General features: G+C 62.3%; 95 protein-coding genes, 5 tRNA genes, 2 pseudogenes and 1 riboswitch (1 of these 103 cut by a window edge). Of the genes and pseudogenes, 58 read left to right on the forward strand and 44 right to left on the reverse strand.

The genetic code is table 11. The annotated features are described in order from the left end of the window. Together ACJ8HB_RS06705 and ACJ8HB_RS06710 are read left to right on the forward strand one after the other, a co-directional pair. Nucleotides 1–1,707, forward strand: the 3' portion of a protein-coding gene (locus tag ACJ8HB_RS06705) for an ABC transporter ATP-binding protein (RefSeq protein WP_072265211.1). 27 nt of this gene lie to the left of the window's left edge; 1,707 of the gene's 1,734 nt are visible here — the last part of the coding sequence; its start codon lies off the left edge, out of view; it ends in the stop codon at nucleotides 1,705–1,707. Between the two features lie 155 nt (nucleotides 1,708–1,862). After that, nucleotides 1,863–4,019 carry a TonB-dependent siderophore receptor gene (locus ACJ8HB_RS06710; protein ID WP_052133508.1) on the forward strand — a complete coding sequence of 719 codons (2,157 nt, stop codon included), beginning with the start codon at nucleotides 1,863–1,865 and terminating at the stop codon, nucleotides 4,017–4,019. A 71-nt stretch (nucleotides 4,020–4,090) separates the two neighbouring features. Here ACJ8HB_RS06710 and ACJ8HB_RS06715 read toward each other — a convergent pair whose 3' ends face one another. From ACJ8HB_RS06715 to ACJ8HB_RS06725, 3 genes are all read right to left on the reverse strand, one after another. Then, the gene (locus ACJ8HB_RS06715) at nucleotides 4,091–4,429 is read right to left on the reverse strand and encodes a hypothetical protein (protein ID WP_176454064.1); all 339 of its coding nucleotides are present in this window, start codon (nucleotides 4,427–4,429) and stop codon (nucleotides 4,091–4,093) included. A 7-nt stretch (nucleotides 4,430–4,436) separates the two neighbouring features. Continuing rightward, entirely contained in the window at nucleotides 4,437–5,510 is a 1,074-nt protein-coding gene (locus ACJ8HB_RS06720; RefSeq protein ID WP_047571356.1) for a tyrosine-type recombinase/integrase, read from the reverse strand. 161 nt (nucleotides 5,511–5,671) lie between these two features. Beyond that, nucleotides 5,672–5,747 (reverse strand) — tRNA-Asn (locus ACJ8HB_RS06725). A gap of 454 nt (nucleotides 5,748–6,201) precedes the next feature. Between ACJ8HB_RS06725 and ACJ8HB_RS06730 the strand changes: the two genes are divergently transcribed. The 5 genes from ACJ8HB_RS06730 to ACJ8HB_RS06750 all read left to right on the forward strand — a co-directional run bounded on the left by ACJ8HB_RS06730 (nucleotide 6,202) and on the right by ACJ8HB_RS06750 (nucleotide 11,242). After that, on the forward strand, nucleotides 6,202–7,320 hold the full coding sequence (locus tag ACJ8HB_RS06730; protein ID WP_033647954.1) for a branched-chain amino acid ABC transporter substrate-binding protein: 1,119 nt from the start codon (nucleotides 6,202–6,204) through the stop codon (nucleotides 7,318–7,320). 125 nt (nucleotides 7,321–7,445) lie between these two features. Next, on the forward strand, nucleotides 7,446–8,360 hold the full coding sequence (locus tag ACJ8HB_RS06735; protein WP_004928592.1) for an ABC transporter permease subunit: 915 nt from the start codon (nucleotides 7,446–7,448) through the stop codon (nucleotides 8,358–8,360). A gap of 10 nt (nucleotides 8,361–8,370) precedes the next feature. Continuing rightward, nucleotides 8,371–9,657, forward strand: a complete 1,287-nt coding sequence (livM, locus tag ACJ8HB_RS06740; protein ID WP_094859974.1) for a high-affinity branched-chain amino acid ABC transporter permease LivM — start codon at nucleotides 8,371–8,373, stop codon at nucleotides 9,655–9,657. After that, nucleotides 9,654–10,529 carry an ABC transporter ATP-binding protein gene (locus ACJ8HB_RS06745; protein ID WP_033635209.1) on the forward strand — a complete coding sequence of 292 codons (876 nt, stop codon included), beginning with the start codon at nucleotides 9,654–9,656 and terminating at the stop codon, nucleotides 10,527–10,529. The genes livM and ACJ8HB_RS06745 overlap by 4 nt, the downstream gene beginning before the upstream one ends. Further along, entirely contained in the window at nucleotides 10,526–11,242 is a 717-nt protein-coding gene (locus ACJ8HB_RS06750; protein ID WP_047571359.1) for an ABC transporter ATP-binding protein, read from the forward strand. The genes ACJ8HB_RS06745 and ACJ8HB_RS06750 overlap by 4 nt, the downstream gene beginning before the upstream one ends. Before the next feature lie 29 nt (nucleotides 11,243–11,271). Here ACJ8HB_RS06750 and ACJ8HB_RS06755 read toward each other — a convergent pair whose 3' ends face one another. After that, complete coding sequence (locus tag ACJ8HB_RS06755) at nucleotides 11,272–11,958, reverse strand: aspartyl/asparaginyl beta-hydroxylase domain-containing protein (protein WP_033654946.1); 687 nt, start codon at nucleotides 11,956–11,958, stop codon at nucleotides 11,272–11,274. A gap of 268 nt (nucleotides 11,959–12,226) precedes the next feature. Between ACJ8HB_RS06755 and ACJ8HB_RS06760 the strand changes: the two genes are divergently transcribed. From ACJ8HB_RS06760 to ACJ8HB_RS06785, 6 genes are all read left to right on the forward strand, one after another. Next, nucleotides 12,227–13,417 (forward strand): sugar transporter, encoded by a 1,191-nt coding sequence (locus ACJ8HB_RS06760; protein ID WP_047571361.1) that lies wholly within the window; start codon nucleotides 12,227–12,229, stop codon nucleotides 13,415–13,417. 174 nt (nucleotides 13,418–13,591) lie between these two features. Beyond that, nucleotides 13,592–14,986 (forward strand): MFS transporter, encoded by a 1,395-nt coding sequence (locus ACJ8HB_RS06765; RefSeq protein ID WP_170943483.1) that lies wholly within the window; start codon nucleotides 13,592–13,594, stop codon nucleotides 14,984–14,986. Between the two features lie 142 nt (nucleotides 14,987–15,128). Next, nucleotides 15,129–15,959, forward strand: a complete 831-nt coding sequence (locus ACJ8HB_RS06770) for an alpha/beta fold hydrolase (protein WP_047571365.1) — start codon at nucleotides 15,129–15,131, stop codon at nucleotides 15,957–15,959. Between the two features lie 9 nt (nucleotides 15,960–15,968). Further along, complete coding sequence (locus tag ACJ8HB_RS06775; protein ID WP_047571367.1) at nucleotides 15,969–16,394, forward strand: DoxX family protein; 426 nt, start codon at nucleotides 15,969–15,971, stop codon at nucleotides 16,392–16,394. Beyond that, the gene (locus ACJ8HB_RS06780; protein WP_047571369.1) at nucleotides 16,387–17,997 is read left to right on the forward strand and encodes an MFS transporter; all 1,611 of its coding nucleotides are present in this window, start codon (nucleotides 16,387–16,389) and stop codon (nucleotides 17,995–17,997) included. Before ACJ8HB_RS06775 ends, ACJ8HB_RS06780 begins: the two co-directional genes overlap by 8 nt. A 96-nt stretch (nucleotides 17,998–18,093) precedes the next feature. After that, entirely contained in the window at nucleotides 18,094–19,146 is a 1,053-nt protein-coding gene (locus tag ACJ8HB_RS06785) for an NAD(P)H-dependent flavin oxidoreductase (RefSeq protein WP_047571370.1), read from the forward strand. A 116-nt stretch (nucleotides 19,147–19,262) separates the two neighbouring features. On the opposite strand, the gene ACJ8HB_RS06790 is transcribed toward ACJ8HB_RS06785, so the two are convergent. The 8 genes from ACJ8HB_RS06790 to ACJ8HB_RS06825 all read right to left on the reverse strand — a co-directional run bounded on the left by ACJ8HB_RS06790 (nucleotide 19,263) and on the right by ACJ8HB_RS06825 (nucleotide 29,781). Next, on the reverse strand, nucleotides 19,263–20,645 hold the full coding sequence (locus tag ACJ8HB_RS06790; protein WP_094859972.1) for a serralysin family metalloprotease: 1,383 nt from the start codon (nucleotides 20,643–20,645) through the stop codon (nucleotides 19,263–19,265). Between the two features lie 500 nt (nucleotides 20,646–21,145). After that, on the reverse strand, nucleotides 21,146–22,432 hold the full coding sequence (locus tag ACJ8HB_RS06795) for an alginate export family protein (protein ID WP_236658250.1): 1,287 nt from the start codon (nucleotides 22,430–22,432) through the stop codon (nucleotides 21,146–21,148). Between the two features lie 44 nt (nucleotides 22,433–22,476). After that, a complete protein-coding gene (locus ACJ8HB_RS06800; RefSeq protein ID WP_160866754.1) occupies nucleotides 22,477–23,376 on the reverse strand; it encodes a glyoxalase in 900 nt (299 codons plus the stop codon). A gap of 484 nt (nucleotides 23,377–23,860) precedes the next feature. After that, the gene (locus ACJ8HB_RS06805; RefSeq protein WP_047571379.1) at nucleotides 23,861–24,220 is read right to left on the reverse strand and encodes a DUF805 domain-containing protein; all 360 of its coding nucleotides are present in this window, start codon (nucleotides 24,218–24,220) and stop codon (nucleotides 23,861–23,863) included. Nucleotides 24,221–24,334: 114 nt separating this feature from the next. Beyond that, nucleotides 24,335–26,530 carry a catalase/peroxidase HPI gene (gene katG, locus ACJ8HB_RS06810; protein WP_039565197.1) on the reverse strand — a complete coding sequence of 732 codons (2,196 nt, stop codon included), beginning with the start codon at nucleotides 26,528–26,530 and terminating at the stop codon, nucleotides 24,335–24,337. Nucleotides 26,531–26,789: 259 nt separating this feature from the next. Then, nucleotides 26,790–28,244, reverse strand: coding sequence for a coniferyl aldehyde dehydrogenase (locus ACJ8HB_RS06815; protein WP_080298862.1), 1,455 nt, complete (start codon nucleotides 28,242–28,244; stop codon nucleotides 26,790–26,792). 2 nt (nucleotides 28,245–28,246) lie between these two features. Further along, entirely contained in the window at nucleotides 28,247–29,155 is a 909-nt protein-coding gene (locus ACJ8HB_RS06820; protein ID WP_047571772.1) for a hypothetical protein, read from the reverse strand. Nucleotides 29,156–29,337: 182 nt separating this feature from the next. After that, a complete protein-coding gene (locus ACJ8HB_RS06825; protein ID WP_047571381.1) occupies nucleotides 29,338–29,781 on the reverse strand; it encodes a MerR family transcriptional regulator in 444 nt (147 codons plus the stop codon). A 164-nt stretch (nucleotides 29,782–29,945) separates the two neighbouring features. On the opposite strand from ACJ8HB_RS06825, the gene ACJ8HB_RS06830 reads away from it, so the two are divergent. The 5 genes from ACJ8HB_RS06830 to ACJ8HB_RS06850 all read left to right on the forward strand — a co-directional run bounded on the left by ACJ8HB_RS06830 (nucleotide 29,946) and on the right by ACJ8HB_RS06850 (nucleotide 34,213). Then, nucleotides 29,946–30,776 carry an alpha/beta fold hydrolase gene (locus ACJ8HB_RS06830; RefSeq protein WP_047571383.1) on the forward strand — a complete coding sequence of 277 codons (831 nt, stop codon included), beginning with the start codon at nucleotides 29,946–29,948 and terminating at the stop codon, nucleotides 30,774–30,776. 67 nt (nucleotides 30,777–30,843) lie between these two features. Further along, nucleotides 30,844–31,788: an NAD-dependent epimerase/dehydratase family protein gene (locus tag ACJ8HB_RS06835; protein WP_047571386.1), complete on the forward strand. Its 945-nt coding sequence runs from the start codon at nucleotides 30,844–30,846 to the stop codon at nucleotides 31,786–31,788. Nucleotides 31,789–31,838: 50 nt separating this feature from the next. Then, a complete protein-coding gene (locus ACJ8HB_RS06840) occupies nucleotides 31,839–32,522 on the forward strand; it encodes a type 1 glutamine amidotransferase domain-containing protein (RefSeq protein ID WP_047571387.1) in 684 nt (227 codons plus the stop codon). A gap of 90 nt (nucleotides 32,523–32,612) precedes the next feature. Beyond that, nucleotides 32,613–33,488 carry a glyoxalase III HchA gene (gene hchA, locus ACJ8HB_RS06845; protein WP_039565217.1) on the forward strand — a complete coding sequence of 292 codons (876 nt, stop codon included), beginning with the start codon at nucleotides 32,613–32,615 and terminating at the stop codon, nucleotides 33,486–33,488. Then, nucleotides 33,485–34,213, forward strand: coding sequence for a PA1136 family autoinducer-binding transcriptional regulator (locus ACJ8HB_RS06850; RefSeq protein ID WP_047571389.1), 729 nt, complete (start codon nucleotides 33,485–33,487; stop codon nucleotides 34,211–34,213). The genes hchA and ACJ8HB_RS06850 overlap by 4 nt, the downstream gene beginning before the upstream one ends. Here the strand turns inward: ACJ8HB_RS06850 and ACJ8HB_RS06855 are convergent. After that, nucleotides 34,210–35,100 (reverse strand): LysR substrate-binding domain-containing protein, encoded by an 891-nt coding sequence (locus tag ACJ8HB_RS06855; protein WP_047571391.1) that lies wholly within the window; start codon nucleotides 35,098–35,100, stop codon nucleotides 34,210–34,212. The genes ACJ8HB_RS06850 and ACJ8HB_RS06855 overlap by 4 nt on opposite strands. Nucleotides 35,101–35,229: 129 nt before the next feature. On the opposite strand from ACJ8HB_RS06855, the gene ACJ8HB_RS06860 reads away from it, so the two are divergent. Then, entirely contained in the window at nucleotides 35,230–35,802 is a 573-nt protein-coding gene (locus ACJ8HB_RS06860) for a hypothetical protein (protein ID WP_047571393.1), read from the forward strand. 234 nt (nucleotides 35,803–36,036) lie between these two features. Here ACJ8HB_RS06860 and ACJ8HB_RS06865 read toward each other — a convergent pair whose 3' ends face one another. Together ACJ8HB_RS06865 and ACJ8HB_RS06870 are read right to left on the reverse strand one after the other, a co-directional pair. Beyond that, complete coding sequence (locus tag ACJ8HB_RS06865; RefSeq protein ID WP_047571395.1) at nucleotides 36,037–36,837, reverse strand: trypsin-like peptidase domain-containing protein; 801 nt, start codon at nucleotides 36,835–36,837, stop codon at nucleotides 36,037–36,039. Nucleotides 36,838–37,050: 213 nt separating this feature from the next. Then, the gene (locus tag ACJ8HB_RS06870; protein ID WP_047571397.1) at nucleotides 37,051–37,971 is read right to left on the reverse strand and encodes an AraC family transcriptional regulator; all 921 of its coding nucleotides are present in this window, start codon (nucleotides 37,969–37,971) and stop codon (nucleotides 37,051–37,053) included. Between the two features lie 105 nt (nucleotides 37,972–38,076). Between ACJ8HB_RS06870 and ACJ8HB_RS06875 the strand changes: the two are divergent. Further along, nucleotides 38,077–38,909, forward strand: a pseudogene (locus ACJ8HB_RS06875) (oxidoreductase). 96 nt (nucleotides 38,910–39,005) lie between these two features. Here the strand turns inward: ACJ8HB_RS06875 and ACJ8HB_RS06880 are convergent. From ACJ8HB_RS06880 to dpiA, 3 genes are all read right to left on the reverse strand, one after another. Continuing rightward, nucleotides 39,006–39,081 (reverse strand) — tRNA-Asn (locus tag ACJ8HB_RS06880). Between the two features lie 114 nt (nucleotides 39,082–39,195). Next, complete coding sequence (locus tag ACJ8HB_RS06885; protein WP_047571398.1) at nucleotides 39,196–42,291, reverse strand: beta-galactosidase; 3,096 nt, start codon at nucleotides 42,289–42,291, stop codon at nucleotides 39,196–39,198. A gap of 102 nt (nucleotides 42,292–42,393) precedes the next feature. After that, a complete protein-coding gene (gene dpiA, locus ACJ8HB_RS06890) occupies nucleotides 42,394–43,080 on the reverse strand; it encodes a two-component response regulator DpiA (protein ID WP_021505854.1) in 687 nt (228 codons plus the stop codon). Between the two features lie 313 nt (nucleotides 43,081–43,393). Between dpiA and citC the strand changes: the two genes are divergently transcribed. The 11 genes from citC to dhbA all read left to right on the forward strand — a co-directional run bounded on the left by citC (nucleotide 43,394) and on the right by dhbA (nucleotide 54,556). Beyond that, nucleotides 43,394–44,464: a [citrate (pro-3S)-lyase] ligase gene (gene citC / locus ACJ8HB_RS06895; RefSeq protein WP_004940809.1), complete on the forward strand. Its 1,071-nt coding sequence runs from the start codon at nucleotides 43,394–43,396 to the stop codon at nucleotides 44,462–44,464. Then, nucleotides 44,464–44,772, forward strand: a complete 309-nt coding sequence (gene citD / locus ACJ8HB_RS06900; protein ID WP_019452464.1) for a citrate lyase acyl carrier protein — start codon at nucleotides 44,464–44,466, stop codon at nucleotides 44,770–44,772. The genes citC and citD overlap by 1 nt, the downstream gene beginning before the upstream one ends. Continuing rightward, complete coding sequence (gene citE, locus ACJ8HB_RS06905; RefSeq protein WP_047571400.1) at nucleotides 44,756–45,676, forward strand: citrate (pro-3S)-lyase subunit beta; 921 nt, start codon at nucleotides 44,756–44,758, stop codon at nucleotides 45,674–45,676. Before citD ends, citE begins: the two co-directional genes overlap by 17 nt. Beyond that, nucleotides 45,676–47,181, forward strand: a complete 1,506-nt coding sequence (citF, locus tag ACJ8HB_RS06910; protein WP_047571402.1) for a citrate lyase subunit alpha — start codon at nucleotides 45,676–45,678, stop codon at nucleotides 47,179–47,181. The genes citE and citF overlap by 1 nt, the downstream gene beginning before the upstream one ends. A gap of 3 nt (nucleotides 47,182–47,184) precedes the next feature. Continuing rightward, entirely contained in the window at nucleotides 47,185–47,733 is a 549-nt protein-coding gene (citX, locus tag ACJ8HB_RS06915) for a citrate lyase holo-[acyl-carrier protein] synthase (protein WP_047571404.1), read from the forward strand. Continuing rightward, on the forward strand, nucleotides 47,714–48,598 hold the full coding sequence (gene citG, locus ACJ8HB_RS06920; RefSeq protein ID WP_047571406.1) for a triphosphoribosyl-dephospho-CoA synthase CitG: 885 nt from the start codon (nucleotides 47,714–47,716) through the stop codon (nucleotides 48,596–48,598). Before citX ends, citG begins: the two co-directional genes overlap by 20 nt. A gap of 25 nt (nucleotides 48,599–48,623) precedes the next feature. Continuing rightward, nucleotides 48,624–50,087, forward strand: a complete 1,464-nt coding sequence (locus ACJ8HB_RS06925; RefSeq protein ID WP_015378437.1) for an anion permease — start codon at nucleotides 48,624–48,626, stop codon at nucleotides 50,085–50,087. A gap of 146 nt (nucleotides 50,088–50,233) precedes the next feature. Next, nucleotides 50,234–51,463, forward strand: a complete 1,230-nt coding sequence (gene agp, locus ACJ8HB_RS06930) for a bifunctional glucose-1-phosphatase/inositol phosphatase (protein WP_047571408.1) — start codon at nucleotides 50,234–50,236, stop codon at nucleotides 51,461–51,463. A 161-nt stretch (nucleotides 51,464–51,624) separates the two neighbouring features. Beyond that, nucleotides 51,625–52,317, forward strand: a complete 693-nt coding sequence (locus tag ACJ8HB_RS06935; protein ID WP_047571410.1) for a 4'-phosphopantetheinyl transferase family protein — start codon at nucleotides 51,625–51,627, stop codon at nucleotides 52,315–52,317. A gap of 189 nt (nucleotides 52,318–52,506) precedes the next feature. Then, nucleotides 52,507–53,697 (forward strand): isochorismate synthase, encoded by a 1,191-nt coding sequence (locus ACJ8HB_RS06940; protein ID WP_033635179.1) that lies wholly within the window; start codon nucleotides 52,507–52,509, stop codon nucleotides 53,695–53,697. Between the two features lie 100 nt (nucleotides 53,698–53,797). Further along, nucleotides 53,798–54,556, forward strand: coding sequence for a 2,3-dihydro-2,3-dihydroxybenzoate dehydrogenase (dhbA, locus tag ACJ8HB_RS06945; RefSeq protein ID WP_094859962.1), 759 nt, complete (start codon nucleotides 53,798–53,800; stop codon nucleotides 54,554–54,556). 1 nt (nucleotide 54,557) lies between these two features. Here the strand turns inward: dhbA and rarD are convergent, their stop codons facing one another. After that, nucleotides 54,558–55,436, reverse strand: a complete 879-nt coding sequence (gene rarD, locus ACJ8HB_RS06950) for an EamA family transporter RarD (protein WP_047571412.1) — start codon at nucleotides 55,434–55,436, stop codon at nucleotides 54,558–54,560. A 139-nt stretch (nucleotides 55,437–55,575) separates the two neighbouring features. Between rarD and alkB the strand changes: the two genes are divergently transcribed. After that, a complete protein-coding gene (gene alkB, locus ACJ8HB_RS06955) occupies nucleotides 55,576–56,223 on the forward strand; it encodes a DNA oxidative demethylase AlkB (RefSeq protein ID WP_047571414.1) in 648 nt (215 codons plus the stop codon). Here alkB and ACJ8HB_RS06960 read toward each other — a convergent pair. Further along, nucleotides 56,206–57,141 carry a LysR family transcriptional regulator gene (locus tag ACJ8HB_RS06960; protein WP_033647920.1) on the reverse strand — a complete coding sequence of 312 codons (936 nt, stop codon included), beginning with the start codon at nucleotides 57,139–57,141 and terminating at the stop codon, nucleotides 56,206–56,208. The genes alkB and ACJ8HB_RS06960 overlap by 18 nt on opposite strands. An 85-nt stretch (nucleotides 57,142–57,226) precedes the next feature. On the opposite strand from ACJ8HB_RS06960, the gene ACJ8HB_RS06965 reads away from it, so the two are divergent. Next, the gene (locus tag ACJ8HB_RS06965) at nucleotides 57,227–57,856 is read left to right on the forward strand and encodes a serine-tRNA(Ala) deacylase AlaX (RefSeq protein WP_047571416.1); all 630 of its coding nucleotides are present in this window, start codon (nucleotides 57,227–57,229) and stop codon (nucleotides 57,854–57,856) included. 10 nt (nucleotides 57,857–57,866) lie between these two features. Here the strand turns inward: ACJ8HB_RS06965 and ACJ8HB_RS06970 are convergent, their stop codons facing one another. Then, nucleotides 57,867–58,109, reverse strand: a complete 243-nt coding sequence (locus ACJ8HB_RS06970; RefSeq protein WP_025303447.1) for a hypothetical protein — start codon at nucleotides 58,107–58,109, stop codon at nucleotides 57,867–57,869. A gap of 304 nt (nucleotides 58,110–58,413) precedes the next feature. Here ACJ8HB_RS06970 and ACJ8HB_RS06975 point away from each other — a divergent pair, with 304 nt between their 5' ends. Together ACJ8HB_RS06975 and ACJ8HB_RS06980 are read left to right on the forward strand one after the other, a co-directional pair. Then, the gene (locus ACJ8HB_RS06975) at nucleotides 58,414–59,322 is read left to right on the forward strand and encodes a sugar glycosyltransferase (protein WP_047571419.1); all 909 of its coding nucleotides are present in this window, start codon (nucleotides 58,414–58,416) and stop codon (nucleotides 59,320–59,322) included. Then, nucleotides 59,300–60,517 carry an O-antigen ligase family protein gene (locus tag ACJ8HB_RS06980; protein WP_047571421.1) on the forward strand — a complete coding sequence of 406 codons (1,218 nt, stop codon included), beginning with the start codon at nucleotides 59,300–59,302 and terminating at the stop codon, nucleotides 60,515–60,517. The genes ACJ8HB_RS06975 and ACJ8HB_RS06980 overlap by 23 nt, the downstream gene beginning before the upstream one ends. On the opposite strand, the gene ACJ8HB_RS06985 is transcribed toward ACJ8HB_RS06980, so the two are convergent. Both ACJ8HB_RS06985 and ACJ8HB_RS06990 read right to left on the reverse strand, forming a co-directional pair. Continuing rightward, nucleotides 60,447–61,556: a glycosyltransferase family 9 protein gene (locus tag ACJ8HB_RS06985; protein ID WP_047571423.1), complete on the reverse strand. Its 1,110-nt coding sequence runs from the start codon at nucleotides 61,554–61,556 to the stop codon at nucleotides 60,447–60,449. The two genes, ACJ8HB_RS06980 and ACJ8HB_RS06985, sit on opposite strands and share 71 nt — an antisense overlap. 143 nt (nucleotides 61,557–61,699) lie before the next feature. Next, complete coding sequence (locus ACJ8HB_RS06990) at nucleotides 61,700–62,335, reverse strand: flavodoxin family protein (protein ID WP_047571425.1); 636 nt, start codon at nucleotides 62,333–62,335, stop codon at nucleotides 61,700–61,702. 115 nt (nucleotides 62,336–62,450) lie between these two features. Here ACJ8HB_RS06990 and ACJ8HB_RS06995 point away from each other — a divergent pair, with 115 nt between their 5' ends. The 3 genes from ACJ8HB_RS06995 to ACJ8HB_RS07005 all read left to right on the forward strand — a co-directional run bounded on the left by ACJ8HB_RS06995 (nucleotide 62,451) and on the right by ACJ8HB_RS07005 (nucleotide 64,428). Beyond that, entirely contained in the window at nucleotides 62,451–63,347 is an 897-nt protein-coding gene (locus ACJ8HB_RS06995) for a LysR substrate-binding domain-containing protein (RefSeq protein ID WP_047571427.1), read from the forward strand. Between the two features lie 69 nt (nucleotides 63,348–63,416). Further along, nucleotides 63,417–64,004, forward strand: coding sequence for a nitroreductase family protein (locus ACJ8HB_RS07000; RefSeq protein ID WP_033635168.1), 588 nt, complete (start codon nucleotides 63,417–63,419; stop codon nucleotides 64,002–64,004). Between the two features lie 130 nt (nucleotides 64,005–64,134). Beyond that, complete coding sequence (locus tag ACJ8HB_RS07005) at nucleotides 64,135–64,428, forward strand: DUF2623 family protein (RefSeq protein WP_033654910.1); 294 nt, start codon at nucleotides 64,135–64,137, stop codon at nucleotides 64,426–64,428. A gap of 13 nt (nucleotides 64,429–64,441) precedes the next feature. Here the strand turns inward: ACJ8HB_RS07005 and ACJ8HB_RS07010 are convergent, their stop codons facing one another. Then, complete coding sequence (locus ACJ8HB_RS07010) at nucleotides 64,442–65,011, reverse strand: helix-turn-helix domain-containing protein (protein WP_041035812.1); 570 nt, start codon at nucleotides 65,009–65,011, stop codon at nucleotides 64,442–64,444. Between the two features lie 38 nt (nucleotides 65,012–65,049). On the opposite strand from ACJ8HB_RS07010, the gene ACJ8HB_RS07015 reads away from it, so the two are divergent. Together ACJ8HB_RS07015 and ACJ8HB_RS07020 are read left to right on the forward strand one after the other, a co-directional pair. Continuing rightward, a complete protein-coding gene (locus ACJ8HB_RS07015; RefSeq protein ID WP_033654908.1) occupies nucleotides 65,050–65,568 on the forward strand; it encodes a GNAT family N-acetyltransferase in 519 nt (172 codons plus the stop codon). A gap of 16 nt (nucleotides 65,569–65,584) precedes the next feature. After that, nucleotides 65,585–66,025: a DMT family transporter gene (locus ACJ8HB_RS07020; RefSeq protein ID WP_047571430.1), complete on the forward strand. Its 441-nt coding sequence runs from the start codon at nucleotides 65,585–65,587 to the stop codon at nucleotides 66,023–66,025. Nucleotides 66,026–66,081: 56 nt separating this feature from the next. Here ACJ8HB_RS07020 and ACJ8HB_RS07025 read toward each other — a convergent pair. Beyond that, nucleotides 66,082–66,157 (reverse strand) — tRNA-Asn (locus tag ACJ8HB_RS07025). Nucleotides 66,158–66,495: 338 nt separating this feature from the next. Between ACJ8HB_RS07025 and nac the strand changes: the two genes are divergently transcribed. Then, entirely contained in the window at nucleotides 66,496–67,419 is a 924-nt protein-coding gene (gene nac, locus ACJ8HB_RS07030) for a nitrogen assimilation transcriptional regulator NAC (protein WP_041035809.1), read from the forward strand. Between the two features lie 36 nt (nucleotides 67,420–67,455). On the opposite strand, the gene ACJ8HB_RS07035 is transcribed toward nac, so the two are convergent. Further along, entirely contained in the window at nucleotides 67,456–68,919 is a 1,464-nt protein-coding gene (locus ACJ8HB_RS07035; protein ID WP_047571431.1) for an AMP nucleosidase, read from the reverse strand. 138 nt (nucleotides 68,920–69,057) lie between these two features. After that, nucleotides 69,058–71,361: a phosphatidylglycerol--membrane-oligosaccharide glycerophosphotransferase gene (gene opgB, locus ACJ8HB_RS07040; RefSeq protein ID WP_047571433.1), complete on the reverse strand. Its 2,304-nt coding sequence runs from the start codon at nucleotides 71,359–71,361 to the stop codon at nucleotides 69,058–69,060. A 286-nt stretch (nucleotides 71,362–71,647) separates the two neighbouring features. On the opposite strand from opgB, the gene ACJ8HB_RS07045 reads away from it, so the two are divergent. Further along, nucleotides 71,648–72,388, forward strand: a complete 741-nt coding sequence (locus tag ACJ8HB_RS07045; protein WP_047571435.1) for a transporter substrate-binding domain-containing protein — start codon at nucleotides 71,648–71,650, stop codon at nucleotides 72,386–72,388. Here ACJ8HB_RS07045 and ACJ8HB_RS07050 read toward each other — a convergent pair whose 3' ends face one another. From ACJ8HB_RS07050 to ACJ8HB_RS07065, 4 genes are read right to left on the reverse strand one after another with little or no spacing between them, the layout of a single operon-like run. After that, on the reverse strand, nucleotides 72,389–73,324 hold the full coding sequence (locus ACJ8HB_RS07050) for an ABC transporter substrate-binding protein (protein ID WP_047571437.1): 936 nt from the start codon (nucleotides 73,322–73,324) through the stop codon (nucleotides 72,389–72,391). Nucleotides 73,325–73,359: 35 nt separating this feature from the next. Beyond that, nucleotides 73,360–74,127 carry an ABC transporter permease gene (locus tag ACJ8HB_RS07055; RefSeq protein ID WP_047571438.1) on the reverse strand — a complete coding sequence of 256 codons (768 nt, stop codon included), beginning with the start codon at nucleotides 74,125–74,127 and terminating at the stop codon, nucleotides 73,360–73,362. After that, nucleotides 74,124–74,864: an ABC transporter ATP-binding protein gene (locus ACJ8HB_RS07060; RefSeq protein ID WP_047571441.1), complete on the reverse strand. Its 741-nt coding sequence runs from the start codon at nucleotides 74,862–74,864 to the stop codon at nucleotides 74,124–74,126. The genes ACJ8HB_RS07055 and ACJ8HB_RS07060 overlap by 4 nt, the downstream gene beginning before the upstream one ends. Then, the gene (locus ACJ8HB_RS07065; RefSeq protein WP_047571442.1) at nucleotides 74,861–75,544 is read right to left on the reverse strand and encodes a TenA family protein; all 684 of its coding nucleotides are present in this window, start codon (nucleotides 75,542–75,544) and stop codon (nucleotides 74,861–74,863) included. The genes ACJ8HB_RS07060 and ACJ8HB_RS07065 overlap by 4 nt, the downstream gene beginning before the upstream one ends. Before the next feature lie 62 nt (nucleotides 75,545–75,606). After that, nucleotides 75,607–75,709: riboswitch (TPP riboswitch) on the reverse strand. A 149-nt stretch (nucleotides 75,710–75,858) separates the two neighbouring features. Between ACJ8HB_RS07065 and ACJ8HB_RS07070 the strand changes: the two genes are divergently transcribed. The 4 genes from ACJ8HB_RS07070 to gap all read left to right on the forward strand — a co-directional run bounded on the left by ACJ8HB_RS07070 (nucleotide 75,859) and on the right by gap (nucleotide 79,817). Next, the gene (locus tag ACJ8HB_RS07070; protein ID WP_033635151.1) at nucleotides 75,859–76,881 is read left to right on the forward strand and encodes an LLM class flavin-dependent oxidoreductase; all 1,023 of its coding nucleotides are present in this window, start codon (nucleotides 75,859–75,861) and stop codon (nucleotides 76,879–76,881) included. A 13-nt stretch (nucleotides 76,882–76,894) separates the two neighbouring features. After that, the gene (locus tag ACJ8HB_RS07075; RefSeq protein ID WP_033647899.1) at nucleotides 76,895–77,629 is read left to right on the forward strand and encodes an SDR family NAD(P)-dependent oxidoreductase; all 735 of its coding nucleotides are present in this window, start codon (nucleotides 76,895–76,897) and stop codon (nucleotides 77,627–77,629) included. A 126-nt stretch (nucleotides 77,630–77,755) separates the two neighbouring features. Then, nucleotides 77,756–78,730, forward strand: coding sequence for a GlxA family transcriptional regulator (locus tag ACJ8HB_RS07080; protein ID WP_047571444.1), 975 nt, complete (start codon nucleotides 77,756–77,758; stop codon nucleotides 78,728–78,730). Nucleotides 78,731–78,806: 76 nt separating this feature from the next. Beyond that, a complete protein-coding gene (gene gap / locus ACJ8HB_RS07085; protein WP_047571446.1) occupies nucleotides 78,807–79,817 on the forward strand; it encodes a type I glyceraldehyde-3-phosphate dehydrogenase in 1,011 nt (336 codons plus the stop codon). Between the two features lie 54 nt (nucleotides 79,818–79,871). On the opposite strand, the gene ACJ8HB_RS07090 is transcribed toward gap, so the two are convergent. After that, nucleotides 79,872–79,947 (reverse strand) — tRNA-Asn (locus tag ACJ8HB_RS07090). A 99-nt stretch (nucleotides 79,948–80,046) separates the two neighbouring features. Next, on the reverse strand, nucleotides 80,047–80,847 hold the full coding sequence (gene mtfA, locus ACJ8HB_RS07095) for a DgsA anti-repressor MtfA (protein WP_033635147.1): 801 nt from the start codon (nucleotides 80,845–80,847) through the stop codon (nucleotides 80,047–80,049). A gap of 92 nt (nucleotides 80,848–80,939) precedes the next feature. Here mtfA and ACJ8HB_RS07100 point away from each other — a divergent pair. Then, nucleotides 80,940–81,029, forward strand: a tRNA-Ser gene (locus ACJ8HB_RS07100). A gap of 135 nt (nucleotides 81,030–81,164) precedes the next feature. Here ACJ8HB_RS07100 and ACJ8HB_RS07105 read toward each other — a convergent pair. Next, a pseudogene (locus tag ACJ8HB_RS07105) lies at nucleotides 81,165–81,664 on the reverse strand (sugar phosphate isomerase/epimerase family protein); the annotation flags it as partial. A 228-nt stretch (nucleotides 81,665–81,892) separates the two neighbouring features. Between ACJ8HB_RS07105 and pcaH the strand changes: the two are divergent. The 3 genes from pcaH to ACJ8HB_RS07120 are packed head-to-tail and all read left to right on the forward strand — an operon-like array spanning nucleotide 81,893 to nucleotide 84,241. Continuing rightward, nucleotides 81,893–82,630: a protocatechuate 3,4-dioxygenase subunit beta gene (gene pcaH, locus ACJ8HB_RS07110; RefSeq protein WP_033647894.1), complete on the forward strand. Its 738-nt coding sequence runs from the start codon at nucleotides 81,893–81,895 to the stop codon at nucleotides 82,628–82,630. Then, nucleotides 82,630–83,250 carry a protocatechuate 3,4-dioxygenase subunit alpha gene (gene pcaG / locus ACJ8HB_RS07115; protein WP_047571450.1) on the forward strand — a complete coding sequence of 207 codons (621 nt, stop codon included), beginning with the start codon at nucleotides 82,630–82,632 and terminating at the stop codon, nucleotides 83,248–83,250. The genes pcaH and pcaG overlap by 1 nt, the downstream gene beginning before the upstream one ends. Before the next feature lie 58 nt (nucleotides 83,251–83,308). Continuing rightward, nucleotides 83,309–84,241, forward strand: coding sequence for a LysR substrate-binding domain-containing protein (locus ACJ8HB_RS07120; protein ID WP_033635142.1), 933 nt, complete (start codon nucleotides 83,309–83,311; stop codon nucleotides 84,239–84,241). A 9-nt stretch (nucleotides 84,242–84,250) separates the two neighbouring features. Here ACJ8HB_RS07120 and pcaDC read toward each other — a convergent pair whose 3' ends face one another. Genes pcaDC through ACJ8HB_RS07145 form a run of 5 tightly spaced genes read right to left on the reverse strand, consistent with a single transcriptional unit; the run spans nucleotide 84,251 to nucleotide 89,315 of the window. Next, nucleotides 84,251–85,405 (reverse strand): bifunctional 3-oxoadipate enol-lactonase/4-carboxymuconolactone decarboxylase PcaDC, encoded by a 1,155-nt coding sequence (gene pcaDC / locus ACJ8HB_RS07125; protein WP_047571452.1) that lies wholly within the window; start codon nucleotides 85,403–85,405, stop codon nucleotides 84,251–84,253. Further along, nucleotides 85,402–86,745 (reverse strand): 3-carboxy-cis,cis-muconate cycloisomerase, encoded by a 1,344-nt coding sequence (locus tag ACJ8HB_RS07130; protein WP_047571453.1) that lies wholly within the window; start codon nucleotides 86,743–86,745, stop codon nucleotides 85,402–85,404. Before ACJ8HB_RS07130 ends, pcaDC begins: the two co-directional genes overlap by 4 nt. Before the next feature lie 3 nt (nucleotides 86,746–86,748). Beyond that, nucleotides 86,749–87,951, reverse strand: coding sequence for a 3-oxoadipyl-CoA thiolase (pcaF, locus tag ACJ8HB_RS07135; RefSeq protein WP_047571455.1), 1,203 nt, complete (start codon nucleotides 87,949–87,951; stop codon nucleotides 86,749–86,751). 10 nt (nucleotides 87,952–87,961) lie between these two features. Then, the gene (locus ACJ8HB_RS07140) at nucleotides 87,962–88,615 is read right to left on the reverse strand and encodes a 3-oxoacid CoA-transferase subunit B (protein ID WP_047571456.1); all 654 of its coding nucleotides are present in this window, start codon (nucleotides 88,613–88,615) and stop codon (nucleotides 87,962–87,964) included. Between the two features lie 10 nt (nucleotides 88,616–88,625). After that, a complete protein-coding gene (locus ACJ8HB_RS07145; protein WP_033647888.1) occupies nucleotides 88,626–89,315 on the reverse strand; it encodes a 3-oxoacid CoA-transferase subunit A in 690 nt (229 codons plus the stop codon). Nucleotides 89,316–89,504: 189 nt separating this feature from the next. Between ACJ8HB_RS07145 and ACJ8HB_RS07150 the strand changes: the two genes are divergently transcribed. The 3 genes from ACJ8HB_RS07150 to ACJ8HB_RS07160 all read left to right on the forward strand — a co-directional run bounded on the left by ACJ8HB_RS07150 (nucleotide 89,505) and on the right by ACJ8HB_RS07160 (nucleotide 92,317). Continuing rightward, nucleotides 89,505–90,311 (forward strand): IclR family transcriptional regulator domain-containing protein, encoded by an 807-nt coding sequence (locus ACJ8HB_RS07150; protein ID WP_047571458.1) that lies wholly within the window; start codon nucleotides 89,505–89,507, stop codon nucleotides 90,309–90,311. Nucleotides 90,312–90,446: 135 nt separating this feature from the next. After that, nucleotides 90,447–91,079, forward strand: a complete 633-nt coding sequence (locus ACJ8HB_RS07155; RefSeq protein ID WP_047571460.1) for a helix-turn-helix domain-containing protein — start codon at nucleotides 90,447–90,449, stop codon at nucleotides 91,077–91,079. A gap of 275 nt (nucleotides 91,080–91,354) precedes the next feature. Beyond that, nucleotides 91,355–92,317 (forward strand): hypothetical protein, encoded by a 963-nt coding sequence (locus ACJ8HB_RS07160; RefSeq protein WP_094859961.1) that lies wholly within the window; start codon nucleotides 91,355–91,357, stop codon nucleotides 92,315–92,317. 49 nt (nucleotides 92,318–92,366) lie between these two features. Here the strand turns inward: ACJ8HB_RS07160 and ACJ8HB_RS07165 are convergent, their stop codons facing one another. Continuing rightward, on the reverse strand, nucleotides 92,367–92,801 hold the full coding sequence (locus ACJ8HB_RS07165; RefSeq protein ID WP_033635133.1) for a DoxX family protein: 435 nt from the start codon (nucleotides 92,799–92,801) through the stop codon (nucleotides 92,367–92,369). A 217-nt stretch (nucleotides 92,802–93,018) separates the two neighbouring features. Here ACJ8HB_RS07165 and ACJ8HB_RS07170 point away from each other — a divergent pair, with 217 nt between their 5' ends. The 3 genes from ACJ8HB_RS07170 to ACJ8HB_RS07180 all read left to right on the forward strand — a co-directional run bounded on the left by ACJ8HB_RS07170 (nucleotide 93,019) and on the right by ACJ8HB_RS07180 (nucleotide 95,242). After that, nucleotides 93,019–93,219 carry a hypothetical protein gene (locus ACJ8HB_RS07170; RefSeq protein ID WP_047571463.1) on the forward strand — a complete coding sequence of 67 codons (201 nt, stop codon included), beginning with the start codon at nucleotides 93,019–93,021 and terminating at the stop codon, nucleotides 93,217–93,219. Nucleotides 93,220–93,295: 76 nt separating this feature from the next. After that, complete coding sequence (gene gspS, locus ACJ8HB_RS07175; RefSeq protein ID WP_047571465.1) at nucleotides 93,296–93,694, forward strand: type II secretion system pilot lipoprotein GspS; 399 nt, start codon at nucleotides 93,296–93,298, stop codon at nucleotides 93,692–93,694. A gap of 114 nt (nucleotides 93,695–93,808) precedes the next feature. Further along, on the forward strand, nucleotides 93,809–95,242 hold the full coding sequence (locus ACJ8HB_RS07180) for an EmmdR/YeeO family multidrug/toxin efflux MATE transporter (RefSeq protein WP_060422425.1): 1,434 nt from the start codon (nucleotides 93,809–93,811) through the stop codon (nucleotides 95,240–95,242). 28 nt (nucleotides 95,243–95,270) lie between these two features. On the opposite strand, the gene ACJ8HB_RS07185 is transcribed toward ACJ8HB_RS07180, so the two are convergent. From ACJ8HB_RS07185 to pqqU, 4 genes are all read right to left on the reverse strand, one after another. Next, nucleotides 95,271–95,450 (reverse strand): hypothetical protein, encoded by a 180-nt coding sequence (locus ACJ8HB_RS07185; protein WP_033635123.1) that lies wholly within the window; start codon nucleotides 95,448–95,450, stop codon nucleotides 95,271–95,273. Beyond that, complete coding sequence (locus ACJ8HB_RS07190) at nucleotides 95,447–95,632, reverse strand: hypothetical protein (protein WP_033638531.1); 186 nt, start codon at nucleotides 95,630–95,632, stop codon at nucleotides 95,447–95,449. Before ACJ8HB_RS07190 ends, ACJ8HB_RS07185 begins: the two co-directional genes overlap by 4 nt. Before the next feature lie 227 nt (nucleotides 95,633–95,859). After that, nucleotides 95,860–98,232: a glucose/quinate/shikimate family membrane-bound PQQ-dependent dehydrogenase gene (locus ACJ8HB_RS07195; RefSeq protein ID WP_094859960.1), complete on the reverse strand. Its 2,373-nt coding sequence runs from the start codon at nucleotides 98,230–98,232 to the stop codon at nucleotides 95,860–95,862. A gap of 147 nt (nucleotides 98,233–98,379) precedes the next feature. Beyond that, nucleotides 98,380–100,512, reverse strand: a complete 2,133-nt coding sequence (gene pqqU, locus ACJ8HB_RS07200) for a TonB-dependent receptor PqqU (RefSeq protein ID WP_170943481.1) — start codon at nucleotides 100,510–100,512, stop codon at nucleotides 98,380–98,382. 525 nt (nucleotides 100,513–101,037) lie between these two features. Between pqqU and ACJ8HB_RS07205 the strand changes: the two genes are divergently transcribed. After that, nucleotides 101,038–111,054 (forward strand): non-ribosomal peptide synthetase, encoded by a 10,017-nt coding sequence (locus ACJ8HB_RS07205; protein WP_047571471.1) that lies wholly within the window; start codon nucleotides 101,038–101,040, stop codon nucleotides 111,052–111,054. 130 nt (nucleotides 111,055–111,184) lie between these two features. After that, the gene (locus ACJ8HB_RS07210; protein ID WP_047571473.1) at nucleotides 111,185–112,174 is read left to right on the forward strand and encodes an aldo/keto reductase; all 990 of its coding nucleotides are present in this window, start codon (nucleotides 111,185–111,187) and stop codon (nucleotides 112,172–112,174) included. The last annotated feature ends 3 nt before the right edge of the window (nucleotides 112,175–112,177 follow it).

Consider the following 112,177-nt stretch of genomic DNA (forward strand, 5'->3'; position numbering starts at 1 on the left):
GCGGTGGCAGGGGAGTTCGCTGCGCCATTTCGCCGAACGTTAGCGTGCGCGGTGGTGGCGGCGATGTTGCAAGCCGCGGGCTGGATTATCACACTGCCGCTGTTTTCGCTCGTATTAACACCGGGCGCACTGCCCGTGCGTGACATCCTGAGCTGGCTAGTGGTGCTCATTGTTTTGCTGCTGCTTGAAGGCATGGTGCGCTGGCGTGAAATGGCTTTTGTCTATGACTACTGGCATCGCGTGACGGAGGCCATGCGTCAGCGGCTGGCACATCGCTTGCGTGCCATGCCGCTGGAGCAGTTGGCACGGCGAAAAAGCGGCGATCTGGCAACGATTCTTGGCAATAACGTCACCTTTGCGGCAACGGCGCTCTCTTCACTGGCTACGCTGGCGATTCAACTGGTGGTGGTACCTGCGGTGGTGCTGGTGTTGATCTTCACGCTGGACTGGCGTCTGGGGGCGCTGCTGCTGGCGGGAACAGGGCTCATCGTGCCGCTGATACGGCGGGCACAACGTGATGCCAATCAGGATTTTCTGCGCATTGATGAAGTGGATGCGGCAGCCAGCGCAGCCATTGTTGAGTATGTGCAGGCTCAGGCGATGTTACGTGCCAGCGGCCGATCTGGCTTGAACGCGCCTTGTTTACGCGGGGTTTTTGCTCACCAGCATCAGGTGCAGCATCAAAGCGGCAATACTGCACGGCTGATTGCCAAAGCACAACTGATCATACAGCTCACTCTGGTGGCTACCGTCGCGTTGGGGATGGGGTTATGCGCAACGCAACAGTTGCCGCTGGCATCACTGCTCTGCCTGACGGTGCTGGTAGCGCAAATGGTAGAGCCTCTGACATTGGGACTTTCCATGGTGCGCCTGTTTGAACTAGCGGACGCGGCGTTGCAGCGGGTGAATGCGGTGCTCAATGAAGCGGATCTGGTCACTGAACTGCCACTCCATCAACCACAGCACTTTGCGATTACGCTCAACAATGTCAGTTTTCACTATCAGCAGCAGGAAAAACCTGCACTCCAGGATGTGACGCTACACATTGCAGAAAAATCCCTGACGGCGTTGGTCGGTCCTTCGGGCGGGGGGAAAACCACGCTAACCCGATTGATGAGTCGCTTTGCCGATCCACAGCAGGGCACTATCACGTTGGGAGGCGCGGAATTAAAGCATATCCCCCCCGATCAGCTTTTAGCACAGGTTTCGGTGGTGTTTCAGGATGTGTGGCTGATGGACGATACGCTGGCGAATAACATCGCGTTAGGTAAACCGCACGCCACGCAGGAGGAGATCATCAACGCTGCACGTAAAGCGCATATTCACCACGTCATTGAAAGTCTGCCGCAGGGTTATGAGACACGGGCGGGTGAAGCGGGGGGGGCGTTGTCGGGTGGAGAACGCCAGAGGGTGGCGATTGCGCGCGCTATTCTTAAAGATGCTCCGGTCGTGTTACTGGACGAGCCTACGTCATCGCTGGACAGCGAATCGGAATATCATGTGCAGCAAGCGATAGACGCACTGGTGGCGGATAAAACGGTGGTGATTGTGGCGCATCGTTTATCCACCATTCGCGCAGCTGACCAAATTGCCTTTATTGAGCAAGGCCGTTGCGTTGAGTGTGGCGACCACGCCAGCTTAATGGCCATAAAGGAGGGACGTTATCGGGCATTAATTGAGGCTCAGCATCACGCCCTCGACAGGTAATCCTTTCTCTTCAGGCACTCACAGCAAAATCGAGTGCCATTCATTCTTCCCCCGGTACTGACAACAAAAAAAGCAGAATAGATGATTGTGCTTTTATTGATATGTTATAACATTGCAAATAATTATCATTTCACCTTTTAGGGAGTTTGGGCCTTATGCAAAACAGGGCACAGAAATGGCCATCGCTGAAACCACTCAGCTTGGCCTTGATGGCAATCATGGTGGCATCGCAGGCCAGTGCAGAAGAGACGATAAATGTCGTCGCCGAATCTGCCGACAGCAGTGGATTGGTCGCAACACACAGTCAGAGCGCAACCAAAAGTGATACGCCATTACTGGAAACGCCGCAGTCGATCTCAGTGATTACTCGTCAACAGATGGATATGCAGAACGTTCGCTCTTTAAATGAAGCGCTGCGTTACACACCAGGCGTGGCGGCGGAGCAATGGGGTGGGGTGAGTGCGTTTGACCAGTTCTCAATTCGCGGATTCAATTACGGCTCCACCGGATTTAACGATCAGTTTCTCGACGGATTGCGCATGAACAACGGGATAGTTTATGGCTATCAACAGGTTGATCCCTTCCTGCTGGAGGATATTACCGTGGTGCGTGGCCCGGCTTCTGTGCTGTATGGCCTGGCCAGTCCGGGTGGAATTATCGCGATGCAGAGTAAACTGCCCACTGCGAAGACCATTCGCCATGTTGAGCTGGAAGGAGGAAATCATCAGTATCAGCGCGGCTCTTTCGATTTTGGCGGAAAAGTCAATGATGACGGCACGATACTTTACCGCGTGGTCGGGACGGCAACTACCAAAGAAGGTCAGGAGCGGGGCACCGAAATGCGGCGCTGGGCGTTAGCGCCTTCCATTACTTTTCAGCCTGACTACTATAACAAGCTCACGATTTATGCGCGTGCGCAAAATGATCCTAAAATGGCAGCCCAGACTTCCCTGCCTGTTGCCGGTACGGCCAAATACAATCCTAACGGTAAATTACCGACAGACGCTTATCCAGGCGAGCCGGATCACAATACCTTTTCGCGTAAGCAGGCCGCTGTTGGCTATAGCGCAGAACACTACTTTAATGATGACTGGGATGTCACCCTGAATGGTCGCTACAGTCAGATGACATCAAAATATAACGCGGTGATTTTTGCCGGATTGCAGGACGATATGCGTACCATCAACCGATCAATCGCCGCATCTGACGAGCATTTCAATACCATCAATCTCGACAATCAGCTGCACGGACATTTCACTACGGCGGATATTGATCATCAACTTCTGGTTGGCATGAGCTGGGATCGCTTTACCGGGCACGGCAATTACGCCGCTTCTTATGATGTCCCCACGCTGGATATCTACAACCCGGTTTATGGCCAGGCCACCTACGGCACGCCTGAGAACTATCAGGATACGCGGCTGATGAATACACAGACCGGTTTGTATGCTCAGGATCAACTGAGCTATGAAAAATGGCGCGCCACGGTGGGGGTGCGTCATGACTGGTCAAGCGTGCGTACCACTGACTTAATGGGTTACAGCGCGGATACCAAACAGCGTGATGAAGCCACAACCTGGCGTGCCGGCGTCAATTATCTGTTTGATAGCGGTATTGCTCCGTATTTCACATACGCTCAATCATTCCAGCCGATCAACTCTGTGGACAGCAGCGGGAACGCGTTTGATCCCTCGCACGGCGAGTTGTATGAGGCAGGTATTAAGTATCAGCCCAAATCTTTGCCAGCGTTATTCTCTATTGCCGCCTTTAATCTTACCCAGGACAAAGTCCTGACCACTGATCCCAACAACATCAACTACTCGGTACAGGGCGGGAAGATTCGTTCCCGCGGCATTGAGTTAGAAGCGCGTGGCCAACTGACTGACCAGTTCAGCATCATCGGATCCATGACCTGGCAGAATGTGGAATATACCCAGGACAGCAATCGCGATGTCGTTGGGCGCACCCCACTGCGTATACCTACCCGTTTCGGTTCGTTGTGGGTCAACTGGGAAGCGCCGGAGTCCAGCTTTGCTTCCGGGTTTGGTGCAGGTGTGGGGGGGCGTTTCAGCAATGGTACCAAAGGCGGCACCATGGAGAACCAGTTCAGCACCGCTGGCTATGGCGTGATGGATGCCGAAGTGCATTTCGATCTGGGACATCTGACTTCCAACCTAAAAGGTGGAAAGGTGCAGGTCACCGCGCAAAACCTTACCGATCGTAAGTACATCACCAGCTGCTTTACCGAATCTCAGGGCTGTTTCTATGGGGCTGAGCGTGCCGTGATAGCGAAGCTGAGTTGGGATTTTTAATCATAACTTCACCAGACACCTGGCCATTCAGCACCAGGTGTCTGACGCTTACTCATGAGTTTCCGTCGAGATCAACGAGCGAACTGCAACCCGCTGGCAATAGCGTGCTGAACCTGTTCCACTCGCCGGTTCTTAAAGGGACGGAGTTTGCGAATTAAGGCATCAAGTTTTTCAGGTTCCATCCCGTACTTACTGGGGTCGCGCGATGTATTGACCTGAACAAATACATTAAGTGAATGGTCTTCCGCCGTCAGGTGGCGATCTAGAACTTCAGCGGTATGAAAACTGTCGGACGCCTGAAATTCATCCGCAAAGCGGGCAACAAACTTCGCTTTGTTGGACTGCAGGTGTGCAGGTGGCCGATAAATGAATAATGCCGTGCCAGCACAGGCTGATACGGCTTTTCTCATGATCTTATTATGCCCGATGCATTACGCCACTTTGACCCTGGATATACGGCGGCACATATGCTTCCCGGCAGGTATCCAGATAATCCGACCACCACTGCATCATTGCCTTACGGGCTTCCAGATGCTCAGCCTTATGAATGTAAGCCAGGCGTACGGTGTTGCGCTCCTGATGGCTCATCTGACGCTCCACCGCATCCTGCGACCATAAACCGGATTCCTGTAGTGGCACAATATGTGGGGTGCGCATTTTGGCACCGCGCCCGGAATAACACACACCAGCAATGGTCTCGCGAGTGGCAGGAATTGTCCAGACCCGGTTTCTGAAATCAATCTCCGACCAGCGGGTGAAACGTAATTCACTGGAGCGAATGAACAGATGCAGCGTCAGCAGGACGGCAAGCCGGGTAAGTTCGCGGCCCCGATGATAACCTTCAACCCGTTCGAGCAACTCAGGAAGCCGTTCCAGCGGCAGGGCGGGATAGTGGCGTCTGACGGGAGGTGTCGTCACGCCGTCAAGGTTTGCCGCCGGGTTGCTGTCGATTAACCCCTGATGTATAGCATGACGCATGATGTTACTGAGGTGCTGCCGCGTGCGGGACGCGACTTCCAGCAGGCCCTTTCCCGCAACCCCTTTCAGCAGCTCAATGAAATGTCGGGGTTTAAGCTCTAAGACTGACAGATACCCGATGACTGGAAAGATATGCCTGTTCATGCTGGCGAGCAAACGGTCGGCGGTGTTCTGCGACCATTTCTTATTGCTTTTATGCCATGCCAGCGCCACGGTTTTAAACACTTTATCCGGTGTGGAGGCTCCGCGTTCAGCAGCGCGTTGCTGTGTCGGGTTGATGTTCAGCGCCAGCATTTTACGGATACCTTCGCGCTGATGGCGGGCATCAGAGAGGGAGACGGCAGGATAGGCACCCAGTGCAATGCGGGATTCTTTACCGTTTATGCGATATTTGAGATACCAGTGACGTGAACCTCCGGGTTTGACCAGAAGATACAGACCGTGGGAATCGGAGACTTTAAAGGGTTTATCAGAAGGTTTGAGAGTGCGAATTTTCGCATCGGTAAGGGACATATGGGGGGCACTTCATTATCGAACTAACCTGACCCCAGATTTGACCACCAATTTTTCCCGATGCGGAGGGTAAAATCAAAATGCACCAGGAAGACTTTTCACGCTAACCTCTTGAATCAACATCAGATAAGGATTCGTAAGGATGCATGAAAACAGGAAAATGGCTCCTCTGACTGGACTCGAACCAGTGACATACGGATTAACAGTCCGCCGTTCTACCGACTGAACTACAGAGGAATCGTTGGAACGGGGCGAATAATAGCGGGGCGCCTGGGGTTTGTCAAAGCGCTAAACTGCAAAAAAAGCGCGTTTGCTGAGGGAATGAGCACCTTGCGCTGTTTTTCGGCATTTTCCATCGCTATGCGCTGATTTTTGCATCCCAAATCGTTTTGACGTCGTTTGCACAAGCCGTTGCACGGCGATGGTGCAGGGTCACTCTCGCTATCCTGCACCTTCCCTCTTAGCCGTACGGCTTATCCCCCGTTAACCCCGTCAAACGCCGCGCCGCAACTGATATGTAGGATGAATAAGCAAATAATATGTATTCGTCGTCACAATGGCTGGATTTTTGCTTACCCATTTTTGGGGAATGCGACTGCGCTCTCAAGAAAATTATTTTCCCCGTCTACACATAAAGTGAAAGTTCCGCGCCCCAGGGCGTTCCGCTACACCAGTGCTGAGGAAGATAACAATGTCATCGAAATTGATAAAAAGTCCGCTCGCTGCTTTGCTCATCGGTTGTTTAGGTACGGCGTTTTCCGCGCAGGCCGATATCGTCATCGGCGTCGCCGGGCCGTTCTCCGGGCCTAACGCCACCTACGGCGATCAGTATTGGCGCGGCGCTTCTCAGGCGGCGGCGGACATCAACGCCGCCGGCGGCATCAAAGGGGAAAAAATCAAGCTGGTGCAGGGGGATGACGCCTGCGAACCGAAACAGGCGGTCGCGGTCGCCAACCGGCTGGTGGATCAGGAAAAGGTCTCGGCGGTGGTCGGCCACTTCTGCTCCTCTTCCACCATGCCCGCCTCCGAGGTGTATGACGAGGCCGGCATCATTGCCATCACCCCCGGCTCCACCAACCCGCAGATCACCGAGCGCGGCATGAAGACCATGTTCCGTATGTGCGGGCGCGACGATCAGCAGGGCGTGATCGCCACCAACTACATGCTGGACACCCTGAAGGCTAAGCGCATCGCGGTGATCCACGATAAAGACACCTATGGCCAGGGGCTGGCGGACGCGGCGAAGGCGGCGATGAACAAGCGCGGGGTCAAGGAAGTGCTGTATGAGGGGCTGTCGCGCGGCGAGAAAGACTTCAACGCGCTGGTGACCAAGATCGCCTCGGTCAAGCCGGACGTGGTCTACTTCGGCGGCTGCCATCCGGAAGCCGGGCCGCTGGTGCGCCAGATGCGCGAGCAGGGCGTGACCGCCAAGTTCTTCTCCGGCGACTGCGTGGTGACCGAAGAACTGGTGACCGCTGCCGGCGGGCCGCAGTACACCAACGGCGTGCTGATGACCTTCGGCAACGATCCGCGTCAGATCCCGGAAGGCAAGGCGGTGATCGCCAAGTTCCGCGCCAGCGGCTTTGAGCCGGAAGGGTACACCCTCTACTCCTACGCCTCGATCCAGGCGATCGCCGCCGCCTTTAACGCCACCGGCGGCAAAGACAGCGCCAAGGCCGCCGAGTGGCTGAAGTCGCACGACGTTGACACTGTGATGGGCAAAAAAGCCTGGGACCAGAAGGGCGACCTGAAGGTCTCGGACTACGTGGTCTACCAATGGGATGACAAGGGCAAATATCACCAGCTGTAAACGGCCGAACCTTGAAGTTGTAACCCTATGACCGACGGGCTCGCCGCTCTGGCGAGCCCGTTCCGCGATGACCTTTGGGCCGCGTCGGACTGCGTTGGCGGCCTTACCAGGCGAGACTGCTCATTATGGATGTATTCTTTCTGCAACAGCTGATCAACGGCCTGACCCTCGGTGCGGTGTATGGCCTGATCGCCATCGGCTACACCATGGTTTACGGCATCATCGGCATGATCAACTTCGCCCACGGCGAGGTGTACATGATCTCCGCCTACCTGTGCGCCATCGGTTTGGCGCTGCTGTCGTTCTTCGGGCTGCACTCGTTCCCGCTGCTGATCCTCGGCACGCTGGTGTTCACCATCGTCATCACCGGGGTGTACGGCTGGGTGATCGAGCGTATCGCCTACAAGCCGCTGCGCAACTCCACCCGCCTGGCGCCGCTGATCTCCGCCATAGGCATGTCGTTAATCCTGCAAAACTACGCGCAGATAAGCCAAGGGCCGCGCCAGCAGGGCATCCCAACGCTGCTGAGCGGCGTGTTCCGCCTGGAGTTCGACGGCGGCGTGGTGCAAATCACCTACACCAAAGTGTTTATTCTGGTAGCGTCGCTGCTCGGCATGGCGATCCTCACCTACATCATTCAGCGCACCCGGCTGGGGCGCATCTGCCGCGCCACCCAGCAGGATCGCAAAATGGCTTCGATTCTCGGCATCAATACCGATCGGGTGATCTCGCTGGTGTTCGTGATCGGCGCCGCCATGGCCGGGCTGGCCGGGGTGCTGATCACCATGAACTACGGCACCTTCGATTTTTACGTCGGCTTTATCATCGGCATCAAGGCCTTCACCGCCGCGGTGCTGGGCGGCATCGGCTCGCTGCCGGGCGCCATGCTGGGCGGGCTGCTGCTCGGGGTGGCGGAGGCGCAGTTCGCCGGCATGGTGAACTCGGATTACAAGGACGTGTTCTCCTTCGGGTTGCTGGTGGCGATCCTGATCTTCCGTCCGCAGGGCCTGCTCGGCCGGCCGCTGATCGCCAAGGTTTAAGGAGAACGCCATGTCGCAATCCGTGATCCACGGCGGGCTGGACGTTAAACGCAGCCTGCTGGACGCCGTCTTGGCCGGGCTGATCGCCCTGATCGTGTTCGGGCCGATCGTCGGCATCGTGCTGAACGGCTACAGCTTTAACTTCGAACCGCACCGGCTGGTGTGGATTATCGTCGCGGTGATGGCCGGGCGGCTGCTGCTGAGCCTGTTCCTGCAAACCGCGCCGGGGCGCAGGGTGCTGGCGCGCTTCGACGGCGGCAACGACGGCGTTTACGTGCGGCCGCTGGGCTATAAATCCAACCTGCGCTGGCTCCTGCCGCTGATGGCGGCGATCGCGCTGCTGTTCCCGTTCGTCGCCACCAAATACCTGCTGACGGTGGCGATCCTCGGCCTGATCTATGTGCTGCTCGGCCTGGGGCTGAATATCGTGGTCGGGCTGGCGGGGCTGCTCGATCTGGGGTACGTGGCGTTTTACGCCATCGGCGCCTACGGGCTGGCGCTGGGCTATCAGTACCTCGGGCTGGGGTTTTGGGCGATGCTGCCGCTGGGGGCGCTGATGGCGGCGCTGGCCGGCGCGCTGCTGGGCTTTCCGGTGCTGCGCATGCACGGCGACTACCTGGCGATCGTCACGCTGGGGTTCGGCGAGATCATCCGGCTGGTGTTGAACAACTGGATGTCGCTCACCGGCGGGCCGAACGGCGTCTCAGTGCCGGCGCCGACGGTGTTCGGCCTGGAGTTCGGCCGGCGCGCCAAAGACGGCGGGGTGCCGATCCACGAGTTTCTCGGCATCGATTACAACCCCAACCTCAAGTTCATTTTCATCTACGCGGTGCTGTTTTTGGTGGTGCTGCTGGTGCTGTACATCAAGCACCGGCTGACGCGCATGCCGATCGGCCGCGCCTGGGAGGCGCTGCGCGAGGATGAGATCGCCTGCCGCTCTCTCGGGCTGAACCACGTGCTGGTGAAGCTGTCGGCCTTTATGCTGGGCGCCTCCACCGCCGGGCTGGCGGGGGTGTTTTTCGCCACCTATCAGGGCTTCGTCAACCCGACCTCGTTCACCTTCTTCGAGTCGGCGCTGATCCTGGCGATCGTGGTGCTGGGCGGCATGGGCTCCACCCTCGGCGTGGTGCTGGCGGCCTTCGTGCTGACGGTGGCGCCGGAGCTGCTGCGCAGCTTCGCCGAATACCGGGTGCTGCTGTTCGGCATGCTGATGGTGGCGATGATGGTCTGGCGGCCGCGCGGGCTGGTGCGCATCAGCCGCGCCAGCTTCGCCGAGCGCAAGGGGGTGGCGCCATGAGCGACGCCATTTTACGGGTGGAGCACCTGATGATGCGCTTTGGCGGCATCAAGGCGCTGAACGACGTCAATCTGGAGGTAGAGCGCGGCTCCATCACCGCTCTGATCGGCCCCAACGGCGCCGGCAAGACCACGGTGTTCAACTGCCTGACCGGCTTTTACCGCGCCAGCGGCGGCGCGATCCTGCTCAATACCCATAAGCGGCCGACCGACGTGATCCAGGTGCTGGGGCAGAAGTTTCGCGCCGGCGACTGGATACGCCCGAAGCGGCTCGGCTCGCGCCTCTATTACAAGATGTTCGGCGGCACTCATTTGGTCAACCGCGCCGGGCTGGCGCGCACCTTCCAGAATATCCGCCTGTTCCGCGAAATGTCGGTAGTCGAGAACCTGCTGGTGGCGCAGCACATGCAGAGCAACCGCAACTTGATCGCCGGGGTGCTGAACACGCCGGGCTACCGCCGGGCGGAGAGCGCCGCGCTGGATCACGCCTTCTACTGGCTGGAGGTGGTGGATCTGGTGGACTGTGCCAACCGGCTGGCGGGGGAGATGTCCTACGGCCAGCAGCGGCGGCTGGAGATCGCGCGCGCCATGTGCACCGCGCCGGAGATGATCTGTCTCGACGAGCCGGCCGCCGGGCTGAACCCGGTGGAAACGGCCACGCTGAGCCGCATCATCCGTTTCCTGCGCCAGCATCACGGCATCACGGTGCTGCTGATCGAGCATGACATGGGCATGGTGATGGAGATCTCCGATCGGGTGATCGTGCTCGATCACGGCGACGTGATCGCCCGCGGCACGCCGCAGGAGATCCAGCACAACGAGGCGGTGATCGCCGCCTACCTGGGCGCGGACGAAGAGGAGCTGGCGGGATGAGCGAAGCGATGCTGGAATTTCGCGAAGTGGACGTGTTTTATGGGCCGATCCAGGCGCTGCACAAGGTGTCGCTGCAGGTCAACGCCGGGGAGACGGTGGCGCTGATCGGCGCCAACGGCGCGGGCAAATCCACGCTGTTGATGTCGATCTTCGGCCAGCCGCGTATCGCCGGCGGGCAGATCCTGTTTGGCGGCGAGGACATCAGCCGCCGCTCCACGCACTACGTGGCGGCCGGCGGCATCGCGCAAGCGCCGGAAGGGCGGCGCATCTTTCCGGACATGAGCGTGGAGGAGAACCTGCTGATGGGCACCATCACCGTCGGCAACCGCTATCTGGCGGAGGATCTGCAGCGCATGTTCGAGCTGTTTCCGCGCCTCAAGGAACGGCGCAACCAGCGAGCGATGACCCTGTCCGGCGGCGAGCAGCAGATGCTGGCGATTGCCCGCGCGCTGATGAGCCGGCCGAAGCTGCTGCTGTTGGACGAGCCGAGTCTGGGGCTGGCGCCGATCGTGGTGCGGCAGATCTTCGGCGTGCTGCGCGAGCTGACCCGCAGCGGCATGACGCTGTTTCTGGTGGAGCAGAACGCCAACCACGCGCTGAAGCTGTCCGATCGCGGTTATGTGATGGTCAACGGCCAGATCCGCCTCACCGGCAGCGGCCAGGAGCTGTTGAACGATCCGGAGGTGAGGAAGGCCTATCTGGGCGGCGGCTGAACGCCGCCCTTTGGGCAGGGAGGCACGCTTCAGAACTGTTTCTGCATCCAGCGCACGTTCAGCCGCACCAGGGCGATGATGGCGCTGGAGAGCAGCCGCAGCCCGCCGGGCATGTCGCGGCGGCGGATGTCCAGCAGCAGCACGGTGCGCACCTGCGGGCTGTCGTTCCACACTTCGTGTTCGAAGGTGTCGTCCCACAGCATGAACTCCCCCTCGTGCAGCCGGTATTCGCGGCCGTCCACTTTCAGCACCGCCGCCGGCGCGCCGTCGGCGCGTTTGGGCATGTCCAGCACCAGATAGCCGCGCAGAATGCCGCGAAACGGTCCGCGGTGGGGCGGCACCTGCTTGCCGGGCGCCAGGAAAGAGAGCGAGGCGGACAGCACGTCCGGCGACGAGGCGATCAGCGCCGCCAGCGTCGGGCAGCGCGCCAGGTTGCGGGCGATCGGCTGGCCATAGGCCTTCATGATGAACATGCGCCAGTCGCGCGCGTCGTTGGCGGAGATCGACGCCTGCTGGATCATGATCTCGTGAAAGCGGGGAATATTGTGCAGATCGTGGGCTACGGTCAGCGCCTCTTCGCGGATCTGCCGCCATTGGGCGGTGAAACGTTCGGCGTCGGGGAACAGCGCGGCGCTGTCGAGCACCGGCTTGCCCTGAATGCGGCGATCGTAAACATTGCGCAATGCGAGCACGGACCAATCATAAATCGCGGACATAATGACCTCGCCTCAGAAAACGCCAAATGGACACTGCGCGCGGTTCTTCGGCGCGGCGCGTCGTCTGCGGCGGCCGGAGGGGAAGAGCGGCAGGAAAAATTGGTACGCTTCAATAGATTAGCACAGCATTTGTGCAACCGTGTGTCTGCGAATGTGTCGAAATGCGGCGAAAAAAACCACACAATTAAAGTGTGACGCGTATCGCATTTAGCGGGCCGGTTGGTTAAAATATCGCTACTTGCCCGCACCTGTCCGGATTTTGTTTACCATGGAACACGCTGCCGTTTCGCGCTCAACCGCCTGGTTGCGCGTGGTTATCCTCGCCGTCTCGGCCTTTATCTTCAACACCACCGAATTTATTCCGGTCGGTCTGCTGAGCGACATCGCCGCCAGCTTCTCGATGCAAACCGAACAGGTCGGCCTGATCATCACCATCTACGCCTGGATCGTCGCCGCCGCCTCATTGGCGTGCATGCTGCTGACCAGCAAAATCGAGCGCCGCAAGCTGCTGATCGGCGTGTTCATGCTGTTTATCGCCAGCCACGTGCTGACCGCCGTGGCCTGGAACTTCACCACGCTGGTCATTTCGCGCGCCGGCGTGGCGCTGGCGCACTCGGTGTTCTGGTCGATCACCGCCTCGCTGGCGATCCGCGTGGCGCCGCCGGGCAAGAAAGCCCAGGCGCTGAGCCTGCTGGCGGGCGGCACCGCGCTGGCGATGGTACTCGGGCTGCCGCTCGGGCGGGTGGTGGGGCAGCTGCTCGGCTGGCGCATGACCTTTATCGGCATCGCGGTGTGCGCCACCCTGGCGCTGGTGCTGCTGTGGCGCCTGCTGCCGGTGCTGAAAAGCGAGCACTCCGGTTCGCTGGCCAGCGTGCCGCTGCTGTTCAAACGCCCGGCGCTGCTGGCGCTGTACATGTTGACCGTCATCGTGGTGACGGCGCACTTCACCGCCTACAGCTACATCGAGCCGTTTATCCAGACCGTGGCCGGGCTGTCGGAGAACTTCACCACGCTGATGCTGCTGCTGTTCGGCGCCGCCGGCATCGTCGGCAGCCTGCTGTTCAGCCGCTACAGCGAGCGTTTTCCTTCCGGCTTCTTTATCGGCGCCATCGCGCTGCTGGCCTTGAGCCTGCTGCTGTTGTTGCCGGCCGCCGGCAGCGAAAGCCACCTGACGGTGCTGTGCATCTTCTGGGGCATGGCGATCATGGCCATCGGTCTGTCTATGCAGGCCAAAGTGTTGAGCCTGGCGCCGGACGCCACCGACGTGGCGATGGCGATCTTCTCCGGCCTGTACAACTTCGGCATCGGCAGCGGCGCGCTGCTGGGCAACCAGGTGAGCCTGCATCTTGGCATGGGCAACATCGGCTTCGTCGCCGCGCCGCTGGCGCTGATCGCCCTCGGCTGGTGCCTGCTGAGCTTCTACCGCAACGAACGGTTGCAGCAGCACCCCAGCCGTTAAGCCACCGATTCGGGATGCCGCTGCGGCATCCCGCGTTGCATTTTCCTGCTATAAAACAGGCTGCTGCAGCGTTTTATGCTTAACTTTTTTTCATAGTCTGCTAATTAAAAATTTAACTCCGACGCCGCTTCGCTAGCATAGAAAGTCATCAAAAATGTTAATGCGAGGTTAACGGTGAGTGACTCTGTAGCGGCGTCGCCGATCCATGCGCGGGATTTGGCGGCCAGAATCGACGCCTTGCCCGCGTCGGCCGGCCTGTGGCGCTTTATCATTCTGCTGTCGCTGGGCGGCTTTTTCGAACTCTACGATCTGTTCCAGACCGGCTATATCAGCACCGGCCTTATCGCCGACGGCATTTTCCACACCGGCGCGCAGGGCGTCTTCGGCGTGTCGGACCAGGCGGCCTTCGCCTCCGCCACCTTTCTTGGCCTGTTCGTCGGCGCCAGCCTGCTGAGCCCGTACGCCGATCGCTTCGGCCGCCGCGCCACCTTCATGTTCGCCCTGATCTGGTATGGCGCCTTCTCGCTGCTGCTGGCGTTTCAACAGCAGGCGGAGTGGGTGATCTTTCTGCGCTTTCTGGTGGGCGTCGGGCTTGGCATTGAGCTGGTGACCATCGATACCTACCTGACGGAGTGGGTGCCCGCGCATCTGCGCACCCGGGCTTTCGCCTTCGCGTTCTTCGTGCAGTTCCTGTCGGTGCCGGCGGTGGCGCTGATGTCCTGGTGGCTGGTGCCGCAGACGATTTGGGGCCTGAGCGGCTGGCGCTATGTAGTGATCGCCGGCGCGCTGGCCTCGCTGGTGATCTGGCTGGTGCGCAAGGGGCTGCCGGAGTCGCCGCGCTGGCTGGTGCAGCAGCGGCGCTATGTGCAGGCCCGGCAGGTGATGCGGGATATGGAACGGCGCTGCGGCGTGGCGGCTACGGACTTCCCGTCGCGCCCGGTGGACGATGCCGAGGGGGCACCGCTGCGCGGCCGCTTTCGCGACATCTGGGCGCCGCAGTATCGCGATCGCACGCTGATGCTGGTGGTGATGAATTTCTTTCAGGCCATCGGCTTCTTCGGCTTCGGCAACTGGCTGCCGGCGCTGCTGTCGGGCAAGGGCGCATCGGTCACCCACAGCCTGCTGTACGCTTTCTTCATTACGCTGGCCTACCCGCTGGGCTCGCTGCTGTGCAGCTTCTACGCCGACAAGATGGAGAATAAGTGGCAGATCGTGTTGTCTTGCCTGGTGACGGTGGTCTTCGGCTCGCTGTTCGCGCTGCAGAACAACCCGCTGTGGCTGATCCTGTGCGGTTTCTTCATCACCTGGTCCAACGCCTGGCTGACCTACAGCTACCACTCGTATCAATCCGAGATCTTCCCGACCCACATCCGCGCCCGCGCCGTCGGTTTCTGCTACTCCTTCAGCCGGCTGTCGACGGTGTTCAGCAGCATCATCATCGGCATTATCCTGCAGTACGGCGGCTCGCTGGGGGTGATCGCGTTTATCGTCGCCAGCATGCTGATCGTGATGCTGGTGATCGGGCTGTTCGGCCCGAAAACGCGCGGTATCGATCTGGAAAACATCTGACGTTTTGCGCCGGCGGCGACGCCGGCCTCTTCAGCAAAAAAACTCGCGATCATGCGAAAATTATTCCGTTATCACTGCCTTTGCGCCTGCCGTACTGTTACCCGGTACAAAATCCAATTCAATACCGAGCGGGGAACACGTCATGAGCATCCTCACCGCGCCCGATGGCGCGCGCATTTTCTATAAGGATTGGAGCCGCGGCCAGCCGATCCTGTTCTCCCACGGTTGGCCGCTGTCCGCCGATGCCTGGGACAACCAACTGCTGTTTTTCGGCCAGAGCGGATTCCGCGTGATCGCCCACGATCGCCGCGGCCACGGCCGTTCGGATCAGACCTGGCACGGCAACGACATCAACCAATACGCCGACGATCTGGCTCTGCTGATCGAAACGCTGGATCTGCGCGATCTGATCCTGGTCGGCCACGCCATCGGCGGCGGCGAAGTGGCGCGCTACATCGGCCGCCACGGCAGCGATCGGGTGGCGAAGGTGGTGCTGGTGGGCGCCGTGCCGCCGCTGATGCTGCAAACGCCGGTCAACCCGGAAGGCACACCGATGGCGGCCTTCGACGGCATTCGCAGCGGCGTGGCGGGCAACCGCTCGCAGTTCTTCAAAGATCTGGCGGTGCCGTTCTACGGTCTCCACTGCGACGAGGTGGAGAGCAATGCGGGGCTGATCGACCACTTCTGGCTGATGGGCATGCAGGGCGGCATGAAAGGGCAGTACGACGGCGTGAGCGCATTCTCCGAAGTGGACTTCACCGCCGATCTGCTGGCGATCGACAGGCCGACGCTGCTGGTGCATGGCGACGCCGATCAGATCGTGCCGATCGGCGCCTCGGCGCTGAAAGCCGCTAAGCTTATGCAACAGGCGGAGCTGAACGTATACGCCGACGGCGCTCACGGCTTGGCGCAGGTCGATCCCGATCGCTTCAACGCCGATCTGCTGGCCTTTATCCAGAATTCGCCGTTTTAAGGGGGCACGATGAACCTGACTGCTATCGCCGCCCGCTGCGCGCAGCGGCTGTATGCGCCCGCGGTGCGCTGGCTGCTGCTGCTCGCCATTTGCGCCGCCTACATTCAGGGCGGATTGGTCAAGGCGCTGAACGTCGAAGGCGCCATCGCCGAGATGACCCATTTCGGCCTGCAGCCGGCGGCGCTGTTCGCCGTGCTGGTGACGCTGCTGGAACTGGCGGCGTCGGCGCTGATCCTGAGCGGCTTTTACCGCTGGCTCGGCGCGTTGGCGCTGGCCGGTTTCACCCTGATGGCGACGCTGATGGCCAATCCGTTCTGGCAGTTCGACGGGGCGGAACGCGGCCAGATGATGAACGGATTTTTTGAACACCTTGGGCTGGCCGGCGCGCTGTTGCTGGTGGCATTTAACGATTTGAAGGAGCGAACGGATGGCTGAACAGGCGGACAACAAGGCGGCGGCGGGCGGCTTCGCGCCGCTGAAAATCCCCTTATTTGCGGTGCTGTGGGGCGCCACGGTGCTCGGCAACGTCGGTAGCTTTATGCGCGACGTCGCCAGCTCGTGGCTGATCACCGATCTGTCGAGCAACCCTTCGGCGGTGGCGCTGATGCAGACCGCCGCCACGCTGCCGGTGTTCCTGCTGGCGATCCCGGCCGGGGTGCTGTCGGACATCCTCGATCGGCGGCGCTTTCTGATCTTCGTGCAAATTCTGCTGGCCTGCGTCAGCGGCAGCCTGCTGGTGCTGTCGCAGACCGGTGCGCTGACGGTGGAATACCTGCTGGCGCTGACCTTCGTCGGCGGCATCGGCGCGGCGCTGATGGGGCCGACCTGGCAGGCGATCGTGCCGGAGCTGGTGCCGCGCGCCGAGCTGAAAAACGCCGTGGCGCTGAACTCGCTGGGCATCAACATCGCCCGCTCCATCGGCCCGGCGGCCGGCGGCCTGCTGCTGGCCAGCTTCGGCGCCGGCGCGGCCTACGGCGCGGACGTGATGAGCTATGTGCTGGTGATCGCGGCGCTGCTGTGGTGGAAGCGGCCGAAGGCCGAGGACAGCGGCCTGTCGGAACACTTCTTCGGCGCCTTCCGCGCCGGCCTGCGCTATGCCCGTTCCAGCCGCGAGCTGCACGTGGTGCTGCTGCGGGCGGCGGTGTTCTTCGCCTTCTCCAGCTCGGTCTGGGCGCTGCTGCCGCTGGTGGCGCGCCGCATGCTGGGCGGCAGCGCCGGCTTTTACGGCGTTCTGCTGGGGGCGGTAGGCGCCGGGGCGATCCTCGGCGCGATCGCGCTGCCGCGCCTGCGCCAGCGGCTGAATGCCGACGGGCTGGTGTTGCTGGCAGCGGTGCTGACCGCCGTGGTGATGGCGGCCCTGTCGCTGGCGCCGCCGCAGTGGCTGGCGGTGGTGCTGCTGTTGGTGCTGGGCGCCGGCTGGATTATTGCGCTGACCACGCTCAACGGCGCGGCGCAGGGCGTGCTGCCCAACTGGGTGCGCGGCCGCGGCCTGGCCATCTACCTGATGGTGTTCAACGGCGCGATGGCGGCAGGCAGCCTGCTGTGGGGGCTGGTGGCGCAGGAGCTGGGCGTGGCCGCCACGCTGCTGGTCGGCGGCGTCGGCCTGTTGGCGGCGGGGCTGCTGTTCCACCGCCTGCGGCTGCCGACCGGCGAAGCCGATCTGCAGCCGTCGAACCATTGGCCGGAGCCGTTGGTCAACACGCCGGTTGAGAACGATCGCGGCCCGGTGATGATTCAGGTGGAGTACCGCATCCGCGAACAGGATCGGCCGCAGTTCTTGCGCACGCTGCTGATGCTGGAGCGGGCACGCCGCCGCGACGGCGCTTACGCCTGGGGCATTACTGAGCACACCGGCGATCCGGAATGCATCATGGAGTGGTTCCTGGTGGAGTCCTGGGCAGAGCACCTGCGCCAGCACCAGCGGGTGTCGCACGCCGACGCCGATCTGCAGCAGGAGGCGCTGCGCTTCCACATCGGGCCGGAGAAACCGGTGGTGCATCACTTCCTGTCGCTCGACCGGCATCAGGTGAAGCATTAACTGCACGGCCAGGCGGTGAGAAGGTGCTATGCTTTTGGTCGGTTCGGCGGCGCGGTCGCCGTAAGACGAATGTAGTCAGCACAGGGAGACACATTGATGACGGCACCTTCTGCTTTTGCCCGCGAGCTTGGGCTGCGCTATCCGATCGTTCAGGGGCCGATGAACGGCGCGTCGCCGCCGGCATTGGCGGTGGCGGTGAGCAACGCCGGGGCGCTGGGCTCGTGCGCGGCGGCGCTGTTTTCACCGGCGGTGATCCTCGAACGCGTGCAGCAGATCCGCGCGCAGACCGCCGCGCCGTTCAACATCAATCTGTTTCTGCTCGATGAGCAGCACCCGGATCTCGCCGAGCTCAAGCGCGCCCAGCACCTGCTGCGGCCGTTCCGCGAAGCGCTGGGGCTGAGCGAGCCGCCGATCCCTACCCAATTCGCCGAAAACAACCGTGACCAGATCGCGGCCTTGCTGGAGGCGGCGCCGCCGGTGGCCAGCTTCACCTTCGGCGTGCTGCCGCGCGCCACGGTCACGCAGTTCAAGAAGGCCGGCTCGCGGGTGATCGGCACCGCCACCACGGTGGCGGAAGCCCGCGCCTGGGAAGCGGCGGGCGCCGACTTCGTTTGCGTCTCGGGCGCGGAAGCGGGCGGCCACCGCCCGACCTTCCTCGGCGACATCGAGCAATCCTGCGTCGGCCTGATGGCCCTGCTGCCGCAGGTGGCGGCGGCGGTGAAGATTCCGGTGATCGCCGCGGGCGGTATCATGAACGGGCGTGGCATCGCGGCGGCGCGCTTGCTGGGCGCGCAGGCGGCGCAGCTGGGCACCGCGTTCCTGTGCAGCCCGGAGTCGGGCATCGCCGAAGCCTGGCGGGCGGCGCTGAGCAACGCCGGTGATGACAGCACGCGCCTGACGCGCGCCTTCAGCGGCCGCCCGGCGCGCGGCATCGTCAATGATTTCATGCGCCAGATGCGCGCGGAAGAGGCGCAGATCCTGCCTTATCCGGTGCAGAACGCGCTCACCGGCGATATCCGCCAGGCGGCGGCCAAGGCCGGTCGTGGAGATTTTATGTCGCTGTGGGCTGGGCAGGGCGTGGGCCTGGCGCGGCCGATGCCGGCGGCGGAGCTGGTCGCCACCCTGGCGGCGGAACTGGAGGCGGTGTGAGCTCGTCTGCGCGATTTATTGCTCTGACAGTGTGGGAACCGCGCAAAAAATCGCCAGGGTGATGCCTGAGAAGAGATAAACAGTCCGGCGTTCGCGCCGGACTGCGGGTTTCTTGGCTAGACGAGAATATCGGCGGAAGCGTCGACATGCCCAACGATTTTAACCAGGAAATCAGGCTGGTTATGGCCGGAGAGATTGATCGCCAGATCGGTCACATTCTGCTGCGAGTCATAATTCAGCGCCGCTTCATATAGCGAGCCGCTTAAATTATCGACGAAGTGCAACTCGCCCCCCTCGGCCTTAACCGTCTGGTTGAGCCACGACAGATCGATTTTATCCACCGCCGTTTGGAAATCACGGATCCAGTCCGGCGCGGCGGCCTGGCTGTCGTCGGCTGCGCTGAAGACGAAGGTGTCGGCGCCTGCATTGCCCCAGAGCTGATCGGCGCCGTCGGCACCGTAAATGATATCGTTGCCTGCGCCGCCTTTGAGCGTATTGTTCAGTGCGTTGCCCACTAAGATATCGGCGCCGCTGCCGCCGATGATATTTTCAATCTGCGCGCCATAGGCGATGGCGATATTCGCCTTCAATCCGCCCACATCTGAGAATGAGCCTTCGTTAATGTTGATGCGCTGATCTTGGCTGTAGCCTGAAAAATCCAGCGTGTCGTTGCCGCCGGCATCCCAGATAGCCGCCACGATTTTGTCCGTGGACGCCTTAACGCTCAAAAAGTCTCGATCCGTATTCGAGTTGAAACCATAGGTGGTATCACCGGTGCGCGTGGTGGTATTCGCGCCGTACAGCTTCTGAATGGCGGTAATATCATCCAGCTGCGGCCCCGAGGGCCATACGCCTTTATAGTCGGCGCCGGTGTTTTGTTCACTAAAATAGCTCATCAAAGAATATTGATGGTCGTCCTCATAATATTTCGCCGAGTTGGTGTAGGTGGGGTAGGTCGCGTTGGAGGCATCATAGTTTCCGGGGTGGGAGAGCCCGAGCGCATGCCCTATTTCGTGGGTCAGCGTATCCCTGGCATAGTTATTGGTCTGCGGATTCGAAGCGTCGTAGCCTTTGTTGCCGCTGATCCAGATGGTGCTTTTCAGGTCGTTTTGCGTACTTTCATAGGAGGTGTAATTGCCTCCGCTGGCCGCCTTATAAAAACCAAACTTTATATCAGCGCTTTTGGCATCGGTGCCTTTGACCTCGGTGAAGGTGATATTGGCCACGTCTGACCAGGACTGCAATGAAAGCTTGGTTTGGGCCTGTTGGGCGGCGGTAAGCTGTGCGGATCCTGGCTTATCGCTGTCGGTATACACGGGGAAAGAGTAGGTTATTGTTGCCGCATGGTCAGTCACGCCTTTGCCATTGGCGGAATAATGGCTCCTCAGCAACAGATCTGAAACGTCTTCCGTGGCGTATGAAGGCTTGCTGCTTCCCTCGCGATCGCCTCTTTCATAATCGGTTAAATAATCTGAGATTTTATCGGTAGCTAATGACATATCAAACTCCTTTGGACGTTGACAATATTGCACTTAACGCTCTATATGCTCGTACACAGGTTTGAAAATAGGGGGGGTTATTGGGTTATCATTGGCTTGCCTCCTTGTCTGGCTTGAATATCGCACTCAAGCGGGATATGTCCATATCATTAATCACGGTGAGGAATTAATGGCGCGCAATGGTTGGCTGAAAGCAGTATAGGCATAATTATTTTATTAATGAGTTATTCTTATATGAATCTTTTACATAAGATATGTGTAAAAGGCGTACTTCAATAACCAGGTGGAATTAAATCTTTATTTAATATTACTCTGTAATTGGCTCGTGGAGTTTACCTAACTGATTTATCTTTTTGCTTTTCATTAATTTTCATCTGTAAATGGCGGCGAGTAGCCACCATTGCCGCAATGCATATAGGCGGCTACACGCCGGCGAACGTCATTAATTGAGTAAGGGATTATTAAGGGCGCTCGCGTACACCGATTAACTTGCCTGATAATTAAAAACTGTAGGTGCCCTGTGCCAGGACGAAGTTCATGTTTTTCACCCCGGCATGCTGCTGCAGGCTGTGGCCGACGTCGAAGTAGACATAGGCCACCTTGAACTGGAGATCGCTGCGCGGCGTCCAGATGGTTTCGACCTGATACTGGTTGCCGATAAAGCGCGAGCCTTGCGCGCTGCCCTTCACCGGGCGCATCGGCCCGAGGTAGAAGGCATCCTCGCGGCGTTGCCGCCACAACGCGTCCCAGCTGAAATCGATGGACAGGGTTTGCCACGGCGTAATCGTGACCGAAGGATGAATGGCGATCAGGTTAGCCGGCGCCACCAGCCCATTTTCGGTCAGGTAGGGCAGCTTGGGGTACATGGCGTTAAAGGTATTGAGCTGCCCATCGTGACCGTTTTTATCGCCGCTGGCGATGCCAATCTTGCCGCCAAAGCGCGGCTGCCAGCGCCAGTCGTTCACCTTATACCCGGCGTGCGCCGACGCCGACCAGGCGCGGATGTCGCGCTGTTCCGCGCTGCCGAACTGCCAGGCGGCTTCATTATCCCAGTCGAACCCCTGCGCCGCGCCGAAAATGCGCGCGCCGACGGTATAGCGCCGTTCTTGCCCGCTGAGCTGCGCGTAGTGGGCGTCGTTATCCTCAAAGCCAAAGGTGTAGAGATCGAGCGAGGACGCCAGCGCTGCCAGCGGCGTGGTGCCGTACAGTCCCCACACCTTTTGGCTGTTGTCGGTATCGTCGTCGAAACTGCCGGTTTTGAGGGTGACGGGGTGGCCGATAAATGCGTCGAGGCGGTTTTTATCCTTGGCCCAGCTGGCGCGGATGGCGTCGAAAGAGCGGCGCACGTTGGGGCCGTCGCGGGTGCCCATCAGGTGCAGCGAACCCAGCGCAATCTCCTGGCGGCCGACCCGCAGGGTGCCGAGGCCGTAGGCGGTGGGCAGTTTCAAGTCCACATAGCCCTGGCCGAGATAGGCATGATCTTCGTCGGTCGGCTTGCGCCCGCGATCGCGCGCCGTGGCCAGTGACGATCCCAACTGGACATAGGCGCCAAAGTAGTCGCCATAGTCGAGGCGCGCGCCAATCAGCAGGCGCTGCATGAAGGTGTCGTCGCGTCCGCCGCTCAGATCGCGTTGATCCGTCCATTCATAGCGCTCGCGCAGTGAGCCGTCGAAAGACAGGGTGGCCGCATCGCCCAACGGGATGTTTTTCCAGGGGGAAGCGGCGGGTTCCGCCGCCAGGGCGGGGAGTGAGGAGAACAGCAACAGTGCGGGAAGCGTGCGTTTCATCATGGGTATCCGAAGAAAAAAGCGCGCCGCAGCGCGCCTTGGGTTTATTTAGCCGTCTGGTGGATTTCGGCGATGTAGCCGCCGGGGAAACGCACCAGCGCCGAGGCGCGGCGCTCCGCCGCCGTCGAACGCCACAGCACCTGCGCGCCGCTGGCCGTCGCTTTGGCCAGCGTGGCCGGCAGATCGTCGACGCCATAGCCGGTGCGCTCATGGCCGAACGGATAAGGCAGATGCCCGTCGGTGACGAAAATGCGCGTTTTGCCGAAGCGCGAGTCCAGTTCGATCTCGCGGATCTTGCCGCTGTCGCTGCGGCCGATCGCCGTATCGCTGACCTGTTCGTCGCTCACCACCGTGGCGTGCGAGAACGCCTGGTAGCTTTTCAGGAAATCGTCGACGCGGTAGGCGGAGAGATACAGGCGGTTTTCCGGCACGCTCAGCAGCGGCTTGTAGTTGGGCGCCTTGGTGTGCCAATAGAGCTGCATGTTGACGCCGCCGGGCCACTGGATCACCGCGTCGCGGCCAATCGGATCGTCGAAAGGCGCAACCTGCACATCGGCGCCGGCGGCTCTGGCCTGGCGGATGGCGGCGTCCATATCCCTGACCAGAAACCCGTTGCGCTCGGTGCCGAACGGGTGTGGGATCGGCGTTTTGAAATCGAACACCGAGAAGCTGCCGGCCGGCGTCAGTATCAGCTGGGAGTAGGTTTCGCTCGGCGTGGGCGTGACGTTGACCAGCACGCGTTCGGTGCTGGTACCGCCGAAGGTTTTCAGGATGCTGTCGACAAAGGCATCCATTTTGCCGCGTTCGACATAGACATGGGTGGTGTCATATTGCGGCCCCACGGCGAGAGACGCCGTATCGGCCGCCCATGATACGGCAGGGAGCAGCAGCGCAAGGGCTGATATCCTCAGCCGACGAGAAGAAATACCGATAATATGTTGCATGATGACCTCCAGGTAGCGGTTATTTTCCTGAGTGAAGCGTGATTTCCTATGAGCTTTCCCGTCGGCTGAAAAATAAAAACTAAAAACGCAATGCGCGTCGTGAAACATTAAATAAGGGCGAAATTCTGGCGCCTAAGCGAATATCGCGCAGGTACAGAACCTCTCTTTTTATTGGCATAAAAACGGTGGGGTGCCTTTGCCGGCTAAGCCCGCTGTCGCTAAGGAACGGCGAGGGTCATAAGGCCCGCCTCGCCGCGCGCTGAGGCGAATCGAGGATAATCCATAACGGTGTTCTCCTGGATGGGATATATCGCATTAGCCAGCTGAGTTTACGGTCTTCATTGCCGTCTAAATATAAATACAGCATTAAAAGAATTGCCGCCCATCAAATTTTTATATGACTTGTTGAGTAAATACGAATAAGCGGGTAAAGAGAATATCGCGGCGCCAGCCATGGCTCGCCGAAGCAGGCCGTTGAGGGGGCTTACGCTAGGTTTGGGCGATCCTCGTAAGGGTTATTGATGTTCTTAGCGGGAAGGAACAGCGCGAAGAACAGCATTACATAGGGTGTGAAGCAGAACCATGTCAGGCACCAACCACCGGAGTAACCCGCATCATGCAAACGGCGCACATTGGCTGCTAGCATGGGGAGTAAAAACGCCGCAAGCGCGAAAATGGAAATTTCATTCACCTTGCTGGCGATAACGGCGAGATAAAACAGAAACCAAACGTGCTGGCACAAAAGCAGCATTGAGTAAGGCCCACGGCTTTCGCGGCCTGAGTAGGTGAAGGTCTTTTTGTAACAGTTGAAGAGCGGGTGAGCGCTATCCGATGTCTGTATCATGCCATCTTCTTGGCTGTGGTTAACCCACGTTAGCACGAGATTGCGATAAAGATATGCATCAATGATTAAAAAGCCCGCCAGGTTTACCGTGGCGGGCTTTGTGCTGTCGCTTAGTTACGCCAGATCGAAACGATCGAGGTTCATCACTTTGTTCCAGGCGGCGACGAAGTCGTGGGCGAACTTCTCCTGCGCGTCGGCGCTGCCGTAAACTTCGGCCAGCGCGCGCAGCTGCGCGTGTGAACCGAACACCAGATCGACGCGGGTGCCGGTCCATTTGACCGCGCCGCTGCGGCGATCGCGCCCTTCGAACAGGCCGTCTTCACCGACCGGGTGCCAGGTGGTGCCCATGTCGAGCAGGTTGACGAAGAAGTCGTTGGTCAGCGCCTGCGGCCGCTGGGTGAATACGCCGTGCGGCGTGCCGCCGACGTTGGCACCGAGCACCCGCAGCCCGCCGACCAGCACCGTCATTTCCGGCGCGGTCAGGGTCAGCAGCTGCGCCTTGTCGACCAGCAGCGTTTCGGCCGGCACGCGGTATTTGCCCTTCAGGAAGTTGCGGAATCCGTCGGCGAGCGGCTCCATCGCTTCGAAAGAGTCCACGTCGGTCTGCTCCTGCGAAGCGTCCATGCGGCCCGGCGCGAACGGCACCGTCAGGGCCAAACCGGCGTTCTTCGCCGCCTGTTCCACGCCCGCCGCGCCGGCCAGCACGATCAGATCCGCCAGCGAGACGCGCTTGCCGCCGGCCTGCGCATCATTGAAGGCGCGTTGGATGCTCTCCAGCTTGGCCAGCGTTGCGGCGAGCTGCGCAGGTTGGTTGACCGCCCAGTCTTTTTGCGGCGCCAGGCGAATGCGCGCACCGTTGGCGCCGCCGCGTTTGTCGGAACCGCGGAAGCTCGAAGCGGAAGCCCAGGCGGTGGAGACCAGTGCCGATACCGGCAGGCCGGAAGCCAGCACGGCGTTTTTCAGCGCGGCGATGTCCTGCTCGTCGATCAGCGGATGATCGACCGCCGGGATCGGATCCTGCCAAATCAGCTCTTCCTGCGGCACTTCCGGGCCGAGGTAGCGAGGGCGCGGCCCCATATCGCGGTGGGTCAGCTTGAACCAGGCGCGGGCGAAGGCGTCGGCCAACTCTTCCGGATGCTCATAGAAGCGGCGCGAAATCTTCTCGTAGGCCGGATCGAAGCGCAGCGAAAGGTCGGTGGTCAGCATGGTCGGGCGGCGTTTCTTGTTCGGATCGAAGGCGTCGGGAATGGTTTCACCGATGTCTTTCGCCACCCACTGGTGCGCGCCGGCCGGGCTTTGGCTTAGCTCCCATTCGTATTCGAACAGGTGGCGGAAGAAATCGTGGTTCCACTGGGTTGGGGTGGTGGTCCAGGTGACTTCCAGGCCGCTGGTGATGGCGTCTTTGCCGACGCCGGTGCCGAAGGTGCTGTGCCAGCCGAGGCCCTGCGACTCCAGCCCGGCCGCTTCCGGATCGGCGCCGACGTTAGACGCCGGACCGGCGCCGTGGGTCTTGCCGAAGGTGTGGCCGCCGGCGATCAGCGCCACGGTTTCTTCGTCGTTCATCGCCATGCGGGCGAAGGTTTCACGGATGTCGCGCGCGGCGGCCACCGGATCGGGGTTGCCGTCCGGGCCTTCCGGGTTGACGTAGATCAGGCCCATCTGCACCGCCGCCAGCGGGTTCTCCAGGTCGCGGTCGCCCGAGTAGCGGCTGTTTGGCCCGCCGCTCAGCTCCAGCCAGATCTTCTCCGAGCCCCAGTAGACGTCGTCCGGCTCCCAGGTGTCGGCACGGCCGCCGGCGTAGCCGAAGGTTTTGAAGCCCATCGATTCCAGCGCCACGTTGCCGGTCAGGATAATCAGGTCGGCCCAGGAGATGTTGCGGCCGTATTTCTGTTTGATCGGCCACAGCAGGCGGCGCGCCTTGTCGAGGCTGACGTTGTCCGGCCAGCTGTTGAGCGGGGCGAAGCGCTGCTGGCCTTCGCCCGCGCCGCCGCGGCCGTCGCCGATGCGGTAGGTGCCGGCGCTGTGCCAGGCCATGCGGATGAACAGGCCGCCGTAGTGGCCGAAGTCCGCCGGCCACCATTCCTGCGAGTCGGTCATCAGGGCGTGCAGATCCTGTTTGACCGCCGCCAGATCGAGACTGTTGAAGGCGTCGGCGTAGTTGAAGTCTTTATCCATCGGATCGGACAGGGGGGAGTGCTGATGCAGCGGTTTCAGGCTGAGCTGATTGGGCCACCAATCCTGATTGGTGGGGCCGTTCTGCGGTGCGGGCTGTTTGCCGCCCGAAAACGGGCATTTGCTTTCAGTTGTCATAATGCGCTCTCTGCTTCCGTAAGGGTGCTCCAGCCGCCGGGCGTGGAGCGGTTAACAAGGCATGCGGGTAAGGCCTGCGTCGGGTGTTGCGCTAAATAACTGAACTCAATGGAATCACATCGCCCCGGCCGCTAACGGGCAAAGGGCGACTCATGGCTAAGCTTAGTCAGCGGCGGCGGAGAGATAAAATAGGAATGATTGAATACTGTGATAGCTTGCGGCGATTCATGGCTGTGTTATTGATAGTCAGCGCGGCGCTCTATCGGCGCCGCAGCATCACCTTGAGTACCGCGTCCGCCAGCCTGCCGAACGGCGCGCGCAGCAGATCGGTGAAGCGCCAGCGGCTTTGGATAAAGACGCCCTTGGCATGGCTCAGCGCCCGGAATCCTTCGATGCCGTGACAGGCCCCCATGCCGCTGGGGCCGATGCCGCCGAACGGCAGATCGTCCTGGGCAAAGTGCAGCAGGGTGGCGTTGCCGCTGACGTTGCCGGAGGTGGTGCCCGCCAGCAGCCTGTCCTGCAGCGTGCCGCCTGGGCCAAAGTAGTACAGCGCCAGCGGGCGCGGCCCGGCGTTGATAACGTCGATCGTTTCATCAAAGGCGGCGTAGGTGCGCACCGGCAGCAGCGGCCCGAAGATCTCCTCTTGCATGATCCGGCTGTCGTCGGGGGCGCCGACGATCAGCGTGGGGGCGAGGGTTTTCGGCCGTTCCACCGCCGAGTCCGGGCGGTGGCCCACCGGAACGATCCGCGCGCCCCGCGCCTGGGCGTCGGTGAGCAGATCCTGCAAACGGTGGTAGTGCCTGTCGTTGATGATGGCGCCGTAGTCATGGCTCGTCGGCCCGTCGGGGTAAAACGCTTTGACCGCCGCGTCGTAGAGCGCAATGAAGTTTTCCACATCGTCCTGATGGATCAGCAGGAAATCGGGCGCGATGCAGGTTTGGCCCGCGTTCGACAGCTTGCCGAACGCCAGGCTGTTAACGGTTCTGGCGGTGAGCGCGCCGGGCGCCACGACGGCGGGGCTTTTGCCGCCCAGCTCGAGCGTCAAGGGCACCAGATTTTTACCGGCCGCCTGCATGACCTGACGGCCGATCGCCGTGCTGCCGGTGAACACCAGGTGATCGAACGCCAGCTCGCTGAACCCGGCCCCGACGTCCGGCCCGCCGGTCACCACGGCGACCTCATCGGCGGGAAACAGCGCCGCCAGCATCGTTTCGATAAGCTGGCTGGTGTGCGGCGTGAGCTCCGAAGGTTTCAGCATCACGCGGTTGCCGGCGGCCAGGGCGGTGGCCAGCGGGATGAAGGTCAACGAAAACGGGTAGTTCCACGGCGCCATGACGCCAATCACGCCCTTGGGTTGATACTGCACGTAGGCGCGCCCGGCCTGATACGGCAGGGCGACATGGCGGCGTTCCGGCTGCATGAAGCGCTTCAGATTGCGCAGCAGATAATCGATCGCCTGCACGGTGACCAGGATCTCCAGGATGTCGGTTTCGTATGGCGAGCGGTGGCCGAAGTCTGCGCTGACGGCCGCCGTCAGTGCGCCGCGCTGAGCCAAAATGGCGCTCCGCAGGTGGCGCAGGGCGGCCTTGCGCTGAGCGATCGTCGGTGCGCCGTCGCGCAGGAAGGCATGGCGCTGGGCGGTGAGCATTTGTTCCATCTTTATCATCATCGCGGCGGCGTTTTCCTGCATGCTATCGCTATTGACCCTATTCACCCTCAACGCTCCGGCATATCGAAAGGAACCGGCATGTTGAGCACCATCTGCGCATCCCGCACGGCGTCGAGCTGCAACACGCGGGATACGCCCAGCCCGTTGAGCAACGCGCTCATTGGGCCGCCGTGCTGCGTCAGAACCAGATCATGCGGCCATCGGCGCTGCGCGAATGTCAGCGTATTGGATTGTACGACAGTGCGATGCCATCGCCCATCGATCTGATGCAGCATCGTATTGCACCCTATCCGCGATTGAGAAGGCACGTTGCGAAACGGCGGCGATGGGGCCTGAAAACTCAAGTCCGGAGCGCCGTTGGCGCTGTTGACGCAGGCGCGCAGGTCGCTGCTATTGATGTCCATCGAAATCTCGGTGACCCACTTGGGCAACTGGTAACCGAATACACCCCGCACCCGTGCGATTTCCGTCGTCACCGGCAGCGCGAGCACATGCGCATAGAAACTGCGTCGGCGCACCTGCCGCAGCAGTTCGGCAATGCCGGCTCGCCGGCTGCCGGGTTGCGGAACGACGATGGCGATGGAGGCCTCGGCATAGGGATCGTTGTCACAGACCCGATACGAGAAGAGGCTTAGCGCCACCAGCCCGTGCCGCGGGCCGGCGTGCAGCGGCTCAAGCGGCGCCGGCAACAGGGGGCGCAGGCGGCTGAGCGGCGCGGCCATCAGCAGCTGTATGCTGCTGCTGCGGTAGTAAAAATTAGGCGCCCAGACCTGGCCGACGCGTGAAGGAACCTGCTGTTTGGGAATGCGGCGGAACCAATCGATGTCGCCCGCTTCGGGATCGCGCGCCACCTCATCCAGATCCGGATTGGCTCTGAAGCGGTCATAGTAGCCACCGCGCGGCACTTTGACTTTCTGGTCCGCGAATTCAACCTCTGTATAGGACTCGTCTCTCATTATGGCAACCTTGTTGGGGGAACCGTTAACGCGCTGGCCGCGTGCGTAAGGCGCGTTTCCCGGGCCGGAAAGCATGGAGCCATTACGGATGCCTTCCGGGTAGAGGGCGCGGCAGAAAGACTATATTCTTAAAGCGGACTTGAAGGTCAAGCCCGCAGATGAACGCAGATGAACGCAGGCGATCAGGCGCCGGAGGCGCTCTTCTTGGTGGATGAGGCGGGAACGGGATCCGGCAGCAGGCCGACCAGACGCTGCAGGTTGGCTTCGCAGGAAATCCCGTCGGGGCGATTTTCAATGTTGGCGATCAGCATCAGCAGATCTGCTTTATTTTGCGCCAGCTGTTGTTGTAAACGCTCGATTTCCGCGACGCGGGCAGTCAGGATATGCCTGAGCTCTTCGTGATCCCAGGATCCCTGGCCATGCGGCAGGAACTGGCGGATCTGTTCCAAAGAAAATCCGGCGCGCTGGGCGCTGTCGATAATTTTCAGCATGCCGGGCATCTCGGGCGAGTAGTTCCGATAGCCATTGCTCTGGCGCGGCGGTGGCGTGATCAGACCCTCCGCCTCGTAGAAACGAATGCGCGAAGGAGTGAGCCCCGTCGCTTTCGCCAAATCCCCAATCTTCATTCTGTCTGCTGCCCTCGCTTGACCTTAAAGTGAACTTTAAACCTATACTCGTTAAACGATCAACACAAGATCGTCGGCCAACCGGGATGAGGGAGCCAGAAATCCCGGCGCCGCGCGCAGTATAAACCTTCTTTTTTAACCAAAGTGTAAATGGGAGAAACGACATGGGTTACGTAACGACCAGCGATGGCGTCGAGATTTTCTACAAGGATTGGGGCCCCAAAAACGGCAAGGTTATCTATTTTCACCACGGCTGGCCGCTGTCCAGCGATGACTGGGATGCCCAGATGCTGTTCTTCGTGAACAAAGGGTTCCGCGTGGTTGCGCACGATCGCCGCGGCCACGGCCGCTCCAGCCAGGTGTCGGAAGGGCACGACATGGACCACTACGCCGATGACGTCGCCGCGGTGGTAAAACACCTGGGCGTGCAGGGCGCGATGCACGTGGGCCACTCGACGGGCGGCGGCGAGGTGGTGCGCTATATCGTGCGCCACGGCGAGGACAAGGTGTCCAAAGCGGTGCTGATCAGCGCGGTGCCGCCGCTGATGGTAAAAACCGACGCCAATCCGCAGGGCACCCCCAAAGCGGTGTTCGATGATTTCCAGGCGCAGTTGGCCGCCAACCGGGCGCAGTTCTATTACGACGTGCCCGCCGGCCCGTTCTACGGCTATAACCGCCCGGGCGCCAAACCGTCGGAGCCGATTATCTGGAACTGGTGGCGCCAGGGCATGATGGGTGGCGCCAAGGCGCACTACGACGGCATCGTCGCCTTCTCGCAGACCGATTTCACCGAAGATCTCAAGAAGATTGCCATTCCGGTGCTGGTGATCCACGGCGACGACGATCAGGTGGTGCCTTATCAGGACTCCGGCGTGCTGTCGGCCAAGCTGGTGCAGAACGGCACGCTCAATACCTATAAGGGCGCGCCGCACGGCATCCCGACCACCCATGCCGATCAGGTCAACGCCGATCTGCTGGCGTTCGTGAACAGCTAAGCGCGAAAAAGGCCTTTTGCCCCGCCCGAGTGGGCGGGGCTTTTTTTCATTACGATGAGGAACGGAAATGCAAACGATTCTGGGCGCCAGTGGCCAGATCGCCCAAGAGCTGGCGCGCGAGCTGAAGCGAGCGTACACCGACGATTTAAGATTGGTCAGCCGCCATCCGCAGAATGTCAACGACAGCGATACGCTGGTTGCGGCCGACCTGCTCGATGCACAGCAGACCCTGGCGGCGGTGCAGGGCAGCGACGTGGTGTATTTCGCCGCCGGCTTGCCGCCGGATTCGGCGCTGTGGGAGGCGCAGTTCCCGACCATGCTGCAGAATGCGCTCGACGCCAGCCGTGCGGTGGGCGCGCCTTTCGTCTACTTCGACAATACCTATATGTATCCGCAGAACGGCGATCTGCAGACGGAGTCGACGCCGTTCGCGCCGCGCGGGCGCAAGGGAAGAGTGCGCGCCCTGATGGCCGAGAAGGTGCTCGACGAGATGAAACGGGGGCATATTCCGGTGCTCATCGGCCGTGCGCCCGAGTTTTATGGGCCGGGGAAAACGCAAAGCTTCACCAATGCGCTGATCGTCGACAGGCTGAAAGCGGGGGAAAAACCGCGCGTGCCGGTGCGCGACGACAAGCTGCGCACGCTGATCTGGACGCCCGACGCCAGCCGCGCGTTGGCGCGGCTCGGCAACGCTCCCGAGGCGTTCGGCCAGACGTGGCATTTGCCCTGCTGCGACGAACGGCTCACCTACGCGCAGTTCGCTGCCCTGGCGTGCGAGACGTTCGGGCAAGCGGTCTCTTACTCGGTTATCGGCAAAGGGATGCTGACCGCAGCGGGCCTGTTCTCGTCCGGGGCGCGTGAGATGCGCGAGCTGCTGCCGCGCTACGAGCACGACAACCTGTTCGACTCCACCAAGTTCAAACAGCGTTTTCCTGACTTCGCCATCACGACGTATCGCGCCGGGCTGGAAACGATTTGGCGGGAGTGGAAGAACGCGCAAGCGCGGCGTTAGGCCCCCGTCATGCAGTTTCCGTCGGTTACTACAACACCCAGAGGTTTACCATGAGCAGACGCATTCTGCACGTCGTCACTAACGTTTCCCATTATGACAATCCCGCGTATAAGACCGGGCTCTGGCTATCGGAACTAACCCACGCCTATGCTATTTTCGCCGGACAAGGGTACGAGCAGCATATTGTCAGCCCGCAGGGCGGGCGCTCGCCGCTGGAACCGCGCGCGCTCAAATGGCCGCTGTTGGATGCCTCCGCGAAAGCATGGCTCAAGACGCCGGCCAAAATGGCGCTGCTTGAAAATACGCTGAGCCCTCAGCAGGTCGATCCGGTGCGCTTCGACGCCATCTACTTCACCGGCGGGCACGCCGTCATGTGGGATTTTCCCGACAGCGCCGAGCTTCAGCAGATAACCCGTGAGATCTACGAACGCGGCGGCGTCGTTTCCGCGGTGTGCCACGGCTATTGCGGGTTGCTCAACGTGCGGCTGTCCAATGGGACACTGCTGGTGGCGGGGCGCCGGATCACCGGTTTCTCATGGCCGGAGGAAGTGCTGGCGGGGGTTGCGCGCGACATGCCCTACAACGCGCAGGCCGAGATGCAAAAACGCGGCGCGCGCTATGAGAAAGCGCTGTTGCCGTTCGTGCCGCACGCGGTGGTCGACGGCCGTCTGGTGACGGGCCAGAACCCTAATTCGGCCAAGTTGACCGCTAAACGGGTTGTCGCGTTGCTTTGAGCGTTCGGCTTGAGGGATATCCCTCATTGCGGCCCCGCCGGCGGTTATTTAAGCTGAAAGGGCAACGTAACGGTGAATATGGAGATAATCATGACTGATTCAGTGTCCAACGATCGTAATCCCACCCCGGATGTGGCGGAAGACAACGCGTTCTTCCCATCACCTTACTCCCTCAGCCAGTATACCTCGTCCAAAACCGACTTCGCGGGCGCCAGCTACCCGAACGCCTATCGTGGCGGCAAGTGGAAGGTGCTGATGATCGCCTCGCAGGAGCGCTACCTGCTGATGCAAAACGGCAAGTTCTTCTCCACCGGCAACCACCCGGTCGAGATGCTGTTGCCGATGCATCATCTGGATCTGGCCGGTTTCGAGATCGATATCGCCACGCCGTCCGGCGATCCGGTGAAGCTGGAGATGTGGGCGTTCCCGCAGGAGGACGACGCGGTCAAGGCCACCTACGAGAAGTACCGCAGCCAGCTCAAGCAGCCGAAAAAGCTGACGGAAGTGGTGAAGGATCTGGATGGCGGCAACTACCTCGGCGTTTTCATCCCCGGCGGCCACGGCGTACTGAATGATATCCCGTTCAGCGAAGAGGTGAAAAAGACCCTGCACTGGGCGCACGACAACGATCGCTACGTGATTTCGCTGTGCCACGGGCCGGCCGGTTTGCTGGCGGCGGGCATCGGCGAGAGCAAAGAGGATTTCCTCTATCGTGGCTATGAAATGTGCGTGTTCCCGGACTCGCTCGATACCGGCGCCAACATCGACATTGGCTACATCCCCGGCCCGATGCCCTGGCTGGTGGGCGAGCGCTTGCGCGAGCGGGGCGTGAAGATCGTTAACGCCGACATCACCGGCAAGGTGCATAAAGATCGGCGCCTGCTGACCGGCGACAGCCCGCTGGCTTCCAACAACCTCGGCAAGCTGGCGGCGGAGACGCTGCTGGCCGACGTCGCCGTGCGATGAGCGACGAGATCGCGCAGCGCGCTTTCCAGACGGCGCTGGCGATGGACCACGAGCGAACCCTGTCCGCCATTCAGGGGCGGGTTCGCGCCTTCGCCGCGCCGTTCGGCTTCGATCGCTTTGTGCTGTTTTCCGCTTCCGCTGCGGCGGAGGCGGGGATCGAGCATATCTATTGGGTCGAGGGCGACTGGTTCGGCGACGGCGAGGCCGTCGATGCGCTGACCTACGTGCGGCACTGCCCGGTGACCCGGCATATGCTGCGGGTCAGCGAGCCGTTCTTCTGGACCAAGACCCGGGCGCAGCAGGGCGAGCGCTACCGGATTGTACGCACGCCGCGTGGTGCCGGCCTGCACGGCGTGCAGATCCCGGTGTTCGGCCCGGCCGGTTTGGAGGGCGCCGTCAGCCTGGGGGGCGAGCGCATCGACGCTTCGCCGCCGGCGCGGCTGGCGCTGTCGCTGGTGGGCACGGCGGCCTTTCAGGCGGCGCGGCGGCTGTTCGCACCGGCGGCCGGCGAGGGGGAGAGCAGGCTGTCGGCGCGTGAGCGCGAGGTGCTGAGCTGGACCGCCATCGGCCGGCGGCAGGCGGATATCGCCGCGATGCTCGGCCTGTCTGAGCGCACGGTGGAAAACCACCTGCGGCGCATTCGCCAACGCCTTGGTGCCGCCACTACCGCGCAGGCGATCGGCGTGGCGATCCGCCTGGGGGAAATCGCCCTCGAGCGCCGTTAGCCCACCGCCATTTGCCGCAGCAGCCACTCGCGCAGCGCAATGATATCGGGGCGCTGCGCGGTTTCTTCGGTGGCTACCAGGTAATAGTTGGCGCCGGGTAACGACATCTCGAACGGCGCGGCCAGCACGCCGCGCTGCAACAAATCGCGCGCCAGCAGCCGGCTGGCGATCACCACCCCCTGGCCCGCCACAGCCGCCTGCAGCGCATGCGTCTCGTCGCTGAAGGTCAGCCCGGCTTCCACGTTCAACCCTTCCGGCCCATAGCGCCGCCGCCAGTTTTCCCAGGTCGGCGCGTCGGCAGGCACCTGCCGATGTTCCACGTGAAACAGCGTTACCCGCTGCAAATCCTCGCTGCGCTCCAGCGCCAGCGCCGGGCTGGCCACCACGATAAAGCGATCCTCATGCAGCAGGGTGCAGTGCAGATCGGTTTCCGGCGTTTCACGGTAGCGGATGGCGACGTCCACGGTGCGCTGGTTGAGATCGACGCGCTCGACGCTGGTGTGCAGGCGCAGATCGATGGCGGGAAACTCCGCCTTGAAATCCGCCAGCCGCGGCACCAGCCAGTGGGTGAGAAAATTGGAGGTGGTGGTGACGGTCAGCGCCGGCGGCTGTTGGGCGCGGGTGATTTGGGCGATGGACTGCTCCAGCGCGGCAAAGGCGCGCTGGGTGCCGGCATACAGGATCTCGCCGATCTCGGTCAGGCTGACGCCCTGCGCGCTGCGCTCGCACACCCGGCATGCCAGCACCGACTCCAGCAGCTTAATCTGGTGGCTGACCGCCGTCGCGCTGACGCCCAGCTCCTCGGCGGCCAGTTTGAAGCTGCGGCAGCCGGCCACGGCGTGGAAGGCGCGCAGCGCGCCCAGCGGCGGCAAACGGGGTTTTCTCATGGCTGAGTTATTCTCATCTAAGGCTGAAAACTATGAGTTTGTCTGACCGATTATACAAGAGATAGGCTACTGACATGTGAACAGGGAAATGAATTTATTTCATCATTTCCACCATGTCGGGAGTTAACGATGAGCATATATGTCAACAACGGCGCCCTGGGCGCCATGGAACACACGGGTACGGCGGCGAGCGCCCTGGCGCTCAGCGTGCCGGTCGCGGCGGGCGCCTTGCTGCTGAAGACCGAAAGCCTGCTGGGCATCGGCGCAACGCTGATGCTGCTAACGGCATTGGCGCTGGCGTTTCTCGGCGGCGCCGCGCTGGCCCGCTGGCAGCCGCTGCGGAAGCGGCTTGCGCTGGCTATGCTCCGCTACGGTTTTTTGCTGGCGGCGGTGGGGTGGCTATTGACGCTGCTGATGCTGTTCGGCGGCCATGATTGGCTGGCCCTGCTGGCGGGCATCGCCCTCGGCGGCCTGGGGCAGGGCGTGGCCTACCGCACGGCGGTGGGGGAAAAAAGAGCGCTCACCGTGGCGCACCGTTTGACGACGGTGGTGAGCATCGTGGCCGTGGTGGTTGCCGCGTTGCTGATTCAAACCTACGCCGCGCCGGGCGCGAGAGGAAGCTGTTTCGCGCTGGCGCTGCTGGTCGATCTGGCGCTGCTGGGAGCGTTGATGGCGCGGGTTGCGGAGCGGGATGGGGGTTGAGACATTGCGGAGGGACAAGGGCCTGCCTGGGGGCGGGGTGGGCTTTTTTGTTTTTGGGGGATTGTTGGAGCAGAGATTGCGATACCCAATTTATATCTTTAATGAATCCAGCATTTCTGTGCAATCATTCATTAGATTTTCCTTAATTGGGTAGTAGCCAAGCTCCGCTTCTCGCTCAGAACGGATGGCGTTAACATCATGTAAGTCGGATGAAAATGGGTACAGGTGACGACATTATTTGAACAACGCATTTAGTTCATTAGAAAAATCAATAAAGGTCGTACCCACCAGGAAGTTTCCTCTTTTTGCTCGATGTTCTTTAAATGAACCAACTGCCCGAAGTGAATACCGTTCAACGCCGCTGCTCATAACGATCTGAGCAATCACGCCTCCACTCATTCCAGCCAGCGATGGTGTAGCTGTTGTACAGCTGATCGGTTCAAAAGTGACATTTTTATTTTTCCCATCAGGGATAAAGTGAAAGAAGATATCCTCTGTTACCCGATCATAGTGAAAATTGTGAAAAGTTAGGGCGAAAGGCGTCAGCCCTCTCTCCGGCCGCAGTCTATGTAGTTTGTTGTGCTTTGCAGGGTAACCAATAATGACAAAAGAGGAGGTTTTAATCTCTCTGGTATTATCGATAGAAGTGAATAATCTGCTGTCAGGAATACCCATTGCAATCTTTTTCGGCAAAGGTATAACTGCATAATCTTGTTCATTATTAAAAAGTATTTCTAGATTTTCGAACAGGAATTTAACACCATCAATTGAGATAAAAGGTAAATCGCTTTTACGCATCTCGGTGATAACATGAGAAGCCGTCATAATGCATGGCACTTTACCATCAAGCAAGTAGAGAAAACCGCTGCCGACCAGTACAGCCTCCTGAGTGCTGAATTCTTTTTTGACGAAAAATGACACTAGTGCACTCCGCCAGTCCAAAATCAGGGTCGATGTTAAATTTTTTTCTATCCAGTTTGGAACAAAGACTCCAATAGGTAGATAGGGATAAATCATGGAGGCGTCAGTTAGCATGCTATTCCTTGCATATTGTCAGATGAAATACATCCCCTATCAAAACATCTATTGAAGGCGTGTTCAATTCAATGGGTAATAGCCATACGCCTTGTAGCAAGTTTTTAGGCAGTACTAACGTTCGCTCCTCTTGACTATTCTCCAGTCTGTCCGCTTCGCGCCAGAAGCGAACACTCCATACCCCAAGGCAGAGTTTGCCATACCAAATAAGCCTCAGTGCGACGAAACAAATATCGAGGCAGGCTGCGCGGGCGGAATGGCGAAGTGACGCTGCATGCGTTTTATCTCCTCTGCCGGTGGCAGGCCAAACAGACGTTTGAATTCGCGGTTAAATTGCGATGGGCTTTCATAGCCAACGGCGTAACTCGCGGCGGCGGCGGTGATTTGTTGGCGCACCATCAGCATCCGTGCCTGGTGCAGGCGTACCGATTTCACATACTGCATCGGCGGCATCTTCGTTATCGCCTTGAAATGGCTATGAAAGGTCGGCACGCTCATGCCAGCCTTCATCGCCAGCTGCGTCAGCGTTAGCGGCTCCGCGTAAGTGGCATGGATGTGCTGCAACGCTTTGCCGATTTTGCCAAACTGGCCCTGCAAGGCCAGCGCGGCACGCATGGCGTTGCCCTGTGCGCCTGTCAACACGCGGAAATAAAGCTCACGCAGCCGCGTCGGGCCGAGGATCGCCGCCTCAAGCGGGTTAGCCAGGACGTCAAGTAAGCGAAGTACGGCCATTTTTACCGCGCCGTCCATGGGGCTCGACATCATGCTTTGCGGCGCGACGGGAGGGTGCGGGGCGCCATGCTGTTCAATCTGCAACATCAGTTCAGCGGCAAGCTGAAAATCCAGATGCATATAAATTGCCAGCAGCGGATGTGCTGCCGACGCATCGGTTTCCATCACAAACGGCACCGGCACCGAAACCGCCAGGTAGTGCTGCTCATCATATAAATAGGTCTGTTGACCGAAATAGCCGCGTTTGCTGCCCTGACAGACAATCACGATCCCCGGATCGTAAAGCACCGGCGTTCTGGCAAGCGGGCGATCGGATCGCAAAATTCGCACATCAGGTAGGGCAGTGAGGTTGTATCCCTCTTGCACCGCAAGTCTATTCATCAGGGCAATTATGTCGGACATCCCACCACCTCATAAAATCAGGCAAGAAAAAGAGAAGATACGGCCTAAAAATGCGGCAGTACAGAGAATACCATGCAACCTTCATGGTTCATGGGAGTTCTTTTTATGGCATCTGCAAAAACGATTTTAATCACCGGCGTCAGCAGTGGCTTTGGCCAGGCGCTGGCGCGGGAAGCCCTCGCCGTAGGGCATCGGGTTGTAGGGACGGTGCGCAACAGCGAAGCACTGCAGGCATTCGGCGCGCTCGATACGCAGCGGGCTTTTGGCTATCTGCTTGATGTCACGGACGTTGAACGTATTGATGAGGTGGTTGGAGAGATAGAGTCCGCCGTCGGTCCGATAGATGTGCTGGTGAACAATGCCGGTTACGGCCATGAAGGCATACTGGAAGAATCCCCGCTGCAGAGCTGCGCCGCCAGTTTGACGTCAATGTGTTTGGCGCGGTGGCGATGATCAAAGCCGTGCTGCCGGGCATGCGCCAGCGCCGTCGCGGCCACATTATCAATATCACCTCAATGGGCAGTTTCATTACCTTGCCCGGTATCAGCTATTACTGCGGCAGCAAATTTGCGCTGGAAGGGATATCAGAAACGTTAAGCAAAGAGCTTGCCCCGTTCAACCTACACGTGACCGCAGTGGCGCCGGGCTCGTTTCGGACGGACTGGGCCGGGCGTTCAATGGTACGCAGCCCTCGCTGTCTCCCGGACTATGACGCGTTATTTGAACCTGTTCGTCAGGCGCGTCAGGAAAAAAGCGGCAAGCAACTCGGCGATCCCGTGAAGGCGGCTCACGCCATGCTGGCATTGATCGAGAGCCGGAACCCACCCACGCATCTGTTGTTAGGCAGTGACGCATTAAGTTTGGTGCGGCAAAAGCTTGAGGCGTTAGGCAAGGAAATTGAACAGTGGGAGAAACTTACCCGTTCAACGGATGGCTGACCAGTTTCGGGTAGAGAGAGTGCAGGGGATAATTGAGTATAACCGCCCAACAGCAAAAAGCCCGCTCGGGTTTCCCTGAGCGGGCTTCTCTAAATATGGCTCCTCTGACTGGACTCGAACCAGTGACATACGGATTAACAGTCCGCCGTTCTACCGACTGAACTACAGAGGAATCGTGTGAACGGGGCGAATAATAGCGAGGCGCCGTCGGCATGTCAAAGGCGGATTACACATTCTGTGACTGTTTGCTTACAGAATGCGCAACCCGTTGAGTTTTTTGGCAGATTTAGCTCTCTGGCGCCCGCTGCAGGCGCAACTGATAGCGGTAAACGCCGGCGGTGAGCAGGTAATCCCGGTGTACGCTCGGGCTCCAGGAGTCGTCGCCGCCGACCCCCATATGGAAGCCGTCCAGATGCAGCCAGGTACCTGCCTCCGGCTGCAGCAGATGCTGGTGGCTGCAGGCCATCAGCTGTTGCAGGCCGTAGCGGCTGAGCGAGAAATGGAAGCGGCCGTCGATGCGCCAGCCGCCGTAGCGCAGGCTGCGGGTGTCGCAGCGCAGGCCGTTCTCGCCGGGGAAAATATACGGCGTGTGCAGATCTGCCAGCGGCAGGCGCCAGCGCCCGTGCTGCGCGGCGAGGCGGCGATCCGGGTAATTCTCGTGCGGGCCCAGGCCCAGCCATTCCGCGTGCGGCTGCACCGTCGCCAGTTGGCAGTGCAGGCCGATGCGCGCCGGCGGCGGCAGGGCGTCGGCCACCTCGACCTCCACGTTCACGCTCACCGCACCCAGCGCATCGAACAGCCACTGTTTGCGGCTAAGCAGGAAAATCTGTCCGTCCACGCCGAACTGATGTTCGCTCACCACCCGCACACCGTCTTGCAGCGCATCGGCCTGCAGCCGCGTGCAGCGTTCCTCCAGCCGGTACAGGCCCGCCAGCTTCCAGCGTTCGATCCAGGCGTTGGGATCGATACGGTCCGCCTCGCTGACACCGATGTCGTTATCGATCGGCGCGCGCGCAAAGCCGTCGCGCAGCGGCGTCAGCAGCTGCGGCTGCTCATTCTGCCACCACTGCGTCAGATGGCCGCTGCTGCGCTCGAAGCGCCAGCGCTGGTCGCCGTGGGTGAGTGTCAGCCCCTGATCGTCTTCAATCAGCGTTGGCGGCACGCCCTGCGGCGGCGGCGGCGCGGGATGCAGCGCGCGCGGCACCCGCCATTGATCCCAGGCGCAGCGGTGGTGCGCTTCGGACCAGTCGGTGGCCTGCGGCTGCACCACCTCCACGTTCAGCCACAGCTCGCCGGGCTGATGCAGCATCGGCAGGCGGTCGAGCAGGGTGAAGCTATGGCTGCCCTGCGGCGGCAGCGCCAGATCGAAGCTGCCGCTGGCGCGCTCCACGCCGTCCAGCTCCAGCCGCCAGTTGAGCTGCTCGTTGTCGGTCTGGCGGAACAGGTAATCGCTGGTGACGGTCAGCGTCAGCGAGGCGGCGTCGAAGGCGAAGCGGAACAGCTGCTGCGCCCGCTGCGCTTCGAACAGCGCCGGGTGCGGGGTGCGATCCGCGAACACCAGCCCGTTCAGGCAGAACTGGCGATCGTTGGGGGTATCGCCGAAGTCGCCGCCGTAGGCCCAGAACTCTTCGCCCTGTGCGTCGCGCTTGATCAGCGCCTGATCGACCCAGTCCCAGACAAAGCCGCCCTGCAGGCGCGGATGTTCGTGGAACGCGCGCCAGTAACGCTCAAAGCCGCCGAAGCTGTTGCCCATCGCATGGGCGTATTCGCACAGGATCAGCGGCCGCTGTTCCTCCGGCAGGCCGATCCACTTGCCGATCGCCCATTTGGGCACCGCCGGGAACGGCTGATCCTGATCCACCCGCGCATACATCGGGCAGATGATGTCGGTAGCGGCGGTGTCGGCGCCACCGCCTTCATATTGCACCGGGCGGGTTGGATCCTGGCTTTTCACCCAGCGGTACAGCGCGTCGTGGTTCACGCCGTGGCCGGACTCGTTGCCCAGCGACCAGATAATGATGCAGGGGTGGTTGCGATCGCGCTGCACCATGCGGGTGACGCGCTCGCTCATCGCCGGCAGCCACAGCGGATCGTCAGCCAGGCGGTTCATCGGCTGTATGCCGTGGGTCTCGATATTGGCTTCGTCCACCACGTAAAGTCCGTAGCGGTCGCACAGCCGGTACCACAGCGGGTGGTTGGGATAGTGCGAGCAACGCACCGCGTTGAAGTTGTGCTGCTTCATCAGCAGGATGTCGTGGCGCATCGTCGCCTCGTCCATCACTTGGCCGTGGCGCGGATGATGCTCGTGGCGGTTAACGCCGCGGATCAGCAGCGGCTGCCCGTTGAGCTTCAGCAACCCGCCGCTGATGTCCACCTGGCGGAAGCCGACGTCATAGGCCTCCACCTCGATAATCTCCCCCTCGGGTGAGAGCAGGGCGACGGTGGCGCGATACAGCGCGGGCGTTTCGGCGCTCCACAGCGCCGGGCGTTCTACCGGCAGGCGCAGCGTGACGCGATCGTCATAGGCGCCGCGCTCGTCCACGATCTCGCTGCCGAGCGGCTGGGTGCGTTCGGCCACCCGCGCGCCATCGCGCCACAGCTGAACCTGCACCTGCACCTGCAGCGGGCCGGGCCGGCTGGCGCGCGCCGTCACCACCAGTTCGCCGCGGGTAAAGCTGTCATGCAGCGGCGTGGTGATGCGCACATCGCTCAGGTGCGCGGCGGGTTTGTGCAGCAGGCTGACGTCGCGGAAGATGCCGCTCATGCGCCACATGTCCTGATCTTCCAGATAGCTGCCGTCGCACCAGCGCAGCACCATCACCGCCAGCCGGTTTTCACCCGGCTGCAGCCACGGGCTGAGATCGAACTCCGCCGGCAGGCGGCTGTCCTGCGAATAGCCGACCCAGTGGCCGTTGCACCACAAATAGAACGCCGAGTTGACGCCGTCGAAGATGATGCGCGTCTGGCCGGCGACCAGCCAGGCCGGATCGACGCTGAAGGTGCGCGAGTAGCAGCCGGTCGGGTTGTCTTCCGGCACGCGCGGCGGATCGACCGGGAACGGGTAGCGCACGTTGGTGTAAATCGGCGCGTCGTAGCCGGCGAGCTGCCAGTTGCCCGGCACCGCCAGCGGGGCGGCGTCCGGCAGATCCTGCTGCAGCCAACTGTCCGGCGCCGCCTCTGGGCGCGGGAAATAGCTGAAGCGCCACTCGCCGTTCAGCGAGCGGCGGCTGGCGCTGGGGGCATCGTCGCGCGCGTCTTCCACCGTGCGCCAGCTGGCGAACGGCGGGTGGGCGTCCAGCCGGCGGTAGTGGGTGCAGGCCAGGTTTTGCCAGTCACGGCGGGCGAGGATCTCGGTCAGGGAAGCAAGGGGCGCAGCGGGCATCGGCGATCGTCCAGTCGGCTAGGTGATGCTCACCAAGATGCTGACCGGCGCATAAAAAGTAAAGCGGTTACACGCAACCTTGCAAGGGCGATCAAATAACCGCTAATGCGGTTCGCCGGCGCGGTAGATCCGCTGCGGGCGGCCGACCTTGCCGTAAATGATCTCGGCGCGCAGCTGCTGCGCGGCGGTGCAAAACTCCAGATAACGGCGCGCGGTGGTGCGGCTGAGCCCCATTTTTTGCGCAACGCTTTCAGCGGTGTGGCGCGCGGCGGGTTCGGCAAACAGCGCGCGGACCTTGCCCAGCGTCAGCTCGTCGATGCCGGCGGGCAGCGCCGCCTGCTGTTCGCCGCGGGCGTAGGTGTTGAACATCTCGTCGATGCGGCGCTGGTTGAGGCGCGCTTTGTCCTTCAGCGCTTCGCGACGCTGGCTGAAGCGCTGCAGGGTCTGGCTCAGCCGGTCATAGGCCAGCGGTTTGATCAGGTAGTCGAATACGCCGTAACGCAACGCCTCGGCCACGGTGGCCATGTCGCTGGCGGCGGTGATGAACACGATGCCGCCGCGATACCCGCTCAGCGTCAGTTCGCGCAGCAGGGTGATGCCCTGGCCGTCGGGCAGAAAGTTGTCCAGCAGGATCAGGTCCGGCTTGAAGCGCTCGGTCATGGCGCGCGCCTGCGCCAGCGTGCCGGCCAGCCAAATCTGGCGGCAGCCGCCGTTCTGGCGGATAAACTCCGCGTGCATCTCCGCCAGCGGCGTTTCGTCTTCAACGATCAGGATGTTCAGCCATTCCATAATGAAACCTGCTATTGCAATCAAGATGCTAAATGAATGTAAGTAAATTGCGGCGCCAAATAAAGATTATCTCAATAATAAACACCATAAGATTAATTAAGCAAATAAAGAACATTAAATAACTTATTAACCAGAATCGGTTTGTGAAATAGGTCAATAATCGGCGTTTTTTTTCTGTTTACCATTAATTTATCGAACGCAAAGTCGCGTTTATCTGCATGGTTTTTAAGGTTTTAATTACCCTTGCTGATGTTAATTAAAATGCCTTTTTGTATTTAATTTGTTGTTTGCCAGTTAACCCAGAGAGCGTGTTATGTTAGGCGATGCCGTATTTAATCGGGTAAAGCGATCGGATCATAAAGCGATTTCGGAAATAAGCGCCTTCTTGCGCAGTAACGATCTGAATATCGACACCACGGTTGAAATATTTATTACCGTTACCCAGCACGACAAATTGGTTGCCTGCGGCGGCATCGCCGACAATATTATCAAATGCGTCGCCATCAGCCCGCTGATGCGCGGCGAAGGGTTGGCGCTGGCGCTGGCGACCGAGCTGGTGAACCTGGCCTACGAGCGCCACCACACCCAGCTGTTTATCTACACCAAGGTGCAGAACGAGCCGCTGTTCCGCCAGTGCGGTTTCTACCCGATCGCCACCGTGCCGGGCATCGTGGTGCTGATGGAAAACAGCCCGTGCCGCCTGAAGCGCTACGCCGCCCAGCTGGCGAGCCAGCGCCGGCCGGGCGACACCATCGGCAGCATTGTGATGAACGCCAACCCCTTCACCCGCGGGCATCAGTATCTGGTGCGTCAGGCGGCCAAACGCTGCGACTGGCTGCACCTGTTTCTGGTGAAGGAAAACACCTCGCGCTTCAGCTATGAAGACCGCCGCCGGCTGGTGCTGGCCGGCACCGCCGATATCCCCAACCTCACGGTACACGAAGGCTCGCAGTACGTGATCTCGCGCGCCACCTTCCCCTGTTACTTCATCAAGGATCAGGGCGTGGCCGATGACTGTTACACCGAAATCGATCTGAAGATCTTCCGCCAGTATCTGGCGCCCGCGCTGGGCATTACCCACCGCTTCGTCGGCAACGAGCCGTTCTGCGCGGTGACCGCGAAATACAACCGCGACATGCGTTACTGGCTGGAAACGCCGGCGCTGCCCAGCCCGCCGATCGCGCTGGTGGAAATCGAGCGTTTGCAATATCAGGGCACGGCGATCTCCGCCTCCTGGGTGCGCAAGCTGCTGGCGGCGGGGGACTTCCACGCCGCCGCGCCGCTGGTGCCGCCGGACACCCTGTACTACCTGCAGGATCTGCAAACGCAGCGCCGGGCCAAGGCGGCCCCGCATCCTTTTGAGTCCGCACAATCAGGTGAATGATGAAAATTATCCGAGAAGCAATGGCCGGCACGCTGGAATCCAGCGATGTCATGGTGCGCATCGCGCCTGCCGAGGGGCCGCAGCACGATCTGTTGATCGCCAGCAGCGTGGAAAAACAGTTCGGCGCGGCGATCCGCCACACCCTGCTGGAGGTGCTGCAGCGCTATGAGGTGGAGCCGGTGCAGGTGATCGTCGACGACAAGGGCGCGCTGGACTGCGTGCTGCGCGCCCGGCTGGAAACGGCGCTGATGCGCGCCTGCGAGGGCGGCCAACTGCCGTGGGAGGCGAAAGATGAAAACGCTGAATAAAACCCGGCTGCGCCGCAGCATGTTGTTCGTCCCCGGCGCCAACGCGGCGATGGTCAGCAACGCCTTTATCTACCAGGCCGATGCGCTGATGTTCGATCTGGAAGACTCGGTGATTCTGCGTGAAAAAGACGCGGCGCGCCGGCTGGTGTACCACGCGCTGCAGCACCCGCTGTACCAGGAGGTGGAAACCATCGTGCGCGTCAATGCGCTCGACTCCGCCTACGGCCTGGCGGACCTGCAGGCGGTGGTGCGCGGCGGCGCGGACATCGTGCGCCTGCCGAAGACCGACAGCGCGCAGGACGTTGTCGACATGGAACGCGAGATTGCCGCCATCGAAGCGGCCTGCGGGCGGCCGGTCGGCAGCACCGGGCTGCTGGCGGCGATCGAATCGGCGCAGGGCATCACCAACGCGGTGGCGATCGCGCACGCCTCGCCGCGTCTTATCGGCATCGCGCTGGGGGCGGAAGACTACGTGCGCAACCTGCGCACCGAGCGCTCGCCGGAGGGCATTGAGCTGCTGTTCGCCCGCTGTTCGCTGCTGCAGGCGGCGCGCGCCGCCGGCATTCAGGCGTTCGACACCGTCTATTCCGACGCCAATAACGAGGCCGGCTTCGTGCAGGAAGCGGCGCTGATCAAACAGCTCGGCTTTGACGGCAAATCGCTGATTAACCCGCGCCAGATTGAGCTGTTGCACAACCTGTACGCGCCGACCGCCAAAGAGGTGGCGCACGCGCAGCGGGTGGTGGACGCCGCCGAAGCGGCGGAGCGGGAAGGGCGCGGCGTGGTGTCGCTCAACGGAAAAATGGTCGACAGCCCGGTGATTGAGCGCGCCCGGCTGGTGCTGGAGCGCGCCGCGCTGTCCGGCTTACGGGAAGAACCGGCGCAGCACGGGGAGGAAGCATGATGAACCGCCAACAACGATTGATGACCTTCGCCAACCCGGCGGATCTGCCGGGCTATCAGGACGTCTCCAAAGCCAATCTGCAGGCGCGCAAACCGCGCGATCTCAAGCTGTGCGACTCCTTGCAGGAAGCGGTGCGCCGCAGCGGACTGCAGGACGGCATGACCATTTCCTTCCACCATGCGTTTCGCGGCGGTGATTTGACGCTCAACCAGGTGATGGAGACGCTGGCGGCGATGGGGTTCCGCAACCTGACGCTGGCGTCCAGCTCGCTGACCGACTGCCATGCGCCGCTGGTTGAGCATATCCGCCACGGCGTGGTGAGCCGCATTTACACCTCCGGGCTGCGCGGCCCGCTGGCGGACGCCGTTTCGCGCGGCCTGCTGGCGGAGCCGGTGCAAATTCACTCGCACGGCGGCCGGGTCAACCTGATCGAATCCGGCGAGCTGAAGATAGACGTGGCCTTCCTCGGCGTGCCGGCCTGCGATGAGTTCGGCAACGCCAACGGTTACAGCGGTGAAGCCTGCTGCGGCTCGCTCGGCTATGCGCGGGTGGACGCCGAGGCGGCGGGCACCGTGGTGCTGCTGACCGAGCAGCTGGTGCCGTATCCGCATCATCCCGCCAGCCTGGCGCAGGATCGGGTGGATCTGATCGTGCAGCTGGAGCGGGTGGGCGACGCCGACAAGATCGGCGCTGACGCCACGCGCATGACCTCGAACCCGCGCGAGCTGCTGATCGCCCGCCGCGCCGCCGAGGTGATCGCCGGTTCCGGCTACTTCACCGAAGGCTTCTCGCTGCAAACCGGCACCGGCGGCGCCTCGCTGGCGGTGACCCGGTTCCTGGAGGACAAGATGCGCGCCCGCGGCATTCGCGCCGCGTTCGCCCTCGGCGGCATCACCTCGACCATGGTGGATCTGCACGAGAAAGGGCTGATCGGCAAACTGCTGGACGTGCAGAGCTTCGATCGGGCGGCGGCGACCTCGCTGGCGCGCAACCCGCGCCATATCGAAATCAGCGCCAACCAATATGCCAACTTCAGCTCCAAGGGCGCGTCGGTCGATCGGCTCGACGTGGTGGTGCTGAGCGCGCTGGAAATCGACACCGGCTTCAACGTCAACGTGCTGACCGGCTCCGACGGCGTGCTGCGCGGCGCGTCCGGCGGCCATTGCGACACCGCCGCCGCCGCGCGGCTGGCGATCATCGTTGCGCCGTTGGTGCGCGGGCGCATCCCGACGCTGGTGGAGCAGGTGACCACCTGCGTCACGCCGGGCTCCAGCATCGACATTCTGGTGACCGACCACGGCATCGCCGTCAACCCGGCGCGGCCGGAGCTGGCGCAGCGCCTGCGGGAAGCCGGGCTGGAGGTGGTGAGCATCGATTGGCTGCGCGCCCGCGCGCTGCAGCTGACCGGCGAACCGCAGCCGATCGCCTTTACCGACAAGGTGGTGGCGGTGGTGCGCTACCGCGACGGCTCGGTGATCGACGTGGTGCATCAGGTGGTGGAGTAGCCGATGGCCGCCGTCGATCCCCAACTGGCCGCTGAACGCGCGGTCAGCCTGCCGGAGTTGCTCACCAGCCGCGAATGCCGCCAGGCGCGCCAGCAGGCGTGGCTGGCGCAGCACGAGTGCACGCTGCTGGTGCTGACGCTGGTGGTGCCCGGCCCGGTGAAGGACAGCGCGCTGACGCGCGGCATATTCAACCTCGGGTGGGCGGCGCTGCTGCGGCTGTGCGCCGAACAGGGTTGGCCCAGCCCGCACGCCGAGGCGCTGGCGCTCGCCACCGGTTGCGAAGGGTTTGTCGCGCTGCGCGCCGATGCCCAGCGGGTGAAGGACTGCGCCATGCAGCTGGAGGTGAGCCGCCCGATCGGCCGGCTGTGGGATATCGACGTGCTGGATACGCAGGGGCGCATTTTGTCGCGCCGCGACATCGGCCTGCCGGAACGGCGCTGCCTGCTGTGCGGCCAACCGGCCAAGATCTGCGCCCGCCAGCGGCGGCACAGCAGCGAGCAGCTGCTGCATGAAATGGAAAGGATGTTCAACGATGCGATCTCTGCCGATTAACCTGCCCGCCCACCGTGCCGAACCGGCCTGCGACTTCGCCCGCGCCGCTTTCCGCGCGCTGCTGGTGGAGGTCAACCTCACGCCCAAGCCGGGGCTGGTGGATCGCCATAACACCGGCGCCCACCGCGATATGGATCTCGGGCATTTCTACCGCAGCGCCCGCGCCATCGGCGTGTGGCTGCCGCGCTTTATCCAACGCGGGCGCGAAGACGCCGCTTTGCCGGCAGAGCAGCAGCTGGCGCGGCTGCGGCCGCTCGGCCTGGCCTGCGAAAACCAGATGTTTCGCGCCACCGGCGGCATTAACACCCACAAGGGCAGCGTGTTCTCGCTCGGGTTGCTGTGCACCGCCTTCGGCCGCCTGCAGCAGCAGGGCCGCGCCATCGTCGCCGAAGCGCTGTGCGCCGAGGTGGCGGCGATGTGCCGGGGGCTGGTGGATCGCGAGCTGCGGCGCAACAACGCCGGGCAGACCGCCGGCCAGCGGCTGTTCGCCGCGCACGGGCTGAGCGGCGCGCGCGGCGAGGCGGAGGCCGGTTTCCTGCTGGTGCTTGACGGCGCGCTGCCGCTGTATCGGCAACGGCTGGCCGCCGGCGGCGACGAACAGCGGGCGCTGCTGGACAGCCTGCTGTGGCTGATGGCCCACAACGACGACACCAACGTCGCCTCGCGCGGCGGCCTGCACGGGCTGCGCTGGCTGCGGCGCCGGGCGGCATTGCTGCTGGCGCAGGGCGGCTCGGCGGGGGAAGCGGGCCTGGCGCGCCTGCGGCGCTTCGATGCCGACTGTATCGCCCGCAACCTCAGCCCCGGCGGCAGCGCCGACCTGTTGATAGTGACCTGGCTGCTGGCGCAGCTGGGTGCCCAAGAATAATAACCAAGCCTTCAGGAGAGTCCCTATGTCCCAAACCCAGGAAAAGATCTGGAAAGCGATAGCGCCGCTGGCGGTGCTCGCGATCCTGTTATTGATACCGGTGCCCGACGGCATGCCGCCACAGGCGTGGCACTACTTCGCCATCTTCGTGGCGATGATCGTCGGCATGATTCTGGAGCCGATCCCGGCCACCGCCATCAGCTTTATCGCGGTGACCGTCAGCGTGCTCAGCGCCAACTGGGTGCTGTTCGGCGCGCAGGAGCTGGCGGAGCCGGGCTTCAAGGCCGGTAAAGAGGCGCTGAAATGGGGGCTGGCGGGTTTCTCCAGCACCACCGTCTGGCTGGTGTTCGGCGCCTTTATCTTCGCACTGGGCTACGAGGCCACCGGTCTGGGGCGGCGCATCGCGCTGTTCCTGGTGAAGTTCATGGGCAAGCGCACGCTGACGCTGGGCTATGCGGTGGTGATCATCGATATCCTGCTGGCGCCGTTCACGCCGTCCAACACCGCGCGCACCGGCGGCACGGTATTCCCGGTGGTGAAAAACCTGCCGCCGCTGTTCGATTCTTTCCCCAACGATCCCTCCTCACGCCGCATCGGCGGTTACCTGATGTGGATGATGGTGGTCGGCACCAGCATCAGCTCCTCGATGTTCGTCACCGGCGCCGCGCCGAACGTGCTGGGCATCGAGTTCGTCGGCAAGATCGCCGGGGTGCACATCAGCTGGATGCAGTGGTTCCTGGCGTTCCTGCCGGTCGGCCTGCTGCTGTTGATCATCGCGCCGCTGATCTCCTACTACCTGTACAAACCGGGCGTGACCCACAGCAGCGAAGTGGCCGCCTGGGCGGATACCGCGCTGGGGGAAATGGGCAAGCTGACGCGCAAGGAATACACCCTGATCGGCCTGGTGCTGCTCAGCCTGTGCCTGTGGGTGTTCGGCGGCAAAGTGCTGGATGCCACCGCGGTGTGCCTGCTGGCGGTGTCGCTGATGCTGGCGCTGCACGTGGTGTCGTGGAAAGAGATCACCAAATACTCCAGCGCCTGGAACACGCTGGTTAACCTGGCGACGCTGGTGGTGATGGCCAACGGCCTGACGCGCTCCGGCTTTATCGACTGGTTCGCCCAGACCATGAGCACCCACCTGGACGGCTTCTCGCCGAACATGACGGTGGTGGCGCTGGTGCTGGTGTTCTACTTCGCCCACTACCTGTTCGCCAGCCTGTCGGCGCACACCGCCACCATGTTGCCGGTGATCCTGGCGGTCGGCAAAGGGCTGCCGGGCGTGCCGATGGAGCAGCTGTCGATGCTGCTGGTGCTGTCGATCGGCATCATGGGCGTGCTGACGCCGTACGCCACCGGGCCGGGGGTGATCATCTACGGCTGCGGCTACGTGAAGTCGAAAGACTACTGGCGCCTGGGCGGCATTCTCGGCGTAGTGTACATTGCCGCGCTGCTGCTGATCGGCTGGCCGATAATGAGCCTGTGGTACTGAGTTGAAGCCACGCGGCCACCGCCCGGTGGCCGCGGTTACGATCCTTTCCCGTGAACCCTGTCACACACTTGTCACACTAACCCCGCCATCATACTCGGGCAAACGCTAACACCTTAAAAATAATCATTTTCCGGGAGCCTCTGCGGATGAGAAAAAAAACGTTATTGCTGTGCCTGCCTTTGTTATTCACCGGGAACGCACTGGCGGAAGCCGGCGGCTATCAACTGGAACAGGTGCTGGTGATGAGCCGCCATAACCTGCGCGCGCCGCTGGCCAACAACGGCAGCGTGCTGGCGCAGTCTACGCCGAAGGCCTGGCCGGCCTGGGAAACGCCGGGCGGCCAGCTGACCACCAAGGGCGGGGTGCTGGAAGTGTATATGGGGCACTATTTCAACGCCTGGCTGAAGCAGACCGGCCTGTTGCCGCAAGAGGGCTGCCCGACCGCCGGCAGCGTGTACGTCTACGCCAACAGCCTGCAGCGCACGGTCGCCACGGCGCAGTTCTTCAGCAACGGCGCGTTCCCCGGCTGCGACGTCAGCGTGCACCATCAGGACAAGATGGGCGAGATGGATCCGACCTTCAACCCGATCATCACCGACACCAGCGAGGCCTTCAACCAGCAGGCGCTGGCGGCGATGAACGCCGCGCTGGGATCGCTGAAGCTGGACGCCTCTTACCAACAGCTGGCGAAGATCATCGACTACAAGGATTCCGCCGCCTGCAAGACCGACAAACACTGCGACCTGAGCAAAGAAACCAGCGTGATGAGCGCGGTGCCGGGCAAAGAGCCGGGCGTCTCCGGCCCGCTGCGGGTGGGCAACTCGCTGGTGGACGCCTTTATGCTGCAGTATTACGAAGGATTCCCGATGAAAGAGGTGGCCTGGGGCAAAATCGCCACCCCGCACCAGTGGCAGCAGTTGGCGCAGCTGAAAGACGGCTATCAGGACTCGCTGTTCACCTCGCCGGTGGTGGCGCAGAACGTCGCCAAGCCGCTGCTGACCTACATCAACAATGCGCTGCTCGGCGAGCGCAAACCGGACGCGCCGAAGCTGACGGTGCTGGTCGGCCACGATTCCAATATTGCCTCGTTGCTGTCGGCCATGCAGTTCCAGCCGTATCAGCTGCCGCAGCAATACGAGAAAACGCCGATCGGCGGCAAACTGGTGTTCCAGCGCTGGCGCGACGCGCAGAACGACCGTGAACTGCTGAAGATCGAGTACGTCTATCAGTCCACCGAACAGCTGCGCAAGGCGACGCCGCTGACGCTGCAAACCCCGCCGCAGCGCGTGACGCTGGCGCTGAAAGGCTGCCCGATCGACAAAGACGGCTTCTGCGCCTGGAGCGATTTCGAAAAGACCATGAAAGGCATCTTGTAATGCCCAGCCTCTCTCCCGAGCGCGGGGGAGAGGCCTCTCCCCACCCCGGCTAATGCGCCGCCGTGCAGGCGTTAACGCCATTTATTTTGCCCAGGGTCATTGTTGCAGGCCGTTTCGGGGGCTAACATCATCAGCCTGCCTGTTTATCATGGATACTGCCGTTGCCCACTTTTATCCGCAATATCGAATTTTTCACGCCGGACGGCTATCCGGGCCAGGTGGCGCGCTGCCATTTTGCGCTGGCGGAGTATCGCGACGACAGTTTTCCCGAGGCGGGTTTTGCACTGCCGGAACATCTGGCGCGCGCGGTGCCGAAGCGCCGCGCGGAGTATCTGGCCGGGCGTGTTCTGGCGCGGCAACTGTTGGCGCCGCTCGGTTTTACCGACTTCACCCTGGCGCGCGGCGAAGATCGCGCGCCGCAGTGGCCGCCGGGCATCGCCGGGGCGCTGAGCCATAATTCGGATACCGCGCTGTGCGCCGTGCACCGCGAGAGCGGGCTGGGCGGCGTTGGATTGGATGTGGAGACGCTGCTCTGCGACGTGCGGGCGGAGGAGCTGTGGGGGGCGATCGTTTCCCCGGCGGAGCGCGAGGCGTTGCTGCGCGAGGCGCTGCCGTTCAACGAACTGCTGACGTTGACGTTTTCCGCCAAAGAGAGTCTGTTCAAGGCGCTGTATCCGCAGGTGCGCTGTTACTTCGATTTTCTCGATGCGCGCATGGTCGCCGTGGATATACAGCGGCAGACGTTTGTATTAGCGCTGCTTAAGACGCTGACGCCAAATTGCCCCGCCGGCCGCCGGTTTAGCGGACGTTTTTGGCGTAAAGGTGACGATGTCACGACTTTTATCTTTTGCTAAAACCCAATAATAACAGTGTGTTATTTCTTTATTTGCCGTAACGCAGGTTTGCCGCGGCGGGCGGAAAGATTCATTCATCGGAGATTGACCCACGCTGTGGATCCGGTGTAATTTATCCTCCTTTTACAGCTAATGATAATTATTCGCATAAACATTATCATTGGTAAGGCGCAACAAAGGAGTGGTCTTGTGGCGACACTGACGACAGAAAACCAAACCTTCCCCGGGTTTGTGTACGCCGAACAATCGACCTTTTTGTACCGGTCCGAATTCCGTTCCCTCTCCGCCGATGGCGTGTTCGAGCGTATCGAGACGCCGGCGTTCGGCGGCGAGCAGGAAGGCAGCGCGCTGGCGCAGCATATCCGCCAGGCGCTGGCGCGCGCCAAAGCCGCCGGCCAGGAGACGCCGGTGGTGGTGGGCGCCATTCCGTTCGATACGCGCCGGCCTTCCAGCCTGTACGTGCCTGAAAACTGCCAGTTTGTCGCCAACGACAGCTTTACCCGCGCCGCGCGCCCGATGCTGCAACAGCCGCATCGCCTGGCCGCCTGCACCAGCATTCCGGACGAGCCGCGCTTCAAGCACGCGGTGGCGGAAGCGGTCAGCCGCTTTAAACAGGGCAAGCTGGACAAGGCGGTGCTGTCGCGCATCCTCGACATCGAGCTGGAGCAGCCGGTGGCGGGCCACCAGATCCTCAATAACCTGATGGTGCAGAACCCGACCGGCTACCACTTTTCCCTGCCGCTGGCCGATGGCGGCGTGCTGATCGGCGCCAGCCCGGAGCTGCTGATCCGCAAGCAGGGCGGCGAGATCCACACCAATCCGCTGGCGGGCTCGGCGCGCCGTCAGGACGATCCGCAGCAGGATCGCCTCGGCAGCGAGCGCCTGATGCGCTCGACCAAAGACAAATACGAACACAAGCTGGTGATCGACGACATTCGCCGCCACCTGGCGCCATTGTGCGCCAGCCTGAGCGTGCCCAGCGGCCCGTCGCTGCTCAGCACCGGCACCATGTGGCACCTGTCCACCCGCATTCGCGGCGAGCTGCTGAACCCGAATCTCAACGTGATGCAGCTGGCTTGCCTGCTGCATCCGACGCCGGCGCTGTGCGGCTTCCCGACCGAGAGCGCCCGCCAACTGATCGCCGATCTGGAACCGCACGATCGAGGCCTGTTCAGCGGCATTGTTGGCTGGTGCGACGCCAACGGCGACGGCGAGTGGGCGATCGTCATCCGCAGCGGCCTGCTGCGCGGCAACCGGGTGCGGCTGTTCGCCGGCGCGGGCATCGTCGCCGCCTCGACGCCGCAGGCCGAGTGGATGGAAACCGCCGCCAAACTGGGCACCATGCTCAACGCTTTCGGCCTGAACAGCGGCGCGCTGTAGGCCTCTTTGCGGCGCAGTGCGCGCCGCGCCATACGCTTTCGCAGGAGACAACGATGAACAACAACATGACCCGGCTGTGCGCCCGGATGGCGGTGCGCGCATGAGCATTCAGATGGATTTCACCGGCAAACGCGTGTGGGTGACCGGCGCGGCGCGCGGCATCGGCGAGCAGATCGCCCGGCATTTTTTGACGCAGGGCGCCGAGGTGGTGGGATTTGACCGCGAGTTCACCAACCCGGATCTGCCTTACCCGTGCGTGACGCTGGACATCAGCCGGCCGGAGCAGGTGGAGGCGGTGTGCCGCCAACAGCTGGCGGAGAACCCAAAACTGGACGTGTTGGTCAACGCCGCCGGCATTCTGCGCATGGGCAATACCGAAGATTTGAGCGTGGATGACTGGCATCAGTGCATCAACGTCAACGCCTCGGGGGCGTTTTACCTGTTCCGCGCCGTGCTGCCGCACTTCAAGGCGCAGCGCAGCGGGGCGATCGTCAGCATCGGCTCCAACGCCGCGCACGTGCCGCGCACGCAGATGGCGGCCTACTGCGCCTCCAAGGCGGCGCTGACCAGCCTGAATCACTGTGTGGGGCTGGAGATGGCGCCGTTCGGCGTGCGCTGCAATCTGGTGTCGCCGGGCTCGACCGACACGCCGATGCAGCGCGGCATGTGGCAAACCGACGATGCGCCGCAACGCACCATCGCCGGTTTCCCCGAGATGTTCAAGCTGGGGATCCCGCTCGGCAAAATCGCCCGCCCGGACGAAATCGCCAATGCGGTGTTGTTCCTGGCCTCCGATTTGGCCAGCCACATCACTATGCAGGATATCGTGATCGACGGCGGCGCCACGCTGGCCGCCTGAGTCAGACCCGCTGGCGGCGCAGCAGGTGCTGCGCACCTTCCGCCGCCAGCAGCAGCACCGCCAGCCAGATCGCCAGATAGGTCGGCCATTCGCTTTGGCCGATGCTCTCGCCGAGCAGCAGCGCGACGATCACCAGCAGCACCGGTTCCACATAGCTCAGCAGGCCGAACAGGCTGAACGGCAGCAGGCGGCTGGCGAGGATGTAACACACCAGCGCCACGGCGCTGATGACGCCGAGCAGCGGAATGCGCCAATACAGCTCGGTATTGATCGGCAACGCCGCCGCGCCGCCGTCGCCGAAGGCGAACCAGGCCGCCGCCGGCAGCATCAGCGCCAGCTCGCACCACAGCCCGCCGAGATTGTCGGTGCCGAAACGCCGCCGCAAAATAAAGTAGAGCGGATAGCCCAGCGCCACCACCAGCGTCGGCCACGAGACGCCGCCCGCCTGATACAGCTCATTGCCCACCCCCACCATGGCGCACGCCACCGCCAGCTTTTGCAGCAGCGACAGCCGATCGCGGTAGATCAAACGGCCCGCCAGCACCATGGTCAGCGGCAGCAGAAAATAGCCGAGCGACACGTCGAGCGCCTTGCCGTGCAGCGGCGCCCACAGGAACAGCCACAGCTGCACCCCCAGCAGCGCCGAGGTGAGCAGCAGGCCCAGCAGGCGCTGCGGCCGTTGGCCGATCCAGGCCAGCGTGTCGCCCACCTTGCGCCAATCGCCGGACAGCGCCATAAACAGCGTCAGGAACGGCAGCGTCAGCAGCGTGCGCCAGCCGTAGACCTGCTCGCCGTTCAGCGGGGTGAGGGTAGAGGTGAAGTAATACATCGCGCCGAACAAGATGGAGGCGACGACCGAGAGAGTGATGCCCTTAATCACACGCATTCCTGGTGAGTGATTGATTTTATGGCGGCTACTGTAGAGAAATTTGCCGCCAACGACAATGGCGTTGCCAAGCGCTGGACAATCGGCGGCGGCGGGTTACAATGAATACTGTGTATTCATACAGGTTTTGGCGATGACAATCGATCTTTTTGAAGACGTGCTGCCGCCGCCGTGGCGCGAAGAGATCGCCCCCGGCGCGGTGGTGATGCACGGCTTCGTGCGCGATCACGGGCCGGAACTGCTGGCGGCGGTGCAGGGCGTCGTCGCCCAGGTGCCGTGGCGGCATTTGACCACCCCCGGCGGGCACGTGATGTCGGTGGCGATGAGCTGGTGCGGCAACGGCTGGACCAGCGACAGCCGCGGTTACCGCTATTCGGAACGCGACGCGCGCAGCGGCAAACGCTGGCCGGCCATTCCCCCCATCCTGATGGCGCTGGCGGACGAAGCCGCGCAGCAGGCGGGCTTCGGCCCCTTCGTGCCGGATTCCTGTCTGATGAACCGTTACGATCCGGGCAGCAAGCTGTCGCTGCATCAGGATAAAGACGAGCATGACTTCGGTGCGCCGATCGTCTCGGTGTCGCTCGGGCTGCCGGCGGTGTTTCAGTTCGGCGGGCTGCAACGCAGCGACCGGGCGCGGCGCATCCCGCTGGCGCACGGCGACGTGGTGGTATGGGGCGGCCCGGCGCGGCTCTGTTTTCACGGCATCCTGCCGGTCAAGGAGGGCTACCACTCGCTGGTGGGGCCGCACCGCATCAACATCACGCTACGCAAGGCGCTTTAGCTGCGGCTCCTGCGCCAGGCAGGCGACGAGATAGTCGATAAACACCCGCAGTTTGGGCGGCAGATACTGGTTAGGCGCGTAAAGCAACCACAGGCCGCCGTGATAGCTGCTGAGGAAATCCCACTCCGGCAACACCTGCACGATCTCGCCGTCGTCGAGCGCCTGGCGGGCGGTAAAATACGGCAGGCTGCCGATGCCGATATGCTGTTTCACCGCGTCCAGCCGCACGCCGGTGTGGTTGGCGGCGTAGCGGCCGCGCACGTTGACCGTCACCGTTTTGCCGCTGCGGCGGAACTTCCATTGCGCGTCGCTCGGCGTTTCGCCCAGATAGATGCAGCTGTGCGCCGCCAGATCGTGCGGGTGCTGCGGCGTGCCGTGCTGCGCCAGGTAGTGCGGCGTGGCGCACAGCAGATGGTCTATTCTCATCAACTGGCGGCCGATCAACCCGGGCGACGGGCGATCGGTGATGCGCAGCGCCAGATCGACCCGATCGTCGATCAGATCCATGTAGCGATCTTCCAGCCGCAGCCGCACGTCCACCTTCGGGTAGCGGCGCAGGAACTCCGGCATGTGCGGATGCAGCACGAAGCGCCCCACCGCCTTGGGCACGCTGACGCTGACCAGCCCCTCGGGCTCCACGGCGCCGCGCCCGCCGATCGCCATGACCGCGTCGGCCGCCGCCAGCAGGGTGCGGCAGTGCGCAAACGCCTCTTCGCCGCTTTCGCTCAGCCGCAGTTTGCGGGTGGTGCGGTGCAGCAGCTGCAGCGCCAGCGCCTGCTCGAGCTTCGCCACGCTGCGGCTGACGGCGGAAGGCGAGGTGCCAAGTTTACGGGCGGCGGCGGAAAAGCTGCCGCTCTCTACCACCTGAACGAAAACGGCCATTTCGGGCAACAGGGCGTAAGAAAGATTTGTGCTCATGACGCAAAAGTCCATTGTGATGGCGGCGGATTATCTCTCGATTATGCCATGAATATAATGGCTCTTCGAACCGAGGAGAAAAATGATGACCGAACGACGTTATTACTACAGCGACGATGTACAGGGCCAGGCGCAGGCGTTGAGCTGCGCGCCGGCCGAGGCGGGCGCTTACGCCGTAGAGCTGGACGCCACGCTGTTCCACCCGCAGGGCGGTGGCCAGCCGTCCGACGTGGGGACGTTAGGCGGCGTCGCCGTGCTGCGGGTGCAGCAGCAAGGGGATACCGTGCTGCACTTTACCGCCGCGCCGCTGCCGCTCGGGCCGGTTACGATGCAAATCGATGAAGCGCAGCGCCGCCTGCACGCCCGCTGGCACTCCGGCGGGCATCTGATCGGCTGGCTGGGAGAAACCCGAGGGTGGCAGCCGGTCAAGGCGCATCATTGGCCGGGGGAAGGGCGCATCACGTTTACGCCAGGGCCGGATGCGCAGACGGTAGAAGCGGACTTTTTGCAGGCGGAGCTGGCGCGTTTGATCGCCGCCGATTTACCCCGCCGCCAACAGGCGGTGGAGGGTATGCGCCAGGTCGGTTTCGGCGAACTTCCCGCCTACGGCTGCGGCGGCACCCATGTCGCCACGCTGGCGGAGGTGGGGGCAATTGCGATCACCGGCGTAAAGATGAAGAAAGGGCAGCTGATCGTGCAGTATGAGCTGGGTTGAATAAGGGGCTTCAGCGCCCGGCCTGCCGCAGCTGGGTGCAGAACGCGCATTGGCATCCCGCTACCGGCACCGCCGCGCAGCTGCCGATGTTCACCGGCTGGGCGTCCATGGCGTGAAAGCCGTAAAACAGATTTTCGATGTTTTGTTCCGCCGCGCGCGCCTGTTCCGGGCGCGGTTCGGGCACTTTCGACTGAAACGCCGCGGCCTTGCCGGCCAGCAGGCTGAGAAACAGCAGCGACAGCTGGATTTTCATCGTCGTCTTCCTTTGGCTGAAGTTGTGATACGTTATAACAAAACCCCATCAATGCCAAGCGGCGGCGCTGCCGCCATTCACGGTATTTTTACGCACGGCAACAGTTCCTCATTCAAATAACACTTCGACACATTTCTTGCCGATACGCTGACTAATAATTCAAATTACAAAAATTGCCTCACTAAACGAATATTTAGATACTCGCTGTGCGGCCTGGCCAGCGCTGACACGTTTTTAAATTCTGAGCATACAGAAAGATGCCTCTGTAGGTATCGTCACGCACTCTGGACAGGACATCGCCACCATGGGGTCTTTTTTTAAGCAGATCTACCGCTATTCCCACGCGCGCCCTTATCGGCATAACGAAAACCTCTGGCCCTACGTGAAGATTGCGCGCGGCGAGGGCGGTGAAATCGCCGCCTTATGGTACAAGTACCGGCCGGTGCCGATCGTCCCGCTGAGCGAACTGCGCAACAGTTGCCGGGGGCCGGCGTTGTTGACGGCTACCGGCCCATCGGTGAAGGCGCTGCGTTTCGAAAATATTCCCGCCATGCCCGCCATCGGGGTCAACGGCGCCTATTGCCTGCATCGGCAGGTGGATTTTCACTTCTACGTCATCGTGGACATGGGGTTTATCGATAACCGCCCGGAGATCGTGCGCGATGTCATTCAACGGCCGGCGCTGACGCTGTTCACCACCGTGCACGGCGTGGCGCGCATTCTCGATCGTTTTGGACAGGCGGCGATCGGCTGCCGATTGGCGATTGTCGAAGACGCGGCCTGCAAGATTTACCGCCCCCGGATCGACAGCGGCGCGCTGTGGGATCACTACTGCCGGGAAAACGGCGTGGAGTTTTGCATCGCGAACCGCACGCTCGGCTTCAGCCAGGATATCCGCTGCGGCATTTTCGATGCCGGCACCGTGGCCTATTGGGCGCTGCAAATCATCGCCTATCTCGGCTTCAGGCAGCTGTTTATCGCCGGGCTGGACATGAACAACTTCCACCAGCCGCGCTTTTACGAAACGGAGCAGGATCGGTTACCGACGTTCCTGGCGGACAAAGTAGAGTCGCTGGTGATCCCCGCTTTTCGGCACGCCGGCGCGGTCATGCAAAAACAGCAGATCGCGATAAAAAACCTTTCCCCGCACAGCGCTATCGGCAGCGATATCTTCGAGAAGGTGGACGGCAATGTTTACTTTCAGCAAGCCTGAGCGGTGCTATCGCCTCGGCAGCGCGCTGTTTTTAGCCTTCGCATTTTTAAGCGCGATCTTTTGCGGGCAGACCCGCGTCAACAACCTGTTTCATCTGGCGGCGCTGCTGTGGCTGGCCGCCGTGTTCACCTGGCCGCCGCTGCGGCGGCAGCTGTGGGCCAATCGTCAGGCGCGTTGGGGCGGCGGGCTGGCGCTGATGTTTTTGCTTTATTATTCCCTCAGCGCGCTGTGGGGCGAGACGCCGGGTGACATGCAGTCGGCCGTGACCCACAGCGCCTATATCCTGCTCTATCTCGCCTGGCTGGTGACGCTGCTCGACGGTGAGCGGCGTCATCAACTGCAGTGGGCGATGCTGGCCGGCATAACGGTGCTGTGCCTGTATCTGACGCTGGTCGACGCCCCGTCGATTTATCATCTGCGGGAAACCACCGCCCGCAATCCAGGGCCGAGCAACGTGATCGATCTGGCCGGTTACGCCGCCATCGCCATTTTGTTGAGCCTGATGATTTTCCGCGATACCGGGCAAAAAGCGGCGCTGTGCTTTATCCCGCCGCTGCTGGCGTTCATGGTGCTGACGCAAAGCCGCGGCCCGCTGATCGCGCTGGCGTTCGCGGTGGTGGTGGCGATGCCTTATCGACACCGGCCGGGACGATGGCTGTGGTTTCTGTTGCCCGGCGCGCTGGCTGTGGTTCTCGCCGTCGTTTACAGCGCGATCGGCGAAATGTTGCTTACGCGTTTTGGCGAGCTGTATCAACAGAGCTTTGTTCGCATCAGCATCTGGCGCCACAGCCTGGCGCTGATCGAACAGGCGCCGTTCTTCGGCTACGGCTTTGATAAGCAGCTTAACTTTCGCAATTACACCGGCGAGCTGAACCACACCACGCACAGCCTGTACCTTGGCGCGTTGCTGAAGGGCGGCTGCGTGGGGTTCCTGTTGTTGCTGGCGCTGCTGGGATACGGCGCGCGGCTCGCCATCGCGCACTGGCGCGCAGGGCGGCGTTGGGAGGCGGGCCTGTTTCTGTTTATGCTGGTATTTTACAGTTCGCAGGGCATGTTTGTGATCGCCAATCCGGCGGAGTTTTGGTACCTGTTTTGGCTGCCGCTGGCGTTGCTGCTGTCGCAGCCTAAACGGATCGGGACTGTGCGGACGGCAGCGCCGCCAGCGTCTTCTCCAGCACCTGTTCCGCCGCGATGATGCTGAGCGGTTGGCGTCGCTCAGCGGCACTCAGCGCGGCGCTGTCAACCGGCACGTGCATCACCTGATGCCGTTCGCTGTCCTGATAGGGGCCGGTATGCCGCGGGTTAGCGGTGACGAACAGGCTGACGGTGGCGGTTTTCAACGCCACGGCGAGGTGGAGCGGGCCGGTATCGCCGGTCACCAGTACCTGCAGATTGGCGATCGTCGCCAGCAGTTGCGGTAGCGTGGTCGCGCCGATATGGCTTACTACCCGCTGTTGCTGCGCCTCGCTCAAACCCGCCATAAACTCCCGCTCGAGGCTGTGCTCCGCCTTGCTGCCAATCAACTCGATCTGACAGTCGGGAGAGTGCGCCAGCAGCCGTTGCGCCAGCTGAACAAAGTGGTCGACCGGCCAGCGGCGCAGCGTTTCGGAAGCGCCCATCTGAAAGCCGATCAGGATCTTGCCCGCCGGTTTGGCGCGCGCAGGGAAAGCGACGGGAATGAACATCGCCGGGTTATCGGTGCGGCAGCCCAATTGCCCCATCATATCCAGCTTGCGCTGAATCAAATGGCCGCCGGTGCTGCGGCTGACGCCGGTCAGCCAGCGCTCCATGCCGCTCGGTTTGTTGCCATAAATGTCTTTGAACAGGTATTGGCAGCCGGCGGCGATGGCGACCAGCACATCGTAAGGCGCCTTCGAGTGCAGGATGACCGCCAGCTGAGGCCGGTTTTTTCGCAGGCGCCGGATAACGCCCAACATGTCTTTGGCCTTGTGGTCCCAGTAAATCACGTCATGAAAGCAGGGGCTGCCTTCGACCAGCTGCCGGTTTTTATGGCTGGAGACCAGCGTGATTTGCGCGTCGGGATAGCGTTCGCACAGTGCGCGAATGGCGGGCGTGTTGAACATCAGATCGCCGAGGGCGCTGGTGGAGAAAATCACGATGCGCTCAAAGGATTGCTGCGGATCGAAGCTTGCTACGGGCCGGAAATTACCCGCGATGCGGGTATAGAGACGCAGCCCGGCGTTGGCCGCCGCTATTTTCCACTGTTTAGACATTGCAGTTCGCTTCCGCTTGAGATCGGCGGCCACCGTCTGGCGCCGCGTCGTATCATACAAGCGCGGCAACGGCGGGCCAATGGCCCGCAACAGATTGCGACAGATGCTAACGTTATGCTTGCAATTGCCTCCGGGCGCCGCGCTTACTCCTCCCACACCTGCGTGCTGCGCGGGCTGTCCATCTGATAATCCGAATAGGGGCGAGTGAAAAACTCGCGCCCCAGCTCGCGGGCGGCCTGCAGCGGATTGCGTGGATCGCGGGCGATCTCGCCGCGCTGATTGCCGGCGCCGTGCACCAGCCCAACGAAGGCGGAATGGGTGTAGCGGCTGAATTCCTGGAGTTGATGCACGATGCCCAGCGCCGCGCCGGGGTAGGTCTCTTCCGACGCCACCGCCAGCCCGATCCGTTTGCCGCTCATGCGCTGGTGCACCTGTTCCGCCTGAGGGTAGGCATTGGAATAGAAGCTGAACGAGCGATCGAAAAAGGCTTTGGTTTGCGCCGACATGCCGTACCAGTAAATCGGCGTGCAGAATACCGCGCCGTCGGCCGGCAGGAAGTGCTCCAGAAACAGCTCGGCGTAGCGATCGGCCGGTGGCGGCGTGTGGCGTTCATCACTCAGAAAACCGCTCAGGTAATCATCGAGAAAATGCAGGCTGGCGGACGTGCCGGCTTCGGCGGCGCCCGCCAGAATCGCCTGCGCCAGCGTGGCGCTGTTGCCGTCGCGGCGCGGGCTGCCGACCAACACTACCAGACGTTTGGATTGATGAGTTGTATTCATGTCATGTTCCTCGGTATGAAGTGAATTCAGCCCTACTCTAGAAACAACTAGTGGCAGGCGACAAATGACGGCTTTTCTGCCAGGATGAGATCAATTCATCTCTAGAGGTTTCGCCATGTTCGCCACGCTGCCCGTCAACGCATTACGCACCTTTGAATCTGCCGCTCGCCTGCGCAGCTTCAAGCTGGCGGCGGCCGAGCTGGCGGTGACGCCGACGGCGATTTCGCACCAGATCAAAGCGCTGGAACAGCAGTTGGGGTTTGCGCTGTTCGAGCGGGTGCCGCGCGGCGTGCGGCTGACGCCGAAAGGCGAAACGCTGTTTGCCGGGGTGCACGGCGCGCTGCTGGACGTTGCCGCCACGCTCGAGGGCCTGCGGCCGCAGCCCAGCACCGGATCGCTGTGCGTCTCGGTCACGCACTCTTTCGCGGCGCTGTGGCTGGTGCCGCGCCTGGGGCGTTTCTACCAGGCCTACCCGCACTATCTGGTGCGCCTGGAGGCCTGCGCCGAGGTGATCGATCTGCAGCAGGACGCCAGCGTGGACGTGGCGGTGCGCTACAGCCGCGCGCACTATCCTGCGCTGCATCAGACGGCGCGGCTGGAGGAAAGCTTTGGCGTCTACGCGGCGCCGGGGCTGGCCGCCGCCGAACCGGAAAACCCGGTGCTGATCACCGTCAAATGGGGGGATTCGGCGCTGTACGACAGCGGCTGGCGCGACTGGTGCCTGGCCGCCGGCGTGGACTGGTGGCAGCGCCATGCGGCGATGCGCAGCTATCACGAGGAGCATTACGCCCTGCAGGCGGCGGTGGCCGGGCAGGGGATGGTGCTCGCCAGCTCGGTGATGGTGTCCGATATGGTGGACAACGGCCTGCTGGTGGCGTACCGGCCGGAGGTGTGCGTACCGGGCGCCGCGTACAGCGTGCTGTGCGCGCCGGGGCGCGAACGGCATCCGCCGGTCAGGGCGTTTCTCGCCTGGCTGCAGCAGGAGCTGCCGCAGGGCAATGGCACGAAATAAAAGTTTTATCGTCCTAAGCTGTGGGAATATCAGCGAACTTTTGTTTTTACTTCACTGCGAGAACCTATCATGAGCCAGCCAAGAACTTCCGATTATCCGATTGATGCGCAATTTATCGAACGCTGGTCGCCGCGCGCGATGGCCAACGACGCCATCGACGACCAAACGCTGCTGAGCTTTTTTGAAGCGGCGCGCTGGTCGCCTTCGGCCTACAACATTCAGCCGTGGCGCTTTGCCTACAGCAAGCACGGTTCCGACAGCTGGGAGAACTACCTGGAGTTCCTGATCGACTTCAACCGCGGCTGGGCGCAGCACGCCTCGGCGCTGGTGGTGATCGTCTCCAAAACCACCAGCCTGAACGGCGAACGGCTGGTGGACAACCCGACCCACGCGTTCGATACCGGCGCCGCCTGGGCCAGCCTGGCGCATCAGGCGCACCTGAAAGGCTGGCTGACCCACTGCATGAGCGGAATTCACCACGACAAGATTAAGGCGGCGCTGCAGCTGCCGGACGACTATGCGGTGCACGCCATGGTGGCGATCGGCAAACCGGGCGACAAAGCCCGCCTGCCAGATTTCCTGCAGGAAAAAGAGGCGCCGTCGGGCCGCCTGCCGCTGGGCAAGACCGTCAGCGAAGGGCTGAATTTCACGCTGTGATTGCCCGCTTACCCTCAGGCCCGCTTGGCGGGCCTTTTTTATGCGGCGAGTAAAACTTAGGGAGTATGTTCTCGTTCGCTCATTCGCTGTATATTTTGTTATATAGCGATGGCGTAATGAGGAGGAAACCGTGGGTGACCATTTTGGCAAAGGGCTGTTGGCGGGGTTAAAGGCGGAGAGTCTGAAGCCGGAGACGGAGCTGTCGCGCTTTTGCTCCGACTACAAGCGCGGCTTTGTGCTCGGCTATGCGCACCATTTGGCGCAGCGCTGCGGCGACGAGAATCGGGCGGCGTTCGAAGCCGGGCAGCTGAGCCGCGCCTATGGCCTCGGCAGCGAGCCGATGAGCGAGTTTTTTTCCGGCGGCGACAGCCGGCTGGCGGAGAAGTTTTTCCGCGCCGGCTATAACCGGCCGACGCAGGGCTAGCGCGGGCGGGGCATCAGGCGGCGCTCAGCACCGCCACCATATACACGCACGGTTGATCGCTCTGGTTTTCAAAGCGGCAGTCCGCCGGTGGGCCGAGCTCCAGGCAGTCTCCCTCGGCCATGTCATGGCGCGCGTCACCTTCCACAAAGACCAACTCGCCGGATAAAACCCAGATCAGCTGGCGCTTGAAGGCATACACCGAAGCCGGCATCGGGATCGTCGCGCCGGCCGGCAGTTCGATACGCACCAGATCGAGCGGCAGATCGGTGCGCGGCGACACGTGGCGCCGCACGTAGCCGCTCTCCGGATCGACCCAGACCGGCTGATCTTCCCGGCGCAGCAGCCGGCCTTCCTGCGTTTCCGCCCGGGCGATCAGCTTGGACATGCTGAGGCCGAACGCCCCCGCCAGCCTGGCCAGCAGCATCGCCGTCGGGCTGCTCTCGCCGCGCTCGATCTTATGAACCATCGCCCGTGAGACGCCTGCCTGCTCGGCCAGATCGGACAGCGACCAGTGGCGCGCCTCGCGCTCAAGGCGAATGCGTGCGCCGATCAGCTGATTTAGATTGTCTAATTTAATATTCATATCGTAGTATTATAGTGGACAATTGGCCGGGGTAAACCATGATTATACGAAATGCGACGCTCAACGATAGCGCGGCGATTGCCGCCATCTATAACGACGCGGTGTTGAACAGCACCGCCATCTGGAATGAACAAACCGTAGATGCGGCCAACCGCGCGGCGTGGATCGGCGAACGGCAGGCGGCGGGCTACCCGGTGCTGGTGGCGGTGAACGGCGCGGACGAGGCGATCGGCTACGCGTCGTTCGGCGACTGGCGCGCCTGGGACGGCTATCGCCATACCGTAGAACACTCGGTGTATGTCCATCAGGCGCATCGCGGTGAAGGGATTGGCAAAGCGCTGTTGATCGCCCTGATCGCACGGGCGCGGGAGATCGGCAAGCACGTGATGGTGGCCGGTATCGAATCCGGCAATCAGGCCTCGATTAAGCTGCATCTGGCGCTCGGGTTCCGCGAGGTGGGGCGCATGGAGCAGGTGGGCGCCAAATTTGGCCAATGGCTGGATCTGACTTTCCTGCAGCTGACGCTCGACGAGCGAACGGCGCCGCCGGCGCGCTGATCCTGGAGACAGGGCGATGAATATGCTATTGCTGCTGATCGCGGCGGGAATGGGGCTGGTGGTGCAGAATCTGCTGATGGTGCGCATTACCGAAAGCGTCTCGACCATCCTTATCACGCTGGTGATCAACTCCAGCGTCGGTTTGCTGCTGCTGGTGGGGTTGTTGCTGGCCAAAAACGGCCTCGGCGCGCTGGCGGAAGTGACCGGCGCCGCCAGGTGGTGGATGCTGCTGCCGGGGCTGTTGGGATCGCTGTTCGTGTTTGCCGGCATCCTGGGCTACCAAAAACTGGGGGCGGCGGCCACCATCTCGATCCTGGTCGCCAGCCAGCTGTGCATGGGGCTGCTGGTGGACGTCTACCGCGCCGGCCCGGCGGCGCTGCGCGACAATCTGCCGGCGCTGGTCGGCGCCCTGTTGCTGGTGGCGGGCGCCTATCTGGTGGCGAAACGCAGCTTTTGACGGCGGCAGAAAGCAAAAAGCCCGCTCGGGTTTCCCTGAGCGGGCTTCTCTAAATATGGCTCCTCTGACTGGACTCGAACCAGTGACATACGGATTAACAGTCCGCCGTTCTACCGACTGAACTACAGAGGAATCGTGTGAACGGGGCGAATAATAGCGGGGCGGTTGCGGCTTGTAAAGCGTGAAAACGCCCGACGCGTTCGTTTGCTGCAAGATTGCCCAACCTGCTGCTTTTTCTCGCTTTTGTCGCTTATCCCGCGCGCAGCGCCGCCGGGTTGCCCGTTGTTTGGCGCATTTGCCTGCCGATGGTGCAACGGCTGCCCTGCGCGGTGGCGCGCGCCGCCCGGCGAACGGCCGTTGACCGCCGTATATCCCGCTTCCGTGGCCGTTTACCGACTCTGGCCTGGATCTTGCTGTGGTTGCCTGACCGGATTTCGGCATTCTCAATTTAGCGGCTCGCTGGAGGCACTATGAATTTCAGACGTCTGAAGTACTTCGTGAAAATCGTCGATATCGGCAGCCTGACCCAGGCGGCGGAGGTGTTGCACATCGCCCAGCCGGCGCTCAGCCAGCAGTTGGCGACGCTGGAGGGGGAGCTGAAGCAACAGCTGCTGATCCGCACCAAGCGCGGCGTGCAGCCGACCGAGGCCGGCAACATTCTGTATGCCCACGCGCAAACCATTCTGCGCCAGTGCGAGCAGGCGCAGAGCGCGGTCAACAGCGCCGGGCAGGCGATGAGCGGCCAGGTGTCTCTCGGGCTGGCGTCGGGCAGCACCGCGGCGCAGCTGGCGTTGCCGCTGCTGCAGAGCCTGCGCGATCAGCAGCCGGGTATCCTGCTCAGCCTGCATGAAAACGGCGGCGCGGCGCTGGCCGGGCAGGTGGCCAACCAGACGTTGGACATGGCGATGGTCTACGGCGCCAAAATGCCCGCCGGGCTGCACGCCATCGCACTGATGCGAGAAGATCTTTATCTGGTGGCGACGCGCGCGGTGCCGCATCCCGGCAACAGCGTCGAGCTGCTGGACGTGGCGCGGCTAAACCTGTTCCTGCCGCGCGAGGGCGATGCGGTGCGCAATCAGTTGGAAGAGGCGATGGCGCTGCGCAAGCTGGCTGTCAACGTGGTGGGGGAGATCGAATCCTCGGGCGCGTTGAGCGCCGCGATCGCCAGCGGGCTGGGGGCGACCGTGCTGCCGGAATCGGTGGCGCGCGCGATGATCGGCCCGGCCAAAGCCTGGATGGCGCGCATCAATGCGCCGACGATGTCGGTGCCGCTGTCGCTGTGCATGTCGGGCCAACAGGCGCTGTCCGCCCCGGCGCTGCTGGTGAAAGACCTGCTGCTGTCGATCGCCGGCGGCCGCAGCCAGGAGAAGCGCGCGCTGGCGTTGGTGCGTTAAGGAAAAAATGGCCCGCCGCAGCGGGCCTGAGAACCGTTACCGGAACGGCGGCTCGTTGAAGGTGCGCAGCTTGCGCGAGTGCAGGCGATCGCCCTCGGCGCGCAACAGATCGATGGCGCAGATGCCGATCTGCAGGTGCTCGGAGATCGCTCCTTCGTAGAAGCGGTTGGCCTGGCCCGGCAGTTTTATTTCGCCGTGCAGCGGTTTGTCGGAGACGCACAGCAGCGTGCCGTACGGCACCCGGAAGCGGTAACCCTGGGCGGCGATGGTGGCGCTCTCCATGTCGACCGCCACCGCGCGGCTGAGGTTGAAGCGCCGCGCCGAAGCGGAATAGCGCAGCTCCCAGTTGCGATCGTCGGTGGTGACCACGGTGCCGGTGCGCAAACGCTGTTTGACCTCTTCGCCGGGCATGCCGCTGACCATCTTGGTGGCGTCGTACAGGGCGCGCTGCACCTCGGCGATGCTCGGGATCGGGATATCCGGCGGCAGCACCGCATCCAGCACGTGATCGTCGCGCAGATAGGCGTGGGCCAGCACGTAATCGCCGATCTTCTGGCTTTCGCGCAGGCCGCCGCAGTGGCCGATCATCAGCCAGGCGCTCGGGCGCAACACCGCCAGGTGATCGCAGATGGTCTTGGCGTTGGACGGGCCGACGCCGATGTTGATCAGCGTAATGCCCTGGCCGGTGCGCGAGATCAGGTGATAGGCCGGCATCTGGTGGTTTTTCCACGCCAGATCGGACACCGCCTGCTCCGGGGCGCGGGTTTCCGGCGTGATGTAGGTGCCGCCGGCGCTGGAGAGGGCGATGTAGGGGCTGGCCGGATCGGCGATCTGGGCGCAGGCCCAGCGCACGAACTCATCTACATAGCGGGTGTAGTTGGTGAACAGCACGAACGGCTGGAAGTGTTCCACCGGCGTGCCGGTGTAGTGCCGCAGCCGCGCCAGCGAGAAATCCGCGCGCAGCGCATCGAAATGCGACAGCGGGAAATGGTTGTCGGTGGCGTGGTACAGGCCGTCGGCGGTCTCGTCACCGATCTGCGCCAGCTCGGTGGTGGGGAAATGCTGCGCGATGCCGGCGCTCATTGAGCGATCGAGCGCCAGGCTGGAACCGTCGATCACGTAAGGGAACGGGATCTCCTGTTGCGACGGTGCCACTTCGATGTGGGCGGCGTAATCGTGCTCCAGCATCGCCAGCTGTTCGGCCAGATAGTGGCGGAACAGCTGCGGCCGGGTCACGGTGGTGCTGTAGCTGCCGGGATGGGTAAAGCGGCCGAAGGCGCGGGTTTTGTTCGGGCCGGACTGCTGCCCGTCCCAGCTGACGCGCAGCTCGGGATACACGAACAGCCCGGCGGCGCGCGCCTGCGCATCCGGCAGCGTGCCGTGGTTGATAAAGTCGCTGACCGCCTGACGCAGCGCGTCTACCGCGGCGTCATACAGGGCTTCCAGTTGATCGAGTGCCTGATCGGCGCTGAGGCCGCTGCGAGGTGGGGCATAGCTCATACTTTCTCCTTGGATGTCCCGGCTCTGTGGCGGGGTTGCGGCGTTTTACCGTCACAGGTTAGCCGAAGAAGGGCGTAAAAGCTTGGTCGAAATGACGGGCGCAGCAAAGAAAATACCGCGCCCGTGAAGGCGTGTGGATCAGGAGGAGGGGCTTGCCGCCTCGACCTTCAGCGACACCAGGCCGATGCCCAGCTTCTTCGGCGTGAAGCCGCCGCTGGCGCTCTCTTTCGGCTCGGTCGGCGCCGGCGGGGTAATGCTGATCTTCTGCGCGCCGCGCGGGTTGTCGAAGCGCAGGGTGACGGTGCTGTCCTGTTCGCCGAGCGACACGAAACGCTCTTCGTCGCCGACGCGCACCGAAATCGGTTCGCCGACGTTATTGCCGTAGGCGCGGGCGCGCAGCACCAGATCGAAGCTCTTCGGCAGCGGATCGACGTAATCGATGTCGACCGCCGGCGCCAGGTTGGCGTCGGACCAGCGGCCCCACTCCTCGACGCCGGAAACGCCGGTGATGGCCTTCACCTGCTCCGGCAGGCCGGGCAGCATGAACTCGATGCTGTCCGCCCGGTACTTCATCGCCGCGTCGTCCACCTGCAGGCGGGCGACGGCGTTTTGATAATCGGCGACGCTGTCCGCCGGCGGGGCGGTAAAGCTCACCTTGCCGCGGAAGCGTTCGCCGCTGGCCTGCACGATCTGCGGCGGCGAGGCCAGGGTGCCGGAGGCCACGCAGATGTCGGTGCTCAGCGCCAGCTGCGGCGCCCAGACCCGGCCGATCTCGTAGCATTTATCGACCCAGACGAATTTCTCCCCCGCGCCCAACCCGGCCAGCTGCTTGCGCAGCGGGGTGGAGAGGTAGACGTTGAACATCGGTTCGATGCGGTTATCGCCCACCCGCAGAATGAACGGCACCTTGTAGGTGACGCCGGAGAAGCTGAAGCTGCGCTGGCGCGTATCCACGCTGTAGTCGCTGATGCGGTTCGGCAGGCCCCACTGGTTGATCACCGCCGGTTTCCAGCCGTTGATTTTCTCTTCGATGTTCAGGAACACCGTAGACAGCGACGGCGCCGACAGACTGCTGCGGCCGAGGCCGATGTAGTTGTCGCCGCCCATCACGTCCAGCACCGTGGCGCCGTTGTCCAGCGTGCTGCGCTTCTCGTTGCGCTGTTCCGCCAGCGGCCGGGTGCCGTCGATGATGAAGAACAGGTTGCGGCGCTTCTGTTTGGTCAGGATATCGTAGGCGGTGTTGTTCATCGCCAGATGATCGGAGGACACCACGATCACGGTGTTGCTGAAATAGGGCGAGCGTTTGATCTTGTCGATCAGCGCGGCGATGTGTTGCTGGCTGCAGGCCACTGCGCTCAGCGAGCGGTTTTCCTTGTTCTGCCAGGCGTAACTGTTCTTGCTGCAGCCGGCGGAGATAAAGCCGTCCGGGTGATGGGTATCGACGGTCAGGGTAAACAGCGAGAAGGGTTGGCGCTGTTTGGACAGCTCGACGAACTTGCCGTACACCACGTCCAGCACGCTGTCGTCGTACCAGCCCCAGTCGTTTTTGTAGCTCGGATCGGCGACCTGTTCGCGCAGCTCTTTGAAGCCATAAACGTGGTCGAAGCCGTGGGATTTCAGGAAGGTGTCTTTACCGGCGAACGCCAGCTCGGCGCCCTGATAGAAATAGTTGCTGTAGCCGGCGGCCTTCAGCACGTCGCCCAGGCAGACGTTCTCCGGGTAGAAGGTGGAGACCGCGCTGGAGGCGTTGCCGTCGAAGGGCGCGAACAGCGGAATGCCGCACTGCGAGGCGACCATGCCGGCGATGGTATAGCCGGTGCCCGGCAGCTGCTGGGTGTTGCTGAAATCGATGCTGTCCGTGCGCAGGGCGTTCAGCTCGTCGGCCAGGCCGGGGAACAGCTCGGCGTCGAAGTAGGTGCGCTCCAGGCTCTCGGCATAGATGTACACCAGGTTCGGCCGCTTGCCCTGCACGGTCTTTTTCGGCGCCTTGTAGTAGGTGCTGAAATCGGCGGTATCGCCGGCGATCTGGCTCTTGACCAGCAGCGAGATGTCCTGAAACGCCGGGGTGGTGCCGACCGAGAACAGCGCCAGCAGCACGGCGACGATGCTGTAGGCCACGCTGCTGCCTTTGGCCTTGCGGCGCAGCAGGCTGCGAGCCAGCACCGCGAAGATAAGCCCCAGCGCCGCCAGCAGGCCGATAAACGGCAGCACGTATTTGCTGATGCCCGCGCCTTTGAGGCTGCTGGTGACGGTGTAAATCACCGCGTCGGTGATGCCGTCGCCGGTGAAGTAGTTGCTGGCGATCAGGATGACGTTCAGCACCAGATAGCTGCCGAGCAGCGTCAGCAGAATGGCGAACCACCAGCGGTTGGCGGCGGCCCGGGTGCGATAAATCAAAATCGACGCCAAAAAGAGAACAAACGAAACGACTGCTAAAACCATCCGCCAAACCCTGTCTGATTGAAATAAAACCGTTGCTGCCCTGGTCTGCGCCGCCGAGCGTGCCGCGGCGCGAAAAGTGAAGGGTATAGCCTATTGCCGGCGGTGGAACAACGCGCGATCTCCCGCTACGGCCGACGAACGGCGGCTATTGTACATTTTTATGACAATAGTGTGACGTTAATCACGCCGACGGCGGCTTCGGCGGCGAAAGTTTGCTGGTCGGAGGTTTCGCTCTACGCTTAATGAGCGCCACGACGGCGCGCCCATCAGCCATTCAGGAGGAAGTATGCAGACGATTCCCGCCGCGGTACTCGACGATCTGGCCCCGCAAGGCGTGTTGCGCGCGGCGATCAACTACGGCAATCCGGTGCTGGCGCAGGCCGGAGCCGGCGGCAAACCGCAAGGCGCTTCGGTGGAGCTGGCCACCGCGCTGGCCCAGGAGCTGGGCGTGGCGCTCGAACTGGTCACCTATGACGCGGCGGGCAAGGTGTTCGCCGATCTGGACAGCGGCGCCTGGAACCTGGCGTTTATGGCCATCGAGCCGGTGCGCGCGGCGCAGATCGCCTTCAGCGAGCCGTACGTGATCATCGAGGGGACTTACCTGGTGGCGAACGACGCGCCTTACTTTGAGGTGGCGCAGCTCGACAGGCCGGAGGTGCGCATCGCGGTCGGCCAGGGGGCGGCGTACGATCTGTTTTTATCGCGCACGCTGCAGCAGGCGCAACTGGTGCGGGCGGCAACCTCTGCCGAGGCGATCGCGCTGTTTTTCGACCGGGGGCTGGAGGCGGCGGCCGGCGTGCGCCAACCGCTGCTGGCCGCTGCGGCCGCCCATCCCGGCTACCGGGTGCTGGACGGGCATTTCACCGCTATCCGCCAGGCAATGGCGGTGCCGCGGCAAAAAACGCAGGGCGCCGCCTACGTGAACGATTTTATCGAGCGCTGCAAGGCCAACGGGCTGGTGAAGGCGGCCTTGCAGCGCAGCGGCCAGGGTGAGGTGACGGTGGCGCCGCCGGCCGCCTCGGCGTGATCAGTTCAACTCCACCGCGTACTGTTCCACCGGGGTGATTTTCTTGATCAGCTTGTTGTCGAACAGGAACTGTTCGTAAGCCTGGTAGCGGGCGCGATCCAGCTTGGCCGGATCGCGCGCGAACAGCGGCAGGCTGGCTTGCCACGCCTGTTTGTTCAGCTCGGTATTCAGCTCTGGGCGCGCCTTGGCGAACGCCAGCCAGGTGTCCTGCGGGTGCGCGTGCAGGTAGTCGCTGCCTTGCTTCAGCGCGGCGAGGAACTTGCGGATTTTCGGCTCGTTTACCGCATCGCGGTGGGCGACGATGATCAGCTCGTCGTAGGCCGGCACGCCGTAATCTTCGACGTTGAACACCACCGGCGTCTTGCCCTGCAGCTTCAGCTCCAGCGCTTCGATGTTGCGGTAGCCGCCGATCACCGCATCGACCTGGCCCGCCAGCAGGGCGCTGGTCAGCTGGAAGTTGACGTTGATGAGCTTGATGTCCTGCGGCTTGAGGTGCTCGTGTTCGACCATGGTGGCCAGCGTCGCCTGTTCGATGCCGCTGACCGAGTAACCCACCGTCTTGCCCTTGAGATCCGCCGGCGACGTGATGTTTTTATCCAGCGCGATCACCGTATTCAGCGGCGTGTTGATCAGCGTGCCGACGCGCATCAGCGGCAGGCCCTGATCGGCGAAGAAATGCAGCTGCGGTTGGTAGGTGATGGCGAGGTCGGCCTGTTTGGCGGCCACCAGCCGCGGCGGCAGCGCCGGATCGGACGGCGGCACGATCTTGACGTCCAGCCCTGCGGCCTTGAAGGCGCCGATCTGCTCGGCCACCATAATCGGCGCGTGATCGGGGTTGATGTACCAGTCGAGCACCAGCGTCAGCTTTTCGGCCGCGCCGGCCTGGCCGGTGATGGCGGCGCCGAGCAGCAGCCCGCAAACGGTTTGTTTGATCATGGTCGTTCCTTTATCCCTGGTTATGGTTGCAATCATCAGTCGTTTTCCGGCGCCCAGGCGATCAGGCGCCGCAGCAGCGCATCCACCGCGGCCCACAGCAGCACGGTCATCAGCACCAAAATAAACAGCGCGGCGAAGCAGACGTCGGTCTGCATGCGCGCGTTGGCGTTCAGCATCACGTAGCCCAGCCCTTCGGCCGAGCCGACCCATTCGCCGATGATGGCGCCGATCGGCGCGACGGCGGCGGCCATGCGCAGGCCGGAGCCGAAGGCCGGCAGCGCCGCCATCAGCCGCACGTGCCGCAGCTGCGCCCAGCGCGAAGCGCGCATCGTGCGCGCCAGATCGAGATAGTCGTTGTTGACCCGGCGCAGCCCGTCGAAAAAGGCCGACACCACCGGGAAGAAAATCACCAGCACCGCCATCGCCACCTTGGCGCTCATGCCGAAGCCGAACCACAGCACCAGCAGCGGCGCCAGAGCGAATACCGGTATCGCCTGGCTGGTGAGTACCAACGGCATCAGCCAGCGCTGCAGGCGCGGCGAGAAGATCATGCACAGCGCCAGCGCCGCGCCGAGCAGCACGCCCAGCGCCAGCCCGCTGACGATCTCCGAAGCGGTGACCAGCGTGTGCCAGGCGAGGTAGCCGCGCCCGTCCCACAGCGCCTGCGCCACCGCGCCCGGCGTGGGCAGCAGAAAGGCTGGAATGCCGCTTTGCGCCGCCAGCCACCACAGCAGCAGCAGGCCGGCAAACACCGTCAGCCCACGCCGCAGGCGGGTGAGGCCGCGCTCTTTGGCGATATTCATTGCGCGGCCCTCACCATCTGCTGCAGCAGCTCGGCCTGGCTTTTCAGCAGGCCGGCGTCATCCGGCGCGCGCGGCGGCCGCCCGCTGATGCGGTGGGTATCGTCGAGGCCCAGCGGCCAGGGCGACAGCACCAGCAGCCGGTGGCTCAGGCGGCAGGCTTCCATCGGGTCGTGGGTGATCAGCAGCACGGTGTTTTGCGCCAGCAGCTCGGCGGCCAGACTTTGGATCTCGGCGCGGGTGATGGCGTCCAGCGCCGAAAAGGGTTCGTCCATCAGCACGATCGGCTGGCGTTCGTAGAGCGTGCGGGCGATGGCGGCGCGCTGGCGCATGCCGCCGGACAGCGCGGCGGGCAGGCTGCGGCCGTGAGCGGCCAGGCCCACGCGCTCCAGCAGGTGCGCCGCCCACGCCCGATCCGGCGTTTCGCCGCGCAGCCGCGAGCCGAGGGCGACGTTCTCTTCGACGGTCAGCCACGGGTAGAGCAGGTCTTTTTGCCCCATGTAGGCGATGCGCCCGGCGATCGGCAGGCCGTCGCTGCCGGTCACCGTGCCTGAGGTGGCCTGCGCCAGGCCGGCGATGATCTTCAGCAGGCTGGTTTTGCCGGCGCCGCTGGCGCCGAGCAGGGCGACGAAGCTGCCGCCGGCGATGTCGAAACTCAGCCGCTCAAAGACCGTCTGTTGACCGAAGCGCAGAGTGAGATCCCGCACCTGGATGCCGGGCGGGAGAAGCGGGGAGGTCATGAGGCGTTCAGCCCCATTTGCCAAAATGCCGATTCCAGCTGGGTGGCGGTGGTGAAAATCTGCGCCAGCTCGGTGAAGCGGCCTGGTGCGCCGCGCTGGTGGCCGACGGTTTCCAGCAGCTCGATGGCGGCGCGCACGCCGGCCAGATAGCCCTCGTCGCCGTAGTTGCGGATCCAGGAGGCGTAAGGATTGCCCTCCATTTGGGTGGCGGGATCGTGCAGCAGCCGCAGGCCGATTTCGGCATAGCCGGCCACGCAGGGCAGCAGACCGGCCAGCAGATCGAGGGCGTCGCCGGCATGGCCGATATCCAGCACGTAGCGGGTATAGTTCATGGTTTCCGCCGCTTCCGGCTGGGCGGCGATCTGCGCTTCGCTCAGCCCCCATTCGGCGCAGTAGGCCACGTGCAGCGGCAGTTCGGCGACGATGCCGTTGAGCGAGGCGGTGGCGGCGCGCATCTCCGGCAGGGTGCGCAGCTTGCTGACCAGCAGCGCATAGGCGCGGGCGAAGTGCAGCAGGAACAGATAGTCCTGGGTCAGGTAGCGGCGAAACGCGCGTTCGGGCAAGGTGCCGGCGGCCAGCTGCTGCAGAAACGGGTGATCGACGTAGTCCTGCCAGTGGCTGCCGGCTTGTTGGCGCAGCCGGCCGTAAAGACCGCTTTCGAACAGGGTGGTGATGGACATGGGACCTCCTTGAGTCAGTGGAGATCCGGGCACGCTGGGGTATGAACAGGCAACGGGTGAGAGCGTTGTTGCCTAACCGTCCCTTCGCTGGCATGACCCAGATCAGGTTCAAAGGGTTCGGCTTGCGCCATCTCAGCCCGTAACAGGACACCCCTCGGAGCTGCTTGTTATACGACATTTGTTTTTTGATTACAATCGCCGGGCGGCGCGGCGGCAATCGGTTCGTTTAGTGCGATCGGGGGCGATTTTGCTGGCGCAGGGCGCGCGGTTTTTGTCACTGTAGGCCGATGATTTGCCTTTGAGGATGATGCCCGATGAAAAAGATTGGTTTTCTCTCGTTTGGCCACTGGTCGCCTTCCGCCCAGTCCGGCACCCGTTCCGCGGCGGATGCGCTGCTGCAGTCCATCGATCTGGCGGTCGCCGCCGAAGATCTGGGGGCGGACGGCGCCTATTTTCGCGTACACCACTTCGCACGCCAGCTGGGGTCGCCGTTCCCGCTGCTGGCCGCCATCGGCGCCAAAACCCAACGCATCGAGATCGGCACCGGCGTGATCGACATGCGTTATGAAAATCCGCTGTACATGGTGGAAGACGCCGGCGCGGCGGATCTGATCGCCGGCGGGCGGCTACAGCTCGGCATCAGCCGCGGCTCGCCGGAGCAGGTGATCGACGGCTGGCGCTATTTCGGCTATGCCCCGGCCGACGGCGAGAGCGACGCGGACATGGCTCGCCGCCACACCGAAGTGTTCCTGGAAGCGCTGCGCGGTGAAGGGTTCGCCGAGCCCAATCCACAGCCGATGTTCCCGAATCCGCCCGGGCTGCTGCGGCCGGAGCCGTTTTCCGCCGGGCTGCGCGACCGCATCTGGTGGGGCGCCGGTTCGAACGCCACCGCCGTCTGGGCGGCGAAGCTGGGCATGAACCTGCAAAGCTCGACGCTCAAGAACGACGAGACCGGCGAACCCTTCCATATCCAGCAGGCCAAGCAGATCCGCGCCTACCGCGCCGCCTGGCAAGAGGCGGGCCATGCGCGCGAGCCGCGGGTTTCCGTCAGCCGCAGCATCTTCGCGCTGGTGGATCAGCGGGATCGCAACTACTTCGGCGGCGGCGGCAAGGAGGGCGATCAACTGGGGTATATCGACGCGCAGACCCGGGCGATCTTCGGCCGCAGCTATGCCGCCGAGCCGGACGAGCTGATCAAGCAGCTGGCGCAGGACGAGGCCATCGCCGAAGCGGATACGCTGCTGCTGACCGTGCCTAACCAGCTGGGCGTGGATTACAACGCCCACGTCATCGAATCGATTTTAACCCATGTCGCGCCGGCGCTCGGCTGGCGCTAAACGGAGGAGTGGCATGTCACGCATTTTCATTACCGGTTCGGTAGACGGGCTGGGCCGCGCCGCCGCGCAAACGCTGTTGGACGAAGGGCATCAGGTAATTCTGCATGCGCGTGAGCCCGGCCGTTTGGACGCGGTGCGCGATCTGCTGGATCGCGGCGCACAGGCGACGATCGGCGATCTGTCCGATGTGCAGCAGATCCGGCAGCTTGCCGAGCAGGTCAACCGCCTCGGCCGCCCGGACGCGGTGATCCACAACGCCGGTATGTTTACCGGGCCGCAGGTGATGCCGGTGAACGTCGTTGCGCCCTACCTGCTGACGGCCCTGATCGAACGCCCCAAGCGTATCGTCTATCTGAGCAGCAGCATGCACTTTGACGGCGTGGCGGAACTGAGCGGCGTGGACTGGCTCGGCGGCGCAGCCGGCTCCTATTCGGACAGCAAACTGTTCGTCACCGCGCTGGCCGCCGCCGTGGCGCGCCTGTGGCCTGACGTGATCAGCAGCGCGGTCGATCCCGGCTGGGTGCCGACCAAAATGGGCGGCGCGGATGCGCCAGACGATCTGGCGCTGGGGCATGTGACGCAGGCGTGGCTGGTGAGCAGCGATGAGCCGCAGGCTCTGGCGTCCGGCGGCTATTGGCACCATCAACAGCGCTTCGAACCTCACGCGGCGGTATACGACGAGGCGTTTCAAACGGCGCTGCTGGCGCAATTGGCGCGCGCCGGCGGGGTGAGCCTGCCGCAGGCTTGAGGACAGTGCTTTGTTGGCCCGTCGGCGCTTGCCGGCGGGCTTTTTTATGCACGCAGGGTGAACCGGCGAGGCTTTTCTTATACAGTGGCTGTCTGACCTGTTTTGCTTGTTCTTCCTATTATCGCCATGCATACATTCCTGATTATCGTCCCTGAAGGGGGCATGCTGTTCGAAGCAGCGGGCATCGCCGATATCCTGATGCAGGCTAACCGTCTGAGCCCTGCCGAGGCGCCGCTGTATCAGATCGCGGTCGCCACCACGCAATCCCATCGGGTGGTACACGGCCTGTCCGGGCTGAGCCTGTTGGCCGACCACCGCCTGGCGGATCTCGATCCGGCCCTGCCGCGCGATACCGTCATTGTCGCCGGCAAGGGGGCGACTGAAGAAGAGGGCGCCCTGGTGGCGGATTGGCTGCGCCGCGCGGCGCCGCAGGCGCGCCGTATCGCTTCCGTTTGCGGCGGGGCTCTGCTGCTGGCCGAAGCCGGGTTGCTGGACGGGCGGCGGGCGACTACCCACTGGCGGCTGGCGGAAACGTTGCAAGCACGCTTCCCGCGGGTGCAGGTCGAAAACGGCCCGATCTACGTGCAGGACGGGCCGATCTGGACCTCCGGCGGCGTCAGTTCCGGCTTCGATCTGACGCTGGCGCTGGTGGAGGACGATTACGGCTTCGTGCAGGCGCGCGAAGTGGCGCAGGATCTGGTGATGTTTCTACGTCGCCCCGGCGGGCAGGCGCAGTTCAGCCGCTACCCGCTCAACCAGGCCAAATCGCCGGGCCCGATCCGCGACCTGCAGTGCTGGATCCTGGAAAACCTCGCCGACGATCTCAGCGTCGATCGGTTGGCCGAACGCGTGGCGATGAGCCCGCGCAACTTTACCCGCGTATTCACCCGCGAGACGGGCATTTCTCCCGCCAAATTCGTCGAAGAGGGGCGGTTGCATACCGCCAGACAGCGCCTCGAGCAGAGTACGGAGGGCATCGAACAGATCGCGCTGGCCACCGGCTTCGGCAACGGCCTTAACCTGCGGCGGGTGTTTGAGCGCAAACTGCAGCTGACCCCGAGCGAATACCGCGAACGCTTCCACGCGCGCAATTTGGCGTAAATTGATCGTTAAACGTCATTTACGCCGCCTCGGGGCAGGGCTAGATTGGAGGCAAAGCCCAAACGAGGAGAGCATCATGGTGAAAGTAGGCATTAACGGCTTCGGCAGGATCGGGCGCAACGTGCTGCGCGCGGCGCTGGGGCGCAGCGATTTTGAAGTGGTGGCGATCAACGATCTGACGGACAGCAAGACGCTGGCGCACCTGCTGAAATACGACACGCTTTCTGGCACGCTGGCGGCCAAAGTGGAAGCCGGCGACAACCAGCTGCTGCTGGACGGCCGGCCAATTCAGGTGTTTTCGCAGCGCGATCCCGCCGAGATCCCCTGGCGCAGCGTGGGCGTGGACGTGGTGATCGAAGCGACGGGCTTCTTTACCGATAAAGCCAAGGCGGAAGTGCACATCACGCACGGCGGCGCTAAGCGGGTGATTATCTCGGCGCCGGCCAAGAACGACGACATCACCATCGTCATGGGGGTTAACGACCAGCTCTACGATCCGGCGCGGCATAAAGTGGTCAGCAACGGCAGCTGTACCACCAACGGGCTGGCGCCCGCCGCGCAGGTGTTGCATCAGGCGTTCGGCATCGAATACGGGCTGATGAACACCACCCACGCCTATACCAACAGCCAGGCGCTGCACGATCAGCCGGAAAAAGATCTGCGCGGCGCGCGGGCGGCGGCGGAGTCGATCGTGCCTTACTCCAGCGGCGCGGCCAAGGCGCTCGGCAAGGTGATCCCGGATCTCGACGGCAGGTTGACCGGTTACTCGCTGCGGGTGCCGGTGCCGGTCGTCTCGATCGTCGATCTGACGGTGACGCTGAAACGCCCGGCGACGGTGGAGGAGATCAACGCCGCTTTCCGCGCGGCGGCGGCGTCCGGCCCGCTGAAAGGGATCCTGGGGTACAGCGATGAACCGCTGGTGTCGAGCGACTATCGGGGCGACGCGCGCTCGTCGATCATCGACGGCCTGTCCACGCTGGTCATCGGCGGCAATCTGGTGAAGGTGCTCGCCTGGTATGACAACGAGTGGGGCTTCTCCAACCGCTTGGTCGATCTGGCGCTGCTGATGGAAAAACGCGGGCTGTAAACGCCCAACAGCAAAAAGCCCGCTTAAGTTTCCTTAAGCGGGCTTCTCTAAATATGGCTCCTCTGACTGGACTCGAACCAGTGACATACGGATTAACAGTCCGCCGTTCTACCGACTGAACTACAGAGGAATCGTGTGAACGGGGCGCATCATATCCAGCCGCCCCGGGTGTGTCAACGCTAAATTGCCCCAGGCGGCGCGACTGCTCGGTATCTGAGCAATATGCCCGTCAGTCAGCCCATTGCGCGTCGTTTTCCGCCTGGCCGCGCAGCAGGCGAGCCAGCGGATCCTGGCGGTAGAAGCGGCAAAAGTGCTGATACAGCGCCGGAAAGCGTTCTGCCAGCAGCTCGGGGGCGCTGAAAAAATACTCCGACAGCACGGCGAAGCACTCGGCCGCATCGGTGGCGGCGTAGGCGTCCATGCTGGCGGCCTCTTCGCCGACCATGTCGATCTCGTCCTGCAGGCTTTCCATTGCGGCGTGCAGGTCATGTTCCCAGGCGGCCACCTCGCGCAGCGGGATCGGCGGCACGCCGGTGGCGACGCCGCCGTTGCGCATATCCAGCTTGTGCACCGCTTCGTGGATCACCAGATTGAAACCGGAGAGATCGAAAGAGTCCTGCACGTCTTGCCAATTGAGCACGATCGGCCCCTGTTCCCAGCTCTGGCCGGACTGCACCACCGGCCCCGAGTGCACCAGGCCGATTTCGTCCTGCCATTCGTCTTCCACCACGAACGGGGTGGGGTAGAGCAGGATTTCGTTGAAGCCGTCGAGGCACTCCGCGCCGAGCTCCAGTACCGGCAGGGCGAACAGCAGGGCGATGCGCGCCTGCATTTGTGAGGTGAGCTGCAGCCCCTGCAGCGGCACGATGCGCTTTTGCTGCAAGATTTGCCCGGCGACGGCCACCAGCCGCTGCCGCTCCTGCTCATTCAGCGGCGACAGCAGCGGGATCGCCAGCGCGTCCTGCCACTGGGCCTCGATGTCTGCCTGGGATTGAGAGGGTTGAGTCGCTTTCCACGGCCATTTAATCATCAGGTTGCTCGTAAACTCATCACTTGAACGTTCAGCGGTATGCTAATGCTGTAAAAATGCCGCAAAAGCGGGCATGATAGCAAGCGTTGTCAGGAGAGATGCCGGAGCGGCTGAACGGACCAGTCTCGAAAACTGGAGTAGGGGCAACTCTACCGGGGGTTCAAATCCCCCTCTCTCCGCCACTATTCAATCACTTACGAATAAATCTTTCAACGATCCCCATCACAGTAAAACCACCGTTCTTATCGGCTGTCGTTCTTATTTCCCTGTCCCGCCCCTTTGCCGGCGTTATCAAACCGTCTTTTCGTCTTACCGTTTGTATCGAGAATGATCCCCAGCGCCGGATGGTCTACGGCCTTAACCCGCGCCCAGGCGTCGCGCCACAGGTTCACGTGACGTCCCCATGCCAGCGCTTCATAACCGACAGTAATATCATACTCGGCGGCCAACTCCGCCAACGCGCGCAAATCGCTCACTTGCGTGGCCATGTCTTCGCTGCTGTCGGGCGAGACATTACTGCAGAGCAGCATGCGCGAGCAGCCCAATTGCTGCATGACGTCGAACTTGCGCGCTGCGCGTGAAAGGTTCTGCGCCAGGCTTTCGCGCGGGCCGCCTTCGAGGTCCCGAAACGGCTGGAACAGCAAAATTTCCAGGCCCAGTTCGGCGCACAGATCACGAATTTGCGCCGGTGAACCGGGGTAATAGACCAGATCGTTATCGAAAATTTCGACGCCATCAAAGCCTGCGGCGGCGATATAGCCCGCAGTTTTTCCGGCAGCGAGCCCGATACCGAGACCGTCGCGATAGAACGTTTCATCATTGCCTCCAGTTAAGCGGTCATGGATGACCTGAAAGCGACCATTCAGTAGCGAGGCGGACCACCGACGGGAATTGAAACCTGTTATGACCAAATGAAATGTTTCGTCAATTCAGAACATTCCATGACTTTTGGTTATATAAAGCGATCGGTTTTCTCACTTTACTTTTACATATTGCGCTTCCTACACTCTGTCGACATGTACCCTCAAATAATAAGGATACCGGGATGAAAAGTGATTGGATGGCGCGAGAACTGGTGCATCGCGATTACAGCCATCACCCGCCTGCGCTGGCGCCGCTGTATAAAACCAGCGTGCTGCGATCGCCGCGCAATGCATTAATTTCATTGCAAAACTCGCTGTCTGAACTGACCGCACCCGTGTTCACGCCAACGGATATCGGCCCGATTGATCACGATCTGATTCTGAACTACGCCAAAGACGGCTTACCGATCGGCGAGCGGATCATCGTGCATGGATATGTGCGCGATGCCTTCGGGGCGCCGGTGCGCAACGCCCTGGTCGAGGTATGGCAGGCCAATGCGGGAGGGCGCTATCGTCACAAGAAGGATCAGTATCTGGCGCCTATCGATCCCAATTTTGGCGGCTGCGGCAGGATGCTGACCGACGACAACGGGTATTACTGTTTTCGCACCATCAAGCCGGGCCCGTACCCCTGGCGCAATCAGGTCAGCGACTGGCGTCCGGCGCATATTCACTTCTCGCTCTCCGGCGAGGCGTTCGCGCAGCGGTTGATCACGCAGATGTATTTCGAAGGCGATCCGTTGCTCGTTCGTTGCCCCATCTTGCAGTCAGTAGGCAGCGACGATGCGATGCGCACGCTGATTGCCGAGCTGGATATGCACGCCGCCGTGCCGCTGGACAGCCTGGCCTACCGCTTCGATCTGGTGCTGCGCGGCCATCGGGCCACGTGGTTTGAGAACCGTACACAGGGAGCCGCATGATGAAAAAGTATTTGTCTGAAACGGCCTCGCAAACCGCCGGCCCTTATGTGCACATCGGTTTGGCGCCGCATGCCGCCGGTTTTGACATTTTTGAGCGTAATTTCACCCATGTGTTGACGCAACCGGAAACGCGCGGGGAACGCATCGTGGTGGAAGGGCATGTCTATGACGGTACCGGCACGCCGGTGCGAGACGCGCTGGTTGAAGTCTGGCAGGCCAACGCCGCCGGGCGATATCAGCACCCCGCCGACGGCCAACGAGATAAACCCGACGACCCCGCTTTTCGCGGCTGGGGGCGAACCTGTTCGGATTTCACCAGCGGCCTGTGGCAATTTGAGACGGTCAAACCGGGCAGAGTGATGGGGCGCGATGGCCGGCTGATGGCGCCTCACCTCAATTTATGGATCGTGGCCCGCGGCATCAACATCGGGTTGAACACGCGTCTTTACTTCGCCGATGAACAGGCGGCGAACGCTGAAGATCCGGTGTTGAACCTCATTGAATGGGAGAAACGGCGCGGCACGTTATTGGCGCAAAGGCGGCAGCGCGGTGATCAGACGGTATACCATTTCGATATCTGGCTACAGGGCGAGAACGAGACCGTTTTTTTTGATATTTGACCTCCGTTCGCCCTGTGAATGAGCTTGCCGCGTTGGCGGCAAGTTAATACTATAAATCATGAACATGACTTCTCGCTTTAGCCAACGCATCCGCCTGCGTCATCTGCACGCCTTTGTCGCTACCGCGCAGCAGGGGACGCTGGTGCGCGCCGCACAGCAATTGGGCATCACGCAGCCCGCCCTCTCCAAAACGCTCAATGAACTGGAAAGCCTGGCCGGCGAGCGCCTGTTTTCGCGCAGCCGGCAGGGGGCAGAGCTGACCGCCGCCGGGGCGCGTTTCCTGCAGGATGCGGGGCGCGTTTTGGATGCGCTGAATGTGTTGGGGCGTACGGTCGCATCGGACAGCGAGGCGCTGCCGGCGCCGCTGCATATCGGGGCGCTGCCCACCACGCTGGTGAGTTTGGTCGCGCCGGTCGTGGTGGGGTTGCAGCAGCAATCGCCAGGTTGGCGCATGCAGGTTTCGACGCTGGCCAACGATGCGCTGATGATGGCGGTGAGATCCGGGCAATTAACCTTAGGGATAGGGCGTATGTCAGACCCCTCTCGCATGGAGGGGCTCAATTTCGAGCTGCTGTATCATGAAACGCTGCGGCTGGTGGTTTCCCCCCATCATCCGCTGCTGCATGCGGATGTCACGCTGGCGGAGGCCCTGAGTTGGCCATTGGTGCTCTCACCGCGTGGGACCGTACCGCGCCAGAATGCGGAAGCGCTCATTGTCAGCCACGGGCTGGCCGTGCCGGAAGGCTGCGTCGAGACCTTGTCGGTCACGCTGGCGCGCTGCCTGACGTTGCAGTATGGCTATGTTTGGCTGGTGCCTTACGGCGCGGTGCGCGACGATCTGTTCGGCAATCACCTGCGTGCGCTGCCGTTGCCTACTCAGGGAATGGCAGAACCGTTGGGCATCATTACCCGGCAAGAGGCGTTCACGCCCCCTGAGCAGCAGCGCCTGGTCGCAGCGCTGCGTCAGAGAGTACTGGATGTGCCGGTATAAACGGCTGTTCTATTCGACCGGCGGCTGCCCGGCATCGTGTTCGGCAAAGACGGATTGCGCCAAATGAAAGGCGGCGTTCGAGGCGGGCAGCCCGCAGTAAAGCGCCGCATGCATCAGGACTTCTTTGAGCTCTTCGCGCGTGACGCCGTTGTTGAAGGCGGCTCGTATATGCATTTTCAGTTCAGCTTCGCGATTCAAGGCGATCAACATTGCGATGGTGATCAGGCTGCGGGTATGGCGCGACAGACCCGGACGCGTCCACATTTCCCCCCAGGCGTAGCGAGTGATGAAATGTTGAAATTCCTCGTTGAACGGCGACAGCGCCGCGAGGGTATTATCGACATGTTCATCGCCCAATACGGCTCTGCGCACCGTCATGCCTTGCTGATAGCGTTGCCGCTGCGTGAGCTGTTCATCCAAAAAGGCCCGGAAAGTGCGATTGAATGCCCGCCAGGCCTCGACGCTGGAAAGGTGAGAGGCGGGCAAGATGACGCATTGAGCGCCGGGAATGCCCGCCACTAACGCTTTGGCATCATCGACGGTGGTTACCGCGTCGTCATGTCCGGCGATAATCAGCGTCGGCACGAGGATCCCTTCCAACTCGGCGCGTAAATCGGCGTTCGCCAATGCTTCGCAGCAAGCGGCATAGCTGTTGGGATCGCAGGCGGTAAGCTGTTGCAATAATGCTTGCACCCTGGCGGGGGCGGATTGGCAAAATGCCGGCGTGAACCAGCGTGATGCTGCGCCATCGCTGACGGCGGACATCCCCGACTGACGCACTTGCGCGGCGCGTTGTCGCCAATTCGCCGCCGTTCCAATTTTTGCTGCGCTATTGGCGATGGTCAACGTCAGCAAGCGCTCGGGATGAAAACGCGCCAGCCATAATCCCGTTAACCCCCCCATGGAGATACCGCAAAAATGGACGCGCTCAATCGCCAGAGCGTCCAGCAATGACAGCACCTGTCTGCCCAGCAGCGCCAGCGATCCGGGTTGTTCACCGGGCGGCGATGCGCCGTGGCCGGCAACGTCGTAGCGCAGAATGCGATAGTGGGAGATGAGCGCGTCGCGCTGCGGTTGCCACATTGCCAATGACGTCCCCAGCGAGTTGCTGAACAGAATGACCGGGGCGTTTTCGGGCCCTTCCAGGACATAATTCAACATCATTGCTCCTTTTCGGCCGATGCCAGAACTTGTTGAATGAAACGCTGTGCGCTGCCTGTGGCATTGGCCGGATCGAGCAACGTCTCCAGAGCTTCCCGGCTGAGTCGGGAAGAGACTTCCGCATCGGCGCACAGCAGGGTTAACAGGGATTGCTGCGTTGCCTGAGCCTGGCGGCAACATTGCGCGATATGCTGGTGCGCCTGCTGGCTGCCGAGAAGCGGGGCTAAGGCCAGGGAAACCGATTCAGCCATGATCTGCCCCTGCGTCAGCGCCAGATTGCGCCGCATCGCCGCTTCATGCACCTCCAGGCCGTTAACGAGGTCAAGGCTTTGCGCCATTGCCGCTCCGCTCAGCACCAGGAGCTGCGGCAGGCTTTGCCACTCGGCCTGCCAGCCTCCCAGCGCGCGTTCGTGCTCTTGCACCTGGCCGGCATACAATCCCGCCATCAGCGCAGGCAAGCGGTTAGCCGCGCTGAGGATGGCGGCGCAGAGTACCGGATTACGCTTATGCGGCATGGTGGAGGAGCCGCCGCGACCCGGAGCCGAAGGTTCGCTGATTTCAGCGACCTCGGTTTGCATCAACAGCGACATGTCACGCGCCAGCTTGCCGAGCGTGCCCGTGAGTCCGGCATACCAGCCGGCCAGTTCCAGCAACCGGTCGCGTTGGGTATGCCACGGCGTGGCGCTGCGCGGCAGCGCCAGCGCTTCCGCCAGCGCCTGCTCGACGCGTTCTCCCTGCTCGCCGAATGAGGCGAGCGTGCCGGCGGCACCGCCGAATTGCAGCGCCAGCACGCGTGGCCGCATTTCAGCCAGACGAACCCGAAAGCGCAGCAAGGCGTCCAGCGTGCCGGCCAACTTCAGCCCCAGCGTCGTGGGTAACGCGTGTTGCAGCCAGGTGCGGCCGACCATTAACGTTGCGCTATGGCGCCGACATTGCGCCGTCAGCGCCGCAATCAACTGATTGAGCAGCGTGTCGGTTTGGTTGAGCGCGCTGCGCAGTTGCAGCACCAGCCCGCTGTCAATCGCATCCTGACTGGTTGCCCCCCAGTGAACGAAGCGCGCCGCGTCCGGCGAGCGTTGAGCCACCAGCGCCGTCAACTGTTTGACGAGCGGAATCGCTAAGTTGCCCGCCAATCCGGCGGACTGCGCCAGCGCGGCGGCGTCGAGTTTTTCCGCCCGGCAGTGGCTGCGTATGATTTGAGCCGACTCGTCATCGATAATCCCTGCAGATGCCAGGGCTTGCGCCAGGCCGGCTTCGAAATCGAGCATGCCCTGTAGCAGGGCCGTATCGCTGAAGCAGGGCGTTAATGGCGACGTCATAAACATTGCGCTATAGAGTGACATTGGTTATATCCGTTCCAGAATCAAGGCGACGCCCTGCCCAACACCTACGCACATGGTGCACAGGGCAAAGCGCCCGCCGGTGCGACGCAGCTGATAAGCGGCGGTCATGGCCAGCCTGCCGCCGGATGCGCCCAGAGGATGGCCCAGCGCGATGGCGCCGCCGTTAGGGTTGACCTGTTCCGCATCATCCGGTAACCCCAGGGCGCGCGTCACGGCCAGCGCTTGGGCGGCAAAGGCTTCATTCAACTCGATGACGTCCATTTGCGCCAGGCTCAAACCGGTTTGCGCCAGTACCTTGCGGACCGCGGGAACCGGCCCGTAACCCATGATGCGCGGCTCTACGCCGCAGGCGGACATGGCGACCACCCGCGCCAGCGGGGCGAGTCCATACTGCACCGCCGCGCGTTCGCTGGCAATGAGCAGGGCGCTGGCCCCGTCGTTGATGCCCGAGGCGTTGCCGGCGGTGACGCTCCCCTCGGCGTGTACGACGCCTTTCAGTGCGGACAGCGCGGCCAAAGAGGTGCTGCGGGGATGTTCGTCGCGAACCAAGTTGAGCGGTTCGCCTTTGCGTTGCGGAATGCTGACGGCGATCAGTTCCTCATCAAACAGGCCCAGCTCCTGAGCGCGGGCGGTGCGTTGTTGGCTGCGCAATGCAAAGGCGTCTTGATCGGCGCGGCTGATGGCGAATTCGCGAGCCACATTTTCGGCGGTTTCAGGCATGGTTTCGACACCGAACTGAGCGCGCATTTGCGGGTTGATAAAGCGCCATCCCATCGTCGTATCTTCCATTTTCAGCGATCGGCTGAAGGCGCTGTCCGCTTTGCCGGTGACAAAGGGCGCGCGCGACATGCTTTCCACGCCGCCCGCGATGATGACCTCCGCTTCGCCGCATTTAATGGCGCGCGCCGCCATACCTACCGCGTCCAATCCCGAACCGCACAGGCGATTGAGGGTAGTGCCCGGCACGGAGTGCGGCAATCCGGCCAGCAGCAGCGCCATTCGCGCCACGTTGCGGTTGTCTTCACCGGCCTGGTTGGCGCACCCCAGAATAACGTCATCAATGGCCTGGGGATCCAGCTGCGGCAGCCTGGCAAGCAGCGCCTTCAGGGGCAGAGCGGCCAAATCGTCGGCGCGCAGCGCGGATAATGCGCCGCCGTAACGGCCAAAGGGCGTACGAACGGCATCGCAGATTAAAGCCTGTTGCATGGCGATTTCCTCAAGCGGGGATCAGGTCAGATTGCAGTAAACGTATCGGGGTTAACGCTTGCAGCGCGTCAAAGGTGAGCCCCGGACACAGCTCCAGCACCCGCGGGCCGTCCGGGGTGATATCAATGATTGCCATATCCGAATAGATGCGGCTGACGCAGGCCAACCCGGTCAACGGGTAGCTGCACTGTTCCACCAGCTTGCATTCGCCGGTCTTGGTCAGGTAGTCCATCATCACATAGACTTTGCGCGCGCCGATGGCCAGATCCATGGCGCCGCCCACTGCCGGGATCGCGTCTTCGGCGCCGGTGCTCCAGTTGGCCAGATCGCCGGCAGCCGAGACCTGATACGCCCCCATCACGCAGATATCGAGATGGCCGCCGCGCATCATGGTAAAAGAGTCGGCGTGATGGAAATAACTGCCGCCGGGCAGCAAGGTCACCAGCTCTTTGCCGGCGTTGATGAGTTCCGGATCTTCTTCGCCCGGCGCGGGTGACGGCCCCATGCCGAGCAGGCCGTTTTCGCTGTGCAGAATCACTTCTTTGTCGGCGGGCAGGTAGTTAGCGATGCGGGTCGGCAGCCCTATTCCGAGGTTGACGTAGGCGCCTTCCGGAATATCGCGCGCCACCCGTTGGGCTAATTGGTCGCGGGTTAATTTTTGCATGTTCTACTCCTCAGGCAGAGAGGGAAAAGGTCGCGGGGCGCGCCACCGCCACCAGGCGTTGGACGAAGATGCCCGGCGTTATCACGTTTTCCGGATCCAGTGCGCCCAACGGCACCAATTCAGCGACCTGCGCTATCGTCGTGGCGGCGGCCATCGCCATCACCGGGCCAAAATTACGCGCCGCTTTGCGGTAAACCAGATTGCCCCAGCGGTCACCCCGATGGGCCTTTATCAAGGCGAAATCCGCCTTTAAGGGCGTTTCAAACACGTAATGACGCCCGTCGATTTCACGCGTTTCTTTGCCTTGCGCCAGCGGCGTGCCAAAGGCGGTTGGGGTGAAAATGCCGCCCAACCCGCTGCCGGCGGCCTGCATGCGGGCCGCCAGGTTGCCCTGCGGCACCAGTTCCAGTTCGATCGCGCCGCGGCGATAAAGATCGTCGAAGACCCACGAATCGGCCTGGCGCGGGAAGGAGCAAATCATCTTTCGCACACAGCCGGTCTTGAGCAGCGCCGCGAGGCCGCTGTCGCCGTTGCCGGCGTTATTGCTGATTACCGTCAGCTCGCGGGCACCGCGTTCAATCAGCGCATCGATCAGTTCCAGCGGCTGTCCCGCGGGGCCAAAGCCGCCAATCATGATGCTCGCGCCGTCCGGAATGATGGACACGGCATCTTCCAGGGTGGCCACACTTTTATCGATCATCTGTTGTTCCTTTTGTTCGATGCCCGCCGGGGGAGTGTCTATCGTCAATGGGAAAAGTAGATCGTCCCTTTCAGGCAAACAATACCGATTATCGAAAAAGCGTGCGATTATCGGCTATTGTTTAACAAAGGTTCGCAGGCTGTGATCGTCGGCACACCGAAATTTCAGGCAGACAGCGGGGTAACGAGAATGGAAAAAGGACAGGAAATTACGCGCAGCAGCACCGATCCCTGGAAGGGGGATCCCGACTTTATGGCCTCTTTGGCGCGAGGATTGGAAGTTCTGCAGGCTTTTACGCCGCAGCGGCGGCTGATGTCGGTATCGCAGATTAGCCAGCGTACCGGCATTCCGCGCGCGGCGGTGCGCCGCTGCCTTTACACCCTGAGTAAGCTGGGCTTTGTGTACGCGGAAGACGGCAAGAATTATGAGCTGCGCCCGCGCGTCTTGTCGCTGGGCCATAACTGGCTGGCGGCTTCGCCGTTGGCCAACGCCGCGCAACCGGTGTTGAGGCAACTCAGCCAGACGCTCAATGAGTCCTGTTCCATGGCCATATTGGACGGTGATGACATTCTTTATATCGCCCGCGCATCGACTTCGCGGATCATGACCATCGATTTGCACGTCGGCAGTCGCTTACCTGCCAGCACGACGTCGATGGGGCGGGTTCTGCTGAGCGGGCTCGCCAATGAGCCGTTGAATAACTATTTGGCGCGGCTGACGCAACTGCGTTACACCAGCCATACCCTGGTGAGCGTTAGCGCATTGCGGGAAGAGCTGGCGCGCGTGCGTCAGCAGGGATATGCCATCAACGATCAGGAACTGGAGATTGGCCTGCGTTCACTGGCGGTGCCGCTCACCACGCCGGACGGCCGTATCGCCGCGGCGTTGAACGTCGGTGTGCATGCCAGCCAGGTTTCCGCAGAGCGTTTGTATCAGCACCACTTGCCTTTATTGCGCTCGGCCGCGGAAGAGATATCGCTGCTGTTGCACGACTAATCTTGAACTTTGGGTACCTGCCGGAGTTAACGCCGGTTTTTTACCGCGCCAGGTGAGTCATACGGTGTTGTACTGTTGCCCGCGGGTAAGGTAATTTGCTGTTGGCAAAGATGACTGACGCGGGGGCCAACGGACATGAACGAGAAAATCGACTATCACATCGAGAAATACCATTTCGCGCCGCTGGATGAGGCCCCGCGGCTTGCGCACCAGTGGCGTGAGGTGCTGAACGAGTGCCGCGAGACGCAGGCCGGGGCGGAAGAGCGTCTGCGCATTGCGCTGCTCAACGTGGACTATGTGACCAGTTTCGAATTGCCGTTTCGCTTATTGCTGGTGCGGGCGCCGCAGCTGATCGCCGGCCTGCGCGATCAGCTGTCGATAAGTCAAAAAAATGTGGTGTTCAACGGCAAGCGTTTCGGCTGTGTCTACAGCCTGAAAAGCGATTTGAGCGGCGTGCCGGAGGCCTTTCAGTACAGCCTGTCGACCCGTATTCATCGAACCTCGGCGTCGGGCGTGGACGCGCTGCCTTACCGGGAAATCGCCAAGGCGCTCAAAGCGCCGCGTGAGCGGCTCAAGCTGGCGCTGGAGCAGGGGCTGCCGGTAACGGCGCTGGATGGATTGTTCTGGTTCGGCATTCAGCGCATTGCCGCCGAGGTGCGCAGGCTAAGAAAAACCGGCATGGCGATCGTGACGGCGGAAACCGAGATCTTCGACACCCTGACCGGCACGACGCGCAAGGTCCCGGTGTACCGCCTGGCCGAGAGTTAATGGCCGATAGCCGGCGGTTTATATTATGAGGCTTGATTCCCGCCGGTCTCCGCCTGGCTCTTCTACGATCCTTTTTTTACCCGCATCTCCTCGCCGTTCGGCAAGAAAACCGACGCGACGTATTCCTCAAACCTGACTCAGCGTTCGTTCTGCAGCGGCACAACACAGACGGCGGGCCATCGTCGATAGCCGGTGTCACGATGGTGTTTCCGGTGGTCGGCGCCGTTTGCCGCCCACCTTTGGCTAACATCGACGAGGGTTTGAAGGAGAAGAGTATGCTGAAACGTTTTGCACTGCTGTGCTGGTGCCTGATCGGCGCCAACGCGCTGGCGGCGGGCCCCAACGCCAATATCAAGTATTACGGCTATGACTGGCTGGACTTTTATGCAACTGCCACGCCGTCTTTCAGCGCCACAGAGGCGCTTAAGGCGATTACCGGCACCGGCTTCAGTATGACCAATCTGAACGTGGTGCACACGTTGGCAAGCCTCAATCTGCCCGTTTGCGCCGGTGGCACCTGCGCCGTGAACATTCAGGCTGGTTCGGGTGCGGTCTCGGGATCGCCGTTTATCGATATCTGCCCTGGCGCAGACTCGAACGGCAGTTGTCAGGCCGCGGGTTCCTGGAACGCCATTTGGACGGCGGTGAAAAAGATCGCCGAAGCCAAACATAAGCCCGGCGCCATTTATTTTATCGATGAGCCGTTCGACGTTCCCGCGTTACAGACCGCGGGGAAATACGACGCTTACCAATATTCAAGCTATGTTTGCACCCTGCGGCAGGCCATGCAGCAGTATGGCGTCGCGATCCCCATCTACACCATCTTGTCCTACCGGCATGCCAACAACGCCGAATGGATCCGTGAAATACAGCAGGGCGCGCCTGCGACCGCGTGTCCGGCCAACGTAAAAAGCACGCCCGATTGGGTTGGGGTGGATAACTACAACTGGTCGGTGGCGGATATGTGGAGTACCTACAACCGCCTGGCGCCGATAAGCGCAGCCGGACAAAAGTGGGTGTTGGTACCGCCTTCCACGGCATCGTTAGGAATGAACGACCAGCAACTGCATGCGCAAATTCAACTGTATTGGGATTTTATTAACCAATATCCGAATGCGCCTGTGGTTTACATCATGAACTGGCGGTTTGATCGCGAGGTTACCGAGAACCGTGCAGCCTACCCTCACTCGACCGCCTTACTGTCTTTCATGGCGAACACGCTGCTTGCCAAACCTTAGGCATGCAAAAAGGAGGTTCGAATCAGGAACCTCCTTTTAATAGTGCCGCTTACCGATAGGCTTCATTGCGCGCGATCGCGTATTTCCCGCTGCCCAGCAGCAGGATGACGACCCCACCCATAAAGAACACCAGTTCGTTTTCAATGCCCCAGGCGCCGACGTCGGTGACGGTAAACACCTTGCCGGTGCCCACCATCAGAAACGCCACCACCAGCGTGAGGGCGTAAACCAGCGCGGCGGGGCGGGTGAACAGCCCCAAAACGATCAGTATCGGCGCCAGGATCTCCCCAACATACACGCCATAGGCAATGAAGGCGGGCAGCCCCTGTTGTTGTAACGCATCGGCGATCCAGCCGACGCCATGCTGAATTTTCGCCACGCCGTGAAACAGCATCAGCCCGCCGAAGGTCAGTCTGAGCGCCAACTTACCGGCGTCCGGGCGATCAAAAAGGCGCGTGAATGCCGCATTCAGTGACTTAACCATGACCCTTCCTCCTGAATAGGAATGATTTTCAATCAATATATCAGCAAGGTGAATGCGAAAGATGTTCTGGATCAGTAAAACGGCGGGCTTTACGCCGAATCAGCGGGCGAGGTTCGGCGGGCATTGCGCACGGCAACGCAGGCTGTCCCCGCGACCCAAATCGCGGTAAAATGCAGCAGTTCACCCTATCGCATTCCATCAGGCCGTCGAACCCGCTATGAAAACGCGCAAACCGCGCCGTCCGCCCGGGCGGTGGATCTATTACATCCTGCATGAAGACATGCTGTGGCCCTGCCCGGTCAAATGGGAGTGGGAGAGCGGCTATAACGCTTGGCTGCCGTTTTACTATTCCCCCACGCTGGAGTTCGTCGCCGGCAACCCCGCCCGCGCCACCAAGGTCAGCAGCGGCCGGCACTAAGCGTGTAGCCCGCCTTGCCGCCAGGCATCCACTCACCTAAGATCATTGCATCACCCACAGGTTTCCGGGAGCGCCCATGTCTAGTCTGTTTCGCACTTCTCTTTGCGGCGCGGTGGCGTTGCTGCTGCTTGCGGGTTGTCAGCAGACGGCGCATAAACCGGCGCCGCCGCTGCAGGCGCAGTTGGATCACATCGCTCTGATGCTGGCCGGCGGGCATTTCCTGCGCGTGGCGTGCGGGCGCAGCGAAGTGCCGGACGATGTGAAATTGCAGCGCACCGCGATGCGTACGGCGCAGCACCGCGGCTGGGACACGCATGCGGCAGGGTATCGGCAGCTGCCGGCGCTCACCCAGGCGCGCTATCTGGCTCTGCAACAGGATAATCAGCTGCTGACGGATAAATGCGCCACGCTCAGCCGCAGCACCGCGCGCTTTATCGCGGCGGCGCAGGCCGATCAGGAAGACTACATGGAGTAGCGTTGCGGCAAGCCTGTCGGGCGCTCGTCACGGGCGCCCAAAAATTCTTTGCAGGATAACGATTTATCGATCATCATTTGAAATGATGTTTCACTTTTATCCACCGAGCCCACCTTGAACCTGTATGCCGCCCTGCGTCAGCGCGTGGAAAATACGCCCTGGTACGCCAAACGGAAAAGCTACCGCGTGCTGTTCTGGCGCGAGATCACGCCGCTGGCGGTGCCGATCTTCCTGGAGAACGCCTGCGTGCTGCTGATGGGGGTGCTGAGCACCTTTCTGGTGAGCTGGCTCGGCAAAGAGGCGATGGCCGGGGTGGGGCTGGCGGACAGCTTCAACATGGTGATCATCGCCTTTTTTGCCGCGGTGGATCTCGGCACCACCGTGGTGGTGGCCTTCAGCCTCGGCAAGCGGGATCGCAGGCGCGCGCGGGCGGCGGCGCGTCAGTCGCTGGTCTTGATGACCGGCGTGGCGCTGCTGTTGGCGGCGGGCATTCATCTGGCGGGCGAACCGATCATCGATGTGATCGCCGGCGCGGCCTCGCCGGAAGTGAAAGCGCTGGCGCTCTCTTACCTGCAGACCACGGTGTGGAGCTACCCGGCGGCGGCGATTGCGCTGATCGGCAGCGGCGCCCTGCGCGGCGCGGGCAACACCAAGATCCCGCTGCTGATCAATGGCGGCATGAATATCCTCAATATCATCATCAGCAGCATCCTGATTTACGGCATGCTGGGTTGGCACGGGCTGGGCTTCGTCGGCGCCGGGCTGGGGCTGACGATTTCCCGCTATATCGGCGCCATCGCCATTCTCTATGTGCTGGCGATCGGTTTTAACCCGGCGCTGCACATCACGCTGAAAAGCTATTTCACGCCGCTGAAGATGAGCATCCTGTGGGAAGTGCTGGGGATCGGCATTCCCGCCAGCGTCGAATCGGTGTTGTTCAACGGCGGCAAGCTGTTGACGCAGATGTTCGTCGCCGGCATGGGCACCAACGTGATCGCCGGTAACTTCATCGCCTTCTCCATCGCTTCGTTGATCAACTTGCCGGGCAACGCGTTGGGATCGGCCTCGACCATCATCGTCGGCCGGCGGCTCGGCAAAGGCGAGATCGGCCAGGCGGAGCGGCAGCTGCGTCATATTTTCTGGCTGTCTACCCTTGGGCTAACCGCCATCGCCTGGGGCACGGCGCCGCTGGCCGGGGTATTCGCCGCGTTTTATACCTCGCAGGATGACGTGAAATCGGTGGTGAAAACCCTGATTTGGCTCAACGCCGCCTTTATGCCGATCTGGGCCGCTTCCTGGGTGTTGCCTGCCGGGCTGAAAGGCGCGCGCGATGCCCGCTTTGCCATGTGGGTGACGATGCTGGGCATGTGGGGCTGCCGCGTGGTGGCGGGCTACGCACTGGGCATTGAACTGGGCATGGGCGTGGTGGGCGTCTGGTTGGGGATGTTCCTCGATTGGGCAGTGCGCGGCGCCTTGTTCTATTGGCGCATGGTCAGCGGGCGCTGGCTGTGGAAATATCCGCGGATGAGGCGCTCGGACGCCGGGTGACGAGCCGCCGCCGACAGCCGCGGCAACGTCAATACAGCAGCGTCATCGCGCTGAAGAACAGTAGCGTCAACACGATGATGATGACGTTTTGTGTGGCTTTGCGCACCAGTTTGCTGGCGCTCAGCCGGCTGTCGATGATGTAGAGCAGCGGCACCATCAACAGCACGTAGGCGAACATCAGCATGGCGGTAAAGGGCTGCAGGTTCATTCATGCTCCTCTTGTGCGTCATCATGGCCGACCAGGTGCACCAGCACGGCCTCCGTCTGATGGGGCAAACCAATAAAATGCGCAGTGGCTGGGGAGTTCGCCGCGAGCGGCAGAGCGGCGCGCCGCGTCTTCACCGCCGCTTGCAGAATTTTCTTTCGATGCTTCCGAGTATGGTCGACCATGCGCCTCCGAATAAAGCCGCCCGCAGGCGGCCGATCGTTGTATTGCCCATTAAGCTGGAGAAGGATTTCGGGCCGCTGCCGGGGCCACGCACTCATAATATTGCGAATGATAACCATTATCAATAATGAGAGTGAAAAAATTAAGGGTATTACGAGGGGCAGTCGGCGGGGCGGGAAAAGAAAAAGCACGCCTTGCGGCGTGCTTTGCGCGGTATTAACTGCAGCGGTTACTTCTGGTCGGGCAGGGCGTAAGCGACCAGATAGTCACCCAGCTTGGTGCCGAAGGAACCGTGGCCGCCGGCGAAGATCAGCACGTACTGCTTGCCGTTGACCTCATAGGTCATCGGCGTCGCCTGGCCTCCGGCCGGCAAGCGCGCTTCCCACAGTTTTTCACCGTTGGTCACGCTGAAGGCGCGCAGGTAGTTGTCTGCGGTGGCGCCGATGAAGAACACGTTACCGGCGGTGGTCACCGGGCCGCCCAGCATCGGCATGCCCATTTTGAATGGCAGCGGCAGCGGGGAGCTGTCGCGCACGGTGCCGATGCGTTTTTTCCACACGATGTCATTGGTTTTCAGATCCACGGCGGAAATGTAACCCCAGGCCGGCTGTTTGCACGGCAGACCGAACGGTGACAGGAACGGGTTCAGGGTCACGCCGAACGGCACGCCATACTGCGGCTGTACGCCGGACTCGGTGCCGCTGCCGCCCTTGTCGCCTTCCGGCGGCTCAATCGGGTTGCCTGGGCCGCGTGGGATCAGCTTGGACACGAACGGCAGCGCGATCGGGTTGGCGATGGCGATTTCGCGATCGGTATCGACGGCCAGGCCGCCCCACTCGAACATGCCGAGGTTACCCGGGAACACCAGCGTGCCCTGCTCGGACGGCGGGGTGAAGGTGCCTTCATAACGCAGGTTGTGGAACATCACGCGGCAGACCAGCTGGTCATAGATGGTCGCGCCCCACATGTCCGCACCGGTCAGCTTCTTCTCAGGACGGAAGGTCAGCTCGGAGAACGGCTGGGTCGGCGACAGGCGGTCGCCTTTGGCCGGGCCCTGCGGTACCGGTTTCTCCGGGGCCGGCACCACCAACTCGCCGTTGGTGCGGTTCAGCACGAAGATGTTGCCGGTTTTGGTCGGCACGTAGATGACCGGCACTTTTTTACCGCTCTTGTCGGTAATGTCCGCCAGGGTCGGCTGCGCCGGCACGTCCATATCCCACAGGTCGTGGTGTACCGTCTGATAGAACCAGGCCAGCTTGCCGGTGGAGGCGTTCAGCGCCAGCAGGCCGCTGGCGTAGCGCTCCATTTCCGGGGTGCGATCGCCGCCCCAGATGTCCGGCGTGGAAACGCCCATCGGCAGATAGACGATATCCAGCTTGGCGTCATAGGCGGCCGGCGCCCAGGAGTTCGGCGAGTTCGGCACGAAGTGATGCTCGTCCGCCGGGATGGCGTTCGGATCTTTCGCGCCCGGATCGAAGGCCCACAGCAGCTTGCCGCTGTTGACGTCGAAGCCGCGAATGACGCCGGAAGGCTCGCGGTTGGAGTAGTTGTCGGTCACGGCGCCGGCGATGACGATCACTTTATCGGTGATCACCGGTGGCGAAGTCGGCTCGTAGTGGCCCGGCGTCGCATACGGCATGTTGCTCTGCAGGTTCAACTCGCCGTTGTTGGCGAAGTCCGGGCAGGGTTTGCCGGTGTCGGCGTCCAGCGCGAACAGGCGACCGTCGTTGACCGGCAGAATGATGCGGCGCGCGCACATCGCCGGTGCGGCATCGCCGGCGGCGCCCGCGGCTGCAGCGGTTTCGTGGTAAGACACGCCGCGGCAGGTGATGTGCTGGAAGGTCGGGTTGTACTTCAGCTGCGGATCAAATTTCCACTTTTCTTTACCGGTGGCGGCATCCAGCGCGAACAGCTTCTGGTGCGGCGTACACATGTAAAGGGTATCGCGGATCTTGATCGGCGTGACTTCGTTGGTGATCTCACCCGGATCGTTGGCGGTCTTCAGATCGCCGGTCTGGAAACGCCAAACCTCTTGCAGCTGGCCAACGTTTTTGTCGTTGATCTGGCTCAGCGGCGAGTAACGGGTGCCTTCCTGGGTGCGGCCATAGGCCGGCCAGTCGGCGCCGTTGGCGTCTTTCGGCTGCACCTGCGCGGCGTTGAGAGTGCCGTTGATCTCTTGCGGATCGTTGAATACGGCATAGGCCAGTGCGATGACGGTGATTGCCAGCGCCGCGCTCAGCGCACCGTAGGCGAACTTGCCGTTGGCGACCAGCTTACGGTAGATAAACGGCAGCACCAGCCACAGGCCGAAGAAGAAGGTGACGTCCAGGCGCGGCGTCAGCGCCCAGAAGTCCGGGCCGACTTCCCACAGGGCCCAAATAGTGGTGCCCAGCAGGAATACCGCGTACAGCAGCAGCGCGGTGGCGCGGCGGCGGAACAGCAGCCAGGAGGTCGCCAGCAGCACCAGCCCGGCGATGATGTAATACAGCGAACCGCCCAACTTGGCCAGCCAAATGCCGCCGCCGAGCAGATAAAGCCCGCTCAGCGCGGCAAATAGCGCCGTTATGACGATAAGCGGCGATAGTGACGCTTTATTTTGCATAGCAATACCCTTACCAAAAATGAAAGTCCCCGATTTAGAGATTAAGCCAAATCGGAAAAAACACGCGGTTTATCCCTAATATTTCAGCGGGAAGCCGCTAGGGTGACGTAAAACCCATCCCGTTTTTTAACCTTAAGGTGCTTTGCCTTATTCAAAGCGGTAAGACAAGGTGGCGCCGCCACCCCAGTTGCGACCCGGCGCCGGCTCGAAATAGCGGCCGTTGCCTTCGTTGACGATCACCGAACCGACGTAACGGCGATCGAACACATTGTCTACCCGGCTGAACACGTCCAGCGCCCAGCGGTTCCAGGTAAAGCGATAACCGGCGTTTACGCCGGCCACGGTGTAAGAGGGCGCCTGCGCGCTGTTGGCGTCGTTGGCCTGAATGTCGCTCATGTAGCGCAGCTCCGCGCCGGCGTGCCAGCCTTCCGGCGGCGCCCAGGCCAGCGAGGCGTAGCCCATATTGCGTGCGATGCCCGGCAGGCGATTGCCGGCGGGGGTACAGCCGGATTTACCGCACATATCGCTGCGGTAGGTGGCGTCCAGCAGCGTCCAGGCCATATTCAGGCGCCAGTCCAGCGCAAACTCCTGATCCAGCGCCAGTTCGAGGCCACGCCGCCGGGTTTTGCCGGCGTTGGCATAGCTGGTGCGCCCGCCGCTGCTTTCCGCCACCACCAGTTCGTTGTCGGTCTCGGTCTGGAACAGGGCGGCGCTCACCAGGCCGTTGCCGAGGCGCAGCTTGCTGCCCAGCTCAACGGTGTCGCTGGTAGACGGCTGCAGGCCGATGTTGAGGCCCGCCTGGCCGTCGGGGCGGTATGAGAGCTCGTTGATGGTGGGGGTTTCAAAGCCGCGGCCGGCGGAGAGATAAAGGTTCCACGCCGGATTGATCTTGTAGTTGAGCGAGCCCATCGGCAGCCACTGGTGGTAGCGCTTGCTGCCGCTGTCGTCGCCGTTGCGCGGCGTGATGTAATAGTCGGTCGAGTCGAAGCTGACCGTGCTGTAGCGCAGGCCGGCATCCAGCGTCCAGTGCGGCGTCAGTTGCCAGGAGGTTTGCAGGTAAGGATCCAGGTTCCAGATGCGGTTCTTCTCGTTGCGCCGCTGGTCGCCTTTCTCGCCGTAGTCCACTGTGCCGTCTCGCAGAATAAAGTTTTCGAACCCCTGCCGGCGTTCGGTCATGGTTTCATAATCCAGACCGCCGATCAGTGTTACCGGTAACGATGCGAGAGTATCCTCATGCTTCCAGCGAGTGTCAATGCCCTGATATTTTCTTTCCAGCACGATCACCCCGCCGGCGTGGGTGGGGTTGAGCTGCGGCCCCATCGGGATTGATTGGTACTGCGTGGTGTGGCGCTCGCCGTGGTAGGCGGTCAGGGTCAGTTCGTCGCGCTCGCTCATCTGGCGTTGATAGCGCAGGCCGGCCTGGGTCTGGTCGAGCGATTTGCGGGTGTTGTATTGATCCGCGCGCGGCGCCTGGCGCGGGTTTTCCTTCCATTCCGCCTCGGTCAGGCCGCCCGGATCGCCGGCATCGATTGAGACGCTGTTGAACATCAGCGTCAGGGTGCCGACGTCGTCCAGCCGCACGCCGAGCTTGCCGTTGCCGAGGTTTTTCCGCGCGGCGCTGTGATCGCGGTAGCCCTGGGTGGTAAAGCGGGTGCCGGAGATGGCGTAGTTGACGTCGCCGGCCTGGGTGCCGTCGCCGGTGGCGCCGGTCGCTTTCACCCCGTAGCGCCAGGTGTTGTCGCTGCCGAAATAGCCGCCGGCTTCCAGCGTCGGCGGCTGGGTGCCGGTAATAGTGTCAACATTGATGACCCCGCCCGAGGCGTTGCCGTACAGCGCGGAATAGGGGCCGCGCAGCACCTCGATGCGTTCGACGGAATTGATGTCGATATTGGAGGTTTGCCCCTGGCCGTCGGGCATGGTGGCGGGAATGCCGTCGACGTACATGCGCACCCCGCGCACGCCGAACATCGAGCGGCTACCGAACCCGCGTATCGACAGCTGCAGATCCTGCGCATAGTTTTGCCGGTTTTGGATCTGCAGGCCTGGCACGCTGCCGAGGTTTTCCGACAGGTTAATCTGCGGCGCGGCGTTGCGCAGGTCTTCGCCGTCGATCACGCTGACGGAGACCGGCGACCCCAGCTCCGTCAATCCGGTGGGTTGCGCCATCACCACCAGGGTGTCGCTGTCTTTTTGCTCCGCCGCCAGGGCCGAACCGATACAGATCGGCTGCAGCAATAACAGGGTTGCCGGGGTCAAGACGGGACGTTTTTTATTCATCAGATAATTCTGCCAATAATGCTGAAAGAGTTGCCCGCAAGGGGGCGAAAATAGCCATTTTTGACTCCCTGTACCGGCATTCAAGGGGAAGGAAACTGCATCCTGCAAAGAGTATAGGATATTCCGATATCGTATGCTTTGGAATAGCGCAGCCGAAAGAGGCGTGTTTTCAATTAAGAAAATTCTCTATTCAATAGCGATGTGCTGGGCGTTTTTAAATTACCCTGGCTTATCTTAAATATAATCCTATTCGTTTTTTTAATTTGTTTATCTCATTTATTTTATTAATGAATGAAATGTGGTTAATCCATTGCTGGGAAATCAAAATAGATTCTATCTAGTTGTTTTTTATTGAGTTTATTTATTTGTGTTTTTGTGGCTTTATTTTTTATAAAAATAAAATAATATTCCCTCTTATCTTTTTTAGGTTTTCAGTTAACAGCTCAATCGTATAACGCTTACGGTATTTATGTCATGCATAAGTATCTATTTATATATTTACGGAATATATTAAAAGGGAATTGATTTATGGACGCGCTCATCGCTTCACCCTATACCCACACATTTTGGAATGAGTACATGCTCAATCCACACTCCTGCGAGTACAACCTGGTGCTGGATCAGACGATTGAGGGAGAATTGGACGTCGGCCGACTGCGCGCGGCGATCGACGGGGTTTGCCGTGACTATATTCTGTTTCACCACGTTCTGGATGACAGCGCCTCGCAATTACGCTGGGTAAGGTCGGCGAAAAAAATTGCGCTGGAAACGCTCGATGCCGATTGCGATGTCGGTAAGTTAATCAACACGCCGTTCGATCTCCGGGAAGGGCCGCTGTGCCGCTTCTACCTGATTGAGCTGGCTCCGCAGCGCTATAACCTGATCATTGTCGTTCATCACATCCTGATCGACGGCCTGTCCGGACAGGAGTTCTACAGCGCCGTTTCCGCCTATTACAATCGCGGCACGGCGGTGACGCCGCCGCAGGCGGATGAAACGGACATCAGCACATTGTACCGGCGCTATGAGGCGGATATCGCGGCGTTGAAACACGAGTTCGGTTCCGCGTCATTCTGGGGCGACATACTGGCCGAATGCGCCCCGCGCGTGGCGTTGCCTTATCTCCCCGGCGCAGCGGCCGAAGCGCCCGGCGCCGGCGAAGTGCGCTTTGCGTTGCCGTTCGCTGAGTGGCAAGCGCTGAAATCCGGCGTCAGGTATGCCAATCCTTTCCTGATCTTCAAAACGCTGTGGGCGCTGCTGATCGCCCGACAATCTGCGCAGGAAACGGTGCATATCGGTTATCCCATCGCGCCGGAGGGCGGCGAGGCGCTGTTCTTCGGCGCACAGGTCAACACTGCGGTGTTTCCCTTGACCCTCGCCCCGGGAGCCACGTTCAATCAGCTGTACCGCGCGACGCTGGCCTACAGCAAAGCGCTCAAGGTGGCTGGCAAGCTGCGGCACAGCCAATTACCGGTTTATGACATGCTGAGCCTCAGTCCGGTGCGTCAGCTGAACGTCAACTTTACCCAGGCTTACCTGAAAGATGCGCCGCTGGCGCTCGAGGGGTGTCGCATTGGCGTCAATCACCGGTTCAATGTCGATCTGGCCGGTTCGGAACTGCTGCTGGAGTATCAGCCCACCGAGCAGGCCTTTGAGTTTCGCCTGCGCTACCGCCCCGATCTGTTCGACGCGACCCAGATGGCGGAGATGGCGGAGCAGTATCTCTGGCTATTGCAGCGCGCGTTAACCGAACCGGATGCGCCGATTGCCGCTTGGCCGCAGCTGACGGCGCAACAGGTTTTGCGCTGCCGCGACGCCTGGGAGAGCGGGCCTGCAACGGCCGACGCGGAAGCGACGCTGCTCGACGGCCTGGCCCGCCAGGCGCGCCGTCACCCGGAACGCATCGCCGTGACCGACGCCAAAGGATCGCTCAGCTACCGCCAGCTGGCGCAGCGCAGCGATCGTCTGGCGCTGCGGCTGCGGGCGGAGTATCAACGGCTGCGCGGCGTGGCCATGCCGCCGGAGACGCTGATCCCGCTGTATCTGCAGCGCAGCGCGGAGGCGGTGGTGGCGATGCTGGCCATCATGAAGGCGGGCGGCGCCTATGTGCCGCTGGATCCCGCCGCGCCGGCGCAGCGGCTGGATTATATCCTGCAAGAGGTGAACAGCCCGATTGTCCTGACCGAAAGCGCGTTGCAGGCCGCGGCGCAGCGATTGGCGCCGGGCGATCTTTGCCTGTCGGCGGATGAACCGCTCGCCGATGCGGATGCCGCGAGTTTGCCGAGTGTGGACGCCCGGCAGTTGGCCTACGTGATTTACACCTCCGGCACCAGCGGGCGGCCGAAGGGCACGCTGTGCGAACACCGGGGTGCGGCCAATATGGTGCGTGGCCATACGCAGCGCTTGTTGCGTAATGAGCCGGATGAGCTCAACTGCCTGCAGTTCGCCTCGCTGGCCTTTGACGCGCACGTCTTTGAGGTGTTCATGGCCCTGGGCAACGGCCACCAGCTGTTCATCGCGAGCGAAGCGCAGCGACGAGATCCCGCGTTGTTGTGCGAACAGATGGCGGCCTGGTGCATCGAGGCCTGCTTCTTGCCGCCGGCGCTGCTTGGCACCTTCCCTGAATTGCCGGCTTCGGTGCGCTATCTCGCGACCGGCGGCGAGGCGAGCGCGCAGGAAGCGCTCGACCATTACCTGGCCCGCGGCATGCAGGTCGCCAACATGTATGGCCCGACCGAAGCTTCGGTCAGCGCCAGCCTGAATATTTATCGCCGCAACGGCGCGCGCAATATCGGCCACGCCATCGCCAACATGCGCTGCTATGTGGTTGACGAGCACGATAACTTGCTGCCGCTGGGGGCGGAAGGCGAACTGTGCCTGGCCGGCGTCGGCCTGGCGCGCGGATACCTGAACCTGCCGACGTTGACGGAGGCCGCGTTCACCGCCAATCCTTTTGAACTGCGTGAACCGTACCGGCGCCTGTACCGCACCGGCGACAGAGTGCGGCGCTTGGCCGACGGCAGTCTGGAGTACCTCGGACGGCACGATCAGCAAATCAAGATCAACGGCTATCGCATCGAATTGGACGAGATAGAAATGCAGCTGCGCGCGCTGCCTGGGGTGGCCGAGGCGGTGGTGAGTCTGCGTCCCGGCACTACGGACCAGCTGGCGGCCTGGTATGTGCCGCAACCTGGCTCGGAGCCGGAGGCCGGCGACATCTTGCAACGGCTGGCGGCGCAGCTGCCGCACTACATGTTGCCCTCGGCGATGCGGGCGCTGGCGGCGCTGCCGCTGACGGTGAGCCGCAAGGTCGATTACCGGGCATTGCCGGAACCGCTACCGATCGAGCCGCAAACGGCGTTTCGCCGGCCGTGTTCGCCGCTGGAGATTCGCCTGTCGGCACTGTTCAATCGGCTGCTGGGGGGCGATGTCGGCGTGGATGACAACTTCTTCCGCCTCGGCGGCAACTCCATGATGGCGATCAGGCTGTGCCACGAAGTGAATAAACTGCCGGGGGCGAAGATCTCGGTGCTAACGTTGAATCAGCACCCGACGGTGGCCGCGCTGAGCGAGCATATCGCTGCCCAGCGTCAGGCGCCGCCGGACGAGCTGCCGATCCTCCCCGGCGGGCTGCGGGAGGCGCCGCTGTCGCTTCAGCAGTCGCGGCTGTGGTTTGTTCAGCAACTGTCGGTGGACGCCACGCATTATCTGTCGCCGGTGCTGCTGCGGCTGTCGCCGGATATCGATGACGAACGTTTTGTGGAGTGCCTGCAGGCGATCGTCGAGCGCCACCAGATCTTGCGCAGCCTGATTCGCCAGAATGATCGGGGCGAAGCCAGCCAGTGGGTCAGCGATACCGCGCTGCCGGTGCCTGTGCTGGCGCAGAGCGCCGATGAATTTGACGCCGAGCTGACGCAAGCCTGCAGCCAGCCGATGGATTTGACGCGCGAGCTGCCGCTGCGCGCCACGCGCTACCGTTACCACGATGCGGCGGAGCGGGAAACGACCGTTTGCCTGTTGGTGTTCCATCACATCGTCTTTGACGGCTGGTCGCTTGAGGTGCTGCTGCAGGAATTGGACGCGCGCTATCGGGGAACGTGGCGTGAGGCGACAGAGCCGGCGTTGCAATACCTCGACTATGCGCGCTGGCAACAAGCGCCGGAAAATGTGCAGCGCCGGGCGGACGAATTGGCCTTTTGGCGGCAGGCGCTGGCAGGTTGCCAGCAACTCTCGCTGCCGTTGGACTTTTTGCGGCCGGCGGTCTTCGACGAGCGCGGCGACAACAGCGAAGTACCGTTGCCGGCGGCGCTGGTGAAGGCGCTGGATGCGCTGGCGCGCAGAGAGGGGGTGACGCTGCATGCGGTGATGCTGGCGGGGTTCATGTTGCTGCTGTCCCGCTACAGCGGCCAGAACGATGTCATGGTCGGCACGCCGTTGGCCAACCGCAGCCGCCCTGAACTGGAGAATCTGATCGGGTTCTTCGTCAATACGCTGCCTTTGCGCCGGCAGATCGACCCGCGCCATCGCGTCGTGGAGTTTGTGCGGCAGGTCGCGGCCACGACGCTGCAGGCGCAGCAGCATCAGACGCTGTCGCTGGAAGCGCTGGTGGACGACCTGGCGCTGCCGCGCGATTTTTCGCGCCATCCGCTGTTCCAGGTCATGTTCGCGTTGGAGAGCGAGGGCGGCGCGCAGGCGCGCCCGGACTGGCTGTCGGTGGTCGACCTAAGCGCTTATGAACGCACCGCCAAGTTTGATCTCACGCTCACGCTGACGCCGCAGAGGGAGCAGATGCGCGCGCGCTTCAACTTCGCTTCGGCGCTGTTCAGCAAAGCGTCGATGGATCGGTTGGCCGGCTACTATCTCGCCGTGTTGCAGCAGATGGCGCACCACGACGACTGGCCGCTGGAAAATATCCGTCTGCAACCGCAGAGCCAGGCGCTGCCAGCGGTGTCTGCCTTCGGCTATGCGTTTGAACGCAGCCTGCAACAGGACTTCGTGCAGCATGCGCGGCGCAATCCGCAGGCCGTGGCGGTTGTCGACGAGCAGGGCGAGATGACTTACGGCGAGCTGCACGCGGCGGCGCTGACGCTTGCCACTCAGCTGCGCGTGCAAGGGCGGATGACCGGTGACGCCATCGCCGTCATCGCCGACAAGGGGCGCCGGCAACCGGTAGCCCTGTTGGCGGCGCTGATGTGCGGCAAGGCGTTTTTGCCGATGGAGGCGGCATGGCCACCGCAGCGGCGGCTGAACGTGATGGCGCAGGCCGGCATCAATACGCTGCTCAGCGATGCGCCCTGGGCCTGCGACGAGATCAATCTGATCGAACTGAATGCCGCAGGGCTGGCGGCGCAGCTGCCGCTGCCGGAACAGCGCCTGCCGGCGCTGGATGCTGGGCCCGACAGCCTGGCCTATATCATTTTCACCTCGGGATCGACCGGCACACCGAAAGGCGTGGCGATCGAACATCGCAGCGCGGTGAATATGCTGGAGGGCGTGCGGCGGTATTTCGGCCTCAACGAGCGGGATCGCAGCCTGGCCCTCAGCGCGTTGAGCTTCGATCTGGCGATCTTCGACATTTTCAGCCCGTTGAGCGCCGGCGGCGCGGTCGTAATGCCGGCCGAGCGGGATCGGACCAATCCGCAGGCCTGGTATCAGCTGATGATGACCCATCGGGTGACGCAATGGCTGAGCGCACCGGCGCTGATGGAGCTGTTGCTGGATTATGTGAACGGGGCGGGGTTGACGGCCGGGCCGGCACCGGCGCTGCGGGCGGTGATGGTGGGGGGCGACTGGATCGCCACCTCGCTGCCGGAACGCTGCCTGGCCTGGGCGCCGCACGGCCGTTTTTGCAGCGCCGGCGGCGCTACGGAGGCGGCGATCTTCACCATGCTGTACGAGGTGCCGCGCGGTCAGAAAATTCGGTCGGTAAGCATTCCATACGGCAAACCGTTGCCGCACCAGCGTTGCTATATCCTGGATGCCGGGCGGCGGCCCGCCGCGCCGGGTGTCCGAGGCGAAATCTATCTGGCGGGGGAAGGCCTGGCGCGCGGGTATTACGGCGATCCGCAACGCACCGCCGAGAGTTTCTTCTGGCATGACGAGCTGCAGGAGCGGGTGTATCGCACCGGCGATGCGGGCCGATGGCTGGAGGATGGCAACGTGGAGTTTATGGGGCGCCTCGATCAGCAGATCAAACTGAACGGCTATCGCATCGAACTGGGGGAGATAGAACATGCCGCGCTCGCCTATCCGGGCGTGACCGCCTGTTGCTGCGTGCTCGTCACGCAACCGCAGCCCTGCCTGGCCGCGTATTACGTTGCCGATGAGGCGATCGCCCCTCAGGCGCTGGCTCAGCATTTGAGCCGCCAACTGCCTCCTTACATGGTGCCGCAGGCGCTGATGCAGCTGGCGCAGCTGCCGCTGACCGAAAACGGCAAGATAGCGCGACAGGCGCTGCCGCAGCCGGAAAGGGCGGCGCGTGAGTTCGTCGCGGCGCAGAGCGAATGGGAGAACGCTTGTCTGGCGGTGTGGCGCGATCTGCTGCAGCGGCAGGATATCGGCGTGGAGGACAATTTCTTCTCGCTGGGGGGCAACTCTCTTCTGGCTATCCAGGCCTGCTATCAGATCGGCCGGCGGCTGGCGCGCGAGGTCACGCTGAGCGAGCTGGGGCGCTTCCCGACGATCCGCTCGCTGTGCCGCGCGTTGCCGCAACAGGAGCAGGGCGCCGCGCCGGTGTCGATCCCGCCGCTGCGGCAGCGCGAGTATCCGCTCTCTTCTTCACAGCTGCAGCTGTGGTTTATCGAGAATTTGAACGGAGGCGGCAATCTCTACCACGTGCCGATGCTGTTCCGTCTCGGCGACGAGGTGTGCCTGGCGGCTTACGAGCGCAGTTTGCAGGCGGTGGTCGCCCGGCATCAGGTCTTGCACAGCCTGATTGTCCAGATGCCATCCCAAAGCGCCGTCGCCCGTGCCTGTGAACTGACGCTTTCGCTGGCGCGCGTGACGCTGGCGGCGGCGCAATGGCCGGACAGGCTGCGGCAGGATATCGACCGGCCGTTCGCGCTGGGGGCGGAATTGCCGATCAGGGCAGCCGTTTACCGGGTGGCGCAGCCGGATGGCGGGTGGGTGACTTACAGCCTGATTCTGGTGCATCACCTGGCGTTTGACGGCTGGTCGCAGCCGGTGCTGTTGCAGGAGCTGGACGTGCTGTATCAGGCGCAGCGGCAAGGGCAAGAGGCCGGGCTGGCGGCGTTGCCGTTGCACTATGGCGACTATGCCGTCTGGCAACGGCGCTGGCTGGAATCCGCTCAGGCGGATGAGGCGAAGGCGTATTGGCGACAAGCGCTGGATGGGTGGCAGGCGCTGGAAATGCCGCTCGATTTCGTGCGGCCGGCCCGCTTCGATCATCGCGGCGCCAACCACGTCATCGCGCTGCCGGAGGCGCTGGTGGCGCAGGCGGCGCAGTTCGCCCGGCGCCAGGGCGTCACGCCGTTTGCGCTGTATCTCGCGGCCTTTAACCTGCTGCTCGGTTACTTCAGCGGCCAGCAAGACATTCTGGTCGGCACGCCGGTCGCCAACCGGCCGGTGGCGGAGACCCGCTCGGCGATCGGATTCTTCGTCAACACGCTGCCGCTGCGTTCGCAGATCGACGATGCGGCGTCGCTGAACGACTATGTAAACCGGGTCTTTGACGGCGTGCTGCAGGCGCAACGGCATCAGAATTTGCCGTTGGATCAGCTGATCGAGCTGCTGCAGGTGCCGCGCGATCTGTCGCGCCATCCGCTGTTCCAGGCGCTGTTCGCGCTGGAGGAAGAGGGGGATGCGCCGACCTGGCTGGCGCCGCAGGATCTGCTGGCGCACTACCAGGCGGCCAAATTCGATTTGACGCTGAGCATACAGCCGGCGCCGCAGGGCGGCAGGGCGATCTTCAACTATGCCACCGCATTGTTCTCATCGGCCACGCTGGCGCTGTTGGGCGAGTATTATCTGACCATCCTCACGCAGATCGTCAATCACGGGGAGCAGCGCGTCAGCCAGTTGGCGCTGGTCTCGGAGAGTGAAATGGCGCGGCAACGCGCCTTCCATCAATCCTGTCCGCCGGCCTACGATTTTGAGCGCGCCATCCATCATGATTTCATCCGTCAGGCCGAGCGCCATCCGCAACGGCTGGCGATCGTCGATGAATGGGGCGAACTGAGCTACGGTGAGCTGTATCGGCGCGCGCTGACGCTGTCGCTGCAGCTGCGTCAGCACGCGGACATGCGCGCCGATACCATCGCGGTGATGGTGGACAAAGGGCGGGCGCAAATCATTGCGGTGCTGGCAATTCTGATGGCCGGCAAGGCCTATTTGCCGCTGGACGGCGCCTGGCCGGAACGCCGCCGCCTGGATATCGTCGCGCAGTCGCAGACCCGAATTATCCTCAGCAGCCGGGAATGGTCGACCAGCGGCGAGGCCAGGCTGTTGACCATCGATCCGCAGGGGGCCGTCACGGCGTTACCGCCGGCGGCGCCGGGAGAGCCTGTCTTGCCTGCGCCTTCCGCGCTGGCCTATGTGATTTTCACCTCCGGCTCTACCGGCGCGCCGAAAGGGGTGGCGATAGAACATCGCGGCGCGGTGAACAGCATCATCGATACCTTGCGCCAGCTGGAACTCGGCGCGGACGATCGCGGGTTGGCGCTCAGCGCGCTGAGTTTCGACATTTCGGTGTTCGATATTTTCGGCCTGCTGTCGGTGGGCGGCGCTATCGTGATGCCGTCCGAAACCGAACGCTATCAGCCTGAGGCCTGGCATCGGCTGTTGATGACTCAGGGCGTGACCTTCTGGAACTCCGCGCCTTCGGTGATGACGCTGCTGGTGGAGCAATTGGAATCCGCCGCGTCGCAGGCGCAGTGGCCGCAGCTGCGCAACGTGGTGCTGGTGGGCGAGGTGATCTCCCGCCAACTGCCGGCGCGCATTCGTCAATGGCGGCCGGGGTGCCGAGTCGTCAGCGCCGGGGGCGCGACCGAGAGCTCCATTTGGTCGATCCTGTACGACATCCCGGCGACGCCGATCCTGGCGCCCAGCGTGCCTTACGGTCAGGCGATGGCCCATCAGCGTTTTTACGTGCTGGATCGTCATCTGCGCGTGCTGCCGCCCTGCTTGCCGGGAGAGCAATACATCGGTGGGATCGGCGTGGCGCGCGGCTATTACCGCAATCCGTCGCTGACCGAAGAGAAATTCATCTACCATCCGGAGCTGGGGGAGCGGCTTTATCGCACCGGCGACGCCGGCCGCTATTTGCCGGACGGCAACCTGGAGTTCCTCGGCCGTATGGATTTTCAGGTGAAAATCAACGGCTACCGCGTTGAGCTGGGCGAGGTCGAGCAATGTGCGCTGGCGTTCGGCGCGATCAAATCCTGCTGCGCCGTCGTGCTGTCGGAGGCGCATCGGCAGCGCCTGGCGCTGTATTACGTCAGCGAGGCGCCGCTGGATGAATCGGCGCTGTTGGCCTTTATGAGCGGGCAATTACCGTTGTACATGCTGCCTGCGGCGCTGATGCGGCTGGAAGCGTTGCCGCACAACTCCAGCGGCAAGCTGGATCGCAAGGCGTTGCCTGCGCCTGCGGCGAGCGAACCGCAGGTTTATGTCGCTCCCGCGAACGAGCTGGAACAGCAGCTGTGTGCGCTGTGGCAGGCGGCGCTGCAGTGCGGGCAGGTCGGCATGACGGACGATTTCTTCCTGCTGGGCGGCACCTCGATCAAGGCCATTTCCCTGTGTGTCGGCATGGGCGAATTGATGGCCGCGCCGGTGCCGGTGGTGCAGCTGTTGCAAAGTCGCACGCTGAAAAACCTGTTGGCCGCCAACGAACGCCGCCTGGTCTTGCCGCTTAACCGCTGGGCAGAGGGCGCGCCCGTCGTATGGATGATCCATCCGGCGCTGGTAGGGGCGGAGGCATTCCACGCTTTCGCACAGCCGCTGCAGGGGCGATTCAACTGCTATGGCGTCGATAACCATAACCTTTACCATCAACCCGCCATCGACTCGCTCGGCGATCTGGCCGAACGGTATCTGAACGAGATGATCGCCGCCGGCCTGCTGCAAGGCGCCAGGCCGGTGCGCATTCTCGGTTGGTCGCTGGGGGGCATCATCGCGCTGGAGATTGCCGCCCGCCTGGAGGCGCGCGGCCGCCGTAACGTGCAACTGTATCTGCTGGATAGCTTCTACCGGCAGGCCGTGGCGGAGTTGCCCTTGGAGCAGTTGTTGCCGGCGTTGGGCATCGAGGGCGAGGCGGCTACACGCGCCATGGCCGCGGGGCAGGCGGAGCGGCGGCTGTCAGAAGGGCGGCTGAGCCGCAGGCTGCAAACCACTAAGGTGACGCTGTTTAAGGCGACGGAGGGCAACCCGCAGTTGCCGGAAGCGGTCACGGCGCCGCTGCTGGCGGTGGAAGATAATGGGCTTGGCGCCGCCTGCGAGCGGCTGAGGGTCATCCCGCTGGCTTGTCATCACCACAACATCCTGCGGTGTGAGGCGGAGATCGGGCAAGCGCTCAACGATGACGTTTGATTCATGAGCCTGGCTCATAAGCCCAAGCGTATTTCGCCCCATAGTCATGGTGCCAACCGTGTTTTACAGTCATCACACCGGAGCGGCGCCGCGTCAGGCGGCGCCGGTATCAATCAGCGGGAGAGTGAAGATGCAAACACGCAAATTGGGGCGCGAAGGGCTGGAAGTCTCGGCGTTGGGGTTGGGCTGCATGGGGCTGAGTTTTGGCTATGGCCCGGCCACCGACAAACGGCAGGCGATCGAACTGATCCGTGCCGCGGTCGACGAAGGCGTGACGTTCTTCGATACCGCCGAGATTTATGGTCCGTTCACGAACGAGGAATTGTTGGGCGAAGCGCTGGCGCCGGTGCGCGATCGGGTCGTTATCGCCACCAAGTTTGGTTTCGATCTGTCGCAGCCGGCGGGGCAACAGGTGTTGAACAGCCGTCCGGAGCATATTCGCCGGGCGGTGGACGGTTCGCTGAAACGCCTGCGGGTAGAGGCCATCGATCTGCTGTATCAACATCGCGTCGATCCCGAGGTGCCTATCGAGGAGGTGGCCGGGGCGGTGCAGCAACTGATTCGCGAAGGGAAAGTGAAGTACTTCGGCCTGTCGGAAGCCGGAGCGCAAACCATTCGGCGTGCCCACGCAGTGCAGCTGGTCACGGCGCTGCAAAGCGAATATTCGCTGTGGTGGCGCGAGCCGGAGCGTGAAATCTTGCCGACGCTGGCGGAACTGGGCATCGGTCTGGTGCCGTTCAGCCCGCTCGGCAAGGGCTTTCTCACCGGCGCCATCACCGAGGACACCACCTTCGACAGCGGCGATTTTCGCAACCAGGTGCCACGCTTCAGCGCCGAAGCGCGCCGGGCCAACCAGGCGCTGGTGGATGTGCTGGGGCAGATAGCGCAGCGCAAGGACGTGACGCCGGCGCAGATCGCTCTGGCCTGGTTGCTGGCGCAGCAGCCGTGGATCGTGCCGATCCCGGGAACCACCAAGCGTCACCGGCTGGAAGAAAACCTCGCGGCGGCGGCGGTCGCGTTGGCGGCGGACGAGCTGGGCGAGATTGAGCGCGCGCTCTCCGCGATCGACGTGATCGGCGATCGCTACCCGGCGCATCTGCAGAAAAACGTCGGGCGTTAAGCC

The sequence above is a fragment of the Serratia sp. CY27727 genome (assembly GCF_052169275.1).
GTDB lineage: Bacteria > Pseudomonadota > Gammaproteobacteria > Enterobacterales > Enterobacteriaceae > Serratia > Serratia sarumanii.

Bases quoted from the DNA above. Each gene is read 5' to 3' on its own strand.
- ACJ8HB_RS06710 (WP_052133508.1), top strand. From the start codon at position 1,863: ATGCAAAACAGGGCACAGAAATGGCCATCGCTGAAACCACTCAGCTTG.
- ACJ8HB_RS06715 (WP_176454064.1), bottom strand. From the start codon at position 4,429: ATGAGAAAAGCCGTATCAGCCTGTGCTGGCACGGCATTATTCATTTAT.
- ACJ8HB_RS06720 (WP_047571356.1), bottom strand. From the start codon at position 5,510: ATGTCCCTTACCGATGCGAAAATTCGCACTCTCAAACCTTCTGATAAA.
- ACJ8HB_RS06730 (WP_033647954.1), top strand. From the start codon at position 6,202: ATGTCATCGAAATTGATAAAAAGTCCGCTCGCTGCTTTGCTCATCGGT.
- ACJ8HB_RS06735 (WP_004928592.1), top strand. From the start codon at position 7,446: ATGGATGTATTCTTTCTGCAACAGCTGATCAACGGCCTGACCCTCGGT.
- livM (WP_094859974.1), top strand. From the start codon at position 8,371: ATGTCGCAATCCGTGATCCACGGCGGGCTGGACGTTAAACGCAGCCTG.
- ACJ8HB_RS06745 (WP_033635209.1), top strand. From the start codon at position 9,654: ATGAGCGACGCCATTTTACGGGTGGAGCACCTGATGATGCGCTTTGGC.
- ACJ8HB_RS06750 (WP_047571359.1), top strand. From the start codon at position 10,526: ATGAGCGAAGCGATGCTGGAATTTCGCGAAGTGGACGTGTTTTATGGG.
- ACJ8HB_RS06755 (WP_033654946.1), bottom strand. From the start codon at position 11,958: ATGTCCGCGATTTATGATTGGTCCGTGCTCGCATTGCGCAATGTTTAC.
- ACJ8HB_RS06760 (WP_047571361.1), top strand. From the start codon at position 12,227: ATGGAACACGCTGCCGTTTCGCGCTCAACCGCCTGGTTGCGCGTGGTT.
- ACJ8HB_RS06770 (WP_047571365.1), top strand. From the start codon at position 15,129: ATGAGCATCCTCACCGCGCCCGATGGCGCGCGCATTTTCTATAAGGAT.
- ACJ8HB_RS06775 (WP_047571367.1), top strand. From the start codon at position 15,969: ATGAACCTGACTGCTATCGCCGCCCGCTGCGCGCAGCGGCTGTATGCG.
- ACJ8HB_RS06780 (WP_047571369.1), top strand. From the start codon at position 16,387: ATGGCTGAACAGGCGGACAACAAGGCGGCGGCGGGCGGCTTCGCGCCG.
- ACJ8HB_RS06785 (WP_047571370.1), top strand. From the start codon at position 18,094: ATGACGGCACCTTCTGCTTTTGCCCGCGAGCTTGGGCTGCGCTATCCG.
- ACJ8HB_RS06790 (WP_094859972.1), bottom strand. From the start codon at position 20,645: ATGTCATTAGCTACCGATAAAATCTCAGATTATTTAACCGATTATGAA.
- ACJ8HB_RS06795 (WP_236658250.1), bottom strand. From the start codon at position 22,432: ATGAAACGCACGCTTCCCGCACTGTTGCTGTTCTCCTCACTCCCCGCC.
- ACJ8HB_RS06800 (WP_160866754.1), bottom strand. From the start codon at position 23,376: ATGCAACATATTATCGGTATTTCTTCTCGTCGGCTGAGGATATCAGCC.
- ACJ8HB_RS06805 (WP_047571379.1), bottom strand. From the start codon at position 24,220: ATGATACAGACATCGGATAGCGCTCACCCGCTCTTCAACTGTTACAAA.
- katG (WP_039565197.1), bottom strand. From the start codon at position 26,530: ATGACAACTGAAAGCAAATGCCCGTTTTCGGGCGGCAAACAGCCCGCA.
- ACJ8HB_RS06820 (WP_047571772.1), bottom strand. From the start codon at position 29,155: ATGAGAGACGAGTCCTATACAGAGGTTGAATTCGCGGACCAGAAAGTC.
- ACJ8HB_RS06825 (WP_047571381.1), bottom strand. From the start codon at position 29,781: ATGAAGATTGGGGATTTGGCGAAAGCGACGGGGCTCACTCCTTCGCGC.
- ACJ8HB_RS06830 (WP_047571383.1), top strand. From the start codon at position 29,946: ATGGGTTACGTAACGACCAGCGATGGCGTCGAGATTTTCTACAAGGAT.
- ACJ8HB_RS06835 (WP_047571386.1), top strand. From the start codon at position 30,844: ATGCAAACGATTCTGGGCGCCAGTGGCCAGATCGCCCAAGAGCTGGCG.
- ACJ8HB_RS06840 (WP_047571387.1), top strand. From the start codon at position 31,839: ATGAGCAGACGCATTCTGCACGTCGTCACTAACGTTTCCCATTATGAC.
- hchA (WP_039565217.1), top strand. From the start codon at position 32,613: ATGACTGATTCAGTGTCCAACGATCGTAATCCCACCCCGGATGTGGCG.
- ACJ8HB_RS06850 (WP_047571389.1), top strand. From the start codon at position 33,485: ATGAGCGACGAGATCGCGCAGCGCGCTTTCCAGACGGCGCTGGCGATG.
- ACJ8HB_RS06855 (WP_047571391.1), bottom strand. From the start codon at position 35,100: ATGAGAAAACCCCGTTTGCCGCCGCTGGGCGCGCTGCGCGCCTTCCAC.
- ACJ8HB_RS06860 (WP_047571393.1), top strand. From the start codon at position 35,230: ATGAGCATATATGTCAACAACGGCGCCCTGGGCGCCATGGAACACACG.
- ACJ8HB_RS06865 (WP_047571395.1), bottom strand. From the start codon at position 36,837: ATGCTAACTGACGCCTCCATGATTTATCCCTATCTACCTATTGGAGTC.
- ACJ8HB_RS06870 (WP_047571397.1), bottom strand. From the start codon at position 37,971: ATGTCCGACATAATTGCCCTGATGAATAGACTTGCGGTGCAAGAGGGA.
- ACJ8HB_RS06885 (WP_047571398.1), bottom strand. From the start codon at position 42,291: ATGCCCGCTGCGCCCCTTGCTTCCCTGACCGAGATCCTCGCCCGCCGT.
- dpiA (WP_021505854.1), bottom strand. From the start codon at position 43,080: ATGGAATGGCTGAACATCCTGATCGTTGAAGACGAAACGCCGCTGGCG.
- citC (WP_004940809.1), top strand. From the start codon at position 43,394: ATGTTAGGCGATGCCGTATTTAATCGGGTAAAGCGATCGGATCATAAA.
- citD (WP_019452464.1), top strand. From the start codon at position 44,464: ATGAAAATTATCCGAGAAGCAATGGCCGGCACGCTGGAATCCAGCGAT.
- citE (WP_047571400.1), top strand. From the start codon at position 44,756: ATGAAAACGCTGAATAAAACCCGGCTGCGCCGCAGCATGTTGTTCGTC.
- citF (WP_047571402.1), top strand. From the start codon at position 45,676: ATGAACCGCCAACAACGATTGATGACCTTCGCCAACCCGGCGGATCTG.
- citX (WP_047571404.1), top strand. From the start codon at position 47,185: ATGGCCGCCGTCGATCCCCAACTGGCCGCTGAACGCGCGGTCAGCCTG.
- citG (WP_047571406.1), top strand. From the start codon at position 47,714: ATGCGATCTCTGCCGATTAACCTGCCCGCCCACCGTGCCGAACCGGCC.
- ACJ8HB_RS06925 (WP_015378437.1), top strand. From the start codon at position 48,624: ATGTCCCAAACCCAGGAAAAGATCTGGAAAGCGATAGCGCCGCTGGCG.
- agp (WP_047571408.1), top strand. From the start codon at position 50,234: ATGAGAAAAAAAACGTTATTGCTGTGCCTGCCTTTGTTATTCACCGGG.
- dhbA (WP_094859962.1), top strand. From the start codon at position 53,798: ATGAGCATTCAGATGGATTTCACCGGCAAACGCGTGTGGGTGACCGGC.
- alkB (WP_047571414.1), top strand. From the start codon at position 55,576: ATGACAATCGATCTTTTTGAAGACGTGCTGCCGCCGCCGTGGCGCGAA.
- ACJ8HB_RS06960 (WP_033647920.1), bottom strand. From the start codon at position 57,141: ATGAGCACAAATCTTTCTTACGCCCTGTTGCCCGAAATGGCCGTTTTC.
- ACJ8HB_RS06965 (WP_047571416.1), top strand. From the start codon at position 57,227: ATGACCGAACGACGTTATTACTACAGCGACGATGTACAGGGCCAGGCG.
- ACJ8HB_RS06970 (WP_025303447.1), bottom strand. From the start codon at position 58,109: ATGAAAATCCAGCTGTCGCTGCTGTTTCTCAGCCTGCTGGCCGGCAAG.
- ACJ8HB_RS06975 (WP_047571419.1), top strand. From the start codon at position 58,414: ATGGGGTCTTTTTTTAAGCAGATCTACCGCTATTCCCACGCGCGCCCT.
- ACJ8HB_RS06980 (WP_047571421.1), top strand. From the start codon at position 59,300: ATGTTTACTTTCAGCAAGCCTGAGCGGTGCTATCGCCTCGGCAGCGCG.
- ACJ8HB_RS06985 (WP_047571423.1), bottom strand. From the start codon at position 61,556: ATGTCTAAACAGTGGAAAATAGCGGCGGCCAACGCCGGGCTGCGTCTC.
- ACJ8HB_RS06990 (WP_047571425.1), bottom strand. From the start codon at position 62,335: ATGAATACAACTCATCAATCCAAACGTCTGGTAGTGTTGGTCGGCAGC.
- ACJ8HB_RS06995 (WP_047571427.1), top strand. From the start codon at position 62,451: ATGTTCGCCACGCTGCCCGTCAACGCATTACGCACCTTTGAATCTGCC.
- ACJ8HB_RS07000 (WP_033635168.1), top strand. From the start codon at position 63,417: ATGAGCCAGCCAAGAACTTCCGATTATCCGATTGATGCGCAATTTATC.
- ACJ8HB_RS07010 (WP_041035812.1), bottom strand. From the start codon at position 65,011: ATGAATATTAAATTAGACAATCTAAATCAGCTGATCGGCGCACGCATT.
- ACJ8HB_RS07015 (WP_033654908.1), top strand. From the start codon at position 65,050: ATGATTATACGAAATGCGACGCTCAACGATAGCGCGGCGATTGCCGCC.
- ACJ8HB_RS07020 (WP_047571430.1), top strand. From the start codon at position 65,585: ATGAATATGCTATTGCTGCTGATCGCGGCGGGAATGGGGCTGGTGGTG.
- nac (WP_041035809.1), top strand. From the start codon at position 66,496: ATGAATTTCAGACGTCTGAAGTACTTCGTGAAAATCGTCGATATCGGC.
- ACJ8HB_RS07035 (WP_047571431.1), bottom strand. From the start codon at position 68,919: ATGAGCTATGCCCCACCTCGCAGCGGCCTCAGCGCCGATCAGGCACTC.
- opgB (WP_047571433.1), bottom strand. From the start codon at position 71,361: ATGGTTTTAGCAGTCGTTTCGTTTGTTCTCTTTTTGGCGTCGATTTTG.
- ACJ8HB_RS07045 (WP_047571435.1), top strand. From the start codon at position 71,648: ATGCAGACGATTCCCGCCGCGGTACTCGACGATCTGGCCCCGCAAGGC.
- ACJ8HB_RS07050 (WP_047571437.1), bottom strand. From the start codon at position 73,324: ATGATCAAACAAACCGTTTGCGGGCTGCTGCTCGGCGCCGCCATCACC.
- ACJ8HB_RS07055 (WP_047571438.1), bottom strand. From the start codon at position 74,127: ATGAATATCGCCAAAGAGCGCGGCCTCACCCGCCTGCGGCGTGGGCTG.
- ACJ8HB_RS07060 (WP_047571441.1), bottom strand. From the start codon at position 74,864: ATGACCTCCCCGCTTCTCCCGCCCGGCATCCAGGTGCGGGATCTCACT.
- ACJ8HB_RS07065 (WP_047571442.1), bottom strand. From the start codon at position 75,544: ATGTCCATCACCACCCTGTTCGAAAGCGGTCTTTACGGCCGGCTGCGC.
- ACJ8HB_RS07070 (WP_033635151.1), top strand. From the start codon at position 75,859: ATGAAAAAGATTGGTTTTCTCTCGTTTGGCCACTGGTCGCCTTCCGCC.
- ACJ8HB_RS07075 (WP_033647899.1), top strand. From the start codon at position 76,895: ATGTCACGCATTTTCATTACCGGTTCGGTAGACGGGCTGGGCCGCGCC.
- ACJ8HB_RS07080 (WP_047571444.1), top strand. From the start codon at position 77,756: ATGCATACATTCCTGATTATCGTCCCTGAAGGGGGCATGCTGTTCGAA.
- gap (WP_047571446.1), top strand. From the start codon at position 78,807: ATGGTGAAAGTAGGCATTAACGGCTTCGGCAGGATCGGGCGCAACGTG.
- mtfA (WP_033635147.1), bottom strand. From the start codon at position 80,847: ATGATTAAATGGCCGTGGAAAGCGACTCAACCCTCTCAATCCCAGGCA.
- pcaH (WP_033647894.1), top strand. From the start codon at position 81,893: ATGAAAAGTGATTGGATGGCGCGAGAACTGGTGCATCGCGATTACAGC.
- pcaG (WP_047571450.1), top strand. From the start codon at position 82,630: ATGAAAAAGTATTTGTCTGAAACGGCCTCGCAAACCGCCGGCCCTTAT.
- ACJ8HB_RS07120 (WP_033635142.1), top strand. From the start codon at position 83,309: ATGAACATGACTTCTCGCTTTAGCCAACGCATCCGCCTGCGTCATCTG.
- pcaDC (WP_047571452.1), bottom strand. From the start codon at position 85,405: ATGATGTTGAATTATGTCCTGGAAGGGCCCGAAAACGCCCCGGTCATT.
- ACJ8HB_RS07130 (WP_047571453.1), bottom strand. From the start codon at position 86,745: ATGTCACTCTATAGCGCAATGTTTATGACGTCGCCATTAACGCCCTGC.
- pcaF (WP_047571455.1), bottom strand. From the start codon at position 87,951: ATGCAACAGGCTTTAATCTGCGATGCCGTTCGTACGCCCTTTGGCCGT.
- ACJ8HB_RS07140 (WP_047571456.1), bottom strand. From the start codon at position 88,615: ATGCAAAAATTAACCCGCGACCAATTAGCCCAACGGGTGGCGCGCGAT.
- ACJ8HB_RS07145 (WP_033647888.1), bottom strand. From the start codon at position 89,315: ATGATCGATAAAAGTGTGGCCACCCTGGAAGATGCCGTGTCCATCATT.
- ACJ8HB_RS07150 (WP_047571458.1), top strand. From the start codon at position 89,505: ATGGAAAAAGGACAGGAAATTACGCGCAGCAGCACCGATCCCTGGAAG.
- ACJ8HB_RS07155 (WP_047571460.1), top strand. From the start codon at position 90,447: ATGAACGAGAAAATCGACTATCACATCGAGAAATACCATTTCGCGCCG.
- ACJ8HB_RS07160 (WP_094859961.1), top strand. From the start codon at position 91,355: ATGCTGAAACGTTTTGCACTGCTGTGCTGGTGCCTGATCGGCGCCAAC.
- ACJ8HB_RS07165 (WP_033635133.1), bottom strand. From the start codon at position 92,801: ATGGTTAAGTCACTGAATGCGGCATTCACGCGCCTTTTTGATCGCCCG.
- ACJ8HB_RS07170 (WP_047571463.1), top strand. From the start codon at position 93,019: ATGAAAACGCGCAAACCGCGCCGTCCGCCCGGGCGGTGGATCTATTAC.
- gspS (WP_047571465.1), top strand. From the start codon at position 93,296: ATGTCTAGTCTGTTTCGCACTTCTCTTTGCGGCGCGGTGGCGTTGCTG.
- ACJ8HB_RS07185 (WP_033635123.1), bottom strand. From the start codon at position 95,450: ATGAACCTGCAGCCCTTTACCGCCATGCTGATGTTCGCCTACGTGCTG.
- ACJ8HB_RS07190 (WP_033638531.1), bottom strand. From the start codon at position 95,632: ATGGTCGACCATACTCGGAAGCATCGAAAGAAAATTCTGCAAGCGGCG.
- ACJ8HB_RS07195 (WP_094859960.1), bottom strand. From the start codon at position 98,232: ATGCAAAATAAAGCGTCACTATCGCCGCTTATCGTCATAACGGCGCTA.
- ACJ8HB_RS07205 (WP_047571471.1), top strand. From the start codon at position 101,038: ATGGACGCGCTCATCGCTTCACCCTATACCCACACATTTTGGAATGAG.
- ACJ8HB_RS07210 (WP_047571473.1), top strand. From the start codon at position 111,185: ATGCAAACACGCAAATTGGGGCGCGAAGGGCTGGAAGTCTCGGCGTTG.